Below are 115,343 nucleotides of genomic sequence, written 5' to 3' on the forward strand. Positions count from 1 at the left end.
GCAAAACTGGAAAAAAGAAAAACCTGTTTTCGCCACTCCACCGCAATGGGCTGTTGATGCTGTACCTGGTTATCGAGGTCACACATGGGCACCTGATATCAGTTATTACAACGGCAGGTATTATCTCTACTATTCTGTATCAACGTTTGGAAAAAATAATTCCTGCATTGGTGTAGCAGTCAATAAAACATTGAACGCATCATCACCCGACTACAAATGGGAAGACCTGGGTAAAGTAATTGCATCTGTTCCGGGGAAAGACCGTTGGAATGCAATTGATCCTAATCTCATTATTGATGAAAACAAAATGGCATGGCTCAGCTTTGGTTCATTCTGGAGCGGACTTAAATTGGTAAAACTGAATAACGATTTAAAAACGATTGCTCAACCGGATCAAATACTTTCCATTGCTGCAAGATCAAACGGTAATGGAACTGATACAACCGGAGGAAATGCCATTGAAGCACCGTTCATTTTCAAAAAAGGTGAATACTACTACCTGTTCGCATCATGGGATTATTGCTGCCGTGGCGAAAAGAGCAATTATAAAGTAGTAGTGGGAAGAAGTAAACAGGTAACAGGCCCATATCTTGATAAAAATTCTGTAACTATGACCTCCAATGGTGGCACGCTGGTACTCGAAGGCGATGCTAAGGAATGGTTTGGTGCAGGACATAATGCGGTTTATCATGCTGATGGTAAAGACTACATTGTTTATCATGGATATGATTCACTGGATAAAGGACGATCTAAACTATTAATTAACGAACTCGCCTGGGATAAAGAAGGCTGGCCAACATTAAAAAAATAAAACGATCATATGAATTTCAAAAAATTATTATTGATGACAACAATTACAACTGCTGCACTCACATCATGTGGCGATGGCGCTGAAAAGAAAAGCGAAGAACCAACAAATGAAAAAGTAACAAAAGTTGCATGGGGTGAAGCTGATGGCAAACCGGTTGACCTCTACACGTTAACCAATGCAAATGGTGTGCAGATTAAGATATCAACGTATGGTGGTGTTGTTACATCATGGGTTACACCTGATAAATCCGGTAACAAGAGTAATGTTGTGTTAGGTTTTGATAGCCTGAGTGGTTATTTGGCTAAGCCTCCTTACTTCGGTGCCATCATAGGCCGTTACGGAAACCGTATTGGCAAAGGAACATTTAAGATCGATACAACAACGTATCAACTTGCAACCAACAATGGTGCAAATCATTTGCATGGTGGTAACAAAGGATACGACAAAGTTGTTTGGGATGCAAAACCTGCTGACAGCACTGCTTCATTAACGCTTACCTATTTAAGCAAAGATGGAGAAGAAGGTTATCCCGGTAATCTCAACATCACTGTTGTTTATACACTCACTGATGATAATGAGTTATTGATCGATTATACTGCAGAAACAGATAAAGCAACTGTTGTGAATTTAACCAACCATAGTTATTTTAATTTAACAGGTGATGTAAACAATACCATTCTTGATCATCAACTTCAGATCAATGCCGATAAATATACTCCTGTTGATGCAGGATTAATTCCAACAGGTGAGTTGAAAGATGTAAAAGGAACTCCATTTGATTTCTTACAACCACATAAAATTGGTGAACGCATTGCTGCTGTTGAAGGTGGCTACGATCACAACTTTGTTTTAACACGTAGTGGAAGCGATCTTGAATTGGTTGCAACGTTGAGTGATTCTGTAAGCGGACGTAAACTGGAAGTATTCACCACTGAACCTGGTTTGCAATTCTATTCCGGTAACTTTTTAGATGGAAAGATCAAAACAAGTGATGGCAAATCCATCAATCACCGCACAGGACTTTGTTTGGAAACACAGCACTTTCCTGATTCACCAAACAAACCTGAGTTTCCTTCTACCTTATTAAAACCAGGTGAAAAATATCATACCGTAACCAAGTACAAAATTTCCGTTAATTGATTTTTATAAAGTGAATTTATGAGTAGTGAAGCGTCTTATGTAATTGGTGTCGACTACGGATCAGATTCCGTAAGAACCATTATTGTGAACACAGCAAACGGTGAGGAACTTGCGTCATCGGTGTTTTATTATCCCCGTTGGAAAAAGCAGTTGTACTGCAATATGAACGAGAACCAGTTTCGTCAACATCCTTTGGATTATGTGGAAGGACTGGAAGCAACTATTAAAGAATGTGTAGCAAAGGTTGGTGCTGAAGTTGCTTCAAAAGTGAAAGCACTTTCTGTTGATACAACGGGTTCAACACCTGTTGCAGTTGATAAAACAGGAACACCACTTGCATTAACTCCCGGCTTTGAAGAAAATCCCAACGCCATGTTTGTGTTGTGGAAAGATCATACAGGTGTTGGTGAAGCAGCAGAGATCAATGCACATGCAGAAAAATTTGATACCAACTATTTGCAATTCGTTGGTGGCATTTATTCAAGCGAATGGTTCTGGGCTAAACTCCTGCGTGTATTACGTGCAGATGAGAAAGTAAGAAACTCTATTTATTCTTTCGTTGAGCATTGCGATTGGATTCCGTTCTTATTAGTTGGCGGAACAGATGTGCATCAAATGAAACGTGGTGTATGTTCTGCTGGTCATAAAATATTATGGGCAAAAGAGTGGGGCGGTCTTCCTCCCAATGAATTCTTTGCAACATTAGATCCATTGCTCGACGGATTTACTGATCGTTTGTTCAAAGACACCTATCCTGCTGATCAATCAGTAGGCACAATTACAAAAGAATGGGCTGCACGTTTAGGTTTACGTGAAACAACAGCGATTGGTGTTGGTGCTTATGATGCACACATGGGTGCAGTGGGTGGACAGATCGAACCCTATTACTTAAGTAAAGTAATGGGCACATCCACTTGTGATATGATGGTGGCGCCTGTGAAAGATGTTGAAGGAAAACTCATCAAAGGAATTTGCGGGCAGGTACCCGGCTCCGTTATTCCCGGTATGATCGGGTTGGAAGCTGGTCAATCTGCATTTGGTGATGCTTATGCCTGGTACAAACGTTTACTCACATGGCCATTACAACAAATATTGTCAACATCAACTTTGGTTGATGACGCAACAAAAGCAAAACTCATCAGCGAAACAGAAGATGCAATCATTCCGCAGTTAAGCAAGCTGGCAGAACAATTAGAAGTAGATGAACATAGTGAATTGGCAGTGGATTGGTTCAACGGAAGAAGAACGCCGGATGCAAATCAATTACTCACAGCTTCTATAACAGGACTTAATTTGGGAAGCGATGCAGTGAGAATGTTCAGAGCAGTAGTTGAGTCAACCTGTTTTGGTGCGAAAGCAATTGTTGAACGTTTTGTTGAGCAGGGTATTCCGGTGAAAGGATTGATCGGACTTGGTGGTGTTGCAAAAAAATCTCCATTCATTATGCAGATGATGGCTGATGTGATGAACATGCCTATCAAAATTCATAAGAGCGAACAAACCTGTGCGTTGGGAGCAGCCATGTTTGCTGCAACTGTTGGCGGAGTATATAGTAAAGTGGAAGATGCCATGCAGGCGATGGGACAAGGGTTTGATGCAGAGTATCATCCCAATCCTGATCGTGTAGCGATCTATCAGTTCCGTTATGAAAAGTATAAAGAGGTTGGAGCATTCATGGAAGCGCAAACAAAAGAACAGGCAATTGAAGTGCTCGATTGACCAATAAGTAAAATGAACGCCACAAAGACACGAAAGCACAAAAGAAAGAACTGAACTGAAGATATCTTTTTTTGGTTTCTTACAACCTTTGCCGCTTTGTGGCCAAACAATTAAGTTATGAGTAAGTATAGTCACATACAGGAAGAGGCATACGAAGCAAACATGCAGTTACCCAAATTAGGGTTGGTGCTGTTTACTTTCGGTAACGTAAGTGCGGTTGACAGAAATTTAGGTGTATTCGCCATTAAACCAAGTGGTGTTCCCTACGAAGATCTGAGTCCCGATAAAATGGTGATCGTTGATTTTGATGCCAACACAGTTGAAGGTTCATTCCGTCCTTCATCAGATACAAAAACACATGCAGTATTGTACAAGCATTGGGAAAAGATCGGTGGTATTGTTCACACCCATTCAACGTATGCAACAGCATGGGCACAATCGCAACGTGATATTCCCATCTTCGGTACAACACATGCAGATTACAACACCGTTGATATTCCATGTGCTGCTCCCATGAGCGATGAAATGATCCAAGGCAATTATGAATACGAAACAGGTTTTCAGATCCTCAATTGCTTTAAAGACCGTGGATTGAGTTATGAAGAAGTAGAAATGATCTTAGTGGGCAATCATGCACCATTCACTTGGGGTAAGAATGCTGCGAAAGCAGTTCACAACAGCGCAGTGCTGGAGTTTATTGCACAAACATCATTGCTTACAGAACAGATCAATCCATCAGCTCCACGATTAAAAGATTCTATCCGTCAAAAACATTACGAACGTAAACACGGACCCGATAGTTATTACGGACAGGCATAAAGCAAATATTCAATCGATCACAGATTTAATTATTAAAATGAAAGCGTTTAAAAATTTAGAAGTATGGTTTGTTACAGGCAGCCAGGACCTGTACGGTGAAGAAACATTAAAACAAGTAGCAGCACACTCACAGGAAATTGCAGGATCACTCAACGATGCTGCTGTGATACCGGTAAACGTTGTGTTTAAACCAACAGTTAAATCATCAGAAGAAATATATGCCATCTGCGCCGAAGCAAATGCAGCAAAGAATTGTATCGGCATCATTACATGGATGCATACATTTTCACCTGCAAAAATGTGGATCAGGGGATTGAACATTCTCCACAAACCATTGCTTCATTTACATACACAATTCAACCGTGATATTCCATGGAGTGAAATTGATATGGACTTCATGAACCTCAATCAAAGTGCACATGGCGACAGAGAGTTTGGTTTCATCATGAGCCGAATGAAGTTGAAGCGTAAAGTAGTTGTTGGTCATTGGCAGGATCCTAATGTGTTGGATCGCATCAACACATGGGCAAGAGCAGCAGCCGGATGGAACGATTCACAAGGTGCACGCATTGTTCGCTTTGGTGATAACATGCGTTATGTAGCTGTTACCGATGGTGATAAAGTGGAAGCAGAAATGAAATTTGGTTACAGCGTTAACACACATGGTATTGGTGACCTGGTAAAAGTGATCAATGAAGTGAGTGATGCTGATGTTGATAAACTCACACAAGAATATTTTGATACCTACAATGTTGTTGCATCGTTGAAGAAAGATGGCAAGCAATACCAATCACTGCGTGATGCAGCAAAGATAGAGCTCGGCATGCACTACTTTCTTGAACATGGAAACTACAAAGGCTACAGCGATACGTTTGAAGATCTGCATGGCATGAAACAATTGCCCGGCATTGCTTCACAACGTTTAATGGGCAAGGGTTATGGCTTTGCAGGTGAAGGTGATTGGAAAACGGCGGCACTTGTACGCACCATGAAAGTTATGGGTACAGGTTTGAAAGGTGGTAACAGTTTCATGGAAGATTATACCTATCACTTCGATCCAAAGAATCCATTGGTACTTGGATCACATATGCTTGAGATCTGTGAAAGCATTGCTGATGGAAAAGCAAATTGTGAAATTCATCCATTAGGAATAGGTGGTAAAGAAGATCCTGTTCGTTTGGTGTTTAATGTTGCAGCAGGACCTGCATTGAATGCATCAATCGTTGACATGGGCAATCGCTTCCGAATGTTAGTTAATGAAGTGGAAGCAGTGGCACCAGTTGCTGATCTTCCAAAACTTCCTGTTGCAAGAGTGTTGTGGAAACCATATCCTAACATGAATGATGGATGTGCAGCGTGGATATTAGCCGGTGGAGCGCATCACACAGGCTACAGTCAGAATCTTACCTCAGAGCATATGGAAGATTTTGCAGAGATGGCAGGTATCGAGTATGTGCGCATTGGTAAGCAGACCGACCTCTATCAATTCAAAAATGAGCTACGTTGGAATCAAGTTTACTATAAGTAGACCATTCAATTGTTTTTATTCATAGATTTAAATCTTTTAAACAGCCATCCTATTTTTTCAAAACGTAAAACTTGCTAATGAACAGTTTATCAGGCTTAGACATTCTCATCTTTGTGTTTTATTTTATTCTTGTTGCCGGTTACGGTTACTGGGTATACAATAGAAAAAAGAAAGCCACCATCTCCGCATCGCATGATTACTTTTTAGCTGAAGGTTCACTTACATGGTGGGCAATCGGTGCGTCGTTAATTGCCTCTAATATTTCTGCAGAGCAATTTATCGGCATGAGTGGCAACGGTTATTTTGTTGGTATTGCTGTTGCAGCTTACGAATGGATCGCTGCTCTTGCATTGATCATCATTGCTGTCTGGTTCATGCCCGTGTATTTAAAGAACAAGATCTACACCATGCCTCAGTTCTTAAAAACGAGGTATAACGAAACGGTGTCGCTCATCATGGCCATCTTCTGGTTGTTCTTATACGTGTTTGTAAACCTTACTTCAATCTTGTATTTAGGTGCAATCGCTATCAGCGGATTGATCGGACCTGAATATTTACACACAGTAATGATCGCACTCGCTGTATTCTCACTCATCATTACATTGGGTGGTATGAAGGTGATCGGTTACACGGATGTTATACAGGTAGCTGTCTTGATCATTGGTGGTTTTGCAACAATTTATTTTGCATTAACCATCGTGAGTGAAAAGTTTGGTTTAGGAAGAGATGCAATGGCAGGTTTTAAAACATTAATGGATCAGGCTCCTGATCACTTCCACATGATCTTAGATAAGCCAACTGCTGCATCTTCGCAGGAAGATGTCAACAAGTATTTGATTCTCCCTGGTATTGCGATGTATTTCGCCGGTCAGTGGATCGTGAACCTGAACTACTGGGGTTGTAACCAATACATCACACAAAGAGCATTGGGTGCCGATCTGGATACTGCACGTAAAGGAATTTTATTTGCAGGTTTCTTGAAATTGCTCATGCCGATCATTGTAATGTTACCCGGTATTGCTGCATATGTATTGCACAAGAACGGTCACCTAGAAGGATTGAGAGGAATGGATGATGCCTACTCTGCAATTCTTGGTTTCTTACCATCAGGATTAAAAGGATTGGCAATCGCTGCATTAACAGCAGCTATTGTTGCATCACTTGCAGGTAAGCTCAACAGTATTGGTACCATCTTTACATTGGATATCTACTTAAAGTATTTCAGAAAGAAGCCTGCAACAGATCCACATGCTCCAGCAATGGATGCCGCTCCTGTCCCTGTTTATAATGAAGGTGAAGAAAAGAACATGGTGTGGGTTGGCAGAATGGCTGCACTGGTATCCATTGTTTTGGCTGTAATATTTGAATGGAAAGATATGCTTGGTATAAGTGGTGAGGGTGGCTTTACATTTATCCAGAAGTATACAGGCTTTATCAGCCCCGGTGTATTTGCCATGTTCATACTCGGTATGTTCTGGAAACGTACAACAGGTGCTGCGGCAGTTGCCGGTTTAATTACAGGTTTTGTAATGGCGATTTTCTTCAACAGCTTTGCAGTAAGCGTGTTTGGCCATGAAACATTGATGTATACCGCTTTCAAAAATAATGATGGTGTCTATGAAATTCCTTTCCTCATCAATATGGGATGGGCCTTCTTTATCACCATGGCTGTTATGATCGGTATCAGTCTTACAGGACCGAAGGTTAATCCAAAAGCATTTGAACTTGATAAATCAATGTTCAAGCTGAAACCTTCTGTTATTGCCATGATCGTATTTACATTGCTTATTCTTACAGCATTGTATGTGAAGTTCTGGTAAGAACAAAGCTTAAGCTTATAATTTATAAACCGCCCATGTCATATTTGCATGGGCGGTTTTGTTTTTTGATCAATACTTTTGCGCTGCAATAACACAGCCATGAATCAACAGAAAGCTTTTTTATTTGACCTGAACGGAACAATGATCGATGATATGCATTATCATATCAAAGCATGGCATGGAATACTGAATGAACTTGGCGCAAATATTTCGATGGAGCGAATGAAGGAAGAATGTTATGGGAAAAATGATGAACTGCTTGAGCGGATGTTCCCCGGCCGTTTTACGGAAGCAGAGAAACAGGTAATGAGTCTTGAAAAAGAAAAGCAATACCAGCAGGAGTTCAAGCCTTATTTAAAACTGCTACCAGGTTTGGATACATTTCTTGCAACTGCAAAACGCAACAACATTCAAATGGCAATCGGTTCAGCAGCCATCATGTTCAATATAGATTTTGTGTTAGACAACCTGCATATCCGTAATCATTTCGCTGCATTGGTCAGTGCCGATGATGTGGCCGTAAGCAAACCCGATCCTGAAACATTTGTAAAATGTGCTGAACGTTTAAGCATTGAACCAGCCAACTGTATTGTATTTGAAGATGCACCAAAAGGAGTGGAGAGTGCAAAACGTGCCGGTATGAAAGCGGTGGTGCTGACTACGATGCACGAAGAACATGAGTTTATGGCAAATGATCATGTGCTGTTGTTTGTGAAAGATTTTACAGATGAACGTTTGGTTTCACTGTTTAATTGATCCTACCGCAGCAACTACATTAAATTGTAATGATCAGCAATATTTTTCAGTTAGTTCTTTCAGTACTCCTTTTCTTTCTGCTCTTTTAGCTTTACTCATTATTAAAGAAAAAAGTAAACCTAATGGACCTGTTGCTCTCGTATCGGAAAGTTTGAGAAGTAGTGCCAAATGATCAAGTTTTTTAGGAATTCCAGTTTTCGTTGTTAATCCATCTTCAGCAAGACCATAAGCGATCTTAACTCCCTGCAAAAATCCTTCATGGCCGGGAACGATCTTTACCTGGAAACGAATGGTCTCATTACCCGGATTAAAAAAATGATGCAATTCGCCCGCCTTGACAGTAGAACTATTTCCCGGTTTTAAAATAACTTTCTCCTTTCCGAGTCTGACTCCCAAATTTCCATTCAGAGGAATAAATTCTTCCGAAAAAGAAGTATGATAATGCAAACCGTTTCCTCCTTTTGGATCTAATTCAATTTCCAGGAGCAGATACTCATGATTAGTTTCTTTTGGAGATTTTAAAACCGTAACCCGATCTTTAAATTTCGGATTTTGAAATACTCGTTTTTCCATATCTTTTTTTTTGTAAAACTATTATCCTCATTAAAACAGTTGCTGCCTGATTGAATGAGTTGCATTTTTGGCGAACTGAATTGTACAATTAATAGATTCGGCTAAAACAGGAGGTTGATTCACGACTATCGCAAAAAAATATTGTAACTAATTTTGAGCCCTTGTTGATATAACTGCTTATAAAAGCCATCACAGTTATTGTTTAATTGACCTTATGCAAACACATGAACTGTTGTGTTCAACAGACATTCACCCAAAAAATGAGAATTGGCTTGGTGACACTACAATGAAGATGGCGAATTGCAACTGCTTAGAAATCAATTTCTCCAATTTTCTGAAAAGTGCTTTTGTATCGTATATTTAGGTGTTAGTAGCCATGTTTAGACAACCTCTATGCGAATAATCATCACAACATTTTTAGTTGCCTTTTACTCTATAGCGACTGGACAAAAAATTGAGTATCGCCATGACAGTTTGTTTGTTAACAACTTTTATGTTGACGCACAAACAAATAAAGCCACTGTAGACAGTTTACTAAATACAAAAGGCAAGACAAAGACTTCAAAAGACAATGACAAAATAAATCCAGCAACAGGCAAAAAAGTAGTGAGGACAACTGACTTCTATTATGACCTTGGTCTATTCTTTCGCAGGTATGACTATGACACAACCAAACTTTCTGTTGGTATCAAACTCAGTCGTGACACAGACCAGAAAGAAGATAAGCAAAGTGAATTGACTGAACCCTTCAAAGGACAATTGTTCATTGCGGATAATTATATCAACGAAAAACGAACAATTGAGCAGTTGCAACAACTAAAAAACTGTAGTGTGACTGTTAGCCAGGCTTCATTAGGTTCATATTCTACAATTATCGGTGGCGACATAATCTATGAGCAAAATATTATCAGGCTTTCATTCGACAAAAAGACAAAAGAACTAAAGTCTGTTTTTATTCACCACAACTTTAAAGACAGATAACACGGCTACTAACATTGCATTTGTGTTATGTCGGCGGACAGATAACGCCATTTTAACTTCAGCTATCTATCAACAGTAGTTATCAGCTCGCTTTATAAATTGAGCAATAGAAGTAACAATGAACTTTAGTATTTTTAATCAGCATTTGTACCAAGCTGACGGTTTTCAAATTTCGCCACAAACACAAATACTTCAACGTTACAAGCCATTTTAATTCAGCAGTGAAACTTCTATCAACAGCGACAATAACTTTATTCCTTTTCTCCTGTTCGACACAAAAAAATAAGTTGGACAGTAAGGTTCTGACAGAAGAATTTCACTATATCATGTGGGCTTGTGAATGTGCTAATTGGGCGACACTTGATGCAATACAAAAATATGAAGGCGACAGTCTTGCTTCACACTGCGTTTTTATAGAGCCGGCAGACTCTTCACTAATTCTTTCTGACACATTAGAGTATACAGGCGACATCGTCCAATTTACAGGACAGTATTATGTTGACAAAGGTTATCCAGACGGTTTTGTAAAAGATGAACAACAGGTTGACAAAGCCAAAGTGTTTAGATACACTTCGTATAAAATTGTAAAAAGTAATTATAGCGAAAGTATTGCAGATCAAATTGACACTGCGAAATATTTGGTTGAGAAAGGCTCGTTAAGTGGACAGCCAAAAACACTTGACGTTTCGTATGCAGCAATTATGTGTACCTGTCCTCAATGGTTTGAGACAAAATACTCCAACGACACTTTCAACATTGAGCATTTTTATCTTGAACCAGCAAGCAATAAAATACCTGCAGCAAATAAACTTTATAACGGGACAAACATTCCATTACGAATTTCTGTAACTGGACAGTTTTACTCAAAGAAAGGATATCCTGCAAACTACTTTCCTACAAAAGGCGACCCCGAGCCTGCTAAAGTTTTTCGCTATGACAAAATTAAAATAATTCAAAATGGTAGTCAGGTGTCACAAAAAAATGGATTGTAACATTGGGTTTTATGCAAGTTGGGCATGACCAGCAAACATCAATCAATTGCAATTCCCAACCTGCATGAAGCCCTGCCCGTTAACCCTAATCGAATTCTCCATCATTTCGTCCGATTGTCTATTTTTCGCTTTCGTAATAAAAATAATTTGCGTTAGATTTATCAGGGCCTTTCAATAATCAATAAGGGAATTATTGACCGGAATTCCGCAAAAGCTATACGATTGCCATGTATAAAAAGACTATCTGTACAATAGTGACTATTTGTACCATTTTACTATTAGCTGTATCCTGCTTTCGTGGTAAGGGCAGCGATGGTACTTCGATTCCAAAAACGGTCAGCTATAATTTTCATATCCGTCCCATTCTTTCCGATAAATGTTTTAAATGTCACGGCCCCGATGGTAACAAACGTGCAGCGGGTCTTCGCCTTGATATTGCTGACAGCGCCTTTGCTCCACTCAAAGAAACAAAAGGAGCGTTTGCGTTGATTGCAGGTGATCCTGAAAATTCGGAATTGTATAAACGCATCATTTCTACCGATCCTGAATACATGATGCCCGAACCGGAAGCGCATTTGGGTGCTTTAAGTGAGTATGAAATAAAGCTTTTCAAAAAATGGATCCAGCAAGGAGCCAAGTATGAATCGCATTGGGCATTTGCTTCACCAACCAAAACATCACTTCCTGAAATAAAAAGTAAAGACCGTGCAAAAAATGAGATCGATTATTTTATTCTAAGTAAACTTGAAGAACAAGGTCTCAAGCAAAATGAAGAAGCAGATAAAGAACGTTTGCTGAAACGTATTGCGCTTGATATAACAGGTTTACCACCATCAATTGAGATGATGGATAAATTTGTTAATGATAAGAGTGAGTTTGCTTATGAAAAAATGATCGATGCGTTGTTGGCCAGTCCGCAGTATGGAGAGAAAATGGCGGTGCAATGGATGGATGTTGCCCGTTATGCAGACAGCTACGGTTACCAGGATGATAATATCAGAACGCAATGGCCGTGGAGAGATTGGGTGATCCATGCCTTCAATAAGAATCTTCCTTATGATCAGTTTCTCACCTGGCAAATTGCAGGCGACATGTTACCTGAAGCCAACAAAGAGCAAATACTGGCAACAGGTTTTTTCCGTAATCATAAATACACCGAAGAAGGTGGAGTGATTCCTGAAGAATATCGTATTGAATATCTTATCGATAAAACAAAAACATTTGGTAAAGGAATACTAGGCATCACCATCGAATGTGCACAATGCCATGATCATAAGTATGATCCTTTTTCACAAAAAGATTATTATTCCTTTCTTGCATTTTTCAACAATACAAAAGAACTCGGGTTTGAAGGCGATATAAGCGTATCAAAACCTGCAAAGAATCCAATACTTACCATCAGCGAAGAAGAACGGAAAAATATTCTCTCCTTCATCAATACAAAAGATACCGGCAACCTCACTGTATCTGTTATGGGCGAAAGAGATACACTACGTAAAACATTTGTGCTGAATCGTGGCGTGTATGATCAACCAACCGAGGAAGTAAAAGCCGAAGCAATTCCCGCAGTCATGAAATTTGATACCAGCAAATTTACACGCAACAGGATCGGCCTTGCCCAATGGACAGTCAATAAAAACAATCCACTTACAGCAAGAGTTTTTGTGAATCTTATGTGGCAGGAGTTTTTTGGAAGAGGCCTGGTAAAAACTTCAGGCGATTTTGGTATGCAGGGCGAACTCCCTTCTCATCCTGAATTGCTCGACTGGCTTGCAGTTGATTTTATGGAGAACGGTTGGAATATAAAACGGTTAGTGAAACAGATACTGACCTCAGCAACTTATCGTCAATCCGCAAAAGTTTCAGAAGAGCAACTAAAAAAAGATCCGGAGAATGTTTACTTAGCAAGAGGCCCACGCATTCGTTTAAAAGCAGAGTTTGTTCGTGATCTTTATTTAGCAAGCAGTGGCTTATTGGTAAAGACAATTGGAGGCTCAAGTGTAAAACCATATCAACCAAAAGGTCTTTGGGAAGCTGCAACTTCAGGAAGGGGCGTATTAGCAGTTTACAGACAAGATCATGGTGATGATCTGTACCGCAGGGGACTTTATACATTTATTAAATTAACCGTGCCTCCACCGGGCATGGCGATGTTTGATGCAAGCAACCGTGATCAATGTGAAGTAAAACGGTTAAAAACAAATACGCCATTGCAGGCGCTGGTGATGATGAATGATCCTGCTGTACTGGAAGCATCGAGAGTACTTGCACAAAAGTTAATGCTGGATAAATCGGAAGTGAATGATAAAATAACAAAAGCTTTTCGTTTGATCATTTGCAGAAAACCATCAACAAAAGAATTGTGCATACTGGAGAATTATTACAAGGAGCAGCTGCAATTATTTCAACAGAAAAAATCAGATGCAACGATCATATTGAAAGCAGGCGAATATCCGCAGAACGAGCAGGTGGATAAAAACAAATCGGCTGCCTTGATGAAAGCGATCAATACAATCTTTAACATGGAAGAAGCAATTACAAAAACCTGATGATGGAAAAACAAATTCTTGAACATGGTCTACATCTAAACCGTCGCCGTTTTTTATCAAGACTAGGAATGGGTATTGGTGGTATGGCATTGGGCTCATTACTTGTTCCTGATATGCTTGGTGGTGATACGGAAGAAGCAATACTTGCAGGTCTGCCTCAGTTTGCGCCAAAGGCCAAACGTATTATTTATCTTTTTCAAAACGGAGCACCATCGCAATTAGATCTGTTTGATTACAAACCGATGCTGGAAAAAATGCATGGGCAGGATCTTCCTGCATCTATACGCATGGGTCAACGTTTAACAGGTATGACGGCAGACCAGGCAAAGTTTCCGTTGGCAGGAAGTTATTTTCAATTCAATCAATACGGACAGGCAAGAGCATGGATCAGTGAATTACTTCCGCACACAGCAAAAGTGGTGGATGATCTTTGTATCATCCGAAGCATGCATACCGAAGCGATCAATCATGATCCTGCATTAACTTTTTTTCAAACAGGTGCACAGGTTGGTAACCGGCCAAGTATGGGTTCATGGCTTAGCTATGGTTTGGGTAGCGAGAATAAAAACTTACCTGCATTCTGTGTGTTGCTTTCAAAAGGAAAAGGAAATGGGCAGGGTGTTTATTCCAAATTATGGTCGAATGGTTTTCTTGATTCCGTTCATCAAGGTGTTCAGTTTAGTAGTGGTGATAATCCAGTCTTGTATCTCAATAATCCGGAAGGGATGGATAAAGATGAGCGACGCAAAATGCTTGATAATCTTGCTGAGTTAAACCAGGAAACTTATAAAGAATTTGGTGATCCTGAAATACAGGCGAAAGTGCAGCAATACGAAATGGCTTATCGTATGCAAACATCGGTGCCTGATATCACCGACCTGAGTAAAGAACCCGAAGACATTATAAAATTATACGGGCCCGATTGTTTAACTCCCGGCACTTATGCAGCAAACTGTTTGCTTGCAAGAAAACTTTCAGAGAATGGGGTTCGCTTTGTACAATTATATCACCAGGGTTGGGATGGACATAACAATTTGCCAAGTCAGATAAAAGGACAATGTGCTGATGTAGACAAAGCATCAGCAGCACTTATTACCGATCTGAAGCAACGTGGTTTGCTTGATGAAACATTGGTGATATGGGGTGGAGAATTTGGTCGTACCAATTATTGCCAGGGTCCGTTAACAAAAGAAGATTATGGTCGTGATCATCATCCACGTTGCTTTACCATCTGGATGGCAGGTGGTGGTGTGAAGCCGGGTGTGTATGGCGAAACAGATGAGTTTGGTTATAACATTGTAAAAGATCCTGTGCATGTACACGACTTTCATGCAACAGTGCTTCATCTGATGGGTATGAATCATGAGCAACTTACATTTAAACATTTAGGCAGGCGTTATCGCTTAACTGATGTAGCAGGGAATGTGGTGAAAGGATTGATTGCTTAATCATAATAAGAAAACAAGTTTTGAATCGCCGCACATTCATAAAAAAATCGTCACTGGCAACAGCTGCATTGTATGCAACACCGTTGTTGTATGGCTCTGAAAAGAATGAACTTATTCTTGGGCATAACAACAAACGTTACCGCATTAATACACAATGGAGCCAGGTAGATTTTGCAAGAAACCCTGTAAAAGACTGTCATGAAATGGTGCAGGATAAATTGGGTCGCATTATCCTGCTCACCAATGAAACAAAAAACAATGTCATCATTTATGATAAAAGCGGAAGATTGATCTCAACCTGGGGAAATGAATATCCCGGTGCTCATGGTCTTACGTTGTTTAATGAAAATGGAGCTGATGCATTATTCATTTGCGATAACAACCGTCACCAGGTAATTAAAACCACGGTTGATGGTAAAGTATTAATGACATTGGATTATCCAAAGGAGACAGGCGTGTATTCAAAGGCAGATGAATATATTCCAACTGAAACAGCTATTGCAGCTAACGGCGATATTTATGTAGCTGATGGTTATGGAAAAGACTTTATTATTCAATACGATTACAATGGCAATTATATCCGTCATTTCGGTGGGAGAGGAAATGAGGAAAAACATTTATTGAATGCTCATGGCATTTGTGTTGATTACAGGAACAAGAATAATCCATGTCTTATCGTTACTTCACGGCAACAGAATGCATTTAAGCGATATACATTGAATGGGAATTACATTGATACCATTCCATTGCCCGCCGCATGGGTTTGCCGGCCGGTGATTAAAGGCGATTATTTGTATGCTGCTGTTTTGCAAACAGACGCAAGACAGGGCGACAAGTCGGGTTTTGTAACTATACTCGATAAGAATTTTAAAGTGATCTCAAATCTCGGTGGTAGTGAGCCTGTTTATACAAGCAATAAGCCGAATGAACTGTACCAAACGATCAAAGTTTTTCAATACCCACATGATGTTTGTATTGATGATGAAGAAAACCTGTATGTAGCACAATGGAACAGCGGGCAGGTATATCCTTATAAACTACAGCCCTTATGAAAAGAGTAATGTTCATTTCTTTCCTTCTTATTACTCAATTCAGTTTTGCTCAACAGTTATTTCAACTGGCGCCACCGCTGTTGAAATATAAATCTGTCTTTTTTTATGATAAGGCTATACTTGAAATAAAGTTTGAACAGCCTGGTGCGGAAATTCGTTACACCATTAATGGCAATGAACCAACAGCAAACGATCTGCTTTATACAAAGCCCATTGTAATTGCAGGTAAAAGAACGAGTATAAAAGCGAAGGCGATGGGAACTGATTTTCTTCCATCCGAAACAGTAAGTGTAGAGTTTATAAAGACAGGCAAAGCTATTCAGCAAATCAACTTTACTGCACCTCATCCGAAATATACAACTACCAATAAGAATATCCTGAATGATCAAATGGGCGGGAATACAAATTTCAGTTCAGGTGCATGGCTTGGGTTTGATAGCGGAACAGTTGAAATTGATATTGTATTAAAGAAAAAAGAAACGATCAATGCTGTATTGGTCGATCTTTTACAAAACGAGAGCAGTTGGATCTTTTTACCTGAACAGATTCTGTTGTATTATTATGATGAGGCGCAAAAAAGTTATCTGCCGGTAGGCAAAGAAACTTTTTTCAGTAAAGGACCATCGTCAAAACAATGTGATGCCCATGAAATTAATCCAAATCGAAAGGTCAAAACAAATAAGCTGAAGTTGGTATTATATCCATTAAAGAAAATACCTGCCTGGCATCCGGGTAAAGACAATCACGCCTGGTTATTCATTGATGAAATACAAGTATATTAAACATGCTACGTTTTAAAAATAGTTTACTCAACCTTTCTCTTTTACTGAATTGCCTGTTACTGTTCCTGTTATTTTTTGAAAGCAGGATATCAGTTCCGCTATGGTTACAGGTGGTGGGGCGTACGCACCCTCTGGTTTTGCATTTTCCTGTTGTATTAGTGGTTATGTATGCTTTGCTTGTGCTGTTATTTCATGTACAGAAAACAAAGGATAATCATAATCTGTATATCGCTGATCTTATTTTGCATTTCGCTGCTTTCAGTTCTGCTATCACAGCATTGGCAGGATTCTTTTTAGCAAGAGAAGAAGGATATGATGCTGATGCTTTGCAGTGGCACAAATGGAGTGGGGTAGCAATTTCACTTTTTATGTTGTTGTGGTGTTATTTTAAAAAACCATTACAAGCGAGAAAGATTACAGCTTTCGCTACATCCATTGCAGCAATTGTACTGATCGTAATTGCAGGTCATCAAGGAGCAGGAATAACACATGGGCAGAATTTTGTACTTGCACCGATCACACCTGAGAAAAAACAAGTTGTGGTATCTGCAGAAGAAGCAGAACTGTATACACACCTTGTAAGGCCGATCCTTGAAGCCAAATGCATTTCCTGTCATAGCAGTAAAAAAGCAAAAGGTGAACTGGTAATGGAAACGGAAGAACTTTTATTGAAAGGAGGGAAGAATGGTGTGTTGTGGGATAGCACTTCTGCCGATCTGGGTCTGTTATTGCGAAGGATTCATTTGCCGCTTGAAGAAAAAAAACATATGCCGCCGCAAGGCAAACCACAATTAACAGATGATGAAATAGCCATACTAAGACACTGGATAAAAAAAGGATCAGATTTTAAATTACGTGTAGCTGATTTGCCAACAGATGATTCATTATTTATAGTAGCAAACAGTATACTGACAGCTGCAGAAACAGCAGAATATGATTTTGATGAAGCAGATGCTTCTGTTGTTAAAAAACTCAATACGGTTAACCGGGTGGTTACTGCAGAAGCACTTGAATCACCGGCATTGCATGTGAGTTTTTTCAACAGTAAACTTTTTAAAGCAGAACAGCTGGCAGAGTTATCAAAAATAAAAAACCAGATCGTTACACTTGATCTTTCGCAGATGCCGGTGAAAGATGCGGATATGAAGATCATTAGTGGATTTGAAAATCTCAGGAAACTGAATCTTAGTTTTTCTGCTATTACTGGTGCTGGTCTTGCAGAATTAAAACGATTGAAGTTTTTAAGAAGTCTTTCAATATCCGGTACACAGGTGAATGCAGAACAGTTGAAGCAGTTGCAAAGCTTTCGGCAACTTAAAACAGTTTATACATGGAATATGCCTGTGGCTGCAGCTGATATGGAGAAAGTAAAACAACAAATAAAAAATATTCGTTTTGAAACAGGATTTAAAGGCGATACAGTGGTTCTCAAATTATCAGCGCCAATCGTACAGAATGAAGAATCGATCATTACATCACCTGTGCCATTAAAGCTGAAGCATTACATCAATGGAACCACTATCCGTTTTACAACAGACGGGAGCGATCCTGACAGCATTAAATCACCCGTATTTAAACCCGGTGAAATGATCAATGGTAATGTCTTTATAAAAGCAAAGGCCTATAAACCGGGGTGGATCAGCAGTGATATTATGGAAGCAAATTTTTACAGAAGCACGTATAAAGCAGATAGTGTATTGTTTTTGTTGCAACCCGATCCTGCCTATAAAGGAGACGCTAAAATGCTTTTTGATCTGATTAAAGGTGAAACAAATTTTCGTTTAGGAAGCTGGCTCGCATGGAGACAAACAAGAATGGAAGCGCTGTTACTGTTTATCAAACCAACCACAATTAAAAGTATTACACTCAGTACATTGATCGATGTTGGAAGTTATATTATGCCACCATCGAGCATTGAAATTTGGGGTGGAAACGATCCAAAGAAAATGAAACTGCTTGGCACAGTAAAGCCAACGCAACCAACAATGGTTCAACCTTCATCGCTGCGTGGCTTTGAATGTAAATTCGATCCTTCTACTGTAAAATACATAAAAATCGTTGGCAATACTGTAAGTAAACTACCGTCATGGCATCCGGGCAAGGGTGATAAGGGATGGTTATTTGTTGATGAAGTGATGGTTAACTAACGCAATCAATCTTACACAAATATCCTGTTGTGATAATTGTAATTTTCCCTGAACTCTTTTGGTGTACAACTTTTTTTCTTTTTAAAAAGGCGATTGAAATTTGAGATGTTATTAAAGCCGCAGTTGTAAGCAATTTCGGCAATGGAATGAGTGGTGTCGATTAGTTGACGGGATGAATGCCCCAATCTTAACTCAAGTAAACTATCGATAAAAGAAATGCCGGTGCGTTGTTTAAAGAAACGACTGAACGATGCCGGTGTCATGTTCACCAGTTTTGCAACTTCATCGAGCTTTACATTCTTATGAAAATTCTGGTTCATATGCTCCAGCACTTTTTCAATGCGGCGACTGTTGTATGTTAATTCAGCCCCACTGAAAGTGGTGTCAGATAAAGTTCGCATGTTACGTGATACAGAAAGATCATGCAGTATCGATAAAAGTTCAAGTACAGAATCAAAACCTTGTTTTTGACTGAGTATCGTCAATCGTGATTCGATCTGTTTTATGGTTTCTGTTGAAAACAAAATGCCTTTGGCTGAGCGCTCCAGCATCTTCCGTATATAATTCATTTGGTTGCGGCGTAAAAATTTCTCATCAAACAAGTCTTTATGAAACTGTATGGTGATCTCTTTAATTTCTTTGCTTTTGCATTTATGCGTTTCCCATACATGCGGAAGATTTGAACCGACTAATACTAATTCATAATGATCGATCTCTGCAATATGATCGCCAATGATACGCTTGGCGCCTTTTGCATTACTGATAAAATTCAACTCCAGCTCTTCATGACAGTGTAATGGAAAATCGAATTCACTTTTTGTACGGGTGAAAAAAGTAAAGCAATCGCTGCTGGTAAGTGGGGTTATTTCCCTCATGATATCCTTGTGCATGAACAATCGTTTGATGTAAAGTTAGCAATAGCATGGTAAAAAAGTATAATTACCGGCGCAGGATGATACAGCTCATGAATACGGAAATTACTCTGAAATCAATGGTTTCAATGGTTTCTGTAATAAGCTTGCGTTATAAAATACAATTTTTGGGTATAATAGTATTAGTATTTGATTAAATGTAAAGGTTACATTTGAACAAATATTCTTGCTATATGAGAAAATCTCAATCTTCATTGAGAAACACAATGGTCATTGTGTTTCTTCTATTCTCTATCGTCAATTTTGCACAGACCAGAATTGTAACCGGAGTTGTTTCAGACAAAGCTGGTTCGCCCATTGGAAGCGCTACAGTAAGTGTAAAAGGACAACGTACTGCCACTGTCACCGATGCAAATGGCGCATTTAAAATTGCGGTTCCATCTCCAAACTCGGTGTTAGTTGTATCATACGTTGGAGCACAATCCGTAGAAGTTTCAACAACCGGCAAAGCAACGCTTCTTATAACAATTGATGTTACTGAAGCAAAGATGAGTGAAGTTGTTGTGGTTGGTTATGGTAAAGCAAGACGTTCGAATCTTACCAGTGCCCAAACTACTGTTTCGGCAAAAGACATTGAACGAACAGTGAACACAACAATTGAGCAGGCTATTCAAGGCAGGGCAGCAGGTGTATATGTTACACAAAACTCGGGACAGCCGGGTGGAGGAATTTCAGTTAATATTCGTGGCGTAAGTTCACTTGGTCGCACACAACCATTATATGTAGTGGATGGAGTGCAAATACAGGCAAACGAAGATGTATCTTATGGTTCATCAAGCTCTTCAAACCCATTAGCAGGTATTAATCCCAATGATATTGAAGATATTCAGATTCTTCAAGGGCCATCAGCCACCGCCATTTACGGTTCACGTGCAAGCAATGGTGTGATCATGGTTACTACAAAACGGGGTAAGGCAGGTGATTTTAAAATTAACTATACATATCAATACAATCTTCAGACTCCTCCTGATGAACTGGAAGTAATGAACCTGAGCCAGTATGCACAAATGGTAAAAGAATACCATGCAATTGCAGGTGGAACAACTCCGGGAGAATTTTTAGATCCTTCACTTTTAGGTGAAGGAACAAACTGGCAGCGTGAATTATTTAATAACGCTGCTATGAGTAAACATCAATTGAGTTTAAGCGGCGGTAACAGCAATACTACCTATTACCTCTCTGGTGAATACTTGAAGCAACAAGGTGTGGCTTTAGGTTCTGGATTTAATCGCTATGGGTTCAGACTAAATATGGATAACAAACCGAGAGACTGGATAACAATTGGTACAAACCTCAGTTTCAATCAGACCAATGAAAATCTCACAGCAACAAACTATGGTGATGCACAAAGTCCGCTCATTTCAAATGCACTCCGTTTAACACCACAGATACCTGTTAAAAACCTGAATGGTTCATGGGGAGGAAGTGATCCGGTTAACGGTGCCAACCAATATGCACCGGTAAATCCAGTTGCACTTGCAAGCCTCATTACCAACAATAACATGAAACGGCAATTCCTTGGTGGCTTAAATATTGGTATTACTTTAATGAAAGGGTTGGTATTCAGAACTTCAATCAATGGTAGCGCCGGAAACGGTCTCTCTACGTATTATACACCAACTTACAGTATTGATCAATGGCGTACTAACTTACTTGCTTCATTACAATCCGGCACCTACTCAAGCTGGTATTGGAACTGGAACCAGATGCTTGAATATACAAAGCAGATCAATAAACACAGTTTTACTGTAATGGCAACACATGAAGCGCAGGAATCACAATGGAAAGCTTTATCAGCCGGAAGAACGGGTTTTCTTACAAATGATATTTATGATGTAAATGCAGGAAACCCTACTTCAGCAACAAACGAAGGAGGAACATATCCTTGGTCAATGGAATCATTCCTTGGAAGAATTAATTATAATTATGGTAACCGTTATCTCTTAACGGGTACATTCAGGAGAGATGGCTCACCTTATTTTGGAGCAGATAACAGGTGGGGGAATTTCCCTTCAGTTTCTGCAGCGTGGAGAGTTTCACAGGAAGATTTCTTCAAAATTCCTTTCGTAAGCGAATTGAAACTAAGATATGAAACCGGGCTCACCGGAAACCAGGGAACCGGTTCAGGTATTTATGCTCCGTTAAACACTGGTGCTACACCTTGGGGTACAGGTTTGCTGCCAGCATCATTTACCAACCCCAAACTGCAATGGGAACAAACATTAACACACAACGTTGGTTTAAACATTGGTTTACTTAATAACCGAATTACATTTGAGGGAGACTACTATGTAAAGAATACTGATAACCTGATTCTGCAAGCAAGTTTACCTTGGTACATGGGAACAAACGGAAGTCCCGGTTCAGTGGGTGCGCCTTTAGTGAATGCGGGATCTCTGAAAACAAAAGGTTGGAATTTCTCAATCGTAAGCACAAATATTCAGAATAAAAATTTCCGGTGGGAAACAAACCTCAACCTCTCACATTTCAGATCAACCATTGAATCGTTAAACTCAGAAAATGCATTTATTGACAGAACATCATGGTGGATGAATAACTGGACGCAACGTGCTTCTATTGGACAACAGCCATGGTTATTCAGAGGATATATTGAAGAAGGAATATTTTCATCAATAGACGAAATTAATAATAGTGCTGTACCTGTTGATAACAGCGGAAACAGAAGACCAACCGATCCGCAAACAGGCATATGGGTAGGTGATGTAAAATACAAAGACATTAACAGCGACGGGAAGATTGACGTTAATGATATGACGAATATCGGTAACCCATGGCCAAAGCTAACTGCAGGCTTAACCAACTCGTTTTCATACAAAGGATTCGACCTGAGTGTTTTGATTATAGGCACATTCGGTAATGATATCTACAATTACATAGCATCTGAAGCAAGCAATCCAAACAACATCAATCTTAGCCGGAATTTATTGACGGCATCAATGGGATATGCCAAGATCAGTACAGATGCAAACGGTAAACCATATTTGACGAATGCCGGAACACGCATTCCCCGCATGTCAAACAACTCTGTAGCTAACGATAACAACTTCGGAAAAATTACCACCAGGTTTGTTGAAGATGGTTCCTACGTGAGATTAAAGAATGTTACGCTTTCTTACAATGTACCTTTCAAATATTTAAATTATGCCAAAGTGATTAAAGGATTAAGGGCAACAATAGGAGCTCAAAATCTTATTACACTCACAAAGTACAAAGGATATGATCCTGAAGTAGGAGCATATGTTGGTACAGGATCGAGTTCATCGAACCAGGCAATAGGAATTGACTTTGGTCGCTATCCATTAACCCGCATGTACACTGCAACAATTAGTGTTGACTTCTAAACTTATTCATATGAAAAAAATAATTTGCTTAAAATATTTAGTGGGTTTGCTTATTGCTGTTGCAGCATTTTCAGGATGTAAAAAAGCGTTCCTGGAAAAACCACCACTGAGCTCCATTACGGATGCCAACTTTTATAAAACCGATGAACAGGTATTGGCCGGTACAGCTTTGCTTTACAGTACTGTATGGTTTGACTATAATGACAAAGCGATGTACAACCTTGGTGATTTCAGAGGAGGTACTGCATTTTCAGCATGGAACGATAGAGGGAATGTATTATTTAACACAACAGGAGATAACGGCGAGAACGGTGCATCATGGCGTGCTTTCTTCAACGTCGTTGGTCAGTCGAATCTTTTCCTATACAATATCAATCGGTATGGCGGACCCAATGTTTCTGCAACTGTAAGAAAAACAGCTATTGCAGAAGCAAGATTTATGCGTGCACTAGCTTACCGTTTTCTCGTGATGAACTGGGGCCCTGTTCCGATTATTGAAAACAACTTCGATAAATTGTTTGATACATCTATCAGCAGAAATACAGTGCCAAGTGTATGGCGTTTCATTACAAGGGAAATGCGTGCAGCAGCAGAAGATTTACCAGTAACAGCAACGCAGGAAGGAAGACTTACAAAATGGTCTGCCGAAGGAATGCTTGCCCGTTTTTATCTTACAAGAGCAGGAGTTGAAGCAACAGGCGGCACAAGAAATCAACAGTTTTTAGATAGTGCCAAATACTATGCATCAAGAGTGATCAATAACAGCGGAAAGAAATTGCTTTCGAATTACTATGATCTGTTTAAACATCCTTATGATAATAATGCGGAAGGTCTATTTGAACTGCAATGGGTTTTTGCAGGCGCAAATGTTTGGGGTATTTCTAATAGTATGCCTGAATATCTTGCTTACAGTCCTGATATTGCATTTGGCGGATGGGGTGGAGATAAAAGTGCTACGTGGTGGCTTATAAAGCAATACGACGGCATTTCAGAACAACCTGATGGTACTTTAAAAGGCCGCACATTGGATACCCGTTTACACGCAACATTTATGCTTCCGGGTGCTTACTATCCTGAGATCACTAAAGTTTCCGACAAAACAAAACTGATCTATCCATTTACAGGTACAGATCAAAACTTCCTGGCTGTAAAAAAATATATTATTGGCTCTCCGGTTGATTTGGCCGGTATTGCATCTCAGCAACGTTATCCGAATAATACGTATATGATGCGGTTGGCAGAAATGTATTTGATCTATGCTGAAGCAACCATTGGTAATAGTTCTTCAACCAGTGATGCAACTGCGGTTGAATACTTTAATAAGGTTCATACAAGAGCAGGCTTACCTGCCTATGTAGTAGGAGGAGTAAACGGAAGCGGGCCACTTACACTTGATGCAATTTTTTCTGAACGCTTTAAAGAGTTTGCAATGGAAGGAATGGCATGGTACGATCTTGTAACACTCCATTATTATAATCCTGCTAAAGCATTCGCTATTTTGAATTCGCAGGACAGGGGCTTGTTCTTCACAAGACCAGATCAAATGCCGAATCCAACACAATGGACGTTTACAAAAACATCCTGGTTTTCGGAACGAATGATTTCTGCTAATGAGGGTAATTTCCGTTTACCCATTCCAAATTCTGAAATCGGCAATGCGCCAAATCTTCAGAAGCCACCAGTAGATTATCCATAATTGCAGCTAACAAGATTGCTAAATAAAAAAGATATTAAAATGAAACATTTAAATAAGAACATACTCTTTTTTCTGATAGCCATTGCTTTTGCCGGAATGTTTTATTCCTGCACAAAAGAAAAAACCGGCGAGCCGAAAGTAAAGTATGTGCGAATAACAAGCCCCGAATCGTCCGACTCGCTATTAGTTGGTGCAGGCCAGGGAAGGCTGATCGCTATCATTGGCGAAAACTTAGGTGGTGCTGTTGAAATCTGGTTTAACGATCAGCAGGCAAGGCTCACGCCAACATATATTACAAACACAACAATATTGGTATCAGTACCAAATCCAATTCCAAAACAGATCACGAATAAACTGAAAATTATTTTCAATGATGGCTTTATTCTGTATCATGATTTTGAAGTGCAGATCAGTAAACCAACTGTAAGCAGCATGGTTAGCGAGTTTGTAAACACCGGGAGCGTTGCAACAATTAAAGGCGACTTTTTTTATACACCATTAACAGTAACATTTGCTGGTGGCGTTACAGGAACACTGGTATCTGTTACAGATCAGCTTATACAGGTTGAAGTTCCTGCAGGAGCACAACCAGGACAGATAACCGTTAAAACAAATTTTGGTGAAACCAAATCAGACTTTTGGTTTAGAGACAGCAGAGGTCATTTTATTGACAGTGATCCTTATGAAGGTTGGTGGAATGCAAGTTATGTTATTAGTAATCCAGGTCCGGGCGATCCTCCATCAATCAGCGGTAATTACATTCGGTTTAAAAAACAAATCGGTTCATGGAGCTGGAATGAATTAGCCGGAGGCCCGGCTTCAGCAATGCCTGTTCATAGCAAGAATATTCCTGATGCTGCTATTTTAAAACCCGAAGATTATTATTTGAAGTTTGAAGTAAACACCATCAAACCTTATAACGGAAATGTTGTAAAAATTAATGTTGCGCTGAGTGCAGAAGATAACAACGGCTACAAATGGATTCCACCTTATGATACAAAAGGTCAATGGCATACGGTGGTTATTCCATTAACAGAAGTATTTGCGCAGTATACACCAAAGCCAGTAGTTAATCCGGCAGGCTATTGGTCCCGGATACTTATGGGGCATGGTGAAGGAAGCCTGGATGCAGATATTGCATTTGATAACTTCAGGGTAGTACCAAAAGTTATTAAATAAACATTACCTAATACCTACAACTCAAAACGATGAATAAACTATTTAATTTACGGATGCTTTCATTTGTTTGCTTTGTTGCATTCATTGGCATTGCAACGTCCTGCAAAAAAAATGACGCAAAGTCGGGTAATGTGGAACTGCTGAGTTTTGGACCAACAGGTGCAAAGCATGGTGATACCTTACTTTTTATCGGTAAAAATCTTACTAAAGTAACTGCTATTCAGTTTACAGGCGATGCCGCAAAAATAGATCAGAAAAGTTTTGTATCGCAATCCGAAGAAGTGATCAAGCTGAAAGTTCCTACATCTGCAGAAAAGGGTTTTGTTACATTGAAAACACCAGAAGGTGATATTGTTTCGAAAACAATTTTTAATCTGAATGTATTAACCAGCGTAACTACTATTACGGCCCAGGCCCGACCCGGAGAGAATATTACCATTACAGGTAATTATCTCAACTGGGTAACAAGGATCACGTTTGCACGGGACAAACTGGTTACAAACTTTGTAAGTAAATCAATCAATCAGATTGTGGTAACAGTACCTGCTGATGCTGAAACAGGACCTTTGATTCTTTCTTATGGAGGAACTGATTCAGCCGAAGTGCAAACAGCAGATACGTTGAAAGTTACTTTGCCTGTTACAACAGGCTTTGGTCCAAACCCAATCAAACATCAAACAAACCTTACAATAACAGGAACAAACCTTGACCTTGCTAAGAAAATAATATTTGCAGGAGTTACAACACCCGTTACAACTTTTGTAAGTCAGTCTGCCACGCAGATTGTAGTGAAAGTACCTGCCGGAACACAAACTGGAAAAGTAACATTGGTTGCGGCCTCTGGCGTTACTTCTGTATCAACAATGGATCTGCAGGTAGTGTTACCAGCAATTACAAATATTGGCCCCAATCCAATACTTCCCTTAGATAATCTCACTATCACCGGAACAAATCTTGATCTGGTTACAGGTGTTTCCTTTACAGGAATTGTTAACCCGGTTACAACTTTTGTAAGCCAGTCGGCTACGCAACTTGTAGTAAAAGTTCCCGATGGTACATTAAAAGGAAAAATAACATTGTCTGTTTTAAATTCTTCATTAACTGTTGTATCAAGCCAGGTGCTGGATTTAATTGGCGGTCTTCCTCCATTGGCTGATTTTCCATACCCGATTTATACGGATGCATTGCAAAATGGATATCAGAATTGGTCGTGGGCTGCGAACGATTTCAATAGTACAGCAATTGTTCGTCAGGGTACAACATCAATTAAAGCCACGTATGGTGCTGGTGGCTATGAAGGAATTACTTTTCATGCAGGTGCTCCAACTGCAACTGCAGGATATACAAAATTTGAATTCTCTGTGTTTGGCGAAGCTGGTACAGGAGGTAAAACATTGAATGTTGTTGTAAATGGAAATTGGGGCTCTCCGGCAACAGTTACAGTTTTAGCGGGAGAGTGGTCAACGTTTAGTATAAATCTTTCTGCAATTGGTGCTACAACAACGTTGAGTGAAGTTGTTCTTCAATCTGCGGGGTGGAGTGGAGTAATTCATATTGATCACGTTGGATTGAGATAAGAACAATATCAATAAAATGACGCATAAATAATTATCCACTTCCCGAAGTAGAAATAAAGGAAGTGGATGTTTTACCCTGCAACTACAGGTAACAGAAAATAAAAAATAATCAGTCTCCTAAAATAATAAGTGCATTGGAATGAAGTACTGCCACCATAGCATTGTTTTTATTTCAGTTTTCTTTCTTATTAACTGCCAGGTAAAAGCGCAGCAGGATTTACCAACAGATAAAAAGGCAACAAAGGAAACAATAAACCTGTATAACAACTTGAAGAAATTAGCTTCAAAAGGTTTCATGTTCGGGCATCAAGATGATTTGGCTTATGGTGTTAACTGGAAGTATGTACCCAACAACAGCGATGTAAAAGATGCGGCAGGAGATTACCCTGCTGTGTATGGTTGGGAGATTGGCGGACTTGAATTGGATCAGAAAAAAAACCTTGATGATGTTCCGTTTGAAACCATGAAGCAATTGATTCTGCAAGGATACGAACGGGGTGGAGTCATTAGCATCAGTTGGCATGCATACAGTCCACTTGGCAATAAACGTAATGCGTGGGATACAACACACGGTACTGTTGCAACGATATTACCCGGCGCTGCAAATCATCAATTGTATAAATCATGGCTGGATAAAGTTTCAACTTTCCTTCATGCTCTCAAAGGAAAAAGAGGAGAGGCGATACCTGTACTGTTTCGTCCATTTCACGAGCTAACAGGAAGTTGGTTCTGGTGGGGGCAACGGCAGTGCACACCCGACGAGTTCAAAGCTTTGTGGCGCTTCACATTTCAATATCTGCAAAATGAAAAAAAGATCAATAATTTATTATGGGTTTACAATACATCAGGTGATTTTTCAACAGCAGGTGAATATCTTGAGCGTTACCCTGGTGATGATGTGGTGGATTTGCTGAGTTTTGATACTTACCAGTATGGAGATAGTTCAAAATCAAATTCATTTGCCGAAAAAACAAATCAGCTCTTATCCATTGTACAAACGATAGCAGACAAGAAAAATAAATTAACAGCGTTGGCCGAAACGGGCTACGAAGCTATTCCGCAAACAAACTGGTGGACAGATGTTTTGCTGAAAGCAATTGGCAACAATAAAATTTCCTATGTGCTGGTTTGGCGAAACCACGGCTATAACGAAGGCATGAAGAAGATGCATTACTATGCACCGTATAAAGGACAAACATCGTCAGCCGACTTTCAGAAATTTTATCAGCATGAAAAAACATTGTTTGAAAAAGACGCAGCAAAGGAAAATTTATACAAATAATGAAAAGTTTGGCAATCATAATCAATCGTTGGCGGGCTGATTCCTCAGTCTGCACTTTTAAACAACTATTTAAAGAAACGGAATTCCATTAGATGAAATTAAGTGTAATTGATATCAGTATTATTATCCTGTACCTCGTAACAATGGTTTTGCTTGGATGGTTCTTACGCAAAAAAGCTAGACTGAACAAAGAGAGTTATCTCATGGGAGGAAAAAAACTTCCATGGTACATGTTAGGTATGAGTGATGCATCTGATATGTTCGACATCAGCGGTACTATGTGGATGGTGAGTTTATGTTTTGTGTATGGTATTAAAAGCATCTGGATTCCCTGGCTCTGGCCCGTGTTCAACCAGGTGTTTAATATGATGTATTTATCCAAATGGTTGCGCCGTTCAAATGCAACAACAGGAGCAGAGTGGCTGGCAACACGTTTTGGTCTTTCCGGAAAGGGTGTAAAAGGTTCGCACAGTATTGTTGTGGCTTTTGCATTGATCGGTTGTCTTGGTTTTTTAGCATATGGTTTTATCGGCCTTGGTAAGTTCATTGAAATATTTGTTCCGTGGGAAATCGTGAAAGATTATGTTCCCTTTGATGTTGCGCCACAATATGTAGCACATGTATACGGAATTGTTTTTACACTCTTTGCAATGTTCTATTCCATACTTGGTGGCATGCATAGCATTGTGTTAGGTGATCTCATAAAATATGCGATCATGACGGTTGGTTGTATTGCCATTGCAGTTATTGCAATGATGCATCTTAACGGCAATACATTAAAACTGCCGGCTGGGTGGGATGACCCTTTCTTTGGCTGGAATCTCGGCCTTGATTGGACAGGAATTGTGAATGATGCTAATAAGAAAATTGCTGAAGATGGCTATGGTTTATTTGGCTTGTTCTTTATGATGATGCTATTCAAAGGAGTATTTGCAGCAGCTGCCGGCCCTGCGCCTAACTATGACATGCAGAAAATACTTTCAACAAAATCACCAAAAGAAGCATCAAAGATGACAGGTTTTGTTTCCATTGTGTTGTTGCCGGTTCGTTATTCAATGGTTATTGGTTTAACTGTGTTAGGCTTGTTGTATTACGATCAATTGCAATTAAGTGACGGAAGAGGGGGTACTGATTTCGAACGCATTCTACCTGCAACTATTAATAATTTTTTACCGATCGGTATCCTGGGGTTAGTGCTTACCGGTTTACTTGGCGCATTCATGGGAACTTTTTCCGGCACACTCAATGCTGCACAAGCTTATCTTATTAACGATGTGTATTTAAAATATGTAAACCCAACTGCATCCACCAAAAAGATCATCAACATGAATTACCTCGCAGGTATTGTGGTGGTGACAATTGGTGTAGTGCTTGGCTTCTTTGCAAAAGATGTAAACAGCATTTTGCAGTGGATAGTATCAGGTTTATACGGCGGGTATATTGCTGCCAATGTTTTGAAATGGTATTGGTGGCGCTTTAATGCCAATGGATTTTACATAGGTATGTTAACCGGTGTTGTCGGAGCAATGATATTCTCAAGATTGTTTAGTGGAATAGAGTTCTTATACTATTTCCCTGTCCTTTTCTTATTATCAGTTGCAGGTAGTTTCATTGGAACATACACCGCAGCTGCAACTGATATCGAAACACTCAAAACATTTTATCGCACAGTTCGCCCTTGGGGATTTTGGAAACCAATACAGGAACTGGTGCAAAAAGAAGATCCATCCTTTGAACCAAACCGACGCTTTAAGCTGGATATGTTCAATGTTGTATTGGGCATAATCGGTCAGTTATGTATGACTGTTTTACCAATGTACATTGTGCTTTCCATGCATTTACCGCTTATCATCACTATTATAATTATGCTTCTGATCATATTCATCCTGAAAAAAACATGGTGGAATAAACTGGAAGATTGAACTTTTAATTATGTATTATGTCTGAAAGATTTTACAACCGTCTCTCAAAGCTTGAAGAAGAATTGGAGCAATTGCTGAACAGGCAAAATCAACGGGAGGAAACAGGAAACGGCATCATTGACCGTTATAAGTATCCTGTATTAACAAATAAGCATACACCATTATTCTGGCGCTATGATTTGAATGAAGAAACGAATCCGCATCTCATGCTACGTTTTGGCATTAATGCGGTATTGAATGCCGGCGCTATTAAATGGAACAATAAATATCTTTTAGTTGCAAGAGTGGAAGCAGCAGATCGAAAATCATTTTTTGCAGTTGCTGAAAGTGCGAATGGTGTTGATCAGTTTCGTTTTTGGGATTATCCTGTAGTAATGCCAGAAACAGATGTGCCAGATACCAATATCTACGACATGCGTTTGATACAACATGAAGATGGTTGGATCTACGCATTGTTTTGCACCGAACGCCGGGACCCTGCTGCATCTGAAGCCGATCAGTCTGCCGCTTTTGCTCAATGTGGAATTGCTAGAACAAAAGATTTGTTGCAATGGGAACGACTAAATGATCTTGTAACAAATTCTGCACAACAACGCAATGTTGTATTGCATCCTGAATTTGTAGATGGTTGTTATGCGTTTTACACAAGACCGCAGGATAGTTTTATTGAAGCAGGAAAGGGTGGTGGTATTGGGTTTGGTTTAAGTAAGTCGATTGAGAAAGCTGTTGTTGAAAAAGAAGTTGTGATCGACAGGAAAATATATCACACTGTTTATGAACTAAAAAATGGTTTAGGCCCTGCACCCATCAAAACAAAACATGGATGGCTTCACCTGGCACACGGCGTGCGTAATACGGCCGCAGGTCTTCGCTATGTATTGTATATGTTTATGACAGATCTTCACGATGTGAAGAAAGTAACACATAAACCGGCCGGTTATTTTATGGCACCTGAAGGAGATGAACGTATCGGCGATGTGTCGAATGTATTATTCAGTAACGGATGGATTGCGGATGACGACGGTAAAGTATTTATTTATTATGCATCATCTGATACACGTATGCATGTAGCCACCACAACGGTTGAGCGATTACTCGATTATGTGATGAATACGCCTGAAGATGGTTATCGTTCGGCAGAAACAGTAAAAACATTAGTGAATCTTATCGATAAGAATCAATCAGAGGTATTGGTTCGATCCGGTTATGCAAAAAAGAACTTGTAATGGAATTGATGAGCGAAACAGAAATTACAGCGCCGCTTAAACTACAGCAATACAAAACTGAATTACAGGAAGAGTTGTCTCGTGTGCTTGATTATTGGATGAAGCATACAGTTGACCATGAGCACGGAGGCTTTTATGGCAGCGTAAATAACAACAACGAACCTGATACAACAGCAACAAAAGGTATTGTGATGATGAGTCGCATTTGCTGGAGTTTTTCAGCTGCTTATCGTTTCAATAATAAGCAAGAGTATTATGCAATGGCAGAACGGGCCTTCAATTACATATTCCAGCATTTTATTGATCGGGAACATGGTGCAGTCTATTGGTCGGTTGATGCAAAAGGAAATATGCTTGATGGCAAAAAACAAATTTACGGTCTTGCTTTCTGTATCTATGGCCTCACGGAATTTTATAAAATATCCCGTAACCCAACCGCACTGAACACAGCTATTGATCTGTACAATTACATTGAAGAAAAAAGTTTTGACACAGCACAGAATGGATATGTCGAAGCATTTACAAGAGACTGGCAGGAAATAGCTGATCTGCGATTGAGTGCAAAGGACAATAACGAACGAAAGACAGCCAATACACATCTGCATATTGTTGAAGCTTATGCTAATCTTTATACCGTGTGGCCAAAAGAAAAATTAAAAGAACGGATTACCAACCTGCTTCAGTTATTTCAACAGCATTTCATCAGCAAAGAACATCATCATCTCAATTTGTTTTTTGATGATAGCTGGAATCTGCGATCAACCTTACAATCATACGGACATGACATTGAAGCAGCGTGGTTATTGCAGGATTGTGCATCCATTATTCAGCATTCAACGTTGCTGCATCAGCTAAGGCAGCTGTCTATACCTGTTACAAATGCCGCAGCAGAAGGTCTTGACAAAGATGGTGGCATGTGGTATGAGTACGAACCTTCAAACAATCAATTAATTGAAGAAAAACATTCATGGCCGCAGGCAGAAGCTATGATTGGCTTTTACAATGCATATCAACTTACGGGTGATCAACATTATCTCGAAAACTCATTACGAAGCTGGGAGTTCATTAAAACATATATCCGGGATGATGAAAAGGGAGAGTGGTTCTGGGGAGTTCACCAAGATCATTCGCCAATGAATAAAGAGAAAGCAGGTTTCTGGAAATGCCCTTATCACAGCAGCAGGGCCTTGCTTGAGCTTGTGCATCGCATCAACAATACGATCTGATCAATGAATATAACACAACGTTTATCACTAGCCTTGCTGGGATTTGTTATCTGCAGCTTTTGCTTTTTTTCTGCTTGCAGAAAAAGTCCCGCCAGTCCAACGACGCCACCTGTTGGGCCGGTGAATCCGGATGATACAATAACTGTGAATCCACAGGTTGATCCTGCGGTTGCGGTTACCATCGGTTTTTTCATAGACGATTGGCAGGTAAAAAACTTCACGATTCCATCTGCAACAACGGCTGGTTCTGTTCCTGTTACGGCAACTGTTACGGTAACGATTGACCGCAGCAATGTTATCAGCAAAGTTCCAAGGTCGTTTGCAGGTAACAATTCGAATATCTGGATGACGCAGATGGTAACAGAAGCTCCTTTACTCGATCACCTTACCACATTGCATCCGCATCTCATCCGCTTTCCTGGAGGAAGCATCAGTGATATTTTTTTCTGGAACGCACAACCCAACATGGCACCAGCCGATGCACCTGCACAATTAGTGAAAGCAGATGGCAGCAGTGCTAATGCCGGCTATTGGTTTGGAAAAAATAGTGACAACTGGACACTATCCGTTGATAATTATTACAACATGTTACAGCAAACAAATAACAAAGGCATGATAACGGTGAACTATGGTTATGCACGTTATGGCACGGGAATAAATCCTGTTGCAGCCGCAGCTCATCTTGCTGCAGATTGGGTGCGCTACGATAATGGACGAACTAAGTATTGGGAAATAGGTAATGAAAATTTCGGTGATTGGGAAGCAGGGTATCGAATTAACACAGCAAATAACAAAGATGGTCAACCCGAATATTTAAGTGGCTTGTTGTATGGTCAGCATTTTAAAATATTTGCAGATAGTATGCGCAAAGCTGCACAGGAAATTGGCAAAATAATTTATATCGGAGCCGTTATGTCGGAAGCAGCACCACTTTCATGGTGGACAACTACAGCCAAAAACTGGAACAGCGGCTTGTTTAGTGGTGCAGCAAATACGCCTGATTTTTTTATTGTCCACAATTACTATACAAATTATCAAACAAATGCCAATGCAGCAGAGATCTTGAACACACCAATTCCAGTTACACAAACCATGATGGACTATGTAAAACAATCAATCACAACAGCAGGGCTTACCCAGAAACCAGTTGTATTAAATGAATGGAATATTTTCTCGACAGGATCAAAACAACAGGTATCACATATTAATGGGTTGCATGCTGTGATGGTACTGGGAGAGGCAATAAAAAACAAATTTGGAATGACGGCTCGTTGGGATTTGGCCAATGCATGGGACAATGGCAATGATCATGGCATGTTCAGCCAAGGTGATGAACCCGACGCAGTTCCTAAATGGACTCCAAGGCCTGCATTTTATCATATGTATTTCTTTCAACAATACCTGGGTGACAGGTTGGTCAGCGCAACCTCAAACTCAGCGGATATTGTAAGTTATGCTTCTTCGTTTACTTCAGGTGAAACGGGTATTACATTGGTAAATAAAAGTGCTGATGCAAAATCGGTTGAGCTTAGCTTTAAAAACTTCCGTAAGGGAAATAAATTCTACTGGTACACATTAACTGGTGGAGGAGACAATGGAGAATTTTCCCGCAAAACATTAGTGAATGGCGTCGGGCCAGCAATTGCTGCTGGTGGTCCGGCTAATTATAAAACCATTAGTCCTTTTTCTGCTCCTGCAACAGGAGTTATTAGAGTAACAGTTCCTGCGAGAGCTGTAGTTTGTATGGTGGTAGAGAAAAAGTAATCGAAGGAACTCCTTTATTTTAGTGTAATCAATCAAGATGAAAAAGATTTGTAGTATTCTTTTATCTGTTAGCTGGTTGCTGCATGCAACGGCAAAAGAAGCTGAGATGCAAACTTATCTCCCTGATCATGCATTTATCCAATATACAGGTCGAATTGATTTTAGAAATGCAGAGCTTCCACGTTTCTGGCAGCCGGGCGTTTATATCTCGTTTCGGTTTACAGGAAATGCATGTGAGCTGTTATTGCATGATGAAATGCTCTGGGGCAGTAATCATAATTACATTGAATTGATTGTTGATGGCAAAGCCATTCGCCTGCAAACAAAAACCAAGAGTGATACGCTTTCGGTTACACCATACTTAACAGCAAGTAAAGAACATAGTGTTATTCTCTGCAAGAACACTGAAGCGAATATTGGCTATATGGAACTGGCCGGCATACGTTGTGAAGAACTGCTGCGGCCGTTACTCAAACCTCAACGAAAAATTGAATGCATCGGTAATTCCATTACATGTGGCACCGGAAGCGATGCTAGTGAAGTTCCCTGTGGCAAAGGCAAATGGCAGGATCAGCACAATGCATGGTTCAGCTATGGCGCAATTATGGCGAGAAAGCTCAACGCACAATTTCATCTTTCATCGGTATCGGGCATTGGCTTAATGCGCAGTTGTTGTAACATGAACATTACAATGCCGCAGGTGTTCGATAAAGTAAACATGCGTAATGATACCATTACGTGGAATTTTAAAAACTATCAACCGGATGTAGTAACGGTTTGTCTTGGCCAGAACGATGGCATTCAGGATGCAAAAACATTTTGCCGTAATTATGTTTTGTTTATCCGTCAGTTACGGGTACATTACCCCAGCGCCACATTTGTCTTACTTTCAAGTCCAATGGCAAGTGAAACGTTAAAGGACTTTATGCGAAAAAGCATTACTTCTGTTATTAAAGAATTAAATACAAAGGGCGAGCGAAAAGTTCATTCCTATATTTTCAGTAAGCAATATAAGAACGGCTGTGACAATCATCCTTCATTGGAGGAACATGAGCAAATTGCTGAAGAGTTGACAGCTGCTGTCAAAAAGATCATGAAGTGGCAAACATCAATTGATTGAACACGTGGCGCTTGTGTAATGCATCACGAAAAGATATATACATGAAACAGATATTTTATTTCTTATTGCTGTTTTCTATTTCAACTGCTTCTTTTTCCCAAACGAAAATGAAGTTGATAGACCCGTTGGCAACAAAAGAAACAAAAGCATTATTTAAAAATTTACACAAGCTTTCACGAAACCATATCCTTTTCGGTCATCAGCATGCAACTGAATACGGGCATGGATGGGTTGGTGACGAAAACAGAAGCGATGTAAAATCAGTAACAGGTTCGCATCCTGCTGTTATTGGTGTTGACTTTAGTGGTTTATCAGGCCGACCGGAGAATATGATTGAAAAAGAGAAAGCTTCTCTTCGAAAAAATATCGCAGACACTTACAACAGAGGAGGAGTTACAACTGTTTCATGGCATTTTAATAATCCTGTTACGGCAACTTCTTTTTACTGGAATGATTCAACCGTTGCATCTGCTGTAAAGAATATTATTCCCGGTGGAACACACCACAAACAATACAAAATAATTCTCACAACCATTGCAGATCTGGCAAAATCAATCAAAGGCAACGATGGAAAAACTGTTCCAATGATATTCCGTCCGTATCATGAGTTTGACGGCGATTGGTTCTGGTGGGGCAAGAGCCATTGTACGATTGATGAATTTAAAACCCTGTGGCGATTTACAGTCACTTACCTGCGAGATTCATTGCAGGTTCATAATTTCATCTATGCTTTTTCACCCGATAATACATTTACGTCAGAAGAAGAATACCTTGAACGCTACCCAGGCAATGACTATGTTGATATGGTAGCTATGGATAATTATGGCAATTTTGGCCGTTATGGAACATACAATCTTGATTCAGGCTACCAGAAATTAAAAATCGTTTCTGATTTCGCTGTAAAATCAAATAAACTCGCTGCGTTTACTGAAACAGGTCTTGAATCAATTCCCAATACAACCTGGTGGACTGATAAACTGCTGGCAACACTACAACGTAGCAAACTAAAATTATGTTATGTGCTGGTATGGCGGAACGACAGTAAAAGCCCGACACATTACTATGCTCCCTTCCCGGGGCAGGTTTCAGAACAAAATTTTATTCAATTTTATAACGATCCCTATACCCTGTTTGAAAAGGATTTAAAAAAACTATATAAAAAATGATAAAGATTTTATTCATTTTTCTTTTAAGTTCATGTTGTTTTGCCGGCAAGGCTCAGCCGGTGAAAATACATGGACAATTAAAAGTTAAAGCAACACAGTTGGTTGATGCGTATGATAATCCTGTTGTATTACATGGGATGAGTTTTGGCTGGCATAACCTCTGGCCGAGATTTTATAATAAAGGCGCTGTACGTGAATTGGTCAACAAATGGAATAGTAATGTTGTTCGTTCATCAATGGGAATCGAGTTGAACGAAAGCGGTTATCTGAAAAGTCCGGATCAATCAATAAAGTTGATGAAGAATGTGATTGATGCATGCATTAAAGAAGGAGTGTACGTTATCATTGATTGGCACGATCATAATATACATACAAAAGAAGCTGTTGCTTTCTTTTCCATGATGGCGAAAGAATATGGTCATCATCCTCACATCATTTATGAAATATTCAACGAACCTGATTACGAAACATGGCCTGAAGTAAAAGCTTACTCCGAAGAAGTGATCAAAGCGATCAGGGCAAACGATCCTGACAATATTATTCTTGTCGGCTCACCTAAGTGGGATCAGGATATTCATTTGCCTGCAGCAGATCCAATAAAAGGTTATAGCAACTTAATGTACACGATGCATTTTTATGCAGGCACACATAAGAAATGGTTGCGTGATCGCACCGATGAAGCCATTGCAAAAGGATTACCCATCTTCGTTTCAGAGTGTGCTGGCATGGAAGCTACAGGTGACGGGCCGCTTGATCATGCAGAATGGAAAGCTTTTGTTGATTGGATGGATACACGTGGATTGAGTTGGGTAGCCTGGTCTGTATCAGATAAAAAAGAAACCTGTTCTATTCTTAACCCATCGGCAGCATCAAATGGGAAATGGAAAGACGCTGATGTGAAGGAGTGGGGGACATTGACCCGTGATTATTTGAAACGGTATAAGCCAGCCAAACAAAAAAAATGAGAGTACAATACTATGCTTCATCCTCAACATTGAATATATACCCCGCTCCATACACATTACTCAAACTTATCTTTTTCGATTGAGCAAATATCTTGCGAAGTCGTGAGATAAACACATCAAGGCTTCTGCCAAGGAAATAATCATTCTCTCCCCAAATGCGGATGAGAATATCTTCTTTCTTGATGCGCTTGTTTTTATTCTGGTAAAAGTATTCGATCAATTCTGCTTCACGGGTAGTGAGCTTGGTTGTTTTTTTATCAGGTGTTGTAACGGTGAGTTGTTCACGGTTGTACAAAATATCACCGATCATGTAGGATGAGAGTTGCACTTTTGGCGCCACAGCACCCGACGTCATCTTAAGAATATTTTTCAACTTTAATGCCAGTTCATCAATGTCAAAAGGCTTACTGATGTAATCCGCCGCACCAATATTTAATCCTGTAAGACGGTCTTTCTTTTCAGTTCTTGCAGTGAGAAAAACGAAGGGTATATGTTCTTTTATCTTTACAATATTTTCAGCCAGTTCAAACCCGCTTTTTTGCGGCATCTGAACATCCAGTAGACAAAGACCATATGTTGATGCATTTTCACGGAATGCTTTCAAGGCATTCTTCGGATTATCATACCAATCAATATCAAATCCTTTCGTCTCAAGATATTGTTTAATAAGACTACCCAGATCCTGTTCATCTTCCACAAAAAGTATTTTTTCTGTCATGTTCTTCTCATTAATACATTATACTTCACCCGATATAACAGGGATATAAATAATAAATTCCGTACCAATTTGTTCCTTGCTGATAACTTCATAGTCCCATCCGTGTGCATCAAGGCATTGCTTGGAATGATATAAACCAAGCCCTATGCCAGGCGCATTGCTTGTTACAAGCGATGGATTCCGATAAAACTTAAGAAACATTTTCCGTTTCACTTTATTGCTCATGCCATCACCATTATCTTTTATGCTGATCGCAAGGATCTGACTGTTCTTTGCATAAGTTGTTACAACGATCTCTTTTAACTGCTTGTGATTATACTTTACACTATTGTCCATCACATTCAATATGATCGATGTAAAGTGAAGTTTATCGAGTAAAACAAGATCATCGTTTGTTTTCTTTTCAAATGTGATATTTGCATTCGCCAGGTCAAGGTTGATGCGGTAATCAGAAATAATCTCCTCAAGTTCGTTGTTAATGTGATGTTTTTCCAGCACAAGCCTTATGGGCTTTTCACCACCAGTTTCAATTACCTGTTGCATCAGTATGGTAAGACGTTCACTTTGTCTCTTGATGATGTTATGAAGATTGTCAAGCTTTTGGCTCTTGATGATCTGATTTTCGTTTTCAATTGTTTTATTCGCAATGATAATCGTTGTTAACGGCGTTTGAAATTCGTGACTGATAGTATTGATAAAATCCGACTTCATTTCACTTGCTTTCTTTTGCCTGATCCAGTTGGCAAAAGTTAAAAAGAAAATAGTAAGAATCGCAATGATCGAAAACACTGAGAGCATTGTTTGCGGCAACGTTTTGTAAACAATCTGCTGTAATCGGTCTGGCCTGTCGCAATACAAAGCAAAATTCATACGATAGCTGCGGGCAGTTGTGGCACTTACTTTTAATGCAGATGCAAGTGTTTGCGGACTATAAGTTTCTAATGTGCCGCCGATCCTGGCTCCGTGATGTTGCAAATAGGGAACTGTTGTTCTATAATCCGGCTCAGTACTTGAAAAAAGTGTGAAGTATTGATTTGGCTCAATAGCAATAGCAAAATGCTCAATAAACAATGCATATTCAAGATTAGCGCTGAGGTTATGCTTCTTCTTGATGGAATCTAAAAATGCATCCATATTATTGGCTTCATTCAATGCTTTGAACAAGGTATCGCACAAACGTGCCGATAGATTCTTAAATGCATCGGTATTGTGTAGCGCAAACGTTGCAAGGTTATCAAACTCTTTGTAAAGAATACTGTCAATGATCTTTACGGCGCCGGGAAACACTTTGTCGTTTACAATGCTTTCCTCATAAGCCTTTTTAATGATCTTCTTTTCATCAGTATTATACACCTTTTCTTCAAGCTTGTAAATATTGCGGATATGAATCAACTGTACCAGGCAAAGAATGACTGTGCAGATAATTGCAATGATCTTAAATAAGAAAATCCTGTTTCCTTTAAGCATAATTGGTACAACGGTTTTACAAGCAGCAAGGAAAGTACAAAAAAACGGCATTCTGCCCACCAAACTTTTTACGTTAAGTATTCATTAACTATTTGTTCGGTTTGTGTTGACCACAGCATGATTTTATAAAAATTAGTATTGCTATCATTTTCTTAAACCAAAACTAATTATGAGCAAAACAATTGCATGTAAACCCTTTCTGTGCTTACTGCTGTTTTTCAGTTTCCTTGCTGCAAGGACAACTGCGCAAAACACAATACGTGTAAGCGGTGTGGTGAAAGACAGACTTGACAAAGTTATTTCCGATGTGAGTGTTACCATTCAGGGTAATAACAAGGCTGGCACTACCACCAATGAGAAAGGAGAATTTACTCTCCAGGTATCAGCCAGCGATGTGCTGGTATTTTCTTATGTAGGTTTTATTGAAGTTACCAGGCCGGTAAACAACAATCTCGTCTTCGAAATTATCATGGATGCTAAACAAGGCAGCCAGGACGAGGTTGTGGTAGTTGGTTTTGGTAAAGCGAAAAAAGTAAGCCTTGTTGGGGCGCAATCTACTGTAAATGTTACCGAGTTAAAACAACCCGTTGCTAATCTTAGTACGGTACTTGCCGGTCGTGTATCGGGTATCGTTGGTGTGCAACGTACAGGTTTACCCGGTGAGAATACAGCTGATCTCTGGATCAGGGGTATTTCTACCTTCGGGCCAAATGGTTCTGGTGCTTTAGTTATTATTGATGGTGTACAGGGTCGTGATATCAACTCACTCGATCCTGAAGACATTGCTTCCTTTACAATATTAAAAGATGCATCGGCTACTGCTGTATATGGTGTAGCAGGTGCAAATGGTGTAATTCTTATCAACACCAAAAAAGGTAAAGCAGCAAAAGCTGTGTTGAAGTTCAACTACAACCAGGGTATTACTGCTTTTACAAAACTTCCTCAATTAACAGGTGCTGAATCGTACATGCGCTTACGTAATGAAGCACGCATTGCTTCCGGTTTAGCAGCAGAATATTCACAGGCTTATGTTGATTCAACATTAAAAGGTAATCAGCCTTATCTCTATCCAAATGTTGACTGGATGAAAGAGATCTTTAATAACTCAGGTGTAACACGCCGTTTTAATTTTAGTGCGAGTGGTGGTGCTGAATTGGCGAACTACTATGTAGCGCTTGCTTATTATGATGAACAAAGCTTATTGAAATCTGATGGCTCACAGAGTTACGAATCAGATCAACGTTTCAAGCGTTACAACTTTACCAGTAACATTAATATGAACTGGACAAAGACAACAAAGTTTGATCTGGGTCTGCAAGGTTACATTACTAATTTAAATACACCCGGCTTTAATGCACAACAGGCTTTCAGAGAGGTGATGCAAACAACACCTATTCTTTATCCTGTAATGTATCCGGGAAATTTAGTGCCGGGTATAAACGCAGCAAATGCACAGCGTAACCCTTACGAAGAAATTACACAAACAGGTTATATAAACAACTCAAGCAACCAGGTGTATTCGAATGCTAAGATCACACAGGACCTGAAAGCAATATTACCGGGCTTGTCTGCTTATGCGTTGTATTCGTTTGATGCGTTTAACTCACAAACTATCAGCCGCACACGTCAGCGTAATACGTACAAAATAAATCCAGTTACACCGTACAATCCTGATGGCTCTGTAAATCTGTTGCCTGTTATTACTTCAGGTTCAGATAACCTCGCCTACGGAAGGGCAAATGGTGGTAACAGATCATACTATCTGGAAGCAGCGTTGAACTATGACCGTGAGTTTAAAAAAGACCATCGTGTAACAGGTTTGGTATTGTATAACCAACGGTCTTATATTGATGCATTTGCAGCTAATTTAACAGCATCACTTCCGTTCAGAAGTATGGGTGTTGCCGGACGTGGTACTTATTCTTTCCATGATAAATACTTTGCTGAAGTAAACTTTGGTTACAACGGTTCAGAAAACTTTGCACCCGAAAAACGTTTCGGTTTCTTCCCTTCAATTGGTGTGGGTTGGGTTTTATCAAGAGAAAAATTCTTTGAGCCATTAGAAGGCGTATTTCAATTCTTTAAACTTCGCTACTCAGATGGTTTAGTTGGTTCGGGTGCTGGTGGTCGTCGTTTTGGTTTCTTAACCATTGTAACAGACGGTGCAGCCGGTTACACATGGGGTAATGGTACAAGCAACCAGGGTAGTGGTGGCGGTGTGCAGATACAGGATTATGGAGCACCGGTACAATGGTCGAAGTCACGCAAGCAGGATCTTGGTATCGAATTCAAAACACTTGATTCAAGATTATCAATCATTCTCGATTTCTTTAAAGAACACAGAACAGGTGTGTTTCTTCAACGAGCAAGCCTTCCTTCTTATGTTGGTTTGAATAATAATCCGTTTGGTAACCTTGGTGTAATCAACAACGCAGGTTTTGATGCAACAGTTGAAACAACGCCATTCTATTGGGGACAAACCAAATGGGATTTCAGAGGAACGGTTACATATAACCGTGATATGATCATTGAAAATGATCAGCCAACTCAACCTTATCCTTATATGGAAAGACGAGGTTACAATGCGCTTTCAACTTATGGTTATACAGCGCTTGGACTTTTTGCTGATCAACGTGAAATTGATAACGCAGCTGATCAAAGTCCATTAGGCGGTAAACCAAGACCAGGCGATATCCGTTACAAAGATCTCAACAGCGATGGTTTGATCAACAACCTCGACATCAGTCGTATTGGTAATGGTGATGTTCCAAACTTTATCTATGGTTTTGGTTTCAACGTTGAATTTAAACGTTTCTATTTGGGTGCATTCTTCCAGGGCGTTAATGGCGCTGATCGTTTGTTGAGTGGTGACGGTATCATTCCATTTAATAACAGCACCGGTCCTGAACGCAGCAACTTACACACGATCGCTGAAAGCAGATGGACAGAAGCAAATCCTGATCCTAATGCATTCTATCCACGTCTTGCATATGGTAATGCAGCAAACAGAAATAATGCAGTTGCAAGTACATGGTGGGTAAAAGATATTTCATTCCTCCGTTTAAAAAGTCTTGCATTTGGTTACAACTTACCTGATAAATGGGTGAAGAAAATTGGCTTCAGAACTGCACAGGTTTACGGACAAGGTTTCAATCTTATTTACTGGAGCAAATTCAAGTTGTGGGATCCTGAACTCAACACTACAAATGGTGCGATCTATCCCAACACCAGAAACTTCTCTTTAGGTATTGAGTTTACCTTATAAACAACAAACGAACGAAAATGAAAAAAATACTTTCTATATCTCTGATCATGGCCCTTTTTTCACTCGGGTCATGCAAAAAATACCTGGATACAGTACCGGATAACATCCTCACCATTGACGATGTGTTTAAAACACGTACCAATGTGATCCGCTATATCGGTAATATTTACCAGGCTATGCCAAACGAATTCAATCAACGTTTCTCCGGATCTGAAAATTCAGGTAACTGGACGGGCGCATCTGATGAAGGCAAATACACATGGGATTTCAACTACAGTACCAATATCAATAAGAGCGCATGGGCCAATACCGATGGCAGCATTGCAACTTATTGGGACAACTATTACAGGGCTATCCGTAATTCAACAGATTTTATTCAGCGTATTGATGCTGCTACACCAGAGATCAGTGCCGCTGAAAAAACGATACTGAAAGGTGAAGCAAGAGCATTAAGAGCATTTTACTATTATCAATTGTTACGCATCTATGGCCCTGTTGTTATTTTGGGTGAAGACCTGATTCCTGTAGCAGCAACACCTGATGAAGTAAACCGTCCACGTTCAACATTTGATGAGTGCATCAACTTTGTAGTTGATCAGCTTGATAAAGCTTATACTGAACTGCCGGTTAATTCCGCAGTTGCAGGTAAGTTTACAAAAGGCGTAGTAAAAGCATACAAAGTGCAGGCGTTGATGTTATCGGCAAGTCCCCTCTTCAACGGCAATACTGATTATGCCACTTTGAAAAATGATGATGGTAAAAATCTCATCAACCAAACATACGATGCAAGCAAATGGGCAAAAGCAGCAACTGCGGCAAAAGAATTTCTCAATGAATTTGCTCCCGGTACGTATGATCTGTTCAGAGTAACTGATGCAAATCCATTTAAAGCAGCCTACTTGTCAACTCGTGATGTCATCATGCAGAGCTGGAACAAAGAATGGATCTTTGGACGTTCTAACTCAGGTTATGGTCTGCTCCGTTACGATCGTACACCATTCCATGCAGGTTATGCAAGCCAGCGTGGTGCAGGCGCTAACGGTGCCACGCAGGCACAGGTAGACGCTTACTTCATGGCAAATGGCAAACCAATTACCGATCCAACTTCAGGTTATACAGCAACTGGTTTCAGCAGTTTCCAGGCACCATATGATAACACAACACGTTCAACATTTAATCAATGGGTAAACCGTGAGCCTCGTTTTTATGTAGGCATTACTTATACCAATAGTGTTTGGTTATATCCTGATCAGAATACAGGTAACCTCATTGTTACCAATATGGAATTTTCAGGTAATTCAGGTCTCGCACAAAGTACATCAGATGTTACACCAACCGGTTATATCATACGTAAAGGTGTTGCCAATACTGATGATGCAAGAGGTAATTTGTATTTACGTCTCGGACAAATTTATCTTGATTATGCTGAAGCATTGAATGAATCAAATCCTGCTGATGCTGACATTTTAAAGTATCTCAACTTCATTCGTGAACGTGCAGGTGTTGCGCAATATGGTGCGGGTGTTAATCCATTACCCGTTCCTGCATCACAAGTCGAAATGCGTGCAGCTATCCGTGCAGAAAGAAGGGTAGAGCTTGCGTTTGAAAACGTTCGCTATTTCGAAACAAGAAGATGGAAGATTGCTGAACAAACAGATGCCGGTCCTTTTTATGGCATGGACAGAACAAAGAACGGTTCAGCTTTCTACACAAAAACGTTGCTTGAAACAAGAACTTTCCGTAAGAGAGATTACTTATTCCCAATCCCTGCAAATGAAGTGTTGCGTAATCCGCTCATTAAACAAAATACAGGTTGGTAATTCATTCAATTCATCATCTCATATACATTAAGATGCAAAAAAATAATTTCAATAAATTCATAGGTATATTGCTGTTAACAACAGCAATAGCATCCTGCAATAAGCCGGAAGAAGTTAAATTGGCAAATGAAGGTTCGGTTTATATGCCGCAGGCTGTTGGTACAAGAGCAAAGACCGATCTGTTGTTTACATCAACTAATACAAAACAAGAACTGGTATTTGGCGCAGCCTATGGTGGCGTGAAGGTGGCCGGAACTCCAAACAATGTTTCATTTATTGTAGATGCTGCAAAAGTGGCGGCTTACAATACAGCAAACGGAACGAACTATACACTATTACCTGCATCGAGTTACGAGCTGCCGAACTTAAATGCTGTTATACCAGCAGGTTCAACCAGTTCAAATCCATTGACATTAACAGTTAAAACAAATACTGTTACGCCGGGTGTCCGGTATATGTTACCCATTACACTTTCGAGTGTATCAAGCGGCGAAATTGTATCAACCTTACAAACTACGTATTTCCGGTTCGATACATTGTTGAAAAAATCCATTGACGTTACCGGGCTCAGTACTTTAACGGTAAGTAATGAAAATAACGGCGGTCCTGACAATGGCGAAGGCTCTCCAAAGTTGGTTGATAATGATGTCAATTCAAAGTACCTGTTTCAGACATGGTCAACCGCATTGGCTACTAACGGTGGCGCATGGTTTAAGTTACAATTTGCAACTCCAATTAAAGTGGAAGCCTATACGCTCACTTCGGCGAATGATGCGGCAACACGTGATCTTAGAGACTGGAAATTGCAAGGTTCTAACGACAATACTACGTGGGTTGACCTTGATACGAGAGCAGGTGAAATGTTCCCAAGTCGCTATTTAACCAGGCGGTTTGAAGTGGCAGCTCCACAAACATTCACTTACTACAGAATATTTATGACTGCAAACAATGGCAGCTCACTTGTGCAAATAGGAGAGTGGCGTGTGATCAGGTATGAATAAGCATTGGAACTGCAGCAGTTGATTATGAAATTGCTGCAGTTCTTTTATGAAATAATGCAGCATGATTTTGTATCAATAAAACCAACTGCACGGAAAGGTTCAGGCAAACAAACGAAACAATGAAAAGGAATATGTTCACAAGTGGATTGATCATGGCTTTATCAGCAGTTGGTTTATTGGTATCTGGTTGTAAAAAGAAACAAACAGGCGACACAACACCTCCGCCCGTTATTAATTATGATGTGCCGCCATCTACCTGGCAGGAACATTGGTTCGATCATGCACAACTTGTTTCAAGAGTGCATTATGATTCTTCTATTGTTGTATATTTTGATAATGATGTGCAGAAAAGTATTACATGGCCAAACAGTTTTGTAAAAGAAGTGTGGCAGTACACACGTAAAACCTATGGTTACGAATTTGGAACCGACAAAAGACTGTATGCCATTTTTCATGCTGGTAAATATAGCGGCGGTCACCCGGGTTATTATTACAGCAACCGCCACGATAACAGAAATGTAATTGATTGCGGTTCCTCAGGCCTCACTGCATGGACTACAGGCACGGGTAACGATCTTGATCTTGTTACACACGAAGTAGGACATGTGGTAGAGAGTGCAAACAACAACGCAAAAGGTTCGCCCGCATTTGCTATCTGGAAAGACAGTAAGTGGATGGAGATTTATATATACGATGTGTACAAAGGTTTAGGCCGCACGACTGATGCCGATCGTTGGTATAATTTAATGATGGGTACAACTGATAATTTTCCACGCAGCAACACGCAATGGTTTAAAGATTGGTTTTACCCCATCTATAACCAGTATGGAAAAAGTGAAGTCCTCAATAAATTTTTCAAGTTACTGGCAGCTAATTTTCCAAAGGACGGCAACAGGCAATACACAAGAGATTTAAACTGGGGTGAGTTTATTCATTTCTGGAGCGGGGCAGCAGGAACTAATTTAAAGCCCTTGGCTACAACAGCATTTGGCTGGCCGGCAGAATGGGAAACGCAGTTTAACAAAGCAAAAACCGATTTTCCGTCTGTAACATATTGAATACATTCTGGTAACAATCGATACATATCTTCTGGAAAATAATCTTACTTCGCAATTCAAATAAAGGATCATAAATCACATGATTAAAAGAAAAGTAATGATAGTGGCATTGGCCCTTTCATGTGCAGCAGCAGTATCGGCACAGGTAAAAGACCTTGTGCAGTATGTAAATCCGTTAATGGGTACATTATCGAAACCCGATCTTTCAAATGGTAATACGTATCCTGCCATTGGTACACCGTGGCCGATGAATATGTGGACGCCGCAAACAGGCGACAACGGTAACGGATGGCAATACACGTACACGGCCGATAAGATCCGTGGTTTCAAACAAACACATCAGCCATCGCCATGGATGAATGATTATGGTGTGTTCTCGATCATGCCTGTATCAAAGAAATCAGTATTTAAACAGGAAGAACGTGCTAGTTGGTTTACACACAAAACCGAAGTGGCGCAACCGCATTATTACAGTGTGTACCTGGCCGATCATCATATTACAACAGAACTTACACCAACTGAACGTGCAGCAATTTTCCGCATCACGTATCATTCAACAGATAGTGCGTTTGTAGTGGTGGATGCATTCCGCAGAGGTAGTTATATCAAGATCATTCCCGAAGAGAATAAGATTGTTGGTTACAGCACCTATCATGCAAGAGGGCGATTGAAAAACTTTGCCAACTATTTTGTACTGCAGTTCAACACTCCATTTACATTTAAAAAAGTATGGTCGAAAGATAAGTATGTGGATGGACTGGAAGTAAAAGCCGATACAACAGGTGCAGTAATTGGCTTTAACATTACAAAAGCAAATCAACAGGTGATCGTTAAAACATCTTCATCATTCATCAGCATTGAACAGGCCGAACTGAATCTGAAAAATGAAGTGGGCAGCAAAAACTTTGATGTTGTAAAAGCAGAAACACAAAAATACTGGAACACAGTTTTGTCGAAGATCCAGGTTGAAGGTGCTACAGAAGAACAATTGAAAACTTTTTATTCCTGTTACTACCGTGCAGTGATGTTTCCGAATAAACTTTACGAAAAAAATGCTGCAGGCGAAATTGTGCATTACAGTCCGTACAATGGAAAAACAGAAAAAGGGTATCTCTATGGCGGTACAGGTTTTTGGGATACGTTCCGTGCATTGTATCCTTTCCTGAATTTGGTTTATCCTTCTGTCAATAAAGAAATGCAGGAAGGTTTGCTGAATGCTTATAAAGAAGGCGGCTTTCTTCCTGAGTGGAGCAGCCCTGGTTTTGCAGATATTATGGTGGGTAATAACTCTGCTTCTGTTGTAGCAGATGCATATTTGAAAAGTGCGAAGATCACTGAAATTAATAAGCTCTATGAAGGGTTGCTGAATGGGGCAAATAACGAAGGGCCGATGCATGCTGTTGGTCGTTATGGAGTGAAGTACTACAATGCCTTGGGTTATGTGCCCTACAATGTAAAGATCAACGAGAATGTTGCACGTACATTGGAATATGCGTATGATGATTTCACCATTTTCAAACTGGCACAGAAGTTAGGCCGTCCTGCATCTGAAATTGAATTGTATGCACATCGTTCGCTCAACTATAGAAATGTATTTGATAAAGAACGTAAACTGATGCGTGGCAAAAATGCACAAGGAGATTTTCAGGCACCATTCAATCCATTAAAATGGGGTGATGCGTTTACTGAAGGTAACAGCTGGCATTATACCTGGAGTGTGTTCCATGATATTGATAACCTGGCAAACCTGATGGGTGGACGTAAACAGTTTGCTAACATGCTCGATTCTGTTTTTGCTTTGCCTCCAATTTTTGACGATAGTTATTATGGCGGCACTATTCATGAAATACGTGAAATGCAGATCGCAAACATGGGACAATATGCACATGGTAATCAACCTATACAACACATGATTTATCTCTACAACTATGCAGGAGAATCGTACAAAACACAATACTGGGTACGTGAAGCAATGAACCGTTTATACAAACCAACACCTGACGGTTATTGTGGTGATGAAGACAACGGACAAACATCTGCCTGGTATATTTTCTCGGCAATGGGTTTTTATCCGGTATGCCCGGGAAGTGATCAGTATGTAATAGGTGCGCCTTTGTTTAAGAAAGTAACATTAACGCTGGAAGACGGAAAGAAATTTGTGATCAATGCGCCGGCCAACAGTGCAACCAACCGTTATGTAAAAGCACAAACATTAAACGGTGCAGCTTACAGTAAAACATGGCTTTCTTACACTGATGTAATTAAAGGCGGTACGTTTGCTTTAAACATGAGCAATACTCCTGATAAAGCAAGAGTAACCAAAGAATCAGATCTGCCTTATTCATTCTCGAAAGATGAAAAAGCATTGTACGATAAGGTAAAAGGCATTCAGCCTCCGGGTTTATCAACCATCACTTTGCCTGCAAAGCCTGATACGATTACAAAGAATGGTTTAACGCTTTACATGATCGATGAAGAAAGCAGTTTAACGAAAGAGTTTAAGCAAAGGATGATCGATGCATTTTTTGTGCAATATCCCAAGTTGATACAGAAGTACAATCTCAATGCAAAGAAGACGATCAATTTTGTGATCGATCCAAAATATGATGGAGTAGCAGTAACAACGGCTGACAATCGTATTGTTTACAATCCTGCATGGTTTCATAAAAACCCGGAAGATATTGATGTGGTAACACACGAGCTGATGCATGTAACACAGGCATACAAGTTCAACAATGTGCCGGGCTGGGTTACAGAAGGTATTGCTGATTATGTGCGTGCAACAGAAGGCATTAACAATGTAAAAGGTAAATGGGCAATGCCTGAATTGCAGACGACACATAGTTATAAAAGTGCCTATCGTATCACTGCACGTTTCCTGTTATGGATCACTCAGAAATACCAAAAAGATTTTGTGGTGAAGCTGGATGATGCAGCTCGTACCAACAAATACTCAGCTGAGTTCTGGAAAATAAACACCGGTAAAACAGTGGATGAATTGTGGACGGAGTACAGTGCAAGTCCAGGCGTAGAGATTACTTACAATTAGAATGATGAACATGTTGAATAAGATAAAAGCAGGTGCATGGATCGTGGCGTTAGGAATAACAGCGGCTGCATCTGCACAGCAGACGAAATTAACTTCCTATGTAAATCCATTGATCGGTACAGCGAAAATGGGTCATACATTTCCCGGCGCTACAGTTCCGTTTGGTATGGTACAGTTGAGTCCTGATACAGATACCTTGCAGTATTTAGATAAAGGACGTTATAACCCGAACATGTATAAATATTGTGCGGGCTATCAGCACACCGATAAAACTATTGTTGGGTTCAGTCACACACACTTCAGCGGTACGGGACATTCTGATCTTGGTGATTTTTTAGTGATGCCAACAGTTGGCGCATTGAAATTAAATCCGGGTGTTGCAACTGTGCCACGCAGTGGTTACCGTTCCGCTTACAGCCATGAAACAGAGAAAGCAAGTCCCGGTTATTACAGTGTGGTGTTAGATGATTACAAAGTAAAAGCAGAGTTAACTGCAACAGAGCGTGTGGGGTTTCATCAGTATACATTCCCTGAAACCATTGATGCGCATATCATTTTAGATATGGTGCATGGCATTTATAATTATCCTGAAAAGAATGTGTGGACGTTTGTTCGTGTAGAAAACGATACACTCATTACCGGTTATCGCCAAACATTGGGTTGGGCAAGAACAAGAACGGTTTATTTCGCCATTACTTTTTCAAAACCAATCAAGAGTTACGGAAGTGTAAATGAAAAACAGGAAATGTATGGTGGTTTCTGGCGCAAGTTCAACCAGAAGGAAAACTTTCCTGATCTCGCCGGTCGTCAACTGAAACTCTATTTCAACTTCGATACAAAGGCAAGCGAAAAGGTAAAGATGAAGTTTGCATTGTCGGGTGTAAGTTCAGCAGGTGCGTTACTAAATCTGCGTACCGAAATTCCGCATTGGAATTTTGAGCAGACAGCTGCCGAAGCAAGTGCTAAATGGGAGAAGGAGTTGAGTCGTGTCAAAATTGATGCAAACGAAGAAACAAAGCAGAATTTTTACACAGCGATGTATCATGCGTTTGTTGCACCAAATACATTTATGGATGTTGATGGGCAATACCGTGGCCTTGATCAGAACAATCATAAAGCAGAAGGTTTTACCAATTACACTACGTTTTCGTTGTGGGATACTTATCGTGCATTGCATCCGTTGTACAATATTTTGCAGCAGAAACGCAACAGCGATATGGTAAAATCGATGATGGCGCATTACAACCAAAGTGCATTGCACATGCTACCCATCTGGAGCCATTATGCAAACGACAACTGGTGCATGAGTGGTTACCACAGTGCAGCTGTTCTGGCAGATGCAATTGTAAAAGGGACGACGGATGTTGATGCAAATGCAGCATTGAATGCATGTATTACCACTGCACGCAGAAGTAATTACGAAGGCATTGGCGATTACATCAAGTATGGTTATATCCCGACTGAAAAATCAGGCGTATCAATCTCCAATACACTGGAGTATGCCTATGATGATTGGGCCATTGCACAACTGGCAAAGAAAGTAGGTCGCATGGATGTGTATGATGAGTTTATTAAACGTTCGGTGAATTACAAAAATGTATTTGATAAAGATGGCTTTGTAAAACGCAAAGATGCAAATGGCAACTTTTTGCCCAATGCTGATCTCATGAGTACACATGGACAAGGGTTAATCGAAGGCAACTCATGGAACTATAGTTTCTTTGTTCCCCATAATCCAACTGATTTGATTGCATTAATGGGCGGTACGAAAAAGTTTTTGGCCAATATGGATTCGCTCTTCACCATGTACCTGCCCGATAAATATTTTGCAGAAACAGAAGACATTACCCGTGAAGGTATTATTGGTACGTATGTGCATGGTAACGAACCGGCACATCATGTGGCTTACTTATACAATTTTGCTGGCAAGCCATGGAAAACGCAGGAGCTGATCCGCCGAATCCTTGCAAACCAATACAAACCAACAGTTGACGGATTAGGTGGCAATGATGATTGCGGACAAATGAGTGCCTGGTATATTTTCAGCTCATTGGGATTTTATCCCGTAGCACCGGGTTCAGATGAATACGAAATTGGTAGCCCCATTGTAAACAATGCAGTCTTCAACTTAGAGAATGGAAAACAACTGAAGATCACGGTACAGAATCAAAGTAAAAAGAATATGTATGTGAAATCTGTTTTGATCAACGGTAACGCATTAACCGGAACAGCGATCAAACATGCAGATCTGATGAATGGCGGAGAGATCGTATTTGTGATGACGAATAAACACGGCAAATGATTATTGAGAAATAAACCCTGCATAGTTTTTGAACTCAGCAGGCAACATTAGCAGCAGTCTTTTAGGGTTAAACATCAGCAGTCAAGTAAAACGGCAACTTTCCAGTTGCCGTTACTTTTATTTTATCCTTCTTGCTTTTACACCTTCATTCGTTATTACAACAGGCTTAATAAAGCCGTTTTCATCAAACGACAAATATTCAATACAGGTCTCTCTTGAGTTACCGTCTTTTTCGGTTAAAGGCCGGCGGTGATAAACAATATAATATTCATCAGTTCCCGGTACATTGATCACCGAATGATGTCCTGCACCTGTTGCGATCTTTGGATCCTGCTGCAGAATTTTCCCTACACGTTTAAACGGGCCGAAGGGTGAATCGCCAATAGCATAAGCCACACTATAGTTCGGGCCTGTCCAACCACCTTCCGACCACATAAAATAATATTTACCATTGCGGATAAACATAAACGGCCCTTCCACATAACCTTCGGGTGTAATTTCTTTAAACGTAGTTGTATCGTTGAATGGAATAAAACCGGTGAAGTCGTCTTTCAGTCGTGCAATATTGCAATGTCGCCACCCGCCATAAATGAGGTAATACTTGCCATCTTGATCATGAAACACAAACTGATCAATAGGTTGTGCCCCATTATGAAATTTATCAACAAGCGGTTTGCCTAAATGATCTTTGTATGGCCCTTGTGGTTTATCTGCAACTGCAACACCAATGCCGCCGTATTCATTGTTGTTCTGAATATCATTGGCACCAAAGAAAAGGAAGTACTGATTTTTCTTTTTAATGATCGAAGGTGCCCACACTGCACGCTTGGCCCATTTAATGGCGGCTGTATCTAAAATACGTTCATGCTTTGTCCATGTAACAAGATCTTTCGATGAGAATGCATCAAAGAAAACCTGTTTATTGTACGGTGCTGAATAAGTAGGGTATATCCAGTACTGCTTGTTAAAGATGATGGCTTCCGGATCGGCATACCAACCTTTGAATAAGGGATTGCCAGACCAGGCAGTATCTTTTTTTGTTGGCTGTGCCACCGCTACAGCAGTAGGCAGAACGATTAATAATAAGGGCGACAGCAATTGTAAAAAGCAATTATTTAAGCGAAATATTCTGTTCATCATCGTATACCTGTTCTTTGAATGTTAATGTAAGAAAATTAATGCTTGTTTAGGCTACTAAAAGTAATGCAATGCGTTTAAGCCAAAACTTAATGAAAACTAAATGAACGCAAAATGCCGTTATACAGCTTTATTTTTACAAGGCTTGCCGTTTACCATCATAGGCAATATTTATTGTACACAATTATTGATTGAAATATGAAACAACTGCTTGCAGTAATCCTGCTTTTAATACTCAACCAGCTACATGCCCAGCAAACATGGAAAATTGTGCCCGGAAAGATCAGCTCTCCCTGGACCGAAAAAGTAAACACCACAAATCCATTACCGGAATATCCACGGCCACAATTGGTACGCAACAACAATTGGGTTAATCTGAATGGCCTTTGGGAATATTCCATTTTGCCACAAACTGAACAATCTATTCCTGCAGCATCACAGGGAACTATTCTTGTACCATTTGCTGTTGAATCTTCACTGTCAGGTGTGGGCAAAACAGTAGGTAAGGATAGTGTGTTGTGGTATAAACGAACAGTATCAATTCCATCCTCAAAAAATAAAAATGTATTGCTGCATTTTGGTGCGGTTGATTGGCAATGCACCGTATTTGTAAATGGAAAAGAAGTTGGGTCACATAAAGGAGGCTACGATCCTTTTTCATTTAATATTACTGCTGCTTTAAAGAAAGGCTCTAAACAGGATATTGCTATTCGTGTTTGGGATCCATCTGATGATGGTCCTCAGCCAAGAGGAAAACAAGTAAAGAATCCTCATGGCATTTGGTACACACCTGTCACCGGCATTTGGCAAACAGTATGGGCAGAGTTTGTAGCTCCAACTTATATTACTGAAACAAAACAAACACCTGATGTTGATCGCAAGTCGGTGCGTGTAAGTGCAAAAGTTGAAAACATGCAGGCAGGTGATCAACTTGTTATCAGTGCTTGGGATGGCACAACAAAAGTCGCTGAGCAAACTGTTGCAACAAGCAATGAAGTTACATTGGCCGTTGCAAATCCTAAATTATGGTCAACAACAAATCCGTTTTTATACGATCTTAAGTTTACAGTTTTGCGTAAAGGAAAAGCCATTGATGAAGCAACCAGTTATTTTGCTATGCGCAAAATTTCTATGAAGCCTGACGCAAGTGGTATTCAGCGTATGATGTTGAATGATCAGTTTTTATTTCAATATGGTCCTTTAGACCAGGGTTGGTGGCCTGATGGTTTATACACTGCACCAACAGATGCAGCGTTGAAGTTCGATATCGAAAAAACAAAAGAGATGGGCTTTAACATGATTCGTAAACATGTGAAAGTAGAACCTGCACGTTGGTATTACTATTGCGATATGATGGGAATGTTGGTGTGGCAGGATATGCCAAGTGGCGATTTGGGTAACAATTGGGAAAGCCGCCCGGGTATTTATGGTCGTGCAACAGATAAGCAACGAACTGCAGAATCGGAATCGATCTTTCGCAATGAATGGACAGAGATCATGCAGGATCTGCACAACTTTCAGAGTATTGTTGTATGGGTTCCATTCAATGAAGCATGGGGTCAATTCAAAACAAAAGAAATTGTTGAATGGACGATGCAGAAAGATCCATCTCGTTTAGTGAATACAGCAAGTGGTGGCAACTTTGAAGATGTAGGTCATATTACTGACTTGCATAATTATCCTGAACCTTTAATGCCGCAACCTGAATTGTTTGGTAAGAGTACCATATTAGTGTTAGGAGAGTTTGGTGGTTTAGGTTTGCCGGTAGAAAATCATACATGGCAGGAAAAGAATAACTGGGGCTACCAGAGTTTTAAAAATAGTACGGAGTTGTGGAACAGGTACGCTGAGTTCGTTAATCGCATCCCTGCACTTATTACAAAAGGATTATCTGCAGCAGTATACACCCAAACAACTGATGTGGAAGTGGAAACAAACGGCATTATGACCTACGACCGTAAAGAAATTAAAATGCCTGTTGAAAAATTATTCCAGTTGCACCAGCAATTGTACAAGGTAAATTTTGAAATGAAAGGCTCAATGACCAAGCAATAGAAATGCTCTTTCTCTTCCTTAAATGATAAATTAAGTGTAAGCCTGATGTGTCGTCAATAACAATTGGTTAAGTATTGATGTTTTCGGGCTCACACTTTGTGTTATTAAATTGCATGGTGGAATTGCAAACTGCTTATTAAATAAAATGGCGATGATAAAAAATCGTATTCTTTGTTTGGTCTTGGCTTTTTTCACATGTCATTTCCTGGTTGCACAGGGTAAGTACTATAAGGAGATGAAGCAGTTGCAGACAGCTATTCAAAAAAAAATCTACGATAGTTCAGCTGGTTATTATAAAGATGTGGTTTCGTCAAAGCCAAACGATAATCCGTATTCATATCTCTGGCCCATTTGCGCTATGTAACAGGCCGTGCATGAAATTGAACAGCTGGAGAAGAAAACAAACTTGGTGCATCCTATGTTGCGCATCATTCATGATTATTATGACCCTGCACCACCTGCACCCGGCTATGCATCATACATTATGAAATTGAAAGGTGGTAATCGTTTTTACAACGATAAACAATGGATCGGCATTGTATCGCCGGATGCTTATAGTAAAAAAAAGAGAAGCGCAACATCTCAATAACAGTGTGTATGCACCGGGCCATAATTCATTCTTCAAATCCCCCGATGGAAAAGAGAATTGCATTTATATCACGCCAACTCCAAACCCAATCAGGGCTGCGTTAGCTTTCGCTAACCACATGCACAAAAATTTACCAGCAACAAAGATGGCACACCGAATTTTGGAATACCTGTTAGAGAAGGAGAAGTGTTGACTGTTCCCTCTGGTTCAAACTAACCAGAAAACAAAACTTACAGCTACGAACAATTTCAATAGTACCTAATTATTTCTTTAAGCAACTTGTTGGCCGTAATTTTATACTCATTCTTCTTCCTTTCAATTTTGACGTTCTATTAATTGCTTAATTGACAATTGCACAATTCAATTTTAGGCAACCGTTTGCGCATACAAGTTATATGCAAACTATATTACATTAGTAGACCTTAAATCCTCCAGCCTTATCGATGTATAGTGATGAAACAGTTTTGATAACTGTTAGCGAATACTATTGCCATAACAATTTAACCGGTACCATAAACTGCAACAATTTTTATTATTCAACAACCAAAACTGTTATTCATGAAAAGAGACAGAATTCTGCAAAGTGCAGCATGGCTATTGCTATGCATGCTGTTTAATTATTCTGCAACAGCGCAGAGTAAAGTGAAACCGCCACAATGGGTTACTATGATGGATGACCCGAACGTAAACTATTTTGAAGCGGTTAAAAATTTCAATGATTATTGGAAGACACGTGAAAAACCTGTTGAAGAAGGCGAACTGTTTGAATCGGTTGGCGACAAGGCGAAAGAGCAATCGATCAAACAAAAGAAAGGAAGATTAACAACAGAAGACGCTGCAAAGAAATATGCGTTTGAGTACAAGCGCTTTTTGTGGTGGATGAGAGAAGTGGAACCCTTTGTACAGCCAGATGGCAAAATAAAAGGAATGAACGACCGCATTAATGAATGGAGAACCCAACAACAGCAGCGAAAGACACAGGAGCAGAAGGAAAAAGAAAAAACATCCGACCAATAATTGAAACGATTGTTTGATTAACCAACAACTACTGTAAAATGAAAAAAATATTTTTACCTACGATCGTAACGATCGTATTTGTTCTCTTATTCCATTATCCTTCTTCCGCACAATCCTCCAACTGGACAGAGATTGGTCCGATTGCTTTTCCAACAAATGTTTCAGGACAGATCAACGGTATAGGCCGTGTTTCGCAGATTAAGTTCGATCCTGTAAATCCTCTTCGTATGTATGCCGTATTGCCGCACAGCGTTTTTGTAAGTAATGATACTGCAACAACCTGGGCTGTTGTACCTGGTACTAATGTATTTCCCACAGGTACTGGTCTTGCATCTATCTGCATCGACTATACGAATAACAATACATTGTATTTAGGTACAGGTGATGCTAACTATTACAGCAATGGAAGCGGTGTATGGAAATCGACAGATGGAGGTGCCTCGTTTGCATTAAGTAATACCGGCATGGGTAACAAACTCGTAATAGAAATTTTAATGTCGCCAACAAATAACAATGTATTGGTGGCAGCTGCAAACGACGGTTTATATAAAACAACAAACGGTGGTACTACATGGACACTGACTTCACCTGTTGCACAAATGACAGATTTATGCATGAAGGCAGTTGCTAACAGCAGCACACTCTATGCTGTTGCAAGAAACAATCAGAATATTTATATATCAAACGATTTTGGAAGTACGTGGACAACTACAACACTCAGTTCTACATTATTATCTAATGGAGGAAGAGTAGCTGTAACTCCCGCAAATCCAAATGTAATTTATGTGGGATATGTAGGCAGCAATACCGAAGCTCCTGTTAAAGGCGGTATCATTTATCAATCGGTAGATGGTGGTACAAACTTTACGTTGAAGAAAGGCGATGACGCACCAAACTTAAACGGATATAATGGTAACGATAATGGGCAGGGCAATTACAACTGGGAAATTGAAGCCGACCCAACAGATGCCAATACACTTTACACTTGTGCACATATTATCTGGAAGAGTACAAATGGCGGAACATCGTGGACACAGGCACAAGCTAGCTGGGCATATGTTCTTCATACCGATCAGCATCATCTTGTGTTCAACCCAAATAATCATAATCAACTGTTCAATGCGAATGATGGTGGCGTATGGGTAAACCGGGATCGTGTAGCAACCAATACATGGACACCAAAATCAAATGGAATGTCCGGTACTGAGTTTTATAATTTTGGAAACAGCCATCAATACAAACAATTGATTGGTGGAGGCACACAGGATAACGGAGAAGTGTTTTATAAAGATGGTGCATGGAAAACCAATCGTGGCGGCGATTACACCAGTAAATACTTTTTTGATAATACGAATGTGGGCAGGGCTATTTATGTTCAAAATGCAAGACACCGGGATTTGATGAATTCACCCTCTGGTTCCGAAGTTTCATTGGGTGTTCCGGGCACTGCAAGTAATAACGATTTATATGCAGCTTCATACCAAGATGCCAATGCAGGGTTTTATGCGCAGAGTAATACAACAGGTGCTGTGTATGCAGTTTATAAAACGAGCAACTTACAAACAGCAACACCGGTTTGGACAGCTTTGAACGGCTTTACACCAACCACACAGATGTATGCAATGGCCGTTTCGCCTGCTGATGCAAATGTGTTATACATTCTGCAGAAAAATAAAACAATTGTGCGTAGTATGGATGCATTAGGAGCAGCTACATTTACCACTGTTGCTCCTGCGCCAATGCCATCAGGCACACCACAACGTGGAAGTTTAGCAGTGTTTAAAAGCGGTGTTGTGTATATGTCGAGTGATGGGTATATCTATCGTTCGGCCGATCAGGGTGCAACATGGACATCTGTAGGAAGCGGTTCTGTTACTACAACAATAAACAGCCAACGTGTAATTAAGCTTATAGCAGACACATCGCAGGCAGCAGAGGAAATTGTGTATGCTATCACGGCACAATCTGTTTACTATAAGAAAACAAGCAACAGCGATTGGGCTTATCTCGGCGGCAGCAACTTGCCCACTATTGCAAGCATAACGGGCATGGACATTTTTTATGATGCTAACAATTCAAGCAATAGCGTATTGCGTGTTTCAACTTATGGCAGAGGTATATGGCAATGTTCATTGCAAAGTGCAGGTGGTGCATCGCCTGTTGTAAACATTACATCGCCTGCAAATAATGCAGCCGTTGCAGTTGGTTCAAATGTGCAGATAATTGCTACAGCAACTGATGCCGACGGAAATATTACAAAAGTTGAATTTTTCCAAAATGGTATTAAGGTTGGCGAAGATATTACATCACCCTACATTTATACGGCCAATAACATTGCAGCTGGTGGTTACGTGTTTACCGCCAAAGCAACCGATAACAGTGGCTCTTATGTTACATCCGCTCCTGTAAATATTAATGCAGTAGTCACATGTCCTGGTTCAACCAATGTATCGAAAGGAAACCTGAATGTATTTTATTTCGATAGCCAGGAAACATCAAGTGAGAACGGTGCAGTTACAAATGCATTTGATGGAAATCCGGCAACTATCTGGCATACACAATATGGCGGTGGTGTTGCTCCCTTACCACACGAAGTGCAGTTGTCATTAGGTACAACCTATACCGTAAATAGCTTTAAATATTTACCAAGACAGAGTGGAACAAATGGACGGGTTGGTCAGTTTGAAATCTATGTCTCAACTGATTCATTAAATTGGGGTACAGCAGTTGCTACAGGAACTTTTGCAAATGATGCAACAGAAAAAGTAATAACGTTTGCTGAGAAGCAAGGTAAATTTGTTCGTTTCCGTGCTTTGAGTGAAGTAAATGGTCAGCAATTTACCACAGCGGCAGAAATGAATATAGGCATCTGTAATTCGGGTATTGCTCCAACAGTCTCCATTACATCACCAGCTAACAATGCAACATTCACAGCTCCGGCATCTGTTACGATTAATGCAACAGCAAATGATGCCGACGGCAGTGTAAGTAAAGTTGAATTTTTCCAGGGCATTACAAAACTTGGTGAAGATATTACAGCACCTTACAGCTTCAACTGGAACAGTGTAGCTGCGGGTAATTATTCACTTACTGCAAAAGCAACAGATAATGATGGAATCATTACAACATCATCTGCAATTGCAATTATAGTTACAAGTGCCAATATACTTCCAACAGTAGCTGTTACATCACCGGCCAACAACGCAACATTCAATGCGCCTGCTACCTTTACCATCAATGCAACGGCAAGCGATGCTGATGGAACAGTAAGTAAAGTGGAATTCTTCCAGGGTACGACAAAACTTGGCGAAGATCTTACTGCTCCTTACAGTTTTAACTGGAGCAATGTCGCTGCAGGAAGTTATACACTTTCAGCAGTTGCAACGGATAGTAATGGAGGAGTTGACACATCGGGGTCAATTGCGGTGAGTGTGATTAACACAACAATTGTTACCCCAATTGCTGATGCATATGTGCGTGATGGCAATAGTTATAAGAATCAGAATTATGGTACATCTACGGCACTCTCTGTAAAGAAAGATGTAACAAGTTATAACAGGGAAGTATTCCTCAAGTTTGATCTGAATGGTTTATCGTCATTCAACACGGCAACGTTGCGCTTGAATATTGCATCAGCAAATGCAACAGTAACCAACACAACTTGGCAGGTGTACTATGTGCCAAGTGATACATGGACAGAGACAGGTATTAAATGGAATAACAAACCTGCATCAACAACATTGCTGGCAACCATACCCGGCCAAAGCAGTGGTTGGGCCGAGTGGACAATTACGCCACAAGTGTTGAATGAATTGGCAGGCGACAAGATCCTTTCTTTACGCATAATATCAACTGCCATTGATGCAACTTCTGATGTTACATTCAATTCCAAAGAAGTAAGCAACAGCAGCATCAAACCGCAATTGTCGCTTACCAATACTCCTGGCAATGGCACAAATGGCACACCGGTTACAATTGCAGCAGAAGTGTTTACACTTAAAGCTTGGCCTAATCCAAGCAGACAAGAGTTTACGCTTGATATTACCGGCAGCAGTTTAGAAAAAGTACACATTACGATCACAAATAACTACGGGCAGGTAGTTGAACGAATGACTACTACCAGCAACCGGGTCGTGAGTTTTGGTGATAAACTGCAACCGGGAGTATATTATGTTGAAGTACGCCAGGGTGAAACACGCAAATTGGTAAAACTGATTAAACTATAATTGAATTCAGCTGTTTAATGAAAGATACTGCATGAAGAATAATCAGTAACGCAACGGCTAGTTTTACATGTAAGGGCCGGCAGATTGCCGGCCCTTTTATTTTATAGTAATCAGAAACTACACGGTGAAGTACGTAGTTCCCTGATGGTCCAAACATTTCGCTTCTCTATTAGTAGCAAGCATGATGAAAAAATTGCGCAGTGAGGAAATCGCTTTGGCTTCATGTTCCCGAGCATATTTTTTTGAACCAGCACAACCTTCATCTCCTTATTCAACCGCTACTACCTTTTAAATAGCAACAAGCCCATGAATAACATGGGCTTTCTTTATTGCATTGCGAATGATTCGTTTTTCAGGAATCATTACTTCGTTTTACATTTCTTTTTAACAATATTCCCGGCAGTGGAATAATGAATTTTGCATTTTTCGTTTGCTTTCACCAGTTCCACTTCATATACAACCTGGTTAGCATCGTCTTCTCTATCCACATCTTTAATAGTATAACCTGCGTACTGACTATTGATTGCATTGCTTACCGAAGTTGGCAATTTTGTGCGATCAAATGTCAATGCTTCTGAACGCACCCATCGGCCATTATCGTAATAAGCTGCATAATCGCTGCCATCCAATGTATACCTGACTTCAAAATCATTTTCGTCCATAGAATAATCCCAGTCTGATGGTAAAACATCAATTCTGTCGGCAGGAGCGTATCGGTACCAGGTTACGGTACTTGCATTAGGGTAGCGGCTCTCAAAATCAGAAACCATTGCAGCTTCAGCATCAACTTTTGAAAGCGTTTTCAATTTTTTCTTTACCACTGCACCTGTTGGCGTGTAAAGAACATTCCACCTCGTGTTTCCCTTGTCAAGTTTTACTTCATATAAACGTTGTTTGTCTTCGTGTTCTATATCCACATCGGTTATCACAAAACCGGGGTATTCACGCCGAATAGCCTGGCTAACCGCATCGGGTATTTCTGAATCATCTATCCGTTGTGTAGAATGTATCCATGAACCATTGTCATACCAGGCAATGTATTCATCATCGTTCCAGAAAAATCTTGAATAATAGTCACTGGTATCCATAGTTGAATACCACACACCTGGCTCAACAACTATATTTGGCGGAGTGTATCGATACCACACTACGTTACGTGCATTGGGATATAACTTAACAAATGAAGTTTGAATACGGGAAGGCACAATAATAGTATCCGACCCATGAGATGAATATGCATTTACGGCCATTACATATACGGCACACAGCATTAACACTTTTTTCATGGTTAAATAGTTTTTGAATTAATAAAATAAGTGCGTAACAATTTCTACATATTCTCGCAGAATTTGCCGGCACATGAACAATACTATTAATTGTAAACTCGACCGAAACTATTGTGCCAGACTAAACCTGCTTTTCATAAAAACAAAATGCTGGTTTTTATAATAAAGAGCAGATCAGCTAATGGACTTCGCATGTGTTTCATTTGCAGTTATGTGGGTTTGGAGAGCTTGCGTGAAAGATCCTGGAGTAAACAAATAGTTCGTTAAGCTATTCTTTGGCTCATATCCTATCTAATAGGGACAAGATTTGTTAGTGAGGATATAAATACTCAAAAAGGCAATTCAAATTTGAATTGCCTTTTAAATCGTGCCCAGGACTGGATTCGAACCAGCACATCCTTGCGAACGCTGCGACCTGAACACAGTGCGTCTACCAATTTCGCCACCTGGGCAATTGATCGCCGATATTATCGGGATTCAGGGCTGCAAATATAGAGGAAATAGGGAAATAAAATGGAAGCTTTTCTAATGTAAGTTATTCCGGCGACTGCTTTTTAAGCCCAAGTATAAGAATACCGGCTATCACCAAAACAGTACCCACCAACTGCGACCAATGAATGGTTTCGCCAAGAAACCACCACGCCTGTATGATGGTTGAAACAGGGCCAATACTCGAAATGATCGCCACATTATTACTGCCAATGCGTTTTGTTCCTCCGGCAATTAAATAGGAGGGCAGCACGGTAGCAATAATACCCAGCAACAAACCATAAATCCAATGCTCACCTGCGATACTAATGATCGAAGACGCTTCATGTTTAAAAAGAAAATGAATAAAAATACCTGCTGTTGCTGCTAACATGGCATAAGATGTAAATTTCGTAGCGCCGGTCAGAGGAATTAAACGTCCACTGCCAACAATATAAATGGCGTAAGTAATAGAACAAATAAAAATCAATAATCCACCCCAAAAGAAACCCGGTTCTAAGTGGTACAAATTAAACTCGCCGGCATAAGCCAAACCAATACCGCTATAGGTCAGCAACAGCGCTAACTTTTGATTTTTCTGTATATGCTGACGAAATACAAACGCATTGATCAGCACCACAAAACTGGGGTAGAGAAAAAGTATCAAACGTTCAAGTCCGGCCGATATATAACGCAACCCTTCAAAATCAAGATAGCTACTTACATAATAACCCAACATGCCAACAACGATCAACTGTATCCACTGCTTTACGTTAAGTGTAGTTTTATTTTGCCTGGTTACAAATAACACAACAAGATAAAAAGGCAATGCAAACAACATACGCAACGTAAGTAGCGACAATGCATCAATTTCAATATCTGCAAATGCCTTCTTTACAATAATAGCTTTGGTGGAAAACAACACCGAGCCAACAAAGGTTAATGCAAAACCAATAAAAGATATCGAGTATTTCTTAGGCATAGTTGAATAAAAAAGTCCTGCCGATTAACAACAGGACTTTAATTATATAAGAATTTAAAGCAGATTAAACACTCACATTAAAATCCCGGAGAGCATCATTCAAACTTGTTTTTAGATCGGTACTTGGTTTACGCTGACCAATGATCAAAGCACATCCAACACCGTATTCACCAGCAGGGAATTTCTTTGTATAAGAACCCGGTATCACCACACTACGTGCAGGAACACGGCCTTTCATTTCAACAGGTTCAGCACCGCTCACATCAATAATTTTTGTTGATTGTGTTAACACCACATTCGCACCAAGCACAGCTTCTTTCTCCACACGCACACCTTCCACCACAATACAACGGCTGCCAACAAACACACCATCTTCAATAATTACCGGGCTCGCCTGCAATGGTTCCAACACACCGCCAATACCAACACCACCACTCAGGTGAACACCTTTGCCAATCTGTGCACAGCTGCCAACAGTTGCCCATGTATCTACCATCGTGCCTTCATCAACATACGCACCAATGTTTACATAACTTGGCATCAACACTACATTCTTGGCGAGGTAAGCGCCATAACGTGCAACTGCATGCGGCACGGCACGCACACCAAGTTCTTTATAATTTTTCTTCAACAACATTTTATCGTAAAACTCAAAGGGTGCCACATCCCATGTCTGCATTTGCTGAATACCAAAATACATCAGGATCGCCTGTTTCACCCACTCGTTTACCTGCCAACCATCGGCAATTGGTTCAGCCGTACGCAAACGGCCTTTATCTACTTCTTCAATTACAGCACGCACCGCATCACTGTATTTATCATCTTTCAACAGCTCACGGTTGCTCCATGCTTCGAGGATCAAATCTTTCATCGTAATTCAATTTTGCTGCGAAAATAATTCTTAATAGAATACCAGCTACAGTTTTTCATGGTATCGCCTGTTGCGTCGCAATCCTTTCATCGTTCAACATTCATGGCAGCAATACATACAGTTGTTCATATTTTTTTGCCTATTACCAATTGACCATTGCCTATTCACCAGTAACCATTAACAAATTATTCCCCACCTTTGCGCTCATGAACATTGGCTTCGATGCAAAAAGGGCTTACCACAACCAAACAGGGCTGGGGCATTACAGCCGCACATTGATTCATTCGTTGGCGGGTTATTTTCCCGGGCACCAATATTATTTGTTTAACCCAAAACCATCGAACACATTTCAATTTAATGAAGCCAATGTGCATGAAGTTTTGCCCGGTTCTTTTTTGTCGAAAAAATTATCAGCAGCCTGGCGAGGTAATTGGGTGAAGAAAGATCTGCAGCAATTAAATATCGATCTCTATCATGGGTTGAGTCATGAAATACCGGTGAATATTCAAAAGACAGGCATCAAATCCATCGTCACTATTCACGATCTTATTTTTGAACGTTATCCCGAACAATTCAAATTCATCGACCGGAAGATCTACGCAAAGAAATTCCGTTACTCTTGTGAACATGCTGATAAGATCATTGCCATCAGCAATCAAACCAAACAGGATATTATTGATCTCTATAAAACACCTGCAGAAAAAATAGAAGTGTGTTACCAGAGTTGCAATCCTGCTTTTGGTGAGCAGGTGACTGAGCTTTGGAAAAAAAGAATTCAGCTCGAATATCGATTGCCTGAAAAATACTTTTTGTATGTAGGTTCCATTATTGAAAGAAAAAACTTGCTGAGTATTTGTCAAGCACTACTAATTATTAAAAATGAATATAGAATACCACTTGTTGTGATTGGAAACGGTGGTGTGTATTTACAAAGAGTTAAAGATTTTATCCAAAAAAACGGACTTGAAGAACTTGTAATTTTCTTATCCGAAAAGCCAATAATAAAAGATTTTAAAACATTTAAAAACGCTGAAGACTTCCCTGCTATTTACCAACAGGCAATAGCCATGATCTATCCATCCGTATTTGAAGGATTTGGCATTCCGGTTTTAGAAGCATTGTGGAGCCGCATTCCTGTTATTACATCTAATGTTTCCTGTTTACCGGAAGCAGGAGGAGAAGGTGCATTCTATGTCGATCCAACCAAACCCGAAGAAATTGCCCAACAAATGAAACGCATTCTTAATGATGAATCATTTGTGCAGCAACAGGTAGAAAAAGGTTGGCAACATGCGCAACGTTTCAGCAATTACAATACTGCAGTAAAGGTGATGGAAGTGTATGAGCAAGTTGTCTGAACCATGATTTGGTTAGATTTTATTGATTTAAAAGATCACTCGATAAGTGATACTTCCCGACAAGCTCTTAAACTTTCAAAATGTTTATCCCCTCCGTGGAGGGGCTCAGAGAGTTACACATAGTTCAAGCAAACAGGGGTGGGTTATCCTAAATCATACATCCTAAATCAATCATCAAAAATCGTTTCCGTATTTTTGCCGCCGTATGATGATTGACTGTACCGCAAAAGAATTGGAGTTATTGAAAATCATAGGTGATTGTGCGCAGCGTTTGAATGTGCCTTGCTACCTCGTTGGTGGTTTTGTACGTGATAAATTGTTGCAACGCACCTGTAAGGATCTTGATTTTGTTTGTGTGGGTGATGGTATTGAATTGGCACAGGAAGTAGCAAAAAAATTCAAACCGCAACCGCAGGTTTCTATTTTCAAAACATTTGGTACAGCTAATATTAAACACGGTGAATTCGAGATTGAATTCGTTGGTGCACGCAAAGAAAGTTATGCATCGCATTCTCGTAAACCCGAGGTAGAACCAGGCACATTGGAAGATGATCAAAAGAGAAGAGACTTTACCATCAATGCACTTGCTATTAGTTTAAATAAAGATGATTTTGGTACTTTGGTTGATCCATTCAATGGAGTAGAAGATCTTAAATTAAAGATCATCCGCACACCATTAGAACCTGGCACAACGTTTAGCGATGATCCGTTGCGTATGATGCGGGCTATTCGTTTTGCATCGCAACTTGACCTCACTATTCTTCCTGAAACATGGTTGGGTATCATTGACAATGCTCATCGTATTCATATCATTTCCAAAGAGCGTATTGCAGATGAACTCAACAAAATTGTGTTGAGCAAAAAGCCATCGGTTGGTTTTGATCTGTTATACAAAAGTGGTTTGCTGAAATTGTTCTTTCCTCAAATGGTTGATTTGGCAGGAGCAGAATATATTGATGGAAAGGGGCACAAAGATAATTTCTATCATACACTACAGGTGCTTGATAATATTTCAGAAAATACAAACGATCTGTGGTTGCGTTGGGCAGCCATACTTCATGATATTGCAAAACCAGCAACCAAACGTTTTGAACAAGGTCATGGCTGGACATTTCATGGACATGAAGTAGTTGGCGGCCGCATGGTGCCAAAGATCTTTGCACAACTCAAACTCCCTGCAAATGAAAAAATGAAATTTGTGCGAAAGATGGTTGAATTGCATCTGCGTCCTATCAGCTTAACCAAAGAAAATATAACGGACAGCGCTATCCGCCGTTTATTATTTGATGCCGGGGAGGATTTTGATGCATTAATGACCTTGTGCAATGCTGATATCACTTCAAAGAACCAGCAGAAAGTGCAACGTTATATGCAGAACTTTGAAATGGTACGCCAGCGTTGCAAAGAAGTAGAGGAAAAAGATCATATCCGCAACTGGCAACCGCCCATTACAGGCGAGATCATCATGAAAACCTTTAATGTGCCACCTTCACGTGTGGTTGGTGATCTTAAAACAGCCATAAAAGATGCTATTTTAGATGGTGATATAGAGAATAATTACGAAGCAGCCTATGCTTTTATGCTGCAAAAAGCAAAAGAAGTTAATCTTGTTCCTGTGACTGAATAATTTTACTTTTGTTAAGTACCAGTTCGAATCAGCTTGTCAGATTTTCAAATTGGTGCATTTTTAAATTTTCAAATTGCATTATGGCCATTTTACGTTTCAGGGTTTATTGGGAAGAAGATGATGCGGTTTACCGTGATGTTGCCATACGGCATACACAGAATTTTAAGGACTTGAATGATGTTATCCTGAAAGCCTATGAATTCGACAATAAACATAAAGCCACGTTTCACCGCAGTAATGATCTGTGGCAAAAGGGTCGTGAAATAACATTGGAAAAATATGATAAGGTTTACAAGGTTGATCCGTTGTTGATGGAGGAAACAAAAATTGGCGGCGAGATACATGAACCTAATCAGAAGTTTATTTACATCTACGATTTCAATAAAAACTGGACTTTCCTTGTTGAGCTGATCAATGTAAGCAAGGAAGAAAATCCAAAACTTACTTATCCATGCAGTGTTCGTAGTGAAGGTATTGCTCCAAGTCAATATGGAACAAAAGGACTTGTTGGTGATAAGTTAGCCGAAGTAGAAGAGAAGTATGACCTAGCCGCTGTTGGTGATGGATTTGGTGAAGAAGGTGAAGAAACTGAGAGCGCTGAGGACGCAGAGGAAGGCGGCACAGAAGAAGAGGATACAGCATTTTGATATAGGATATGTTATAGATTCACAATTACTGTTGAGTTCTTTACAAACTCATCAACAACATGAACAAAACGGTTATTCTTATTGCAGGACCAACAGCCGTTGGTAAAACAGCAGTTGCCATTCAACTGGCAAAACATTTCCGCACAGAAATAATCTCCGCCGATTCAAGGCAATGTTTTAAAGAGATCAGCATTGGAGTTGCAAAACCATCTGCCGAAGAATTGAAAGAAGTCAAGCATCACTTCATCAACTCGCATTCCATTCACGAAACAGTTACAGCAGCTTCATATGAAAAATATGCGTTGGAGAAAGTTGATGAACTATTTCAACAGCATGATCTTGCTGTAATGGTTGGCGGCACCGGTTTATACATCAAAGCTTTTTGCGAAGGAATGGATGAAATACCAGCTGTAGATAAAACACTGCGAAACGAACTGCAACAAAACTATCAACAACACAGTATAGAATGGCTGCAGCAACAACTCCAACAATACGATCCGTTGTTTGCAGCAAAGGGGGAAATGCAAAATCCTCAACGCATGTTACGGGCTCTGGAAGTTGTAAGGTCAACAGGCGAATCCATTCTTGCATTCAGGAAAGGTGAGCAACAACAACGGAATTTCAACATCATTAAAATAGGTCTTGATTTGCCACGAGAAGAATTATATAACCGCATTAACCATCGTGTTGATGTGATGATGAAAGAAGGATTGCAGGAGGAAGCAGAAAAAGTGTATCCGCTTCGTCATCTGAATGCCTTGCAAACAGTTGGGTATAGAGAGCTGTTCGATTATTTTGATGGAAACTACACATTGGAAAAAGCAGTGGACAAGATTAAACAAAACTCACGTCATTATGCGAAGCGACAGCTTACCTGGTTCAGGAGAGATGAAGTAATGAAATGGTTTCATACATCTCAATTGCCGGAGATCATTGAACACGTGTCTCAAAAAATAAAAAACGGGCAATCAACTGGTGATGCCCGTTCCTGATAGTCAGAATATATCGTGTTTAAAACTTAAAGCCTACTGTTGCAATGATCTGTCCATTTGAAAGACTATTTTTTGCATAGGGATAAGAAGCATCGGTTAATGTGTAAGGCACATGAAAACCACGTCCGAAACTGTGCAGGTAAGCAAGATCAACAAAGAACCCTTTGTCACGGTAACCTACACCAAGACTCGGTGTCATACGCCAACCTTTTAATTCCTCACCAAATGTATCAGCAAAAAACTCTTTGTTGTAAGGGCTTCCCATAAAGTTAAAACCTGCACGCACCATCACTGTTTCAAATTTCAGTTCACCACCAATTCTTGCATTGATCGCCATCTTGTACATATCGTCAATTACATCATTCAATGAGTTGAAATATGCATCATCACCATTACCAGTACCTGAATTACTCTTGTAACTCATCATTTTGTAATCAACCAATTCAACATCACCTGTAATAAACGCTTTTTGCTTTGTTACATCACTGATCTCACGAAAAACATAAGAAAGACCGAGACCGGCTTTCCACGGTGTGATCATGCGGTAGCTGTACCTGTTCTCATCACCTTCAATTCCTGTAAGAATATTTACATCGCCTGTATTGTAGGTGTAAGTTGTGGGTTTACTTGGATCATTATTTACTTTCTTCGAATAGTTCTCAATTTTGCTGGTGATGGAAGCATTTGCATAATCTGTAAGTGTAATAATAGAAGGTGAGTGTATGGTTAAACCGATACGGAAATATTCAACCGGTTTAATAATGATGCCTCCCTTAGCATTAAAACCACCACCTCTGGTTCCAAGATTTTCAGTAAACGTGAAACTTTCAAAATCATTATCCGTATTACCTGTTCCATCTTTTTCAATAACAGTAGTTTTTCGATCATACTGTATAATTGGAATCCCTATTGTGATACCATATAAAAACTTTTCATTCAGGTTCCATGCCATTGCAGCTGCAACTTCACTCATGCCACCTTTTGTTTCGTAAGCAAAAGACTGATCAAGACTCTTACTGATATCGGCGTTTGTAAAAATGGAATTACCGTTTACATCAATAAGGTAAGATTCGTATGCCTGGCTTGCGCCCAGCGGAAAACGGCTACGAATATCATCAAACGAAGTATAGCCACTCCGTACAATTTCTTCAAGCCATTTTTCAGAATAAGAACTGTTTAAATTTTTCCCTCCATATGTAAACTTCGAATTGAAATTGGCTGATTGGTTTACTGCAAGGGAGAAAGTTGTATTTTTTAAATTGCTGCTGCGAAAGCGATTACCAAAACTAAATATAACACCACTCGTTCCTCCTGTGAATTTACTTTTAGTGCCTTTGGTGGTTAAATCGTTATAATCTGTTTTAAGCGAATTGAAATTAAAGCCCGGTGTAAGTACAATTTCATTTGTTTTGAATTGACCCAAACCTGCCGGGTTAATAAACGCTGAACTGATATCGCCACCAAGTGAAATATTAGTACTGCCAATTGATTGCAAACGGGCTGATCCTGCTGATGTTTGGTAAGAATAGCGTAGGGCATCAAATACATCCTGAGCAAAACTGAATTGGATAAAACACACAGCTATTCCTGTTATGAAAATTCTTTTCATATTACAATGTATTTCCTGAGAAATAAGGTCATGAATTAATTACGACGGCCGCCTGATGAGCTTCCACTTTTACTTGAAGAAGAGGAACCTGAAGACGAACTGTTGCTGCTGCTGTTTGAGCCACTGCTGAATGTTCTGCTGCTTCCGCCGGAAGAGCTTGAATTGTTGCTGTTGCCAAACAAGCGGCTGCTCGATTCCCTGCCTCCACTGTAAGAGTTGTTGTTACTTCCACCAAAGAAACCTGTACGTCTTGTTGAGTTGCTGTTGTTACCGTAGTAACGACTGCCACTGTTCGACGTTGAAGTTTTTCCGTAGTTGAAGTTAGTGCCGGCATTCGGGAAACGCTGAATCGGAGCCGAGTAGCGGATACCGGTGCTGTACTTCGGTGCGGCAGGGCCTGAAATAACGATCAGGTTATTGCTGCCGGGTATGCAGATAAAAGGAGAGTTCCAGCTGTTGTAGTAACCGCCATAACCGTGGGTATTCCATGCCCATGAGTTGTAAGGATTACTCCAGGTGTTCCAACCCCAGGTATTGTAAGGATTGTTCCATGTATTCCAGCCCCAGCTGTTATAACGTGGAGTGTTCCAGTAAATATCATCGTCAAAACGGAAACGTGGGTCACGGATCTGTTGGCGTAAACGACGGTCGTCTAAATTGCGATCATTGTAAGAAACTCGGTCATCTTCATCACGGTCAACCTGCACATAGGTTTCATTTACACGGCCGGGTGAATAATAAACGTCATCAGGAGTTTGTCCTGTGCGATAGGTGGCGCAGGAGGTCATTCCTGCAGCGATCAAACCGATAAGTAAAATTCTGGTTACCATGATGTTTTGAATTTGAGGTTTGTAATGTGAAGTTACTACTTTTGCAACTTCGTGTATAGCTCGTACTATATTTTAACAAATGACAAGCCACAGGCACATTTTCGTTGCGGGATGGCTGTTAAAGTAACTCTAAACAATACATAAAGGAACAGAACAATGGCTGAGGCAATTACTACCCGGGAGAAGGACTATTCGCAATGGTATAACGATCTTATTCTGAAAGGCGGTTTGGCCGATTATTCGGCTGTTCGTGGTTGCATGGTGATCAAGCCATATGGCTTTGCGCTTTGGGAAAACATGCGTGACCAGTTAGATAAGATGTTTAAAGAAACCGGGCATGTAAATGCGTACTTCCCGTTGTTTATCCCCAAGAGCTTTTTGAGTAAAGAAGCCGCACATGTGGAAGGTTTTGCCAAGGAATGTGCGGTGGTAACACATTATCGTTTGAAGAATGATCCAAACGGCGGTGGCATTGTGGTGGATCCTGATGCTAAGCTGGAAGAAGAACTGATCGTTCGCCCAACATCTGAAACAATTATCTGGAATACATACAAAGACTGGATCCAATCTTACCGTGATCTTCCATTGCTCATCAACCAGTGGGCCAATGTGGTTCGTTGGGAAATGCGTACCCGTTTGTTTTTGCGTACTGCTGAGTTTCTATGGCAGGAAGGTCATACCGCTCATGCAACGGCAGAAGAAGCAGTTGTTGAAACAAAGAAGATGCTGGATGTGTATGCCGAGTTTGCAGAAGAGTGGATGGCAGTACCTGTGATAAAAGGTGTAAAAACGCCCAATGAGCGTTTTGCCGGAGCTGAAGACACGTATTGCATAGAAGCATTGATGCAGGATGGCAAAGCGTTGCAGGCTGGTACGTCGCATTTCCTCGGGCAGAACTTTGCCAAGGCATTTGATGTGAAGTTCAGTAATAAACAAAACGAACTGGAATATGTGTGGGCTACCAGTTGGGGCGTAAGTACAAGATTGATCGGTGGATTGGTGATGGCGCATAGCGACGACCAGGGGTTGATCCTTCCTCCCAAGATCGCTCCGTTACAGGTGGTGATCGTACCTATTCATAAAGGTGAAGAACAATTGAATGCGATCACTGAAAAAGTGAACGTGCTGACTGCAGAATTAAAAGCATTGGGTGTTCGTGTAAAATATGATAACAGTGATAATGCAAGACCAGGCTGGAAATTTGCGGAGCATGAATTGAAAGGTGTACCTATACGTGTTGCAATTGGTGGGCGTGACCTGGAGAACAATACTGCTGAAGTTGCCCGTCGTGATGAAAAAACAAAATCTACAGTAGGCATGGATGGCTTGGGTAAATACCTGCATGCATTGCTTGACGAGATACAGCAGAACATGTTCAACAAAGCAAAAGCATTTCGTGACAGTCACATCACAAAAGTTGACACATGGGATGAGTTTATTTCAACTTTGGAAAAGAAAGGCGGATTTGTTTCAGCACATTGGGATGGCACAGCAGAAACTGAAGAAGAGATCAAAACAAAAACAAAAGCAACCATCCGATGTATTCCTTTGAATAATGAACAGGAAGAAGGGAAGTGTATTCTTACCGGCAAACCATCAAAGGAAAGAGTATTGTTTGCGTTGGCGTATTAAGATTTCACACAACTATAAAACGGAAAGCATGGCTGTTACGGTCATGCTTTTTTGATTTGAAAATATTCCCGGCGCATTGTATGTTTGGAGAATGCAAACATTTCTTTTAACCAGCTTTTATGCCGAAGCCGTTTTATGGCTGGAAAGAAATTTGCTGACCTGCCCAAGTAAAAAATTTCTGCATATTGAATGCCCCGGTTGCGGTATGCAACGAAGCTTTATTGCTTTAATGAAAGGCGATTTTGCAGGCAGCTTTGAATTATACCCCGCAGCTATTCCCATGCTGTTACTTTTTTGTTTCCTGCTGCTGCATTTATTCTTGAAGTTTAAGAACGGCGGAAAAATCCTCATGATACTATACATTTTTTGTGCAACAATTATTGCTGTACATTATATTTACAAAATTGCGACTCACCAAAACTTAACTTAATGGAACAAAATCAGCCCGACTATTTGACCCCGAACCCTCACCAAGTATTACCATCCTTACCCAATGCAACAGCAGTATTAGTATTAGGTATTTTATCAATTGTTGTTTGTTTTATTACAGGAATTATTGCATTGGTACTTGCCAACAAAGATCTGGCCTTGTATAATGCCAATCCCGGTGCTTACAGCTCATCTTCACTAAGCAATATTAAAACCGGTAAAATTTGTGCCATTGTTGGTATTTGTTTGCAGCTGGTAGGACTTATTATTTATATCATTTTCATTGTAGCTATATTTTCAAGTATACCTTCAAACGAATTCAGATAATTTATAACCAAAACCATCAAAATGGAGCAATCGCAACAACCACAATTTCAGCAACCCTTGCCTAACGCTACGGCCGTACTTGTGTTAGGAATTCTTTCAATTGTTGTTTGTTTTATCACCGGAATTATTGCATTGGTGATGTCGAAAAAAGACATGGCACTTTATGCTGCTAATCCCGGAGCTTACACAGAAGCATCTTATAGGAATTTGAAGGCCGGACGTATTTGCGCAATTATTGGAATCGTGCTGCAGTGCCTGGGCATTCTTTTTTATATTCTTATGGCTGTAATTTTTGTAGGTGCTATAGGTGCATCTGGAGGATTTAATTAGTCCATTCATAACCATAAAACCAACTTTAAACATGGATCAACTTCAGCAACAACCACAGCAACCTTTGCCAAATGCAACAGGTGTGCTTGTACTTGGTATTTTATCAATTGTACTTTGTTTGTGTTACGGTATTATCGGTCTTATCCTTGGTATTATAGCACTCGTTCTTGCAGCTAAGAGTAAAAAACTTTATGCCGATGCTCCGGAGTTATACACACAAGCCAGTTATAAGAACGTAAATGCAGGCAGAATATGTGCCATTATTGGCGTTATTCTATCGGTAATTTATATCGCTTATGTGATTTTCATCATCAGCGTTGTTGGTTTCGAAAACCTCGGCAACCCAACAGAAATGATGCGAAGAATACAGGAATTACAAAAATAAAATGTTGGTAATTTTAAAAAGCCGCTTCAGTTGAAGCGGCTTTTTTTATTCTTTTGTTGCGAGGTAATTATAATCGGCGATCAACTGTTGAAGAAACATATCTACTTCCATGTCTGTTTCTATCTGCAGAACAGTTTTGATTCGCCCGGCAATGCGATGAGCTGTTTCAAAATTGTTGCGCTTATACGTATCATTCAACACTGTTTTAATGGTATTGATATCACGGTCACTCAATTTCAACACCTGGGGAAACTTTACGATATAATCTTTCTGGGTAATTTCCATGAACACCGTGTCATGAATGGAACTTTGGATACGTGTATTTACAATTACCGTGTTGGCAGCAAGATCACCTAAGCGTTGATTATTGGCAGTAACAGCAATAATGATGATGACAATAACACCAAACATTCCAACAAAGATCAATTGCAAAAGGATCCAGAAACCGGGATAGACGAATGAAAATACCAATGGCCATTCCCAAACACGAAAGAACCAGCGCAAAAGGTATTGACTGATGGTAGGGTCCCCGCCATCCAAACTCATTACACGAATACCCATTGCCATTTTTCCAAGGCTCTGCCCATGAAAAAGAATTTCGAACACAGGATGATAGAGCAGGAGCGGAACGGATATCGCAAGAATATCAACCCCTGTCGCAAAACTTCCTTCCAGCCTTACACCATCATATAATACAAAACGCATAAACATGGCATAAGCCACCATGATCATCAAATCAAGAAAATATGCCAGCAACCGCTTGAAGAAAGGAGCAATTTCAAATTCAAGTGAAATATTAAAGGGTGTGCTGATCTGTACGTTTGACATGCGGTTATTTCTGGTTGTAAAATAAAGGAATAATTTCTTCCACAGTTGGCTGTAATTAAAAATTACTTGGTATTTTCAATTTTCTGACTCACTATGAGAGAAGCACTTTTTATCAAGAAGAATGCGCAGAAGTGGAATGAATACCAATATCTGCAAACCGAAGACCCTGATCAGATGGCGGACCGTTTCATTACCCTGCTTGATGACCTGAGTTACGCTAAAACATTTTACCCTCATAGTAAAGTTACCCGTTGGATCAACAGCCTTGCTGTAAGTATTTATCAAACCATTTATCAAAACAGGAAACAACGGTTTTCACGCCTTATTACATTTTGGCAGTATGAATTGCCGCTCATGTTCCGAAAACATCACAAGATGTTTTTATATACATTCCTGTTTTTTGTGCTGTTGTTCGCAATGGGTGTCCTTTCTTCCATGAAAGATGATCAGTTTGTAAAAGGTGTGTTGGGTGAAGATTATGTTGCGATGACGGAAGAGAATATTGAGAAAGGCGATCCGTTTGGTGTGTACGGCAGCGAAAGCAGGTTTGCGATGTGGGTGCTCATAGCGTATAACAATATTAAAGTTGGTTTCCTGATGGTGGCGGGAGGTATCTTGTTTGGTATCGGCACATTGTATGTGTTTTTTACAAACAGCATTATGATCGGAAGCTTTCAATACATGTTCTTTGCAAAAGGATTAGGTTGGCAAAGTGTATTGGTGATCTGGATACATGGCACACTTGAAATAGCAGGAATGATCATTGAAGCATGTGCAGGTTTTGTACTGGCAAGAAGTATTTTATTTCCCGGCACATTTACTAGATGGGTTTCGTTTAAACGTGGTGTGAAAGATGCCATGAAAATTTGTGTAAGTCTTATTCCCATTACCATACTTGCCGCCTTTCTTGAAAGTTATATCACACGACTCAGCTCAAATGCGTTTGATAAAACCACGAATACTTCATTACCGGTACCAATAAGTATCAGCATACTGGCCGTATCTTTTTTGTTTATTCTCTGGTACTTTGTGATCTATCCTATACGTTTAGAAAAAAGAATAAAAACCGATCCTGCGTTTGCAGAAAAAATCCTTGCATGAGAAAATGCTTCCCTTATTTACTCTTGTTCGTAATGCTGATTACTTTTTTAAGTAACCCGGCAAAATTGCGTGCACAGGTAACGGTGGATAGCAGCGTGCAGGTAATGGAAGAAACAGTTGACGATGAATATGAAGAGGATGAAGAAACAGAAGTGTTCGATACTACACTACATCGCTCAGCATGGATTTATTCTTATGATAGTGTACGGTCATTAAGATCGCAGAAAGAATTTGAGTACATGAAAAACCTGGATAGCCTGTTGAGAAAACGACAGGATTTGTTATTGAAAGAAGAGAAGAAGCAAAGAGGTAAACGAACGGTAAATATTTTTCCATTTATCGAAGTATTGTTATGGACGCTTCTTATTGGTGCGTTGTTATTTGTGCTTTATCGTGTTTTTCTTTCAGACCGTGGTTTATTTGCATCTCCACTGCGGAATAAAAAATTACAGGTTGAAGAAGAGAAATTTACTGATGATGTATACCTCGATCAACAATTACAACAGGCGATAAAAGATGGCAACTATCGCCTGGGTATTCGTTATCTCTACCTGCAATCTCTCAATAAACTTTCTGAAAGAGGTTGGCTGCAGCTTTCGCCCGACAAAACAAACTATCAATACGTTCGTGAACTGGCAAAGCCACAACTGAAGAACACATTTTCACGCATTACACTTCATTATGAATATGCATGGTATGGCGATTTTCCAATTGAGCAAAATGTATTTGAACCAATAAAAAAGGAGTTTGAACAATTCCATCAAACCATTAAACAAAGTTGAGTAGTCTCTTACGATATTGTTTGTATGCCTGTTTCTTCAGCTTGCTTATTGCATGTGGTGGAAAAGACCAAGTAAAGTTGCCCGATATGCGGCACAGCTATTCTAAAAACAGCAAGAAACCGTTTGGCACCTATACTTCACACAGTATGTTTCGCAGTAAATATCGTTACTCACATATTGAAGTACTCAACAAACCATTTTACGACAATCTTGAGTATCCACTTGGCAGCCAACAAAGTTTATATGCTGTAATCAGCAGAAGTGTTTACTTAAACGATAGAGACAGGGATGCCATTCTTGAATATGCAGCCAAAGGCAACCAGGTATTTATATCGGCTGAATATGTTGATGCACAGTTGTTGGATACGTTAGATCTCGATGTAGAATATGTTGCCATGAATAGCCTGTTTCAACAACAGGTTGATACCGTTGGACCCATGCGTTATACGTCGGCATCTGTTCATCAGCAGGATTCAATGAAAGCTGCGTTATATGGTTACTTTTATTTTCCTTTTGAAGCGCATTTTGTTCGCCCCGACGAAAGCAATGCGGTTGTGCTTGGCAGAAACGACGAAGGAAGTCCTAACTACATTTCGGTAGTGCATGGCAACGGTCGTCTTTTCTTTCATCTCAATCCCGAAGCATTCAGCAACTATTACCTGTTGAGTGATCAGAATAAAAAATATGCAGAAGAAGTTTTCAGTTATTTACCTGCAGAGCGGAAAACAGTTTATTGGGATGATTATTATCGCATTGGTCGTTCACCCAATAAAGATTTTTCATTGTTTGATGTATTTCTTGCAAACGAAAGTTTGAAATGGGGATTATTTATGGCGCTGTTACTGTTGATCCTGTACATTGCCTTTGCAAGTAAACGCAGGCAACGTGCAATACCAATAAAACCTGTTAACAGCAACGCAAGCATTTCGTTTGTAGAAACTATCGGCCGGCTTTACCTGCAGAAAAAAGACAACCAGAATATTGCACATAAGATGACCACGTATTTTCTTGAGCACATCCGTACAAAGTATTATCTCAACACAGCGCATCTTAATGCAGAATTCTTTTCATCACTTTCACGCAAGAGTGGGGTAGATGAAACGGAAGTAAAACAGTTTTTTCAATTCATTCAGCAATTACAGGAATCATACGAGGTTACTGATGTTCAATTGCTGGAATACAATAACCGAATGCAACAATTCTTAAAACAATAAACACAAGTAAGAAATACAAAGCACGAGATACCTTGGCGTACTTCTAACTTCGTACCTCGTGCTCAAATTAGGTTGAACAGACATAAAACATAAATAAAGCTTTTCATGGAAAATCAATTTTTTGAACAACGCACCGATCTTTCGCAACTCAACAATGCTATTGCTACTATTCGGGAGGCAGTAGGAAAGGTAATTGTAGGGCAGGAGCAAATGCTGGAGTTGATGATCGCCGGCATACTTGCCGATGGACATATCCTGATCGAAGGTGTGCCCGGTGTTGCAAAAACTTTATCTGCAAAGCTGATGGCTAAACTGATCGATGCGAATTTTTCACGTATCCAGTTTACTCCCGATCTGATGCCGAGTGATGTATTAGGTACTTCTGTTTTTAATCCGAAAGAAGCAAGCTTTCAATTCAAAGCTGGTCCCTTGTTCAGCAATATTGTGTTGATCGATGAAATTAACCGTGCACCCGCAAAAACACAATCGGCTTTGTTTGAGGTAATGGAAGAACGGCAGGTTACTGTTGATGGAACAACTTACCAAATGAGTGTGCCGTTTATGGTATTGGCCACGCAAAATCCGGTTGACCAGGAAGGAACTTATCGTTTACCCGAAGCACAGCTTGATCGCTTCCTTTTTAAAATTGAAGTAGGTTATCCATCGCTTGAAGAAGAAGTGATCATTCTCAGTAATCAACACCAGGCCGATAACCGTTTCCTGTTGAACGAGGTTACAAAAATATTGTCTGCATCTGATATTGCACAATACAGGGAAACCATCCGCAGTATTGTAGTGGAACAAAAGCTGCTGGAGTTTATTGCACGTATTGTGCATGAAACTCGGAACAATCCTTCCTTATTCCTTGGTGCATCACCACGTGCTTCTTTAGCCATTGTAAAAGCATCAAAAGCATTTGCGGCTATGCGTGGGCGTGATTTTATTACACCGGAAGATATTATTGAAGTAACACCGCATGTATTGCGTCACCGTATTATTCTTACACCTGAAAAAGAAATGGAAGGTATTACGGCTGATGAATTAGTTGACCGTATCATTAAATCATTGGAGGTACCACGCTAAGATGTTCTGGCTGTTTTTACTTTCAGGCGCAGCTATTTATCTGCTTGCACACTTTGTGTTGAAGTCGCTGTATTTCAGTACACGCTTCTTTCAATTGCTGGCTGTGAACATTGCATTGTTCCTTCTGGCTTACTTTTTCCCTGAACTGGAAACACCGGCAAAATTATTTTGTCTTTTGTTATCGATTGCCTTTGCTGCGGATGTCTTTTTTCTGTTTGCCATCAATCGTAAACCAATCATTGAACGTGATCTGCCTGAACGTTTAAGCAATGGTGATAATAATCCTGTTCATATTCAATTGCAGAATCTTTATCCCTTTCCTGTAAAGGCAGAAGTGATCGATGAATTGCCCATGCAGTTTCAGCAAAGGGACTTCTCCATGAAATTGAAATTGAAAGCCGGTGAGAATCGTGAGCTGATCTATTATCTCCGACCAACAGAACGGGGAGAATATCATTTTGGCAAAGTGCAGTTATTTGTACGATCCCTACTTGGTTTTGTTGAACGTAGATTTATTGGTGCAGAAAATGTGATGGTGCCGGTGTATCCATCATTCATTCGCATGCGTCAATATCAATTGCATGCAGAAGCTGCACAAACAAAAGAAAGCGGCAACAGGCGTTTGCGTAAGATCGGTCATAGTATGGAGTTTGAACAAGTGAAAGAATATGTGCAGGGTGATGATGTGCGTACACTCAACTGGAAAGCAACAGCTCGTAAAGGTTCCCTTATGGTGAATTCTTATACCGATGAAAAAAGTCAACAGGTATATTGTGTGATCGATAAAGGCAGGTTGATGAAAATGCCGTTCAATGATCTGACATTACTGGATCACGCAGTGAATGCAAGCCTGGTGATGTGCAATGTGGCATTGCACCGGCAGGATAAGTTTGGTTTGATGACCTTTAGCAATAAGATGGGATCGGTGTTAGCAGCAGATCGCAAACCGGTACAGTTGGAAAAAGTATTGCAGCTGCTCTACAATCAACAGACAGCCTTCCTCGAATCTGATTTCGAATTATTGTACACACGGGTACGGGCAACCGTGAAGCAACGCAGCTTAATTATTCTCTTTACGAATTTTGAATCACTGGCCGGTATGCAAAGGCAGATGCAATACCTGAAACGTATTGCCAAATATCATTTGTTGTTAATTGTTTTCTTTGAGAATACCGAGTTGAAAGAAGTAGCAGGACAGGAGGTAATTGACATTGAAGACCTCTATGTAAAAACCATTGCAGGAAAATACATGCATGAAAAACAACTCATCGTAAAAGAATTGCAGAATGCAGGTATTCTCAGTATTCTTTCCGCACCTGAACACGTAACGGTGAACACCATCAACAAATATATTGAGATAAAGACTAGACAAGCGATTTAAAGAAGTAAGTGGCACGAAGTACACACTCGTTGGTACGGATGCAGACCCCAGACGCAAAAGCACAACCGCTTAGTCCTTTTCATAAATATTAAAGATCCGTTTCACAGCCGATACGATTGTTGTGGCAAGTATTGCTCCCGAAAAAGCAAGGAAAATATCTTTCTGTGCATCCCAGATATCTCCTTGGGTTCCCAAGTATGCATCACCTTGGGCTTTAAAGAAAATATCAGCAACCGCCCATTCGATCAATTCATAAAAAGCACTTATTGATAAGGTGATTTCAATTGGCAATATCCAGGAAACAAGCTTTGGATATTTCAACCACTTCAAAAACATTTCACGCATGGGGTATGCAAGTAAAAATCCAAAGCTGAAGTGAACGATACGATCGTAGTTGTTACGCTTCGCATCAAACACATCCTGCAAATAATAACCCAGTGGATTTTCGGCATATGTGTACTTTGAACCATACACATGCAGACACATGTAAATACAAACTAACAGGTAAGTAAGATCACTGAACTGAAAGCGTTTAAATGTTACGATCAGAAATATCAGGAAGAGAAAGGTCAATGTATTTTCGAGCAACCAGTTGCTCATATCTGTTGTTCCGAGATAGGTATTAATCCACACAGCGGAGAAAACAGAAACAAAAATCCATAACCAGTAATTTTTTGCCAGTGGTGTTCTGCTGTTGGATATTGCAATTGTAAAAGCCATAAAGCAAGTGTGATTTTGGTATGAGTTGTAAAAATATGCATTTGACAGTTTTAAAACCCAATAATAGAAGTCACAATCACCACATCATCACTTCAGTCAAGTCCATTACCTTTGCCCACTACATGAAACAGGAAGAACCAACAATTTTCACCGAAGGACAGGTAATATTGGTAGATAAGCCATTAGAATGGACATCACACGATGTGGTGGCAAAAGTGCGTAATGCCATCAAAATAAAAAAAGTAGGTCATGCGGGCACGCTTGATCCGTTAGCAACAGGTTTACTCATTCTTTGCACAGGCAAATTTACCAAACGCATCAACGAATACCAGGCTCGTGAAAAAGAATATACCGGCACATTTACCATTGGTGCTGTTACTCCAACGTATGATCTTGAAAGCGAACCCGAGCAATTCAACGACTACTCATTTGTAACACCTGAACTCATCTATGAAACAACAAAACAATTCATAGGTGATATTATGCAGGTGCCGCCTACACACTCTGCCATTAAACGTGATGGTAAACCTGTATACTTATTGGCAAGAAAAGGAGTGGATGTGGTACTTGAACCAAGACCATTGCACATTAAAGAATTTGAGATCACAAAAATTGAACTCCCTGTTTTGCATTTTCGTGTAGTGTGTTCAACGGGAACATACATCCGCAGTCTTGCACATGATTATGGTAAAGCATTAGGTTGCGGCGCTCACCTCAGCAGTTTAAGACGCACACGCATCGGCGAGTTCACAACAGAAGAAGCAAGAACATTACCTGAAACATTAGAATGGATAAAAGAAGTAAAAGCAGCAATGCCGCCAACTGAATAAGTAACTACCATTGGAACGGGTAACCAATACCCAGTGAAATATTGATATTTTCATAACGCCAGGTACGTGCTTCTGTTGAACGGCTGAAAAGGTTTTCAACATCGTTTAAACGGGGGAAATTCCAACCGGCATCCGTTGCAACAAACGGGTAAGCAGGGTTCTTTAAACGATAACCAATATCAACACGAATAAGAAAGAGCCCAACAAAATCTAAACGAAAACCTGTACCCACACTCACACTCATATCACGGTAAAGGTTTTTTACTTTAAACACTACTGTGTCGTTACCAATATTACTTTTATTCCTGAAGTTCCACACGTTGCCAATGTCAGTAAACAACGCACCACGAAGAATTAATGTGTTGGGCCAGATGCTTAAGATATTATAACGGTATTCAACATTTGCTTCAAGGATCATATCACCTGAGCGACTGAAGAACTGGTTCCTTCCTGTTCTTACATCAGCAACACTTGCACCAGGACCAATACTTCTTAATGGCCAAGCACGCATACTGTTAGGACCTCCGCCTGCATACTGTTTAAAGAAAGGCATGCTCGATGTATCGTTGTCATACAAAAATCCTGCCCCTGCTGCTGCACGAAACACCCAACGTTCCTGTTTTGTTGCCGGACTTATTATCTGGTATTTAAATTCAGCATCGCCTTTTACATACTCAAACAATTCTTCATCAAACAAATTGATGGCGTTTTTTAAACGACCGGCCAATGCACCTGATTCTTCGAAATTGAGACGTAAAGCAGAAAGATGATTTTGCTTTTTCCGGTTTTGGAATCGTTTAGTATAGTTAATACTTGCAGCGCCTAAACCCAATACAAAACCCTGATTAAAAGAGTTACGCAGAAACACGTTATTGGCCAGCTGATCTTTGAATGATTGTGAAAGATCATACAATTTTACATACTCCACATTCACAGGACTAACCCGCCAGATCGCATTATTGGGCGTTTGAAACTGCCAGCCAAATGTTGAGCTTGCCGTTGTGAGAGCAAACAAACCATTCTGATTAATATTCCTGTCAATAAAAGAAATAGAAGAGGTGAGGAATGTTTTACGGTTCAACCATCTTCTGCTTTTACGTGTAAATAACCATGATGGAATACGTGGTGAGCTGATCGAATTACTATACGTTAATTCTGTTGCCTGTAAACCTGAGTTAATAGGAGGCAGGCCCAATTCAACACCTGCACGTAAGGTATTGTTCATTTGAATACCTTGCTTGGCTATATTCCTGTCTTGTAAACCAACTGTTACGCCAAAACCAACAAGATTACCCGCAGTGGTTAATCCCGATTGCACCTGGTTAAATACGCTCTCCACATTTGCACTAAATGTAAAACGTTTATAAGGGATCATGAACACATCATAGTCAATAGCATTTGAATCCTCAGGAACAAGTTTGGGTTGTATCCTGATCACCTGCCATACATTCAACTTGTTTAATTCATCAGCCGTTTGATTCAGTTTTAATGAACTGAACAAGCTATCGGTACGTAACCGAAGATTACGGCGTATGAATGCAGGTTTGAATTTTCCTTCCTGGAAACGGACGCTAATATTATTTCTTACACTATCAATATATTTGACTGAATCAATGTTATCGCCTCCTTTGTATTCAGGATAAACCACAATATTGCGGTTATAAAATTGCCGGAAGATGGAATCTTTCAGTTTAGGTTTGGTGCGTATATAAACATTGATCAACGGATTCTTTCTGCGTTCCTGCGCTTCCTGGAATACTTCAAACTGTCGGATAGGATCAAGTGCCAGGCTTGGATCAAGCAATGCAAGGAAGGTTGTATCCACATCTGCATAGATGGCATCACGGTTCATGTTGTAATAACCATTGTTGCGATATAACTCAATTAGCCTGTTCATTTCTCTCGATATCAACTCTTCGCTAAAAGCCATTCCCTTGCGCAAAAATGTTTGCGAACTGTTTTGATCAGTGAGCTCCTTGATAGGTAAGATCTGCGTGCGGTTTGAATCGTTGGGAATAAGGGCTATAGAATCGATACGAAATACAGGTCCTGTGTTTACTGTGAATTTAGTAGCAGCTCTTATCTGCAAACGCTCCGGATCTTCTTTGTGAACAGAGTCGATATACGTTGTGTCAACAGTTACCTTCCCGTTATAATAGCCCATTGTTTTCAAATAGATCTGCATGTTACGGGCGCTCTGATTGGCATAAGTAGTATCAAACACGGGAGGATTTTCAATACGTTTGAATATCAACCAGCGTTGTCGTACGATCACTCGCATGCTGTCATCGAGTTGTGTTTCCAAACCTCCTTTCAGCAAGGTGAGTGAATCTTTACTAAGATTGTTATTAACTACATTTATTTGGTTAGAATAAACAAAAGGCCTGCCTTTTGGAAATTTCTTTACTTTAAGTAATAATTTTGAATTGCAGGAACTAAGCACCGAGAGTACTGCCAAACAGGTAAATATGGTAATGGTTAACCGGGTGAAGCTCATAAAATAATGATCGATGCTCAGTAAAAATGAAGTCAAATATATCCAAAGTTTAGGCCATAAAAAAAGAAGGGATGAAGAACGGCTCTTTTTAATGGAAGGAAGCAAGATAGTGGCAGAGCTTTTAGCGAATTATCCCTCACAGATTGTGCGGTTATACGCCACCGAAACATTCTTCAATCAACATACTTCAGCAAAGCAAATTCAGCAACATCACATTATTTCGGAAGATGAACTGGCCCGTATTTCGCAATTACAGACACCGAACCAAGCGCTGGCGTTGGTGAATTATTTTCCAACTGACGAAATCGTGCTACCCGCAACTGAATGGATACTGGCATTAGACGGCATCCGTGATCCCGGCAACATGGGCACCATTATCCGACTGGCTGATTGGTTTGGAATACGAACCGTTATCTGTTCGCCGGATAGTGCTGATATCTATAATCCGAAAGTAGTGCAGGCAACAATGGGCAGCATTATGCGTGTTACTATTGTTGAAAAGGAGTTGGGTGGTTTTCTTAAAGATCAACAATTGCCGGTTGTTGGCGCAGTACTTGGAGGCAAAGAACTTTCATCATTTGGATTTCCAAAAGCTGGCATATTAGTAATTGGAAATGAATCGAACGGTATACGTGAAGATGTGATGGCTTTGCTTACAGATAAACTCATGATTCCACGCTTTGGTGAAGCAGAATCATTGAATGCTGCTATTGCAACAAGTATTTTCTTGTGGGAGTTGAAGCGGGCAAGGTAGAGTGGCAGATGACACAGATCGGAACGATTTGCACAGATAGATTTAATCAGCGCATAGCCGTTTGATTTATTCGATCAGTGTTTCTATCACAAAGCGGAAATACCAACCCTGCTTTTCACAAATTCATTTCGCTCCAGTTCATTCAACATAAATTGCGCAAGATCACCTGCATTAATTCTGCTGAGGTTAGGTTGTGGAGGATAATCTTTTCTTGTGATATAATTACCTGTGGGGCCTTCATTGATAATATCGGGGCTGCAAACAAAAGTCCAGTCAAGAGGAGAGTCCTTTAAATGTTCGTAGGCTTTGCGATGTTCGTTACCAACAGGAAGGTATTCTTCAGGATAATCTTTCTGATCGATAATGAGCGAGTGCTCATCAAAGTTTAAAATACCTAAACCGCCCAATGCTACAATACGCTTAATCGCTGCTTTCTGCATTTGTGTAACAATTGTTTTCATCCCAAGCGAACGTGCTTTATCAGATCCGTCAAAAGCTCCACCTATTGCACTCAACACAGCATCGCAACCTTTAAGAGCCCGTAAGATATCTCCTGCATCAAACAAACCTCCTTTAATTTTCTCCAGTTTTTCGTCTTCAATATCCATTTCATATACGTTTCTGCCGTAGGCTTTTACAGAATGACCACGCCATAGTGCCTGCTTTACGAGTTGAGTACCAACCTGTCCGGTAGCGCCAAATACAATTAATTGCATGCTATTTCTTTTTATACTTCCAAATTACAACAGGCAAACGGGATTGTTAAATTTTATCTGTAGCCAACCTCTGGGGAAGAATTACAATCTTTGCAGTTAAATCAACAAATTGAAACAAGCTTACTTTTTGATATTGTTTACACTATCGGTTGGTCTTTTGCGTGCGCAAAAGATCGATAGTTTATTCTTTAATCTTTACACCGACAGTTTGAAGAAAGGATCCTGGAATTATATTAATGTTGATGCAAAACTCAGCAACGGCACTTATATGCCGTTAACAAGCGAACAATTGAATTTTAAAGTAAGCAACGGGAAGCTGCAGGGCAACAGTGTTTGGATCGATTGGGGATTTGCTGACGATTCTGTTGTAGTTGAAGTGTCACTGAAAAAAGATGCTTCCGTTCACAAATCAATCACCATCTGGATCAAAAAGAAGGATGAACAATTGAATGCTCCGGTAAATGATTCATTGCTGCGGCAGATCAACGACCGACCAAAAACTCCCAAAAAGAAAAGAAAGAATTAGCCACCTGTTTTTTTCTTAACAGGCGGTTTTGCTGCCGGCTTGGTTGTGATCGGTTTTTTCGGGGCCGGTTTAGTAGTAGTTGGAATTTCCTCCATTCCTTCGCCCATTTTTAATAACCTGTTGTTGAAATCAATTGCTTCAGGTATAGGTGCTTCTCCATCTTTCAATTTAAAGTCGAATACCTTATCGATGTGCAGCCATTGGCCGTTAGTCCATTTGAAACCTTCATAATCACCATCAGGAATTAAGGTGTAGCGTTTGCCTGGTTCATTAGTTTCTGATACCAAATGATCAAAAATGATCATATCCATTTCTTCATCATACTGCACTCTTGCTCTTCCGTCTTTTTTATATTCCAACAGGAAACGATTTAATGCAGGTTTGGGTACAGAATCTTTTGCATAAGAGAAAGCAGCAGGTATTCCAAACATCGGTGTACCATTATCATCAAACCACATTACATCGAGCCACTTCTTGGTAGTACGTGCATCATTTTCATCGTAACCAAAGAGCGTATAGAATTTACGTCCGTTATGTTCTTTTTCGAGAATACGATAATATACTGCACCAACCCACCACATATTGTTGGCAACTGTGTCAACATCATTTGCAATAAACTGATCGGCATCACGTAAAGGAATAAACTTTTCTTTCCCTTTTGGATTGCGGAGTTGAATAAATCCTTTCTGTCTGCAATAATCATCATCTCTCACAACCTGCCAGGTGAAAATGCGGAAGGAGCTATCAGGACTATAAACTTTTGAAATTGTTTTTAATGAATCAAAGGGAAACTGATACGATTTATCCTGGATGAGTGCCCTTACAAGTATGCGGGTGAAGTTGCTGTCACTGCGAAAACGAACTGCTGCATCTTTCCCACGTACGATCTCGTATCCAAATTGCTTGAGTGAATCTTCACGTAATTTAAATTGCTTCAGTTCAGCAGGAGTGAGTTGCTGTGCGGAAGCGACCAACACAAACGAAACGCAGAAAAGGGTAAAGAGTTTTTGCATGAAAGATATTAACTGATTTGGGGCAAAGTTATTGTGTTTTACGCCTTACTCACGAGTGCAGTGGCAAATGCTAACAAATCTTTATACTGTGCGTCCACCGTTGATGGGTCGGGATTCTCTTCGGGGCGAGTTGGAAGGTAAACGGTAAAGGCGCCGATCTTTCGTCCAAACCACATATCATTGGGCATATTACCCACCATGATCGATTTGCTGAAATCAACAGCCGGGAAATCTTCTTTGGCCTGGTAAGCCATGCCGGGATTAGGTTTGCGGTTGATATGTTTGCTATCTGTTTCAGGACAGAAATAGATCTTATCGATGCGGCCATTATTCACCGTGATCTCCTGCAACATATTTGCATGAATTTCCAAAAGATCATCCAGCGACATTAATTTCTTACCAACACCGGCCTGGTTCGTTACCACAAAAATGCGTGGGAACAATTCGGATAGTTGTTTGATAGCTTCCAACACACCGGGCATAAAATGAAATTCATTCCAGTTCTTGATATAATCGCCCACCACATCCTGGTTGATCACACCATCACGATCGAGAAACAAGGTCCAGTCTTTATCAACCAATGGTAATTCCTTGTGTGGTAACGGCATAAAGTAAGCTGTATTTGCAGGGTGATTTGTTGGAAGTGTTGTATGGATCATGATCAGCTTTTTGCAGCGAAATAACGCTCTTCTACTAGTTGACAAATGATATGCCCCAGCATAATATGACTTTCCTGAATGCGTGGTGTTGTCTTTGATGGCACATTAAATAAATGATCGCTCAATGATTTGAGTTGACCACCTGTTTCGCCGGTAAAACCAATGGTGATCATTCCCTTTTCTTTTGCTGCTTTAAAGGCTTCAATGATATTAGGTGAATTACCTGAAGTTGATAAACCAACCAATACATCGCCTGCATGACCAATACCTTTCACTAAACGTGCATACGCCACTTCAAAACTATAATCATTGGCAATGGCTGTGAGGTAAGATGTGTTTACATGCAACGCTTCTGCAGGCAATGCTTCACGATCGAGATAAAAGCGACCGCTGAATTCTGCTGCCAGATGTTGTGCATCGGCAGCGCTGCCACCATTACCACAGAAGAGAACTTTCTTGCCATTGCGGAATGCATCAACAATAAGATCGCTGATGGCATCAAGTTTTGCAATGACTGTTTCATCGTTGAGGAGTTGCTGTTTTACAGCAATGGAATCAAGAATAACCTGTTTGATCTGTTCGCTCATGCTGCAAATGTAAATGAAACAGCTTTTACGGCGAAGAGTTACACCGATGCGGCCAATTTAAGAACGGCTGCCGTCATTTTATCCCAACCGTATTTCTTTTTCTCTTCACGAAGATGTGGGAGAAACTGTTCGCTACCCGTTTGAATGTACTGCTGCAAAGCTGATGCAATTGAATCTACCGTTGGTTCACAAACCAACCCGACTTTGCCATGTGGCACAAAGGCAGGCAAACCACCAACATTGGTAACGATCATTGGAATTTCAAAATGATAGGCAAGGGGAGTAACACCACTTTGCGTGGCATTGCGGTAAGGTTGCACCACTGCATCGGCAGCACAGAGATAATATTTCACTTCACTATCAGCAATGAATTCTGTTTTTAAAATCAGATCATCTTTCAGTTGAAGTTGTTCAATGAGATCATCGTAGTGTTTACGGTCTTCGTAAAACTCACCGGCTATCAGTAATTTGGAATTTGTGTTTTGGATTTTGGATTTTTTGAATTGGGCAAATGCCTCTAATAACATATCGAGTCCCTTGTATTTGCGGATAAAGCCAAAGAAAAGAAATACAAATGCATTTTGATCAATATCGAGATGAGTGCGTGCTTCCTGCTTTGATACTGCATTGCCAAACACATCATACAACGGATGAGGTTGAAGTATTGCTGGTTTTGTTTGGGTGAACGTACGCAGATCGCTTAGCACTTTATCACTCATGGTGATAAATGCATCAACCGGTTTAATAAAATACTTCGTGAATGCATGGTCACCAAAACGCTTTTCATGCGGCACTACATTATCGGCAATGCAAACAATTTTTGTATGCTTGTTTGATTTAATACGTCGAAGAATTGTTCCTAATGCTGGCCCCATCAATGGAAGCCAATAACGAACAACAACAAGATCAGGTTTCTGGTTTTTTATTTCATTGCCAACTGCCAACCAGTTTAATGGATTAATGGAGTTGACTTTTATATTGATGTTGAGATCCGCAGGTGCAGGTTCAGATGAATATTGTGTTGTGCCGGGAAATAAAAAATCGGGGTATTGTAAACTGAATGAATAGATCGTTACATCATATCCTTCATTTTGAAACTGCCTCGCCAACCGCTCATTAAAAATAGCGATACCACCACGCAGGGGATGGGCCGGGCCGAGGATGATTATTGACTTTTTACTCATGCCAAGATTTTAATGCCCCAAAAAATATTTACTTTTTCAACTATCTTATCGTAATCGGCCCTTTTCTTAAGAGCTTCAAAAAAGTTAGCATCAAAAAAAGGGTTGATTTGGTTACTTATTAGAGCTTGGCTTATATATTCTGTGTAAAAGTGAATTCCCAATTTCCCTACGTTAGGATTTTTGTTTTCCCATTCAAGCCACTTTTTTTTGAAGTGAATTAGTGTGTCTAAAGTGTTTAGAACTTGAGCCGTACTTGCATTTTGCAATAGAGTATAAGATTCAATCTTGGTAATTTCTGTACTTGTGAATAGTTGTGAATAAGGCAAGATAGTTTGGTCCAAATATCTTTTTCTAATTGTCTTTTTTTTAGGAAATGTATTGTAATCCCATGCTAACACTTCAGTAAAAGCAACTTTAGAAAATACATTTTGTTTTTTTTGAAATGATATTATTTCATAAGAATTTTCATCATTATAATAAGAAGAAACAACGAAAAATTTATAGCTATTGATATTATAAGATTTATAAATTTTATATCGAGTACATACGCATAGAGAGTCATTCGACAAGTTTATTCCCTTTCTTATAATTGAATCCTTTGTAATTTGTATTTCAGATTTTTTTCCAAAACTTAAAAAAGCATAGTAGGTTTTTGTATTTTCTTTGATTTGACTTAAAGCAGATTTTAATATTACTACCGATAATATTAAAAATGTGATTTTTTTCATACCCCTGCCTTTTCCCCAATCAAATAAACATTCCTCTCAGGTGCATTGCGAGCAATCAACTCACCGATAAAACCTGCAAGGAATAATTGCGAACCAATGACCATAGAAACGAGTGCAATAAAAAACGTTGGGCGATTGGTGATAGAGAAATTAAAATCAACCAGCTTTGAAATAACTAAGTAGCCGCTGATAATAAAACCAACCATAAAAAACAACGTACCCCATAATCCAAAGAAATGCATTGGACGTTTACCAAACTTGCCGACAAATGAAATGGTAGCAAGATCAAGAAAACCATTTACAAATCTGTCCCAGCCAAATTTGGTAACACCATATTTGCGTTTGCGATGCTCAACAACTTTCTCACCAATTTTACGGAAACCGGCCCATTTAGCCAGCACAGGAATATAGCGATGCATTTCACCATACACTTCAATACTTTTCACCACCTTACCATTATAAGCTTTTAACCCGCAGTTAAAATCGTGCAGGTAAATACCACTCATCTTTCGAGTTGCAGCATTGAATAATTTTGAAGGAATGTTTTTTGTAAGTGTATTATCGTAACGTTTCTTTTTCCAGCCGCTTACAATATCAAACTTATCAGAAGTAATCATTCTATACAACTCCGGAATTTCATCCGGGCTATCCTGCAGATCAGCATCCATGGTAATAACCACTTCGCCCTGTGTTGCTTTAAAACCTTCATTCAATGCAGCCGACTTGCCATAGTTACGTTGAAAAGAGATGCCTTTGATATTGCTGTTATCTGCACGTAATTGTTTGATCACATCCCATGAACCATCGGTGCTGCCATCATCCACCAAAATAATTTCGTATGACAATTTTTGTTCGTTCACCACCCGTTCGATCCATGCGCATAGCTCGGGTAACGATTCAGCTTCATCTTTCAATGGAATAACAATACTCAGGTTCATAGGCGATATTAAACAGATTTTGGCATGTTTACGTTTGGATTCTTTTTGGCAATACCGGCACCGATCAACGAAGCAATACCACCAATAAATGCATAACTGAATAAAGAACCAACTACACCAAACAGAAAAAAGTATTTCTGTGTAAACCCAATAGCCTTATCAATTGTCTCTTCATTCATTTGCGGATTCTTTTCCATTTCCGCACGTGCCATCTCCATTGCCTTTTCCTTTACTTCCGGCATTAAGACTGTGGTTAATGCGAAACCGAGAATACCAATTAATGTAACAATCGCAGCAGTTTTAAAACCATGGCCAAACACAGAACCAAAAGTTACCTCACCATCTTTATCAACGGAGAACGAATAACAAGCCCATACTATAGCTACCAGGTAGCAAGCCAAAGTTAGCCACTGTACCCAACGTTCGTAAATGTTGAATACTGAGAAGAGAATGCCGATTACAACAACAGTAATACCAATGATCAGTCCCTTTACAAAGTGAGAGGTTACTTTCTTTTCCATAAACAGAAATTTAGTTTAGTTTAAGTTGGTTGTTATTGATGATGCCAATCACTTTTCCTCGCAGCTCTTTCCCAATAAAGGCAGAGTTCTTTGATTTGGAGCGGATATCACCAGTTTCAAACACATATGTCGCCTCGGGGTTAAATAATGTTACATTGGCAATGGCACCTTCTTTTATTGACGGCATTTCAATATCCAGAACCTTGCGTGGGTTGATGCTCACCAGCTCTACCCAACGTTCGGCACTTAAAGCATTTCCAAAGATGGCGCCCATCACTCCATAACAACTTTCAAGACCGATCATGCCGGGTTTGGCATATTCAAACTCACAGATCTTACTGTCGTACTCGTGTGGCTCATGATGTGTGGCAATACAATCAACCGAACCATTCAACACCGCCTGCCTCAACGCATCACGTTCAACTACTGTGCGGAGGGGTGGATATAATTTCAGGTTAGTATCATAACTCTGCATGTCTTCGTCTGTAAAATAAAGATGGGCAGGGGTTACAGAACAACTGATGGCCGTACCACTTTCTTTTGAGCGGTTAATATATTCAATGCTCTTGGGCGAAGTAACACCTGTGAAATGCAGTTTCGATTCTGCATAGCGGGTGAGTTTTATATCTCTTGCCACCTGTATCTCTTCTGCAAGAACCGGTTTGCCCGGCAAACCAAGACGTGTGCTGATGATACCTTCATTCATTAAACCATACGTACCGATCGTTTTATCATCTGGTATCTGGATGATGGTACCGTTGAACGCCTTTACATATTGCAATGCTTTCAATAATAATCCTGCTGATTGTACGGGATGCAATCCATCAGTAAAAGCAGCAGCACCTGCGGCACGCATATCGTACATCTCAGCGAGTTCTTTTCCTTCGGTTTGCTTGGTAACAGCCCCCAAAGGATGAATATTCACAGGAGATTGTCTCGCTTTCTGTACAATGTATTCAACCTGCGATTTACCAGTTACAACCGGGTTTGTATTGGGCAATACCATTACATCGGTATAACCGCCAGTAGCCGCCGCTTCAATGCCGGTCTCCAATGTTTCTTTAAATTCAAAACCAGGATCGCAGAAGTGTGCAAACAGATCAACCCAGCCTGGTGAAAGATGAAGATTTTTTTCTTCGATCACCTTTTCAGCTTGTTGCTGCGGCAATGAACCAATCAATTTAATTTTTCCGTTATCAATAAATACGTCTTGTATAGTTTGATGGAAAGGAGACTGAGGATCGATAATGTGCGCCTGCCTGATGAGAATGGTCATGTAAGAAGTTCAGATTATTGCGCCGCTAAGATCGTTTTTTTTGATTGATTTTGTGCCAAATAGATATAAATCTTACATTTGCTGCCCGCTGAAATCCAGGGGTGGATTTCTGTTTTTTGTTCGGGACGTAGCGCAGCCCGGTAGCGCACTTGCATGGGGTGCAAGGGGTCGCTAGTTCGAATCTAGTCGTCCCGACATTACTTCCAAAAAGGCAATCATTTGTTTGGTTGCCTTTTTTCTTTTTCTCTGGAACGGTTGTCAGTTAAGGGATTTGACGAAAAAAATCATTTACTTTTTTGTTTAGAACTGTACTTTTCTATTCATTACAAATGAAAGCTGAGGATATGCAGATATTGTTCGCCCCCTTATAAAAGTCTAATCAAACAACTCGTTGACTGTTAACATGAATAAACGCATCATCAAATCAAGTGTTTGGAATGTCTTAATATTTTATAGGTTATGTGTGTTGTTTTTTGAATCTTGAAAAATCGGCAAATTTCGTGTCTGATATGGGGGGCAAATAATTCATTCTCCATTTTCAAATAGATATGCCATATAAATGGCTCTATTTTTACTCCTCTGTACTAATATGGATAAACTGGATCTTAAGAAACTAGCCAAAGAACTTAACCTTTCTCCTTCCTCTGTATCAAGAGCTTTACGAGATAGTCATGAAATTAGTCGTGAAACAAAGGAACGTGTGCAAGCTCTTGCAACACGGTTGGGTTATCAGCCAAATCCCCATGCAAGTAGTTTGAGGAAAAGCAAAAGCAAAACAATTGCGGTTATCATTCCTGAGATACAGAATAATTTTTTTGCAGAAGCGATCAATGGAGTAGAAGAAGTAGCAAACAAAAAAGGTTATCATGTATTGATCTATCTTACTCACGAAGACCAACACCGGGAAAGTGAAATTCTTAATTTGTTACGTAACGGAAGGGTTGACGGCATTATGATTTCGGTTTCCAACACTACAACTGATTTTGAACAATTGGAGGCTTGCAGGGTATCGGGTATGCCGTTGGTTTTTTTCGATCGGGTGTACGAAAATGTAAAAGTGCCGAGAGTGGTTTCTGATGATGAAGAAGCTGCTTTTAAAACAACTGAGCTCTTAGTAAAAAGAGGCTGTAAAAAAATTACGTTACTAACCCTCTCGGATAATTTGTCTATTTGTAAGCGTAGAATTTCCGGCTATGAAAGAGCTTTAGCAAAGCATAATTTGTTTGAGTATAAACAAACGATTGAATGTGGAACCGACGATGAATATAATCGTCAGAAGATCCGTGATCTCTTACAAAGTGAAGAAAGCCCGGATAGCATTTTTACACTAATTGAAAAATTTGCTGTAAATACCTATGAAGTTTGTAAAGAACTTCATATTCATATTCCAAAAAGGTTAAAGGTCATCAGTTTTTCTAATTTACCAGCAGCTGCATTGTTTGACCCGCCATTATCAACAATTGTTCAACCGGCGTATGAAATTGGTAAAAAAGCAACAGATATACTTTTCAAACTAATAGAAAAGAAACCCTTACTGGCAAATGACAAAAAAGTAACAGTCAGGTCTCGAATAGTAGATCGCAGATCAACAGCAGGATAATTTAATGAAGTCCTCTGTTGATGAAAATAGCCCATACTCATTGCATAAATTAACGAGTGATATGTCTGTTTAAGGATGAGATGTGAAGCGAGTTAGCATCTTTTTACAATAGAAAAATTAATAGAAATGCTTGTTGAAATTCCAGTCTTGTTTTTACCGAGTTGTTAAACACAACCTAACTTTTTTAGAATTTTTTTGAGCGGAAATCAGGAGTTATTTTCTTACGTATCTAGTATAAAAAAATGATAATCAACATCTTGTATGTTGCAATTTATACGAAAACGTTTGCGGACTATTTTCGAAGGGAGGATAAAAAGTAAGCTAGATTAGCATTGTAAGCCTGAAAATAAGAAGGTTCAGGTAATGATTGCTTAAACGAAAACTTGCTGTATGCGTCCTCAACTAATGCGATTGGTGAAAGAGCCACAGTATTCTTTTACTGTAAGCCGGAATGTGATTCCTTCTGTCAATAGTTGCTGGCACTATCATCATGAAGTTGAATTGATTCATTTTAAAACCGGACAAGGAACTCAATTCATTGGCGACAGTATAAAGTCATTTAAAGACGGAGATGTTGTATTGGTTGGATCAAACCTGCCTCATTTCTGGAGATTCGACGACGTATATCTTGATGAGAATGTACTTGCAGATACCGACGTTAGAGTTGCACATTTTTGTGAAAATTTCTGGGGAAGCCAATTTTTGGAATTGCCGGAAAACATAACCATCAAAAGTTTACTCGACAAAGCGAAACGTGGTTTGCAGGTAACAGGTAACGCTCAGATAAAAGTGGCGGCATTGGTTGAAACATTATTAAATAGTTCCAATGCACAACGTATTATTTTGTTAATGGAAGTATTAAATATAATTGCCTCCAGCAAAGACCTTGAACCTTTATCCTCAATCGGCTTTAATTATGATGTCGTGAAAGATGAAAAAGACCGTATTAATATGATTTATGAATACAGTCTCAAAAATTTTAAGCGACCAATACTGCTGGAAGAAATTGCGGGAGTTGCGAACATCAGTCCGAGCTCTTTTTGCCGTTATTTTAAATCAAAAACAAGTAAAACATACACACAGTTTCTTATTGAAATAAGAGTAAGTCATGCCTGTAAACTTTTAATTGAAAATAATTTAAGCATCAAGCAACTGTGTTACGAAAGTGGCTTTAATAATTTTACAAGTTTTCATAAGTATTTTAAACTCATCACCAGCAAAAGTCCGCTAATTTATCAAAAGGAATTTATGGGTAAGTTAACCGCTTAGTGAAGCTTGTAACGATTAATGCGTTTTAATGTAAAGGTGCTTAAAAAGAATTTTAGAAACCAGCTTATCAATTAATACGCTAAAAATTGAAACGATGGAGAGGTTTATAAATCATCGGGCAATCTTTTTTTATAAAATCTATTCATTCTCTTGTTAACGATTTATTTGGATCATTTAAAACCAAACTGCCATATGAGAAAAAATGCAATTTTCAGGTTAAGTGGTAACAGCAAATGGAAAAGTTGTTATCTGCTTTTGGCTATTTTACTGCAGTTCGCAGTAATTACAGTGCAAGCTCAAACAAAAACTGTAAAAGGCACAGTTAAGGATAGTAAAGGCAGTCCCTTGTCTGGCGTAAGCGTTACGTTTAAAGGCGATGACAAGACCGGCACAACAACCAATCAAAATGGTCAGTTCTCTATTCTTACAGGTGGTGCGAATACCGTTTTAGTTTTTTCTCTTGTTGGGTATACTACCAAGGAAGAAATTGTTGGAGCCCGTACAAGCATCGATGTTGCCTTGGCCGCATCAATCAACGATCTTGATGAAGTTGTTGTAATTGGTTATGGTACACAAAAGAAACGGGATGTTACCGGTGCCATCAGTTCAATTAATGCAAAATCAATTGAAGAACGACAGCCTGTTTCAATTTTTGATGCCATACAAGGTGCTGCACCAGGCGTGAGGGTAATGAGCGGATCAGGGGCACCTGGCGAAGAAGCAGATATTACGATTCGTGGTATGTCAACTTTGTCTGATGCAGGTGTACGGCCATTGTATATAGTTGATGGTGTTCCCATGAATAATATAAATGCCATCAACCCAAAGGATATCCAATCAATGGAAATTCTGAAGGATGCGGCTTCAGCAGCAATTTATGGTTCACGTTCTGCTAATGGAGTGATCATTATTACCACAAAACGTGGTGAAGCGGGTAAGCCACAAATTAATGTTGACTTTTTAAGAAGCTACAGCAAACTTTCAAACAGGACCCCGCAAGCCAACCGTTTAGAGCGTCAAATGTTTGATCGTAGAGGAAACCTCGGGCTTGATCCTAAACCGCTTGATTCAACGGCTTTTACAAGAAACACAGATAACGATTACCAAGCTTTAATTACACAGCTGGCTATCCGAAACCAAGTAGATGTAAGTATTAAAGGCGGTAACCAGAACCTGAATTATTTTAACAGCATACAATATCTTGATGAAACAGGCATTGTAATCAGCAGTTACAATAAACGATTTACGCTTCGTACAAACGTAGAGTACAGACCTTCTAAACGGGTAAGTATGTTTAGCCGTTTAAATTTCAGTTACCAGGATCGGAATAATATCAATGAAGGAAATGTTATCCGGCAAGCGTTGCAACGCCCACCGGGAGCTGCACTTTATTTCCCAAATGGCGAATACATTTATTTTAATGCCGGCAGACTGAATCCATTGGCAGAAGCTTACCTGCGTAAAAATGTTTCAACGATCTATAAAGGCGTAATTTATCAAGGCTTTGATTTTAAAATTATTGAACCGCTGACTTTTCATGTTGATGGTTCAGCAGATCTTGAACTTAGAAGGAACTACCGGTTTTCTTCTAAATTCTTATCAAACGGTATTCCTCCAATAAGTACAGGTGGTGATGCTACGCAGATTCCACTTCGTCTTCAGGGTAATGCGTTTTTATCATACAAGCAGAAGTTTAAAAAAGATCACAATGTAACCGGGCTTCTGGGTATGAATTTTGAGAAAAATAAACTTGAACGGACAAATATATCGGGAGATTTTTTTGTAACAGAAGCAGTAACTACTTTGAATGCTGCAAGTGTTTATGATTTATCTGAATTGTATTCTATAGCCAGTGGTTCAGCGCTTGTTGGTTTTTATGGAAGGTTGGGCTATGACTATAGAGGAAAATATCTGGTAAATGCAACAGTGAGGAGAGATGGGTCTTCTGTGTTTGGGCCCGAAAACAGATGGGGTAATTTTCCTTCTGTGTCTTTAGGTTGGCGATTTAGCGATGAAAAATTCATGGGTAAGTTTAATAATATCCTTACCGATGGAAAACTCCGAGCCAGCTGGGGTATAACTGGTAACCAGGAAATCGGCGACTATGATGCTGTTCAGCAATATATATTCGGCTCATACTATTATAATCAAGTGAGTGGTGTGCGCAGCAACACAAGGCTGGGTAATCCTGCACTGAAATGGGAAGAGACGATGCAAACAAATGTGGGTCTCGATTTGACGTTCCTTGGCGGTCGAATCAGCTTCGTTGGTGATTATTATGTAAAAACAACTTCCGATCTTTTATACGATGCTCCGCTACCTGCTGAAATTGGTTTTTCAAGCGCACGTACAAATGCAGGAACAATTGAAAACAAAGGAATTGAACTAATGCTATCGGGGTATCCGGTTCGTAACAAAAACTTTAGCTGGCAAACATCAGTCAACTGGTCAACCGTACGAAATAAAATTCTCAGTTTACCTGTTGATTATATCGATGATATCTGGAGCGTAAGGCAAGGCGAAGAAGCAGGAAATTTTTTCGGTTACAAATACTTAGGGATCTATGAGTATGATCAATCAAATGCATACACAGAAGATTATGCACAAAGATTAATACCTCAATTTCAAAGAGACGCATTAGGTAATGTAATTATCCAAAAAAACATGCAGCCAATTCTGTTAGGTTATCTTTTGCCGAACGGCGCACCTTATGCCGGTGTTGTAAAGCAAATGACCACAGCAGGTGTAGTGTCTAAAGGTGGTGATGTTATTTGGCAGGATTTACCAGACAGCAAAGGTGAATTTAATGGTGATATTGGTAATGAAGATCGCCAGTTCATTGGGCATGGACAACCACGTTGGAGCATTGGATGGAACAACAGTCTCTCTTATAAAGGTTTTTATCTTTCTGTGAATATGTATGGAAATTTTGGAGGTATGGTGTATAACGACAACAGAAGAACCCTGGCATCTTTTTCAAATACGCAGACAACTCCTGATGCCTATTTTATCAGAGACATGTGGAAGTATCCCGGACAGATAACCGGCACTTATCGTGGTGGCGACAGAGGAGCTGATAATATGCGTCGTGGTGGAAGTCAATATCTGGAGAATGGTTCATTTCTCCGGTTACAATCAGTTCGCTTGGGCTATCAGCTTCCTCCCAGAATTTCAGCAAAAGCAAAGATGCGCAGTTTGAATGTATATGTATATGGAACCAACCTGTTAACCTGGACTGAGTATTCCGGTTTTGATCCTGAAGTTTCACAAAGGAGTGTAATCAAGCCGGGCGATGATCCGGGAAGATACCCACGCAGACGTGAATTTGGTATGGGACTTAATGTGTCATTTTAATAAACGAATTATGAAAAGAATAAAAATTATTGCCATACTGGTTGTTGTTGTTTTAATAGCACCGGGTTTAGGATGTAAGAAATTTTTAGATGAAAAACCAATATCAACAGTTTCACCTGATAAATTCTGGAAAGACAAGAACGATGCGGCTACATGGATGGCCGGCGTTTACAATTCACTACAAACAACTTTAAGTACCAATTATTATGATTGGGGCGAAGTGCGTGCTGATCATATAAGAGTGGGTGGAACCGGTAATGCTCAACTTACAATGATCACCAACACACTCTCGGCTAATGATGCTGATATCAACGAAACTACAAGATGGAGCAATTTGTACACAACAATTTCGCTTTGTAATTATGGTATCAAGTATTTGCCCAGCATGATTGCAGCAAATATTGAAGGTGCTGCAGCAACTTACCGTGATTACCTGGGCCAATGTTATGCGATAAGATCACTCATGTATTTTTACGGGCTTCGTGTGTGGGGCAGAATGCCTTTACATTTAGAACCGATTGAATCAATCTATCAAACGCTCGACCTGCCACGCTCATCGATTGAACAAGTAAAGACGCAGATTTTTGGTGATATAACAGAGTCTTTAAAGACAATAGGAAGTTCTGCCACGCAGAAATACTATATGCAAAAAGCTGCAGTGTATGCATTACAAACAGACGTGGCAATGTGGTTTCAGGACTATGATCTTGCACTGTCAGCATCGCAAAACTGTATTACTGCAAGCGGTTGTACCTGGGTTACTAATTTGACTGGTTTCAAAAATATTTTTGTTGCCCCCGAAACATCAACTGAAACAATTTTTAATCTTTTCTGGTCTGTAACTGAAAGAGGCGGAGCGGTTGGTGTTTGCTCAAGAGTAGGATCCAGTTCCAATACTAATCGATATGAACCTACAACTGAAATATGGTTAGAAATGAAAAACCGTGTTGATCCTGTAACCGGTAAGTCAACTGACGGACGTTTATGGGCTTACTGGGATACGTTGACATATACCAGTGAGCTTATTTATGATGCTTCAACTGCTGTTGTGCAGTTAGGTAAGTTTTCACCTTGGAGTCCAACGCCAAGAGCGGGTTCCTTTTTCATCTTTGAAGGAAACACTGATTGCAGTGTAAAAATTCCGATTTACCGTTTTGCAGATATCATGTTGTTGAGAGCAGAAGCATTAAATAAAAAAGGACAGTACCAGGAAGCACTTAACATCGTAAACACTGTTCGTAACAGGGTAGGATATATGGTCACTGCATTATTGACAGATTACACCGGAGATATTGCAAAAGGAATAGAACGAACCATTCTGAAAGAACGCCAATATGAATTGATGGGGGAAGGAAAACGTTGGTTTGATTTATGCAGGATCGATAAAATTTATGATTATACAAACGCAGGTTATGCTTATCTGCGTGAAACAATGAATCCCATTTTATCTGCACGTGCAGGTTCCATTCTGTATGAGAATGAAAACATGGGAAGAATTTTATATCCCATTAATGCAGCCATGTTTAATGCCAATCCAAAATTAAGGGGCGATCAGAATCCTCCATATGATGAGTAACCAGTAAAGAATTATTAAACTAAGTAATAATGAAAAATAGCAATCAATTTATATTGTTCATAATAACAGCTTCACTTGTTATTTCAGGTTGTAATAAACTGCAGGATGGTTATGATTACAAGCCTTCCTATTATAACACTGAATTAAAAATGACAGTACTGGAGTTTATGGAATCACGCAAAGATATTTTTTCAGGTATGTTGGCAGCTATAGAATATGTTGATAGTGATCCGACATTCAAAGATGTGAAAGAAATGTATTCAAGCTCAGGAAATACCTTCCTGTTATTTCACAACACGGCGCTGATAAACCTGGAAGATGCAACAAGTTATTGGTCTGTAAATAATGTTATGGGCCCAAACCCCGACAATCCTTCACAAACAATTTCAATGCGGGGTTCTGATTGGTCGCAATATCCGAGAGATACAGTTGCAAAGCTTTTACGTTATCATGTTTTGAAAGGCAAACATACTTACGAAACGCTCGATTCAAAACCAAAGTGGGTTGAAACGTTTGCGATGAGTGCAACGAATGATTCAGCAAAGGTTTACCTCTACCTGGAGAATGTTCGTGAAGCAAATTTGCGTATCAATAACTATGTGGGATTACCATCAAGTTATAAAGGAGTAAGTATGGGTTGGACAAACAATACACCACGTACCCCCGGTTTACATGCTACCAATGGTGTAGTTCACGTCATGAATAAATGGTTTATTCTTCCTACACGAAATGCCATCCTGAATAATTAATTATCTAACTTTTTTTTATGCGGACAATAAATAGCTCTCTTGCAATTATCACCCTTAGCTTTCTGGCTTTCGCCTGCAAAAAAGGGTCGGGTTTAAAAATAGAATCGCTTAATAAGGCGGGTGAAGAATTCTATTTCGGAGAAAGAGTTCCTGTTTGGGCTGCAACCTCGGGCGACAATAACGGAACTACGTATGAATGGAAAGCTACAGGCGGCACATTTGATGGATTTCGTACACAAGGCCTGTTTGAAAATTTGTGGATTGCACCCAGTGCAGCCGGCGATTATACAATTACAGCAACAGCTAAAAGTAGCGGTGGCACTTCATCGAAGTCTACGGCTATGAAAGTAACAAGATACTTTTTTGATGAATTTCAAAGTGCCTTTACATTGAACGGAAATGGCTGGAGTACGACCAATACTTCAAACTCTCTTCAAACAAATGTTGATACCGCTTTGTCACAATTAAATCTTACATCTTCCTCAACCAATGTGCCCAATGTTAGAAGAAACCTCGATCTGGCTGAGTTGAAAATTCCTTTTTCAGTCCGTACAAGGTTGGGTTGGAAAACTTTTTTCCGAACTAATTCAACGATTGTAATCAGTATGTTTTTTAATCAGCCATCCAATCCTACTTATCCATACATACGGGAAATACGCTGGGAGATCTGGCCAACAAATAATCCAGCTACAACAAATAATTATCAGATTCGCTACGAAACATTTGTACCTGCCACAAATACATCAAAATTCAGTGCAGCAGGAAATGTGTTTCCCAATCCATTGACATTAATCAGCCCTGTAAGTGGAAGAAGTGCTATTTTTTCGCTGGCCAATGGTCAGTTAAAGAACTTCAGTTTTTCAATTGATGCAAATGAGGTTTTTCATGCGTATGTGGGCGGTGCAGAATGGTTTACAAGCAACGGCATTAAAGATTGGTTAACAGCAGCAAGAGCCGCATACCCGGGCTTTGAGGAACCATCACCCAAAGAATACCGTGTAGCATTCCCTGCCCGGCAAACCTCATCGAGTTCCGGAACAACATTGGTGATGAAGCATGTGTATATCAACAACGACGGGGAGATATTAAAGTAATTGCATACGAACAAATCAGATTGTTTTACAGTGCAACCACGCAATGGTTGTTGTAAAATTCCATTGCAACAACCATTGTTATTTTCAGCCTTAAACACAACTTGTCCCTTTCGAAAAATAAATATGATATGAAAGAAAGAATTTTTGTCAGCGTTGCAATTTTAGTATGTTTTTTTTCAACAGCAACTTCACAAAACAAAAAGGAATCAAAATTATTCAATGATGCTGCTGCACAAACGGCCGTTCTGCTGGGTGAAGTTGCAAAAAAACGGGCAGCAAATCCTGAGCTTGTATTTCCACGTACGATTGAAAAAGGTGAACTGAAAATGATTTCCTCACGTGATTGGACCTGTGGTTTTTTTCCGGGTGTGCTATGGTTTTTGTATGAATACACAGGTAAAGCTGAATGGAAAGATCAAGCTGAAAGCTTTACAAAACCAATTGAGAGAGAAAAAACAAACAGCGGTACGCATGACATGGGCTTTAAAGTGTATTGCAGTTTTGGTACAGGTTACCGGATTACAAAAAATGAATTATACAAAGATGTAATTATTCAATCGGCTAAAACATTAATTACCCGGTTTCGTCCCATTACAGGAACAATCCGTTCCTGGGATCACAATAGAGATAAGTGGGGGTATCCTGTGATCATTGATAATATGATGAATCTTGAGTTGTTATTTGCAGCAACACAACTGAGCGGCGATTCATCGTTTTACAAAATTGCAGTAACGCATGCAAATACGACTATGAAAAATCATTTCCGTGCAGATTACAGTTCTTATCATGTTGTTGACTACGATACCATCACCGGTAATGTAATTAAAAAAACAACACACCAGGGATATGCAAATGAATCAGCATGGTCAAGAGGACAAGCATGGGGTTTGTACGGTTATACGATGTGTTATCGTTTCACCAAAAATGAAAAGTACTTACAAATGGCAGAGAAGATTGCAGCCTTTATGACAAAGCATACGAATTTTCCAAAAGACTTTGTTCCGTATTACGATTATAATGCACCCGGCATCCCCAATGAACCAAGAGATGCATCAGCAGCAGCAATTATGGCTTCGGCATTGTATGAATTAAGCCTGTATAGTAAAAAGAACAGAGCGTATAAAAAGATAGCTGATGCGGTTGTAAAAAATCTTACCAACAGTTACCGTTCGGCCATCGGCGAAAATAAAGGGTTCATTTTATTGCACAGTACGGGTTCCAAACCTTCTAATAGTGAAGTGGATGTGCCATTGAACTATGCTGATTATTATTACCTCGAAGCATTGCTGCGTTCGAAGAAATTAAAAGAAAAGAAACCGTTGTTTTAAAACCTTGCTAACGGCATAAGAGCGAAAATTTTAAGATGAAAAGAAAATTGATGACCGTTTTGTTTTTCAGCCTGCTTGCAACAGAGAAATTGTTTGCTGATGCTGTAACAGTAGCTTCTATTGCAGAGCTTCAACAGGCGATCAATACTGCAAAGCCCGGTGACATCATTGTGTTGAAGAATGGGGTTTATACAACCACTGCTGAAATCCTGATTGGTACTGCAGGAACAAAAACAAAACCCATCATCATTGAAGCAGAAGATGCAGGCAAGGCGGAGATTACCGGTACTGCAGGTTTTAATATAGTGAGTCCTGCTTCTTATATTATCATTCGTGGATTTAAGTTTACGCATGCTGCATCAAAAGCAAGATGTTCTGCCGGTTCAAGTTTTTGCCAATGGACAAATAATATTTTTGAAACACCGGGCACCGGCGACTATCTTACCATCGCCGGTAATGATCATGAAATTCATTACAACACATTTCAGAATAAAGATTCACTCGGGAAATTTATTGTGATCAGGGGAACAGGCAGCCAGATTGCTGAACGGCTCTGGATCCATCACAATTATTTCAAAAAACAAAAGAACCAAGGGAACAAGAATGGAGCAGAAGCATTTCAGTTTGGATTAGCCGGATTCAGTCTTTCCTCCAGCAACAGCATTGTTGAATACAACCTGTTTGAAGATTGTGATGGCGAAAATGAATTGATCTCAGTTAAAGCATCCAAAGTAATATTGAGGTTTAATACTATTCGAAATTGCCCTGCCCAATTCACGTTGCGTCACGGGAATTTTAATGAAGTGTATGGCAACTTTTTCATCAACACGCCCGGTCTCCGCATTTTTGGTGACGATCATCTTATTCACAGCAATCATTTTGAACATTGCAGAATGGCTATCAATATCGGGAATGGCGGCGCCGAAGTAGCAGACGGTGCACCGCTTACATCACATGATCGTCCCGACAGAGTAATCATTGCATTTAATACCTTGGTGAATAACAAAATCAATATTGCACAAACTGCAAGAGCAAATGGATTGGGTTCAACCTATGTTACCATTGCAAATAATATTATTGTGGGCGGCGGAGCTGCGGTTTCTATTGATGGTCCTGCATTTCATCATGCTGCAGAAGGAAATATTATTTTCAATACGTCCGTTGCAGGCGATCTTCCTTCCGGAAGTTTCAGCGTGGTTGACCCGAAACTGACCAGAGATGCATCGGGTAAATATCATTTGCAAAAAGGAAGTCCGGCCATTGAAGCAGCTAAGGGCAACTATACTACTGTTGTTGTTGACATGGATGGTCAGCAACGAACAACTCCGTTCGACGCTGGTGCAGATCAACTATCGGCTACTCCGGTTACTGTAAAGATTTTAAACAGGAGTGATGTAGGTTTTGATGCACGAGAGAAAAACTAAACGTATGCCAATGGGATGATCTCCTCGTTGGTATTAGATGAATTGAATTAGAATGCTATATAGTTGAATATAAAATTTTAAACGATGCCTGCGAATCAAAATTATCGGTTCGTTGCAGCTAATTGTACTTATGTCTCGTCAATTAAATTAATCGCCTCAATACATGAAAAATAAGCTTTTATTCTTTGCACTCTATTGCTGTTCCATTCTCTCTCTGCATGCACAACCCAAAGCGGATGGCTGGATCAATCTCTTTAATGGAAAAGATCTAACCGGCTGGAAGCGTTTGGCAGGTACCGCAGAATATACTGTTGAAAATGGAGTGATTGTTGGACGCACCGTGATGAATTCACGCAACACGTTTTTAGTTACTGAAAAAGAATATGGAGATTTTATACTGGAAGCAGATATCTGGTTAGAAGATGAAGAAGGGAATGCCGGTATTCAAACACGAAGTCATTTTGATCCCAAGGCATATGATGGTGTGGGAAGAGTGTATGGACGTCAGTGTGAAATTGATCCAACAGCACGCCGTTGGACCGGAGGAGTTTATGATGAAGGAAGAAGACAGTGGTTGTATCCAATGCAATTAAATCCGAAGGCACAACAGGCATATAAAAAAGGCGAATACAATCACTACAGAGTAGAATGTATCGGCAATGAAATGAAAACATGGGTGAATGGAATAGCCGCAGCTTACGTGGTAGATACGATTGATGCAAAAGGATTCATTGGTTTGCAAGTGCATGGCATCAATTCAGCAGATCATGCAGGAAAGAAAGTGTGTTTTAAAAATGTGCGCATTCAAACAACAGGATTGAAACCGAAACCTTTTCCATCCAATGTATATGTTGTGAATTTTGTTCCCAACAATTTAACTGCGTATGAAAAAATGAATGGATGGCAATTGTTGTTTGATGGAAAAACAAACAATGGCTGGAGAAGTGCAAAAGCTAATACATTTCCGGAAAAAGGCTGGACGATCAGTAACGGCACACTAGCTGTTGTTGATGCAGAAGGAAAGGAGTCAACGAATGGCGGTGATATTGTTACCAAAGAGCAATATGCAGCTTTTGATCTTTCGTTTGAATTTAAATTAACACCCGGCGCAAACAGCGGTGTGAAATATTTCGTAACACTTGCTGAGCAAAGCAGCGGATCAGCCATTGGATTGGAATACCAGGTGCTGGACGATACATTACACCCTGATGCAAAACTAGGTCGTGATGGAAACAGAACACTGGCTTCGCTGTACGATCTGATGGAAGCCGAAAAACAAAAACGGTTTCTTCGTCCCATTGGTACTTGGAATTTTGCAAGAATCATTGTTTATCCGAATGATAAGGTGGAGCATTATTTAAATGGAGTAAAAGTATTGGAGTATATACGGGGCTCAAAGCAGTTTAAAGATCTTGTTGCCATCAGCAAATATGTTTCCTGGAAAAATTTTGGTGAAGCGCCGAAAGGACATATCCTTTTGCAGGACCATGGCAATGCTGTAATGTACAGGAGCATTAAAATAAAAGAGTTGAAGTGGTAGAAATGGGATAACTAAAAAATATGACCCTGTTTACTTAGAAAAGTAAGGAGCATCAGTTTGAATTATACATTTAAAAATAAATAAACGATTATGTCTCTATCTCGTCGTCATTTTATCAAGCAATCTGCAAAAGCATCAGCAGCAGTCTATGCTGCAACATTTGGTTTTAGTGCCAAAAGTTATGGAAATATTATTGGAGCCAATGATCGGGTTCGTTTAGGTGTTGTGGGTTATTCCGATCGTTTTCGCCAGGCATTGTTTCCTTCTTTCTTAAATCATTACAAAGAGATGAATTTTGATATTGTTGCAGTAAGTGATCTGTGGAAGCTGCGCAGGGAGGAAGGGAAGAGTTTCCTCAAAGAAAAGTTGGGGCATGATGTGCAGAGCTGTGTTAATAATGATGAGCTCTATCGCATTAAAGACCTGGATGGAGTAATTGTAAGTACGGCAGATTTTCAACATGCACTGCATGCTATTGAAGCTGTAAGAGCCGGCAAAGATGCTTATGTGGAAAAGCCATTTGCTGAAACAATGGAAGATAACAGGAATGCATTGAAGATCATCAAAGCCAGTAACAGAATTATACAGGTAGGTTCGCAACGCCGCAGTGGTGGAAATTATACTGCAGCAGCTGCGTTTATACAATCAGGAAAATTTGGTCCGATCACCATGGTTGAATTGACATGGAATGTGAATCAGCCCGGCCGTTGGAGAAGACCGGCATTGGTTGCAAAATGTAAACAGGAAGATACGGACTGGAAACGCTTTTTAATGAATCGTCCGTTTGAAAAATGGGATCCGAGAAAATATTTAGAGTATCGTTTGTTCTGGCCGTATTCATCGGGAATGCCCGGTCAATGGATGAGTCATCAAATTGATACCGTGCATTGGTTTAGCGGATTAAAACATCCACGCAGTGTAGTTGCCAATGGCGGTATTTATATGTGGAAAGATGGACGAAGAAATTGGGATACCACCACTGCAGTGTTTGATTACGGTCCGCAAAACGATCTCACAACAGGTTTCCAGGTAACCTTTGGCTCCCGTATGCATAACGGTGATGAGAAGCCGGCTGAGATTTATTATTCAAACGGAGGAGAGTTAAACCTCAATACGAATACCATTTCACCGAAGGGGGGACTTCAGCAAAATCATGCAAGTGCAATGGAGATGAAAGCCAATCTTCTTCCTGAAATGAAATTAACAGACCTGGAAGAAAAAGTTGTTGCATCGGCGAACACCGGTGCAGATCGGTTAACCAGTAATCATATGCGCAACTTTATGGAATGTATGCGCAGCCGCAAACAACCGAATGCTCCTGTTGAAGCAGGTTATTATCATTCGATTGCTACCATCATGACCAATGCTGCTGTAAGAACCGGTGCCAAAGTAACTTTTGATGAAAAGACACAGGAAGTAATGGCCAATGGGAAAGTGTTTAAATATTAAATACCGGTATGAAAAACACTTCATCATTAATTAAATTATACATACCATCATTACATCATAAATTATACTGATGCTAAAATACAACCTCGCATTTTTCATTTTATTCGTAAGTACTTTCAATATTGCAAAAGCGCAGGAAAAAAAGCAAGCTGAAAATGTGGTAATCACATCTTCGGGGAAGAAGACAAGTGTGCATGCAAATGAAAAGGGGGAATTACTGATCAATGTTTCACGAAAGGATGTTGACAGATTTAAAGCGAATGGATTGGTGCGGTATAGCGACTTCGGTGCCAAGGGCGACGGAAAAACTGATGATATTGATGCCATTGCTGCAACGCATGCCTTCGCCAATCAATACAAACTTTCTGTAAAAGCCGGCGATGGGTTCACTTACTATATCAGTGGAAAGAACCGCACTGTAATTATTCAAACAAACACCGATTTTGGTAAAGCTGCTTTTATTATTGACGATACCAATGTTAAAAACCGTGAAGCACATGTATTCCTGGTTAGTTCCGTAAAGCAATCATTTAAACTCAAGGGAGTGTCTACCCTTAAAAAAAATCAAGCTAAAATTGATGTATCCTTGCCTGCCACATGTCTGATAACCGTTACTGATTCTAATGTAAAACGTTACATAAGGTTTGGGCCGAATGTAAACAGTGGTTCTGCACAAACGGATATTTTTATGGTTGATAAAAACGGGAACGTTGATATGAACGCTCCGATCATCTGGGATTTTGACAAAATCACCGACATCACTGCTCTTCCGATTGATGAGACATTACTAACGATTTCCGGAGGACGTTTCACCACAATAGCTAACAGAGAAGAATCCAAATACAATTATTATAGCCGGGGTCTTTCTATTAAGCGTTCGAATGTTCTTCTTACAGGGCTTGAACATTATGTTACCGGCGAAGGAGATTATGGAGCACCATATGGTGGCTTCATCAATGTCAAAGACTGTGCAAATGTAAGAGTTCAGAATATGCTGCTTACCGGTCATAAAGTGTATCAAACAATTGGTAGGGCAGGCGTTACGGTTTCAATGGGTACTTATGATATTTCTCCATCAAGAGCACTTAATATATCATTTGTAAACTGCCGCCAAACGAATGATATCAACGACAATAAGTATTGGGGAATCATGGGTTCAAATTTTTGTAAAAATATTTTGTACGACAGTTGTATTCTTTCCCGATTCGATGCCCATCAAGGCGTTGCCAATGCAACCATCCGCAATTCAACACTAGGGCACCAAGGGATAAATGCAATTGGCAGCGGAAACTTTACCGTAGAGAACTCAACCGTTTATAGCAGAAGCTTTATTAATCTGCGCAATGACTATGGCAGTACATGGCAGGGAGAGTTCTTTATTCGCAATTGTGTTTTTGTTCCATCAGGCGGCAAAAATTCCAGTGCCAGTTTGATCGGCGGAGCAAATGCCGGTCAGCATGATTTCGGTTATACCTGTTACATGCCGGAAAGAATAACAATCGAAAACTTACGAATCGATGATTCGAAACATCCGGCAGATTATCAAGGGCCTGCTATTTTTTCAAACTTCAATCCAAAGATGACCGACGATACCTACAAGGAGAAGTTCCCTTACATAAAAACAAAAGAAGTCATTCTCAGGAACGTTACAACGGCAAGTGGAAAGAGTTTGAGAGTTAGCGATAACACGTATATGTTCAGGGACGTGAAAATAAGATGAACATATGGTTGTTACTTGTTTTGAAATAGAATGCAGTCAAATACGGAGTATACAACAGATGAATGGAAATGTGCATTTGCGAAAGAAAAAGTATTGGTGTGAATACCAAAACGAAAGCACGGCTTCGGGAGAAGAGAAGTGAATGTCGTGAATGCTGCAACATGAATACTATTTAAATAAATCTAAGTATGAAGTATATTTCCTTTAAACTATTGGGAGTTTTAATTGCCTGCTTTATCTGCGTAGCGGTAACAAAAAAGCCGGCTAAAAAGCTGCTTGTTATAGGCGACTCTATATCGATTGGCTACACACCGTTTTTAGAAAAGTCTTTGGCTCCCGAAATTTTGGTAACCCATAATCCGGGTAATGGAGGATCAACGGTAAGAGGCGTGCAAAGTGTTGAAAAGTGGTTGGATAACAGGCAGTGGGATGTCATCCTTTTCAATTTCGGTTTGCATGATCTGGTGTATAAAGATTCGGCGAATAAGTATGATGTCGTGAACGGTAAAGTTTCTGTTTCTTTGGAAGAGTATAGACGAAATTTAGAAACCATTGTTGGCATACTGCGTGAAACCACTGCTAAACTCTATTTTGTTACAACCACTACTGTGCCGCAAAACTCAGCTGGTAGAAAAGTAGAGGATCCTGCGAAATACAACGCAGTTGCACTGGAAGTGATGAAAAAAAACGGCATTGAAGTCATTGATTTATATTCAGCCTCGCTGACTATTCATCCGCAAAATTCAAAACCGGGAAATGTTCATTACACACCTGAAGGATACGAGTTACTTGCATCTTATATTTCGAAAGTTATAAAAGCTGCCACCAAATAATTGGGATTATAGGAAGTCAAAATCTTAAGTCGTATGAATAAAATAATAATGGTTTTATTGTTAGCGATGTTCTATTATGGTGGATTGCTCAAAATGGCATGGCTCTACAGGATTCAATTTTACTGCCATAAAAACAGAAGATTATGCATAATGTAAATTTTCAAACAAGCTCAGCAAAAAGTATGTTGATGCTGTTTTTTTTATTCAATTGCAGTCACTCATTTCTGTTTGCTCAGAAAAACCGATACGGCATGGCTTTAACTGGTTCAGAGGGGAATTATGTGCTGAAAGATTCAGCTAAAATTTGTCCATTAATTTCAGGAGGTTGTGCATCATTGCCTGCAGATGCCTTTACAGTTCTTGCCCGTTACAAGCCTGATCTGATTAGTGAAAAAGATTATTCGCAATGCACTACGTTGAAGTTTACTTATAAGACGTATGATACCTTTTCGCTGTATATGGAAGTGGATATTCCTAAACAGTCCAAAGGTCCGCATCCATTTATTATTTGGGTGCATGGAGGCGGATGGGCAAATGGCACACTCACTTCTTTTCAGAATCAATCAACCTATTTGGCATCCAGAGGTATTGCAGGAGTAAGAATAAGTTACTCACTCATGTCGCAAGGTGGCACCTTTAACAAGGGTATGCAGGAGATGGCAGATGCATTTGCTTTTGTGCAGGCGCATGCTGCAGAGTGGGGATTAGATATGACACGTTTTGGTTATGCAGGAGGATCTGCCGGCACTCCCTTAGCATCGTTAGCTGCTATGAAACAAAACGGGAACGGTTGTAAATTATTTATGGGCTGCAATGGAATTTATGATTTCACTGATAATCTTCAGGGAAGTTTTGGAAGAAGTTCTCCTTATCTGAAAGAATATCCCAAAAAAGAAAATCGTTCTGAAATTTCAGCGATTCATCATATCCCGAAAAAAGTTTCTGACATCCCCGGAGTGATTGTCTTTCATGGTACTGCAGACTTTACCATTTCCCATTTGCAGTCGGTTGCGCTTTGCGATGCTGTTTCGAAAAAAGGAGGGCATGCCGAAAAAAATATCTATGAAAATTATGTGCATGCTTTTTATGGCAAAGGTGGTTCTGACAGGTATGAAGACATAACGTTGAAGATGTATGCCTTTGCACGCTCGGTGTTTAAGATGCAGTAACTTTCATGTACCTTGAGGTGATAGTTTTAATCAAAATTTATTGCAAAAAAAACAAGTCAGCACAACCGGTAACAGAAAATCAACAGATCATAAATAACCAATTCAATGAAATCAATTCAAAAATTTTTCCTTCTGAGTTTTTTGTGCTGTGTTGTTGTGGCGCTCAACGCAGGAGAGCCTTTGTTCAAAGCAGCATCGTCTTTCACTGGTTCGGATTGGCAATATAAAAGCCATGAAAAAGTAACGGCAAAACAGAATGCCGCCGATCCAATAGTGAAGATGGAGGTTACGGCTGATCATGCCGATTGGTTGTATAAACCTAACGAAAAAGTTGTGTTTAAAATTTCTGTGTTGCTGGATGGTAAGCCGATGAAAGGCGCAAAAGTTTATTATGAAATCGGACCTGAAAAAATGCCGTCAACTATTAAAAAGCAAGTTGAGCTCAATGGAGCGGAGTTGGTTATTGACGGTGGTACGATGCAAACAGGAGGGTTTCTCCGCTGCACAGCTACACTTGAACATGCAGGTAAAAAATACAGGGGCCTGGCAACGGCAGCTTTCAGTCCGGAAACAATAAAGCCAACCACTACGATGCCCGATGATTTCAGCGCATTCTGGACAAAAGCAATTGCTGAAAATGCTAATATCCCAATGGATGCTAAGATCGAACCATTACCAAATCTGTCAAACGATAAAGTAAATGTGTTTCAGATAAATATTCAGAACCATAAACCAGGAATGCGGTTGTATGGTATTTTGTGTGTGCCCAAAGCGCCCGGTAAATATCCTGCTGTATTGAAAGTGCCCGGGGCCGGTGTGCGTGCTTATAAAGGCGATGTGAAACTAGCCGAGAAAGGAATCATCACACTTGAAATTGGTATCCACGGTA

89 protein-coding genes and 2 tRNA genes (2 of these 91 cut by a window edge) are annotated in these 115,343 nt (G+C 39.9%); 68 read left to right on the top strand and 23 right to left on the bottom strand.

The genetic code is table 11. The features are described from left to right. The 7 genes from WG954_RS16480 to WG954_RS16510 all read left to right on the top strand — a co-directional run. Positions 1 to 811, top strand: the 3' portion of a protein-coding gene (locus WG954_RS16480) for a family 43 glycosylhydrolase (RefSeq protein ID WP_340437828.1). It extends 194 nt beyond the left edge of the window; the window shows 811 of its 1,005 coding nt (coding positions 195–1,005); its start codon lies beyond the left edge, outside the window; its stop codon occupies positions 809 to 811. A 9-nt stretch (positions 812 to 820) separates the two neighbouring features. Then, positions 821 to 1,951, top strand: a complete 1,131-nt coding sequence (locus tag WG954_RS16485) for an aldose epimerase family protein (RefSeq protein WP_340437830.1) — start codon at positions 821 to 823, stop codon at positions 1,949 to 1,951. An 18-nt stretch (positions 1,952 to 1,969) separates the two neighbouring features. Continuing rightward, a complete protein-coding gene (locus WG954_RS16490) occupies positions 1,970 to 3,670 on the top strand; it encodes a ribulokinase (RefSeq protein WP_340437831.1) in 1,701 nt (566 codons plus the stop codon). Positions 3,671 to 3,787: 117 nt separating this feature from the next. Further along, positions 3,788 to 4,489 (top strand): L-ribulose-5-phosphate 4-epimerase, encoded by a 702-nt coding sequence (locus WG954_RS16495; protein ID WP_340437832.1) that lies wholly within the window; start codon positions 3,788 to 3,790, stop codon positions 4,487 to 4,489. A gap of 37 nt (positions 4,490 to 4,526) precedes the next feature. After that, positions 4,527 to 6,017, top strand: coding sequence for an L-arabinose isomerase (gene araA, locus WG954_RS16500; protein ID WP_340437833.1), 1,491 nt, complete (start codon positions 4,527 to 4,529; stop codon positions 6,015 to 6,017). A gap of 77 nt (positions 6,018 to 6,094) precedes the next feature. Continuing rightward, positions 6,095 to 7,837, top strand: coding sequence for a sodium:solute symporter family transporter (locus WG954_RS16505; protein ID WP_340437834.1), 1,743 nt, complete (start codon positions 6,095 to 6,097; stop codon positions 7,835 to 7,837). A 99-nt stretch (positions 7,838 to 7,936) separates the two neighbouring features. Beyond that, positions 7,937 to 8,593, top strand: coding sequence for an HAD family hydrolase (locus WG954_RS16510; RefSeq protein ID WP_340437835.1), 657 nt, complete (start codon positions 7,937 to 7,939; stop codon positions 8,591 to 8,593). Between the two features lie 33 nt (positions 8,594 to 8,626). Here WG954_RS16510 and WG954_RS16515 read toward each other — a convergent pair whose 3' ends face one another. After that, entirely contained in the window at positions 8,627 to 9,166 is a 540-nt protein-coding gene (locus WG954_RS16515) for a cupin domain-containing protein (protein ID WP_340437837.1), read from the bottom strand. Between the two features lie 393 nt (positions 9,167 to 9,559). Here WG954_RS16515 and WG954_RS16520 point away from each other — a divergent pair, with 393 nt between their 5' ends. The 7 genes from WG954_RS16520 to WG954_RS16550 all read left to right on the top strand — a co-directional run bounded on the left by WG954_RS16520 (position 9,560) and on the right by WG954_RS16550 (position 19,117). Then, positions 9,560 to 10,147, top strand: coding sequence for a hypothetical protein (locus tag WG954_RS16520; RefSeq protein ID WP_340437839.1), 588 nt, complete (start codon positions 9,560 to 9,562; stop codon positions 10,145 to 10,147). Positions 10,148 to 10,368: 221 nt separating this feature from the next. Then, positions 10,369 to 11,139 carry a hypothetical protein gene (locus WG954_RS16525; RefSeq protein WP_340437840.1) on the top strand — a complete coding sequence of 257 codons (771 nt, stop codon included), beginning with the start codon at positions 10,369 to 10,371 and terminating at the stop codon, positions 11,137 to 11,139. Positions 11,140 to 11,366: 227 nt separating this feature from the next. Next, positions 11,367 to 13,688, top strand: coding sequence for a PSD1 and planctomycete cytochrome C domain-containing protein (locus tag WG954_RS16530; protein ID WP_340437841.1), 2,322 nt, complete (start codon positions 11,367 to 11,369; stop codon positions 13,686 to 13,688). Next, positions 13,688 to 15,136, top strand: a complete 1,449-nt coding sequence (locus WG954_RS16535) for a DUF1501 domain-containing protein (protein WP_340437842.1) — start codon at positions 13,688 to 13,690, stop codon at positions 15,134 to 15,136. The genes WG954_RS16530 and WG954_RS16535 overlap by 1 nt, the downstream gene beginning before the upstream one ends. 20 nt (positions 15,137 to 15,156) lie before the next feature. Next, a complete protein-coding gene (locus WG954_RS16540) occupies positions 15,157 to 16,188 on the top strand; it encodes a 6-bladed beta-propeller (RefSeq protein ID WP_340437843.1) in 1,032 nt (343 codons plus the stop codon). Next, positions 16,185 to 16,970, top strand: a complete 786-nt coding sequence (locus tag WG954_RS16545) for a chitobiase/beta-hexosaminidase C-terminal domain-containing protein (protein WP_340437844.1) — start codon at positions 16,185 to 16,187, stop codon at positions 16,968 to 16,970. Before WG954_RS16540 ends, WG954_RS16545 begins: the two co-directional genes overlap by 4 nt. 2 nt (positions 16,971 to 16,972) lie before the next feature. Continuing rightward, the gene (locus tag WG954_RS16550; RefSeq protein WP_340437845.1) at positions 16,973 to 19,117 is read left to right on the top strand and encodes an FN3 associated domain-containing protein; all 2,145 of its coding nucleotides are present in this window, start codon (positions 16,973 to 16,975) and stop codon (positions 19,115 to 19,117) included. Between the two features lie 11 nt (positions 19,118 to 19,128). Here WG954_RS16550 and WG954_RS16555 read toward each other — a convergent pair whose 3' ends face one another. Next, positions 19,129 to 20,007, bottom strand: coding sequence for an AraC family transcriptional regulator (locus WG954_RS16555; protein ID WP_340437846.1), 879 nt, complete (start codon positions 20,005 to 20,007; stop codon positions 19,129 to 19,131). 215 nt (positions 20,008 to 20,222) lie between these two features. On the opposite strand from WG954_RS16555, the gene WG954_RS16560 reads away from it, so the two are divergent. The 12 genes from WG954_RS16560 to WG954_RS16615 all read left to right on the top strand — a co-directional run bounded on the left by WG954_RS16560 (position 20,223) and on the right by WG954_RS16615 (position 38,534). Continuing rightward, positions 20,223 to 23,411 (top strand): SusC/RagA family TonB-linked outer membrane protein, encoded by a 3,189-nt coding sequence (locus tag WG954_RS16560; RefSeq protein ID WP_340437847.1) that lies wholly within the window; start codon positions 20,223 to 20,225, stop codon positions 23,409 to 23,411. Positions 23,412 to 23,421: 10 nt separating this feature from the next. After that, positions 23,422 to 25,107, top strand: a complete 1,686-nt coding sequence (locus tag WG954_RS16565) for a RagB/SusD family nutrient uptake outer membrane protein (RefSeq protein ID WP_340437848.1) — start codon at positions 23,422 to 23,424, stop codon at positions 25,105 to 25,107. A 39-nt stretch (positions 25,108 to 25,146) separates the two neighbouring features. Then, complete coding sequence (locus WG954_RS16570) at positions 25,147 to 26,286, top strand: glycan-binding surface protein (protein ID WP_340437849.1); 1,140 nt, start codon at positions 25,147 to 25,149, stop codon at positions 26,284 to 26,286. 29 nt (positions 26,287 to 26,315) lie between these two features. Then, a complete protein-coding gene (locus WG954_RS16575; protein WP_340437850.1) occupies positions 26,316 to 27,863 on the top strand; it encodes an IPT/TIG domain-containing protein in 1,548 nt (515 codons plus the stop codon). Positions 27,864 to 28,002: 139 nt separating this feature from the next. Then, entirely contained in the window at positions 28,003 to 29,145 is a 1,143-nt protein-coding gene (locus WG954_RS16580; protein ID WP_340437851.1) for a glycoside hydrolase family 26 protein, read from the top strand. Positions 29,146 to 29,237: 92 nt separating this feature from the next. After that, positions 29,238 to 31,067 (top strand): sodium:solute symporter family protein, encoded by a 1,830-nt coding sequence (locus WG954_RS16585; RefSeq protein ID WP_340437852.1) that lies wholly within the window; start codon positions 29,238 to 29,240, stop codon positions 31,065 to 31,067. 17 nt (positions 31,068 to 31,084) lie between these two features. Next, positions 31,085 to 32,293 carry a glycoside hydrolase family 130 protein gene (locus WG954_RS16590; protein ID WP_340437854.1) on the top strand — a complete coding sequence of 403 codons (1,209 nt, stop codon included), beginning with the start codon at positions 31,085 to 31,087 and terminating at the stop codon, positions 32,291 to 32,293. After that, positions 32,293 to 33,519: an AGE family epimerase/isomerase gene (locus WG954_RS16595; protein ID WP_340437855.1), complete on the top strand. Its 1,227-nt coding sequence runs from the start codon at positions 32,293 to 32,295 to the stop codon at positions 33,517 to 33,519. The genes WG954_RS16590 and WG954_RS16595 overlap by 1 nt, the downstream gene beginning before the upstream one ends. Positions 33,520 to 33,522: 3 nt before the next feature. Next, positions 33,523 to 35,283 carry an alpha-L-arabinofuranosidase family protein gene (locus tag WG954_RS16600; RefSeq protein ID WP_340437857.1) on the top strand — a complete coding sequence of 587 codons (1,761 nt, stop codon included), beginning with the start codon at positions 33,523 to 33,525 and terminating at the stop codon, positions 35,281 to 35,283. A gap of 37 nt (positions 35,284 to 35,320) precedes the next feature. Next, the gene (locus tag WG954_RS16605) at positions 35,321 to 36,403 is read left to right on the top strand and encodes an SGNH/GDSL hydrolase family protein (protein ID WP_340437859.1); all 1,083 of its coding nucleotides are present in this window, start codon (positions 35,321 to 35,323) and stop codon (positions 36,401 to 36,403) included. Positions 36,404 to 36,444: 41 nt separating this feature from the next. Beyond that, positions 36,445 to 37,569: a glycoside hydrolase family 26 protein gene (locus WG954_RS16610; RefSeq protein ID WP_340437860.1), complete on the top strand. Its 1,125-nt coding sequence runs from the start codon at positions 36,445 to 36,447 to the stop codon at positions 37,567 to 37,569. Further along, entirely contained in the window at positions 37,566 to 38,534 is a 969-nt protein-coding gene (locus WG954_RS16615; RefSeq protein ID WP_340437862.1) for a glycoside hydrolase family 5 protein, read from the top strand. The genes WG954_RS16610 and WG954_RS16615 overlap by 4 nt, the downstream gene beginning before the upstream one ends. 10 nt (positions 38,535 to 38,544) lie before the next feature. Here the strand turns inward: WG954_RS16615 and WG954_RS16620 are convergent, their stop codons facing one another. Both WG954_RS16620 and WG954_RS16625 read right to left on the bottom strand, forming a co-directional pair. Continuing rightward, complete coding sequence (locus WG954_RS16620; RefSeq protein WP_340437863.1) at positions 38,545 to 39,252, bottom strand: response regulator transcription factor; 708 nt, start codon at positions 39,250 to 39,252, stop codon at positions 38,545 to 38,547. Between the two features lie 18 nt (positions 39,253 to 39,270). After that, positions 39,271 to 40,719 carry a sensor histidine kinase gene (locus WG954_RS16625; protein ID WP_340437864.1) on the bottom strand — a complete coding sequence of 483 codons (1,449 nt, stop codon included), beginning with the start codon at positions 40,717 to 40,719 and terminating at the stop codon, positions 39,271 to 39,273. 169 nt (positions 40,720 to 40,888) lie between these two features. Here WG954_RS16625 and WG954_RS16630 point away from each other — a divergent pair, with 169 nt between their 5' ends. The 6 genes from WG954_RS16630 (at position 40,889) to WG954_RS16655 (ending at position 53,214) form a co-directional block, all read left to right on the top strand. Then, positions 40,889 to 43,984 carry a SusC/RagA family TonB-linked outer membrane protein gene (locus WG954_RS16630; protein WP_340437865.1) on the top strand — a complete coding sequence of 1,032 codons (3,096 nt, stop codon included), beginning with the start codon at positions 40,889 to 40,891 and terminating at the stop codon, positions 43,982 to 43,984. Positions 43,985 to 44,001: 17 nt separating this feature from the next. Then, positions 44,002 to 45,804 carry a RagB/SusD family nutrient uptake outer membrane protein gene (locus WG954_RS16635; RefSeq protein ID WP_340437866.1) on the top strand — a complete coding sequence of 601 codons (1,803 nt, stop codon included), beginning with the start codon at positions 44,002 to 44,004 and terminating at the stop codon, positions 45,802 to 45,804. 32 nt (positions 45,805 to 45,836) lie between these two features. Further along, complete coding sequence (locus WG954_RS16640; protein WP_340437867.1) at positions 45,837 to 46,805, top strand: BT_3987 domain-containing protein; 969 nt, start codon at positions 45,837 to 45,839, stop codon at positions 46,803 to 46,805. 119 nt (positions 46,806 to 46,924) lie between these two features. Continuing rightward, a complete protein-coding gene (locus tag WG954_RS16645; protein ID WP_340437868.1) occupies positions 46,925 to 47,863 on the top strand; it encodes a hypothetical protein in 939 nt (312 codons plus the stop codon). A 79-nt stretch (positions 47,864 to 47,942) separates the two neighbouring features. Further along, entirely contained in the window at positions 47,943 to 50,912 is a 2,970-nt protein-coding gene (locus tag WG954_RS16650; protein ID WP_340437869.1) for a GH92 family glycosyl hydrolase, read from the top strand. A 10-nt stretch (positions 50,913 to 50,922) separates the two neighbouring features. Further along, positions 50,923 to 53,214, top strand: coding sequence for a GH92 family glycosyl hydrolase (locus tag WG954_RS16655; protein ID WP_340437870.1), 2,292 nt, complete (start codon positions 50,923 to 50,925; stop codon positions 53,212 to 53,214). Positions 53,215 to 53,331: 117 nt separating this feature from the next. Here the strand turns inward: WG954_RS16655 and WG954_RS16660 are convergent, their stop codons facing one another. Further along, positions 53,332 to 54,354, bottom strand: a complete 1,023-nt coding sequence (locus WG954_RS16660; RefSeq protein ID WP_340437871.1) for a glycoside hydrolase family 43 protein — start codon at positions 54,352 to 54,354, stop codon at positions 53,332 to 53,334. A 195-nt stretch (positions 54,355 to 54,549) separates the two neighbouring features. Between WG954_RS16660 and WG954_RS16665 the strand changes: the two genes are divergently transcribed. The 4 genes from WG954_RS16665 (at position 54,550) to WG954_RS16680 (ending at position 62,238) form a co-directional block, all read left to right on the top strand. Beyond that, the gene (locus WG954_RS16665; RefSeq protein ID WP_340437872.1) at positions 54,550 to 56,406 is read left to right on the top strand and encodes a glycoside hydrolase family 2 protein; all 1,857 of its coding nucleotides are present in this window, start codon (positions 54,550 to 54,552) and stop codon (positions 56,404 to 56,406) included. 370 nt (positions 56,407 to 56,776) lie between these two features. Next, the gene (locus WG954_RS16670) at positions 56,777 to 56,995 is read left to right on the top strand and encodes a hypothetical protein (protein ID WP_340437873.1); all 219 of its coding nucleotides are present in this window, start codon (positions 56,777 to 56,779) and stop codon (positions 56,993 to 56,995) included. A gap of 558 nt (positions 56,996 to 57,553) precedes the next feature. After that, the gene (locus tag WG954_RS16675; RefSeq protein ID WP_340437875.1) at positions 57,554 to 58,012 is read left to right on the top strand and encodes a hypothetical protein; all 459 of its coding nucleotides are present in this window, start codon (positions 57,554 to 57,556) and stop codon (positions 58,010 to 58,012) included. A gap of 38 nt (positions 58,013 to 58,050) precedes the next feature. After that, a complete protein-coding gene (locus WG954_RS16680; RefSeq protein ID WP_340437876.1) occupies positions 58,051 to 62,238 on the top strand; it encodes an Ig-like domain-containing protein in 4,188 nt (1,395 codons plus the stop codon). A gap of 362 nt (positions 62,239 to 62,600) precedes the next feature. Here WG954_RS16680 and WG954_RS16685 read toward each other — a convergent pair whose 3' ends face one another. The 4 genes from WG954_RS16685 to WG954_RS16700 all read right to left on the bottom strand — a co-directional run bounded on the left by WG954_RS16685 (position 62,601) and on the right by WG954_RS16700 (position 65,845). Further along, the gene (locus WG954_RS16685) at positions 62,601 to 63,524 is read right to left on the bottom strand and encodes a PepSY-like domain-containing protein (RefSeq protein ID WP_340437877.1); all 924 of its coding nucleotides are present in this window, start codon (positions 63,522 to 63,524) and stop codon (positions 62,601 to 62,603) included. 368 nt (positions 63,525 to 63,892) lie between these two features. Next, positions 63,893 to 63,976, bottom strand: a tRNA-Leu gene (locus WG954_RS16690). Positions 63,977 to 64,059: 83 nt separating this feature from the next. Next, the gene (locus WG954_RS16695) at positions 64,060 to 64,974 is read right to left on the bottom strand and encodes a DMT family transporter (protein WP_340437878.1); all 915 of its coding nucleotides are present in this window, start codon (positions 64,972 to 64,974) and stop codon (positions 64,060 to 64,062) included. 64 nt (positions 64,975 to 65,038) lie between these two features. Beyond that, a complete protein-coding gene (locus WG954_RS16700; RefSeq protein WP_340437879.1) occupies positions 65,039 to 65,845 on the bottom strand; it encodes a 2,3,4,5-tetrahydropyridine-2,6-dicarboxylate N-succinyltransferase in 807 nt (268 codons plus the stop codon). Between the two features lie 206 nt (positions 65,846 to 66,051). Here WG954_RS16700 and WG954_RS16705 point away from each other — a divergent pair, with 206 nt between their 5' ends. The 4 genes from WG954_RS16705 (at position 66,052) to miaA (ending at position 70,469) form a co-directional block, all read left to right on the top strand. Beyond that, positions 66,052 to 67,203, top strand: a complete 1,152-nt coding sequence (locus WG954_RS16705) for a glycosyltransferase family 4 protein (RefSeq protein ID WP_340437880.1) — start codon at positions 66,052 to 66,054, stop codon at positions 67,201 to 67,203. Positions 67,204 to 67,408: 205 nt separating this feature from the next. Beyond that, positions 67,409 to 68,830, top strand: a complete 1,422-nt coding sequence (locus WG954_RS16710) for a CCA tRNA nucleotidyltransferase (RefSeq protein WP_340437881.1) — start codon at positions 67,409 to 67,411, stop codon at positions 68,828 to 68,830. An 80-nt stretch (positions 68,831 to 68,910) separates the two neighbouring features. After that, entirely contained in the window at positions 68,911 to 69,477 is a 567-nt protein-coding gene (locus WG954_RS16715) for an IS1096 element passenger TnpR family protein (protein WP_340437882.1), read from the top strand. 59 nt (positions 69,478 to 69,536) lie between these two features. Then, the gene (gene miaA, locus WG954_RS16720; protein ID WP_340437884.1) at positions 69,537 to 70,469 is read left to right on the top strand and encodes a tRNA (adenosine(37)-N6)-dimethylallyltransferase MiaA; all 933 of its coding nucleotides are present in this window, start codon (positions 69,537 to 69,539) and stop codon (positions 70,467 to 70,469) included. 19 nt (positions 70,470 to 70,488) lie between these two features. Here the strand turns inward: miaA and WG954_RS16725 are convergent, their stop codons facing one another. Further along, positions 70,489 to 72,078: an OmpP1/FadL family transporter gene (locus WG954_RS16725; protein WP_340437886.1), complete on the bottom strand. Its 1,590-nt coding sequence runs from the start codon at positions 72,076 to 72,078 to the stop codon at positions 70,489 to 70,491. A gap of 35 nt (positions 72,079 to 72,113) precedes the next feature. After that, positions 72,114 to 72,908, bottom strand: coding sequence for a hypothetical protein (locus tag WG954_RS16730; RefSeq protein WP_340437887.1), 795 nt, complete (start codon positions 72,906 to 72,908; stop codon positions 72,114 to 72,116). A gap of 156 nt (positions 72,909 to 73,064) precedes the next feature. Between WG954_RS16730 and proS the strand changes: the two genes are divergently transcribed. The 5 genes from proS to WG954_RS16750 all read left to right on the top strand — a co-directional run bounded on the left by proS (position 73,065) and on the right by WG954_RS16750 (position 76,011). Beyond that, a complete protein-coding gene (proS, locus tag WG954_RS16735) occupies positions 73,065 to 74,540 on the top strand; it encodes a proline--tRNA ligase (RefSeq protein WP_340437888.1) in 1,476 nt (491 codons plus the stop codon). Between the two features lie 91 nt (positions 74,541 to 74,631). Further along, positions 74,632 to 74,970, top strand: coding sequence for a DUF2752 domain-containing protein (locus WG954_RS21660; RefSeq protein ID WP_445298458.1), 339 nt, complete (start codon positions 74,632 to 74,634; stop codon positions 74,968 to 74,970). Continuing rightward, complete coding sequence (locus tag WG954_RS16740; protein ID WP_340437889.1) at positions 74,970 to 75,296, top strand: CCC motif membrane protein; 327 nt, start codon at positions 74,970 to 74,972, stop codon at positions 75,294 to 75,296. The genes WG954_RS21660 and WG954_RS16740 overlap by 1 nt, the downstream gene beginning before the upstream one ends. Positions 75,297 to 75,317: 21 nt before the next feature. After that, the gene (locus WG954_RS16745) at positions 75,318 to 75,626 is read left to right on the top strand and encodes a CCC motif membrane protein (RefSeq protein WP_340437891.1); all 309 of its coding nucleotides are present in this window, start codon (positions 75,318 to 75,320) and stop codon (positions 75,624 to 75,626) included. 31 nt (positions 75,627 to 75,657) lie between these two features. Continuing rightward, on the top strand, positions 75,658 to 76,011 hold the full coding sequence (locus WG954_RS16750; RefSeq protein WP_340437892.1) for a CCC motif membrane protein: 354 nt from the start codon (positions 75,658 to 75,660) through the stop codon (positions 76,009 to 76,011). A gap of 45 nt (positions 76,012 to 76,056) precedes the next feature. On the opposite strand, the gene WG954_RS16755 is transcribed toward WG954_RS16750, so the two are convergent. Continuing rightward, the gene (locus tag WG954_RS16755; protein WP_340437893.1) at positions 76,057 to 76,839 is read right to left on the bottom strand and encodes an RDD family protein; all 783 of its coding nucleotides are present in this window, start codon (positions 76,837 to 76,839) and stop codon (positions 76,057 to 76,059) included. A 93-nt stretch (positions 76,840 to 76,932) separates the two neighbouring features. On the opposite strand from WG954_RS16755, the gene WG954_RS16760 reads away from it, so the two are divergent. The 5 genes from WG954_RS16760 to WG954_RS16780 all read left to right on the top strand — a co-directional run bounded on the left by WG954_RS16760 (position 76,933) and on the right by WG954_RS16780 (position 82,400). Then, positions 76,933 to 77,940, top strand: coding sequence for a stage II sporulation protein M (locus WG954_RS16760; protein WP_340437895.1), 1,008 nt, complete (start codon positions 76,933 to 76,935; stop codon positions 77,938 to 77,940). Next, complete coding sequence (locus tag WG954_RS16765) at positions 77,937 to 78,722, top strand: DUF4129 domain-containing protein (RefSeq protein ID WP_340437896.1); 786 nt, start codon at positions 77,937 to 77,939, stop codon at positions 78,720 to 78,722. The genes WG954_RS16760 and WG954_RS16765 overlap by 4 nt, the downstream gene beginning before the upstream one ends. Continuing rightward, positions 78,719 to 79,936, top strand: a complete 1,218-nt coding sequence (locus WG954_RS16770) for a DUF4350 domain-containing protein (RefSeq protein ID WP_340437898.1) — start codon at positions 78,719 to 78,721, stop codon at positions 79,934 to 79,936. Before WG954_RS16765 ends, WG954_RS16770 begins: the two co-directional genes overlap by 4 nt. Positions 79,937 to 80,041: 105 nt before the next feature. Then, the gene (locus WG954_RS16775; protein WP_340437899.1) at positions 80,042 to 81,019 is read left to right on the top strand and encodes an AAA family ATPase; all 978 of its coding nucleotides are present in this window, start codon (positions 80,042 to 80,044) and stop codon (positions 81,017 to 81,019) included. A 1-nt stretch (position 81,020) separates the two neighbouring features. Beyond that, on the top strand, positions 81,021 to 82,400 hold the full coding sequence (locus WG954_RS16780) for a DUF58 domain-containing protein (protein WP_340437901.1): 1,380 nt from the start codon (positions 81,021 to 81,023) through the stop codon (positions 82,398 to 82,400). A 69-nt stretch (positions 82,401 to 82,469) separates the two neighbouring features. On the opposite strand, the gene WG954_RS16785 is transcribed toward WG954_RS16780, so the two are convergent. Continuing rightward, on the bottom strand, positions 82,470 to 83,120 hold the full coding sequence (locus WG954_RS16785) for a DUF2238 domain-containing protein (RefSeq protein ID WP_340437902.1): 651 nt from the start codon (positions 83,118 to 83,120) through the stop codon (positions 82,470 to 82,472). A 122-nt stretch (positions 83,121 to 83,242) separates the two neighbouring features. Between WG954_RS16785 and truB the strand changes: the two genes are divergently transcribed. Beyond that, positions 83,243 to 83,950, top strand: coding sequence for a tRNA pseudouridine(55) synthase TruB (gene truB / locus WG954_RS16790; protein ID WP_340437903.1), 708 nt, complete (start codon positions 83,243 to 83,245; stop codon positions 83,948 to 83,950). Positions 83,951 to 83,954: 4 nt separating this feature from the next. Here the strand turns inward: truB and WG954_RS16795 are convergent, their stop codons facing one another. Continuing rightward, positions 83,955 to 86,483, bottom strand: coding sequence for a BamA/TamA family outer membrane protein (locus tag WG954_RS16795; RefSeq protein ID WP_340437905.1), 2,529 nt, complete (start codon positions 86,481 to 86,483; stop codon positions 83,955 to 83,957). On the opposite strand from WG954_RS16795, the gene WG954_RS16800 reads away from it, so the two are divergent. Continuing rightward, positions 86,461 to 87,201 (top strand): TrmH family RNA methyltransferase, encoded by a 741-nt coding sequence (locus WG954_RS16800; RefSeq protein WP_340437908.1) that lies wholly within the window; start codon positions 86,461 to 86,463, stop codon positions 87,199 to 87,201. The genes WG954_RS16795 and WG954_RS16800 overlap by 23 nt on opposite strands. A gap of 86 nt (positions 87,202 to 87,287) precedes the next feature. Here WG954_RS16800 and WG954_RS16805 read toward each other — a convergent pair whose 3' ends face one another. Then, positions 87,288 to 87,917: an NAD(P)-dependent oxidoreductase gene (locus WG954_RS16805; protein WP_340437910.1), complete on the bottom strand. Its 630-nt coding sequence runs from the start codon at positions 87,915 to 87,917 to the stop codon at positions 87,288 to 87,290. Between the two features lie 109 nt (positions 87,918 to 88,026). Between WG954_RS16805 and WG954_RS16810 the strand changes: the two genes are divergently transcribed. After that, positions 88,027 to 88,443 (top strand): hypothetical protein, encoded by a 417-nt coding sequence (locus WG954_RS16810; protein ID WP_340437911.1) that lies wholly within the window; start codon positions 88,027 to 88,029, stop codon positions 88,441 to 88,443. Here WG954_RS16810 and WG954_RS16815 read toward each other — a convergent pair. Genes WG954_RS16815 through WG954_RS16850 form a run of 8 tightly spaced genes read right to left on the bottom strand, consistent with a single transcriptional unit; the run spans position 88,440 to position 95,349 of the window. Continuing rightward, positions 88,440 to 89,456, bottom strand: a complete 1,017-nt coding sequence (locus WG954_RS16815; RefSeq protein ID WP_340437912.1) for a hypothetical protein — start codon at positions 89,454 to 89,456, stop codon at positions 88,440 to 88,442. The genes WG954_RS16810 and WG954_RS16815 overlap by 4 nt on opposite strands. 38 nt (positions 89,457 to 89,494) lie before the next feature. Next, the gene (locus WG954_RS16820; protein WP_340437913.1) at positions 89,495 to 90,115 is read right to left on the bottom strand and encodes a D-glycero-alpha-D-manno-heptose-1,7-bisphosphate 7-phosphatase; all 621 of its coding nucleotides are present in this window, start codon (positions 90,113 to 90,115) and stop codon (positions 89,495 to 89,497) included. Between the two features lie 2 nt (positions 90,116 to 90,117). After that, entirely contained in the window at positions 90,118 to 90,702 is a 585-nt protein-coding gene (locus tag WG954_RS16825; protein WP_340437915.1) for a D-sedoheptulose-7-phosphate isomerase, read from the bottom strand. 38 nt (positions 90,703 to 90,740) lie between these two features. Beyond that, on the bottom strand, positions 90,741 to 91,886 hold the full coding sequence (locus WG954_RS16830; RefSeq protein WP_340437916.1) for a glycosyltransferase family 4 protein: 1,146 nt from the start codon (positions 91,884 to 91,886) through the stop codon (positions 90,741 to 90,743). Further along, entirely contained in the window at positions 91,883 to 92,614 is a 732-nt protein-coding gene (locus WG954_RS16835; protein WP_340437918.1) for a hypothetical protein, read from the bottom strand. The genes WG954_RS16830 and WG954_RS16835 overlap by 4 nt, the downstream gene beginning before the upstream one ends. Beyond that, positions 92,611 to 93,552 carry a glycosyltransferase family 2 protein gene (locus tag WG954_RS16840; RefSeq protein ID WP_340437919.1) on the bottom strand — a complete coding sequence of 314 codons (942 nt, stop codon included), beginning with the start codon at positions 93,550 to 93,552 and terminating at the stop codon, positions 92,611 to 92,613. The genes WG954_RS16835 and WG954_RS16840 overlap by 4 nt, the downstream gene beginning before the upstream one ends. 8 nt (positions 93,553 to 93,560) lie before the next feature. After that, complete coding sequence (locus WG954_RS16845; RefSeq protein WP_340437920.1) at positions 93,561 to 94,073, bottom strand: DUF4199 domain-containing protein; 513 nt, start codon at positions 94,071 to 94,073, stop codon at positions 93,561 to 93,563. A 10-nt stretch (positions 94,074 to 94,083) separates the two neighbouring features. After that, positions 94,084 to 95,349, bottom strand: a complete 1,266-nt coding sequence (locus WG954_RS16850; RefSeq protein WP_340437921.1) for a dihydroorotase — start codon at positions 95,347 to 95,349, stop codon at positions 94,084 to 94,086. Positions 95,350 to 95,470: 121 nt separating this feature from the next. Here WG954_RS16850 and WG954_RS16855 point away from each other — a divergent pair. The 15 genes from WG954_RS16855 to WG954_RS16925 form a co-directional block, all read left to right on the top strand. Further along, positions 95,471 to 95,544: transfer RNA gene (locus WG954_RS16855), tRNA-Pro, on the top strand. 394 nt (positions 95,545 to 95,938) lie between these two features. Beyond that, on the top strand, positions 95,939 to 96,949 hold the full coding sequence (locus tag WG954_RS16860; protein ID WP_340437922.1) for a LacI family DNA-binding transcriptional regulator: 1,011 nt from the start codon (positions 95,939 to 95,941) through the stop codon (positions 96,947 to 96,949). A 390-nt stretch (positions 96,950 to 97,339) separates the two neighbouring features. Then, complete coding sequence (locus WG954_RS16865; RefSeq protein WP_340437923.1) at positions 97,340 to 98,218, top strand: AraC family transcriptional regulator; 879 nt, start codon at positions 97,340 to 97,342, stop codon at positions 98,216 to 98,218. 192 nt (positions 98,219 to 98,410) lie between these two features. After that, positions 98,411 to 101,572 (top strand): SusC/RagA family TonB-linked outer membrane protein, encoded by a 3,162-nt coding sequence (locus tag WG954_RS16870; protein WP_340437924.1) that lies wholly within the window; start codon positions 98,411 to 98,413, stop codon positions 101,570 to 101,572. Positions 101,573 to 101,582: 10 nt separating this feature from the next. Next, on the top strand, positions 101,583 to 103,148 hold the full coding sequence (locus WG954_RS16875) for a RagB/SusD family nutrient uptake outer membrane protein (protein ID WP_340437925.1): 1,566 nt from the start codon (positions 101,583 to 101,585) through the stop codon (positions 103,146 to 103,148). A 29-nt stretch (positions 103,149 to 103,177) separates the two neighbouring features. Beyond that, positions 103,178 to 103,897 carry a fasciclin domain-containing protein gene (locus WG954_RS16880; protein WP_340437926.1) on the top strand — a complete coding sequence of 240 codons (720 nt, stop codon included), beginning with the start codon at positions 103,178 to 103,180 and terminating at the stop codon, positions 103,895 to 103,897. Between the two features lie 17 nt (positions 103,898 to 103,914). Beyond that, positions 103,915 to 104,991 carry a hypothetical protein gene (locus tag WG954_RS16885; protein ID WP_340437928.1) on the top strand — a complete coding sequence of 359 codons (1,077 nt, stop codon included), beginning with the start codon at positions 103,915 to 103,917 and terminating at the stop codon, positions 104,989 to 104,991. Positions 104,992 to 105,119: 128 nt separating this feature from the next. Then, a complete protein-coding gene (locus tag WG954_RS16890; protein ID WP_340437929.1) occupies positions 105,120 to 106,319 on the top strand; it encodes a glycoside hydrolase family 88 protein in 1,200 nt (399 codons plus the stop codon). 35 nt (positions 106,320 to 106,354) lie between these two features. Beyond that, a complete protein-coding gene (locus WG954_RS16895; RefSeq protein ID WP_340437930.1) occupies positions 106,355 to 107,743 on the top strand; it encodes a polysaccharide lyase 6 family protein in 1,389 nt (462 codons plus the stop codon). 163 nt (positions 107,744 to 107,906) lie between these two features. Beyond that, the gene (locus WG954_RS16900) at positions 107,907 to 109,283 is read left to right on the top strand and encodes a 3-keto-disaccharide hydrolase (RefSeq protein ID WP_340437932.1); all 1,377 of its coding nucleotides are present in this window, start codon (positions 107,907 to 107,909) and stop codon (positions 109,281 to 109,283) included. A gap of 90 nt (positions 109,284 to 109,373) precedes the next feature. Continuing rightward, positions 109,374 to 110,732 (top strand): Gfo/Idh/MocA family protein, encoded by a 1,359-nt coding sequence (locus WG954_RS16905; RefSeq protein ID WP_340437933.1) that lies wholly within the window; start codon positions 109,374 to 109,376, stop codon positions 110,730 to 110,732. Between the two features lie 70 nt (positions 110,733 to 110,802). Beyond that, positions 110,803 to 112,452, top strand: coding sequence for a hypothetical protein (locus WG954_RS16910; protein WP_340437934.1), 1,650 nt, complete (start codon positions 110,803 to 110,805; stop codon positions 112,450 to 112,452). A 188-nt stretch (positions 112,453 to 112,640) separates the two neighbouring features. After that, a complete protein-coding gene (locus WG954_RS16915; RefSeq protein WP_340437935.1) occupies positions 112,641 to 113,285 on the top strand; it encodes an SGNH/GDSL hydrolase family protein in 645 nt (214 codons plus the stop codon). Between the two features lie 251 nt (positions 113,286 to 113,536). Further along, positions 113,537 to 114,454 carry an alpha/beta hydrolase gene (locus WG954_RS16920; RefSeq protein WP_340437936.1) on the top strand — a complete coding sequence of 306 codons (918 nt, stop codon included), beginning with the start codon at positions 113,537 to 113,539 and terminating at the stop codon, positions 114,452 to 114,454. A gap of 105 nt (positions 114,455 to 114,559) precedes the next feature. Continuing rightward, on the top strand, positions 114,560 to 115,343 hold the 5' portion of the coding sequence (locus WG954_RS16925; RefSeq protein ID WP_340437937.1) for an acetylxylan esterase. It continues 605 nt past the right edge of the window; only the first 784 of its 1,389 coding nucleotides appear in the window; the start codon lies at positions 114,560 to 114,562; its stop codon lies off the right edge, out of view.

This window comes from Lacibacter sp. H375 (assembly GCF_037892425.1).
Taxonomy (GTDB): Bacteria; Bacteroidota; Bacteroidia; order Chitinophagales; family Chitinophagaceae; genus Lacibacter.

Excerpts from the sequence above, each read along its gene's own strand:
- WG954_RS16485 (WP_340437830.1), top strand. The coding sequence starts at position 821 with ATGAATTTCAAAAAATTATTATTGATGACAACAATTACAACTGCTGCA.
- WG954_RS16490 (WP_340437831.1), top strand. The coding sequence starts at position 1,970 with ATGAGTAGTGAAGCGTCTTATGTAATTGGTGTCGACTACGGATCAGAT.
- WG954_RS16495 (WP_340437832.1), top strand. The coding sequence starts at position 3,788 with ATGAGTAAGTATAGTCACATACAGGAAGAGGCATACGAAGCAAACATG.
- araA (WP_340437833.1), top strand. The coding sequence starts at position 4,527 with ATGAAAGCGTTTAAAAATTTAGAAGTATGGTTTGTTACAGGCAGCCAG.
- WG954_RS16505 (WP_340437834.1), top strand. The coding sequence starts at position 6,095 with ATGAACAGTTTATCAGGCTTAGACATTCTCATCTTTGTGTTTTATTTT.
- WG954_RS16510 (WP_340437835.1), top strand. The coding sequence starts at position 7,937 with ATGAATCAACAGAAAGCTTTTTTATTTGACCTGAACGGAACAATGATC.
- WG954_RS16515 (WP_340437837.1), bottom strand. The coding sequence starts at position 9,166 with ATGGAAAAACGAGTATTTCAAAATCCGAAATTTAAAGATCGGGTTACG.
- WG954_RS16520 (WP_340437839.1), top strand. The coding sequence starts at position 9,560 with ATGCGAATAATCATCACAACATTTTTAGTTGCCTTTTACTCTATAGCG.
- WG954_RS16530 (WP_340437841.1), top strand. The coding sequence starts at position 11,367 with ATGTATAAAAAGACTATCTGTACAATAGTGACTATTTGTACCATTTTA.
- WG954_RS16535 (WP_340437842.1), top strand. The coding sequence starts at position 13,688 with ATGATGGAAAAACAAATTCTTGAACATGGTCTACATCTAAACCGTCGC.
- WG954_RS16545 (WP_340437844.1), top strand. The coding sequence starts at position 16,185 with ATGAAAAGAGTAATGTTCATTTCTTTCCTTCTTATTACTCAATTCAGT.
- WG954_RS16550 (WP_340437845.1), top strand. The coding sequence starts at position 16,973 with ATGCTACGTTTTAAAAATAGTTTACTCAACCTTTCTCTTTTACTGAAT.
- WG954_RS16555 (WP_340437846.1), bottom strand. The coding sequence starts at position 20,007 with ATGCACAAGGATATCATGAGGGAAATAACCCCACTTACCAGCAGCGAT.
- WG954_RS16560 (WP_340437847.1), top strand. The coding sequence starts at position 20,223 with ATGAGAAAATCTCAATCTTCATTGAGAAACACAATGGTCATTGTGTTT.
- WG954_RS16565 (WP_340437848.1), top strand. The coding sequence starts at position 23,422 with ATGAAAAAAATAATTTGCTTAAAATATTTAGTGGGTTTGCTTATTGCT.
- WG954_RS16570 (WP_340437849.1), top strand. The coding sequence starts at position 25,147 with ATGAAACATTTAAATAAGAACATACTCTTTTTTCTGATAGCCATTGCT.
- WG954_RS16575 (WP_340437850.1), top strand. The coding sequence starts at position 26,316 with ATGAATAAACTATTTAATTTACGGATGCTTTCATTTGTTTGCTTTGTT.
- WG954_RS16580 (WP_340437851.1), top strand. The coding sequence starts at position 28,003 with ATGAAGTACTGCCACCATAGCATTGTTTTTATTTCAGTTTTCTTTCTT.
- WG954_RS16585 (WP_340437852.1), top strand. The coding sequence starts at position 29,238 with ATGAAATTAAGTGTAATTGATATCAGTATTATTATCCTGTACCTCGTA.
- WG954_RS16590 (WP_340437854.1), top strand. The coding sequence starts at position 31,085 with ATGTCTGAAAGATTTTACAACCGTCTCTCAAAGCTTGAAGAAGAATTG.
- WG954_RS16595 (WP_340437855.1), top strand. The coding sequence starts at position 32,293 with ATGGAATTGATGAGCGAAACAGAAATTACAGCGCCGCTTAAACTACAG.
- WG954_RS16600 (WP_340437857.1), top strand. The coding sequence starts at position 33,523 with ATGAATATAACACAACGTTTATCACTAGCCTTGCTGGGATTTGTTATC.
- WG954_RS16605 (WP_340437859.1), top strand. The coding sequence starts at position 35,321 with ATGAAAAAGATTTGTAGTATTCTTTTATCTGTTAGCTGGTTGCTGCAT.
- WG954_RS16610 (WP_340437860.1), top strand. The coding sequence starts at position 36,445 with ATGAAACAGATATTTTATTTCTTATTGCTGTTTTCTATTTCAACTGCT.
- WG954_RS16615 (WP_340437862.1), top strand. The coding sequence starts at position 37,566 with ATGATAAAGATTTTATTCATTTTTCTTTTAAGTTCATGTTGTTTTGCC.
- WG954_RS16620 (WP_340437863.1), bottom strand. The coding sequence starts at position 39,252 with ATGACAGAAAAAATACTTTTTGTGGAAGATGAACAGGATCTGGGTAGT.
- WG954_RS16625 (WP_340437864.1), bottom strand. The coding sequence starts at position 40,719 with ATGCTTAAAGGAAACAGGATTTTCTTATTTAAGATCATTGCAATTATC.
- WG954_RS16630 (WP_340437865.1), top strand. The coding sequence starts at position 40,889 with ATGAGCAAAACAATTGCATGTAAACCCTTTCTGTGCTTACTGCTGTTT.
- WG954_RS16635 (WP_340437866.1), top strand. The coding sequence starts at position 44,002 with ATGAAAAAAATACTTTCTATATCTCTGATCATGGCCCTTTTTTCACTC.
- WG954_RS16640 (WP_340437867.1), top strand. The coding sequence starts at position 45,837 with ATGCAAAAAAATAATTTCAATAAATTCATAGGTATATTGCTGTTAACA.
- WG954_RS16645 (WP_340437868.1), top strand. The coding sequence starts at position 46,925 with ATGAAAAGGAATATGTTCACAAGTGGATTGATCATGGCTTTATCAGCA.
- WG954_RS16650 (WP_340437869.1), top strand. The coding sequence starts at position 47,943 with ATGATTAAAAGAAAAGTAATGATAGTGGCATTGGCCCTTTCATGTGCA.
- WG954_RS16655 (WP_340437870.1), top strand. The coding sequence starts at position 50,923 with ATGTTGAATAAGATAAAAGCAGGTGCATGGATCGTGGCGTTAGGAATA.
- WG954_RS16660 (WP_340437871.1), bottom strand. The coding sequence starts at position 54,354 with ATGATGAACAGAATATTTCGCTTAAATAATTGCTTTTTACAATTGCTG.
- WG954_RS16665 (WP_340437872.1), top strand. The coding sequence starts at position 54,550 with ATGAAACAACTGCTTGCAGTAATCCTGCTTTTAATACTCAACCAGCTA.
- WG954_RS16675 (WP_340437875.1), top strand. The coding sequence starts at position 57,554 with ATGAAAAGAGACAGAATTCTGCAAAGTGCAGCATGGCTATTGCTATGC.
- WG954_RS16680 (WP_340437876.1), top strand. The coding sequence starts at position 58,051 with ATGAAAAAAATATTTTTACCTACGATCGTAACGATCGTATTTGTTCTC.
- WG954_RS16685 (WP_340437877.1), bottom strand. The coding sequence starts at position 63,524 with ATGAAAAAAGTGTTAATGCTGTGTGCCGTATATGTAATGGCCGTAAAT.
- WG954_RS16695 (WP_340437878.1), bottom strand. The coding sequence starts at position 64,974 with ATGCCTAAGAAATACTCGATATCTTTTATTGGTTTTGCATTAACCTTT.
- WG954_RS16700 (WP_340437879.1), bottom strand. The coding sequence starts at position 65,845 with ATGAAAGATTTGATCCTCGAAGCATGGAGCAACCGTGAGCTGTTGAAA.
- WG954_RS16705 (WP_340437880.1), top strand. The coding sequence starts at position 66,052 with ATGAACATTGGCTTCGATGCAAAAAGGGCTTACCACAACCAAACAGGG.
- WG954_RS16710 (WP_340437881.1), top strand. The coding sequence starts at position 67,409 with ATGATGATTGACTGTACCGCAAAAGAATTGGAGTTATTGAAAATCATA.
- WG954_RS16715 (WP_340437882.1), top strand. The coding sequence starts at position 68,911 with ATGGCCATTTTACGTTTCAGGGTTTATTGGGAAGAAGATGATGCGGTT.
- miaA (WP_340437884.1), top strand. The coding sequence starts at position 69,537 with ATGAACAAAACGGTTATTCTTATTGCAGGACCAACAGCCGTTGGTAAA.
- WG954_RS16725 (WP_340437886.1), bottom strand. The coding sequence starts at position 72,078 with ATGAAAAGAATTTTCATAACAGGAATAGCTGTGTGTTTTATCCAATTC.
- WG954_RS16730 (WP_340437887.1), bottom strand. The coding sequence starts at position 72,908 with ATGGTAACCAGAATTTTACTTATCGGTTTGATCGCTGCAGGAATGACC.
- proS (WP_340437888.1), top strand. The coding sequence starts at position 73,065 with ATGGCTGAGGCAATTACTACCCGGGAGAAGGACTATTCGCAATGGTAT.
- WG954_RS21660 (WP_445298458.1), top strand. The coding sequence starts at position 74,632 with ATGCAAACATTTCTTTTAACCAGCTTTTATGCCGAAGCCGTTTTATGG.
- WG954_RS16740 (WP_340437889.1), top strand. The coding sequence starts at position 74,970 with ATGGAACAAAATCAGCCCGACTATTTGACCCCGAACCCTCACCAAGTA.
- WG954_RS16745 (WP_340437891.1), top strand. The coding sequence starts at position 75,318 with ATGGAGCAATCGCAACAACCACAATTTCAGCAACCCTTGCCTAACGCT.
- WG954_RS16750 (WP_340437892.1), top strand. The coding sequence starts at position 75,658 with ATGGATCAACTTCAGCAACAACCACAGCAACCTTTGCCAAATGCAACA.
- WG954_RS16755 (WP_340437893.1), bottom strand. The coding sequence starts at position 76,839 with ATGTCAAACGTACAGATCAGCACACCCTTTAATATTTCACTTGAATTT.
- WG954_RS16760 (WP_340437895.1), top strand. The coding sequence starts at position 76,933 with ATGAGAGAAGCACTTTTTATCAAGAAGAATGCGCAGAAGTGGAATGAA.
- WG954_RS16765 (WP_340437896.1), top strand. The coding sequence starts at position 77,937 with ATGAGAAAATGCTTCCCTTATTTACTCTTGTTCGTAATGCTGATTACT.
- WG954_RS16775 (WP_340437899.1), top strand. The coding sequence starts at position 80,042 with ATGGAAAATCAATTTTTTGAACAACGCACCGATCTTTCGCAACTCAAC.
- WG954_RS16780 (WP_340437901.1), top strand. The coding sequence starts at position 81,021 with ATGTTCTGGCTGTTTTTACTTTCAGGCGCAGCTATTTATCTGCTTGCA.
- WG954_RS16785 (WP_340437902.1), bottom strand. The coding sequence starts at position 83,120 with ATGGCTTTTACAATTGCAATATCCAACAGCAGAACACCACTGGCAAAA.
- truB (WP_340437903.1), top strand. The coding sequence starts at position 83,243 with ATGAAACAGGAAGAACCAACAATTTTCACCGAAGGACAGGTAATATTG.
- WG954_RS16800 (WP_340437908.1), top strand. The coding sequence starts at position 86,461 with ATGCTCAGTAAAAATGAAGTCAAATATATCCAAAGTTTAGGCCATAAA.
- WG954_RS16805 (WP_340437910.1), bottom strand. The coding sequence starts at position 87,917 with ATGCAATTAATTGTATTTGGCGCTACCGGACAGGTTGGTACTCAACTC.
- WG954_RS16815 (WP_340437912.1), bottom strand. The coding sequence starts at position 89,456 with ATGCAAAAACTCTTTACCCTTTTCTGCGTTTCGTTTGTGTTGGTCGCT.
- WG954_RS16820 (WP_340437913.1), bottom strand. The coding sequence starts at position 90,115 with ATGATCCATACAACACTTCCAACAAATCACCCTGCAAATACAGCTTAC.
- WG954_RS16825 (WP_340437915.1), bottom strand. The coding sequence starts at position 90,702 with ATGAGCGAACAGATCAAACAGGTTATTCTTGATTCCATTGCTGTAAAA.
- WG954_RS16830 (WP_340437916.1), bottom strand. The coding sequence starts at position 91,886 with ATGAGTAAAAAGTCAATAATCATCCTCGGCCCGGCCCATCCCCTGCGT.
- WG954_RS16835 (WP_340437918.1), bottom strand. The coding sequence starts at position 92,614 with ATGAAAAAAATCACATTTTTAATATTATCGGTAGTAATATTAAAATCT.
- WG954_RS16840 (WP_340437919.1), bottom strand. The coding sequence starts at position 93,552 with ATGAACCTGAGTATTGTTATTCCATTGAAAGATGAAGCTGAATCGTTA.
- WG954_RS16845 (WP_340437920.1), bottom strand. The coding sequence starts at position 94,073 with ATGGAAAAGAAAGTAACCTCTCACTTTGTAAAGGGACTGATCATTGGT.
- WG954_RS16850 (WP_340437921.1), bottom strand. The coding sequence starts at position 95,349 with ATGACCATTCTCATCAGGCAGGCGCACATTATCGATCCTCAGTCTCCT.
- WG954_RS16860 (WP_340437922.1), top strand. The coding sequence starts at position 95,939 with ATGGATAAACTGGATCTTAAGAAACTAGCCAAAGAACTTAACCTTTCT.
- WG954_RS16865 (WP_340437923.1), top strand. The coding sequence starts at position 97,340 with ATGCGTCCTCAACTAATGCGATTGGTGAAAGAGCCACAGTATTCTTTT.
- WG954_RS16870 (WP_340437924.1), top strand. The coding sequence starts at position 98,411 with ATGAGAAAAAATGCAATTTTCAGGTTAAGTGGTAACAGCAAATGGAAA.
- WG954_RS16875 (WP_340437925.1), top strand. The coding sequence starts at position 101,583 with ATGAAAAGAATAAAAATTATTGCCATACTGGTTGTTGTTGTTTTAATA.
- WG954_RS16880 (WP_340437926.1), top strand. The coding sequence starts at position 103,178 with ATGAAAAATAGCAATCAATTTATATTGTTCATAATAACAGCTTCACTT.
- WG954_RS16885 (WP_340437928.1), top strand. The coding sequence starts at position 103,915 with ATGCGGACAATAAATAGCTCTCTTGCAATTATCACCCTTAGCTTTCTG.
- WG954_RS16890 (WP_340437929.1), top strand. The coding sequence starts at position 105,120 with ATGAAAGAAAGAATTTTTGTCAGCGTTGCAATTTTAGTATGTTTTTTT.
- WG954_RS16895 (WP_340437930.1), top strand. The coding sequence starts at position 106,355 with ATGAAAAGAAAATTGATGACCGTTTTGTTTTTCAGCCTGCTTGCAACA.
- WG954_RS16900 (WP_340437932.1), top strand. The coding sequence starts at position 107,907 with ATGAAAAATAAGCTTTTATTCTTTGCACTCTATTGCTGTTCCATTCTC.
- WG954_RS16905 (WP_340437933.1), top strand. The coding sequence starts at position 109,374 with ATGTCTCTATCTCGTCGTCATTTTATCAAGCAATCTGCAAAAGCATCA.
- WG954_RS16910 (WP_340437934.1), top strand. The coding sequence starts at position 110,803 with ATGCTAAAATACAACCTCGCATTTTTCATTTTATTCGTAAGTACTTTC.
- WG954_RS16915 (WP_340437935.1), top strand. The coding sequence starts at position 112,641 with ATGAAGTATATTTCCTTTAAACTATTGGGAGTTTTAATTGCCTGCTTT.
- WG954_RS16920 (WP_340437936.1), top strand. The coding sequence starts at position 113,537 with ATGGCTTTAACTGGTTCAGAGGGGAATTATGTGCTGAAAGATTCAGCT.